The following is a 115,343-nucleotide window of genomic DNA, read 5'->3' as shown; positions in this document are numbered from 1 at the left end:
GGTTTTCACGGCAACTGCCGATGACCGAAATGCAGGGGTTCAAACGCCTGGACGCCAGCGAGCAGCGCCCGGAAAACCTGAGTGCCGCGGCGGGCTTCCTGTACGACACCTTCCACCGCCTGTTCCCGGCCAAGACCCTCGACGGCCTGCGCTTCACGCCAGACCCGAAACACGGGCGCACCGAAAGCCTGGCGCAAGCCCTCACCTACCGTCACATCCAGCACTACCAGGCGAATCTCGCGACGTTGGCAACCCGTCGCTCGACCCGTGACCTGCAAGCAGTCATGGCAGGTGCTGCGGCGATCGCCGATGAAATCCTGCAACTATTGCTGACGCCCATGCCCGGCGGCGTCACCGGTTTGAACCGGGTGATGCAGGCGGTGGTATTTGGCAGCCTGACCTACAGCGTCATCATCGGCTTCAACGAAGTCGCCAGAGGCCAGGCCAACGACTTGGCCGCCGCCATGGCAGATGTCGCAGACCTGGCAATCAACGGCCTGCTGATCTCCACGGCCGGCCGGGTGCACCAGCAGCGCATCCAGGGTTTGTTGCAACGCTTGGGCAACCCGCAGAAGCTGACCCGCAGCGACGGTACCGATGTTCTATGGAAACCGGACATCGGCACGTACGCGATCCTTGATCAAAACCTGCTCAACGGGCAGACGCCGAACGCGCAGGGCGTCTACCAGATCAATGGCAGGCAATACGCGTGGTTGAAACATGGCGAACAGCAACGGGTGGTTGAAGTCGACCATGACCCGAAGGCCCTGGGGTTTGTGCTCAAACAGGAAAACGGCAGCAATGCCGCCCCGCCAATCGTGTTCAACCCGGCCCTGCAAGCCTGGACCCTGGACCTGAAGAACGCCCACACCCTGTCGGACATCCAACTGATCGAGCGCATGCTGCCCAATGGTTCAAGCCCGGTGCCCAGGGTGGACATGGACCACATGCTGCGCAGTATCGCGCCCAGCCGCAGCACCCTGGACAGCGTATGGGCCGGAGAGCCGGCGCCCATCAACCTGATCGAAGGGGTCAGGCGCTTGCAGGTCGACCGGGTGATCGACCAGTTGATCAGCGACTTCCACCGACGCGGTTACATGCCGCCCCATGCCGATGGCGCCGTGCTGTGCCTGTTGACGCAAGTGCCTGGGTGGCCCAGCGAGGTATCCATCCAGGTGCATGACGCCCAAGGCGCCCTCATCGAAACCTATGCCGCCACGGACACCCCACCGGCCACAGGCAGCATCACCAAGCTCAAACGCCGCGACGATGGCACCTATATCGCCCTGGACGGCGCCGACACGACGGTCACCTCCCAGGAGCAACTGTTCGAGCTGATCATCGACCAACAGCCTGCAAATTCGCTACTGGGCAGGGAAGGCAGCCCGAACTTGACGCCGGCCCAACGCATTGCGCGTGTGCGGCTGCAAATCAGCGAGTTGGCCCAGGCCCATCGGCTGGCACTGTTCAGTGCCTTGTACCGGTATGCCGGACATGCCCGGCACGAACTGCCCGCCGGGGATGCCGCGCGCGCGTTTATCCCGTTGAAGGTCGCCCCACCGCTGGTGCCCATCACGCCCGTGCTGCGCAAACTGCGCGACAGGTTTGCGCCATTGACCCCGGCCAACCTGGCACAGTTGCTGGAGGAAGTGCCCTTGAACGCGAGCCAGCAGGCCACGTTCCTGCAAAGTGGTACGTTGCCGCAGTCGGTACGTGACCACTTGGACCACCACCGCGCCGCGCTGCGCATCGATGTGGCCCTCGACAGCCTGTACCACCCGCGCGTGTTCCATGCCGACAACGATCAATGGGCCCGGGAGTTTGCCACCAGCCTGCTGCGCGACGTCCTGGATCGACAGTTCGTCGTCACCGAGCTGGCGACCAGCAAGGCCACCCCACGCTATGTATCCACGGGCCCCGACGACACCACGGTCGAGCTGCTGCATTACGGCGAGGGCCGCTATGAAGCCTACGACATGCGCAACGGCGGGCCGATCCCGGTGTCGCCGGCCGTCGACAGTTTCTACCTGGCGATCGGCTCGGTGCTGCAACCCCACGAGCGGCTGAAGCTGGGCATGCAATCAGCCTCTGATGCACGGGGGCTGCGTAACACACTCGGCAATCTGATGAGTGCCCAACGCAGCCCCCGCGGCTATGTCAGCCTGCTCGACCTTTCGCTGCGCCAGTACGAATACGATGGGGTACTGCCAACGGGCGCGCAGCCCAACACCAAGGGTCTCTACGATCTGGACGGGCAACACCTGCTGCCGCTCTACGGCTCGCTGTACCCGATCGAGTTTGACACCCGCGTGTTGAAGTGGCGACTCAAGCATCCCAGCAAGGTCGGCGTCGATACGCCCCTGCTGGAACACAACGGGCGTGGCGCGTGGCGCCTGTCCAGCGAAAACCCGATGGCCTGGAGCGACCATCGCCTGCTCTATCGCCTGGGCGCCCAGGAGTACAACGTCGACGAGCGCACCGCCGCGCGCATCCTCAGAATCACGGGTACGCCTGCTCGCGCGCTGCGCGAGGTGCACAGCACCCACCAGGCACCGCCGCCGTTACTGGAAGACACGTGCAAACGCTTTCGCATCGAGCGCGACATCCTGCACTTTATCCAGGCCATGAGCACCTACTCCGCCACGCAGAATGCCCGGCCTTCCCTGCAGTTGCTGCTCGCCAGCCGCCTGCCCAATTGGCCTGGCAGCCACCGCCTGGAGATCGTCGACAGCGAAGGCACGGTGATTCGCCAATACCCCGCAACGCGCAACCCTTCGGCCGAGACCATACGCCTCACCGAGGCCGAAAGCCGCAGCCGCGAACCGTTGAAAAAGCTGGTACGCAACGATGCGCTGATCCGCGCACTGCTCAGTGAACTGCCGGCCTCCGAGGAGGAGCGTCTGTTCAAACTGGCGAAGAAAATTGCCGAGCATGCCTACCATGAACGCGCGCAATTGTTCGACAACCTGTATGCCCAAAGCGAGCAAGGCGGCAACGTGCTGGAACAGCGCTTCAAATCGCGTTTTCCACACATGCCCCGCAGTGCGGTCACGGCCATCCTCGAACAGGCCAGCCCACAGGAGCTCAAGCAACTGCAGGATCACAGCCAGGTCGGCCTGCGCCTGGCCGAACAGGCCCGGCTCACCACCCATGACGTACGCCTGAACCGCGCCTTCGAGGGCCTCTACCTCAAGACCCTGGCCAACCCCGACAGCGAAAAAATCACCTTGCACCTGCTCAAGGATCTGCCCGGCTGGCCGCCGCAACTGCGCCTGGACATCCACGACGGCAACGCCAACGGTCGCCTGCTGGAAAGCGCGGGCCAGCCTGCTGGCATCGACCGGCGCACACTCGCCCGGTTCAACGGTGGGTTCCACGCCTACGACAAGCAGGGCCGCTTGCTCAATGAGCCTGCCGAGGTCGGCAGCGACTTGCTCAATGCCATCAGCCTGTTGCTGTCAGACGCCGAGTGCAAGGCATTGGGGATCGTCGATGGCGGCGACCTGTCCCCTGTGCAACACACCATCGCCGAACTGGCGCTGAACCAGCGCATCGCTATCAAGGAACTGCTCGGCCTACCCCATATCCCGTATTGGCTGCAACCGCCGATGCGGGTCGACAGTTCATTCATTGCCTATCCGTTCTCGCTGCGGGGGCTCTGGCCGTTCAGTGGGAACCAACCGGTGGACCTGGTGAGCAAGGTGCGCGAACTCTATCCCAGCTTCAGCCAGTTCCGCGCGCAGGAATTGATCGACGGCCTGGGTATGAGTGAACCGGCGGCGTTGATCGAGTTGCAACGGCGCAAGGCCGAATATCAGTCCCTGCAATTCGAATTGCAGCGCTGGATCGAAACACCCCAGGCCGTCGACGACCCAGCCACCGACCCGGTGGGTTGGAACTACGGTGTGCGCCGCCAACTCGCCGACCGCATCCTGCGCGCCTGGCGCCAGGAAAGCCGTGTGGCGTACGACAATGACTCAGGTCTGTTCGACACGCATCAACTGCTGCTGCGCCTGAACGGCAACAGCCTGCCCGACCCTGATTTCATCTTGAGTACCCAGGGTTTCGAGCACATTGAATACCTGCGGATCGACGGCGATATCTTCCCGCCGACAGGCAACGCATTCCTCGGCAAATTCACCGGCCTGACCCACTTGAAGATCGACTGCATGCTCAGTGAACTGCCCACCAGCCTGACCCAGATGACCCAGCTTGAGCACCTGGACTTGCGCGACAACGCGATCGTACTCACAGGCGAGTCCCGCCAGCGGCTGGCCAGCATGACCCGGTTGAACGAACTCCACCTGGATGGCAACCCCCTGGGGCTGACGCCGGATATCTCGCGCATGAGCCGCCTGCGAGTACTGGCGCTGCGCCAGACCAACATTGAACACTGGCCCATCGGCGCCGAAAGCCGCACCAGCCTGCGCCACCTGCTATTGCAGGAAAACCGCTTGACCACGATTCCCGACGCAGTATTTTCCGATGTGCGCATGGGGCCGACCAACCGCAACACCGTCCTGCATGACAACCCCTTGAGCGAGACCACCCTGGCCAGGATCCGCGAGTATCGCCATCGCACCGGGATTGTCATCGGTGGAACGTTGCCGGGTATCTTGCACCAACAGGCCATGTCGATTGACTTCAACCGCTGGCTGGCCGGCGTGCCTGTCGAGCAGCACGCTGCACGACAGACCTTGTGGGAGCAGTTGCGCAACAACGAGGGTGCCAGCCCGGATGACACGTTCCGGGTGCTGCGCGACCTGCCCCAGTCATATGCCTACACCCACAGCCCGGCCAGCCAGCAGGCCCTGACCGAACGGGTCTGGCACCTGCTCGATGCCATGGGGCAATCCACCGAGCTGCGCGAGCGCGTGTTTCTCAACACCTACCTCGAGGGCACCTGCGGCGACGGCGCCATCCTGGCGTTTATCAATATGGAGATCGAACACATCGTCCACCAAGCCCGGTCCCAGGCCGGCAGCAACCAGGCCGACCGTGAACTGCTGAAGTTGGCCAGGCAGCTGTTCTACCTGCGCCAGGTGGACCAATTGGCCGAGAGACACATCCAGACTCTGCGCGAAGCAGGGGTGGAACCGGACGATGCGGAAGTGAAGCTGTACTACCGGCTGCGTTTTCGCGCGCAATTCCAACTGCCGATCCGTCGCGAAGAAATGCTGTATGCGGTGGAGGAATGGGTCGATGAACACGACATCGCTGCTGCCCGTCGTACCCTGGAGGCCCTGAGCAACACCCAGGCGGCGCAGAACTCATTATTGATGGAGGAATTCTGGATCGAGTACCTGGCCCGCAGTTACCCGGAGCCCTTCTCGACCATTGAGAACGTGGTCAGTCACCAATTGAACAGCCTGAACCAGGAGATCCCGGACAAGCGCTCGGAGGCCTATCTGGAACGTCGGCAATCCCTGGTGGATCTGGAGATTGCCGAACGCAATCGCCTGGTGCGCCAGTTGACCGAAGCGGCGCAACTGGCACAACAGCAGGTCAATTGAGCTTCACGCCGAGCGCGTGGCACCCTGGGCGGTGTTCAACGGCTGCACCTTGAACACGTAGAACAACACGGTCAGCAACACCAGGAACGCCGGGCCCACATACAGCGCCACGCGGGTATCCGGGAAGTACGCCATCAGGCCCACCACCAGCACCAGGAACGCCAGGGCCAGGTAGGAACTGACCGGATAAAGCCACATGCGGTACTTGAGCCCTGCCCGTTCGGCGGGGCTCAGGCCTTTGCGGAACTTGAGCTGGGCCAGCAGGATCATCAGCCAGGTCCAGATCGCGCCGAACGTGGCGATGGAGGTGACCCACACAAAGACTTTTTCCGGCACCAGGTAGTTGAGCAATACGCCCAGCAGCAAGGCGAAGATCGACAACAACAGCGCCTTGCGCGGCACGCCGTTGCTGGAGGTCTGGCCGAACGTGGCCGGCGCCTGGCCGTTCTGCGCCAGGCTGTAGAGCATGCGCCCGGTGCTGAAGATACCGCCGTTGCACGACGATAGCGCGGCGGTGATCACCACGAAGTTGATGATGCCGGCGGCGGTCTTGATGCCCAGGCGTTCAAAGGTCATCACGAACGGGCTGCCCTGGGTGCCGATCTCGTTCCACGGGTAGATCGACAGGATCACGAACAGCGCGCCCACGTAGAACAACAGGATGCGCCAGAACACCGAGCCGATGGCGCTGGGAATGGTCTTTTGCGGGTTCTTCGCTTCACCGGCGGTGAGGCCGATCATCTCGACGCCCAGGTAGGCGAACATCACCATCTGCAACGACATCAACACGCCCTGCACGCCGTTGGGCATGAAGCCGCCGTGGGCCCACAGGTTGGAAATCCCCAGGGCCACGCCCTCATTGCCGAAGCCGAAAGCGATGATGCCGACGCCACCGATGACCATGGCAATGATGGTGACGATCTTGATCAAGGCGAACCAGAACTCGAACTCACCGAACGCCTTGACCGCAATCAGGTTGATGGTGCCCATGCTGATCAGCGCCGCCAGGGCCCAGATCCAGCGTGGCGTATCCGGGAACCAGACGCCCATGTACAGCGCCACGGCGGTGATCTCCGCGACGCAGGTCACCAGCCACAAAAACCAGTAGTTCCAACCGGTGAGAAAGCCCGCCAATGGGCCGAGATAGTCTTGGGCATAACGGCTGAACGAACCGGCGACCGGGTTGTGCACGGCCATCTCGCCGAGGGCGCGCATGATCACCAGGATCGCCAGGCCACCGATGATGTACGACAGCATGATCGCCGGGCCGGCCATTTCGATGGCCTTGGCCGAGCCGAGGAACAGGCCGACGCCGATGCAGGCGCCCAGCGCCATCAGGCGGATATGCCGTTCACCGAGTTCGCGTTTGAGCGGGCCGCCTTGAGCGGTCTCGCCATGGGGCAGTGGGTTGCCGACTGGCATAGGGGTACAACCTCATTTTGTTATTGGATTGTCCGTCGAGTCTCCAGGGCGCGGGCCGGTAAGCCTGCGTCCTTGCCGAGACCGGGGCCGCCTCATGGACGTGCCCTTCTTGCCAGGCAAGATCAGCGGGGCGTGCAGTATAAAAAGCCCGGAGCAGGGTCTTTCACTATAAAAGCGAGGCAATTTAGTGGAAGTGCCCGCCGGATTGCAATTTAACAGGAGCATCTGACCTGCATTGAGCGACAAAACGTCGCGTCGGGCAGCGTACTACTCAAGCATCAGATGATTCTTACTCGAAAATCACATTTCCCTCACAAACAGCGCCCAGCGACTACGCTTCAAGCAAGTCCGATCAATCTGCGTGAATGGATCAATCGACTATGGGCGCACTGTGGCAAACCGAATCGACCAAGGCTGCGAAAGTACAAGGCAGTTCGGACACAGCGCCTTTACCCGAAAATAAACCCAGGCCACGCCATGGGCGTCGCCTGTTCGGGTTGATCGTATTGATGGCGCTGATCGCCCTTGGCTTTGCCGCCGCCAAAGAGATGCGCACCTCTCGCCTGCAAGCCCAGGAACTGAGCCGCCTGGCCCGCGACCTGACCTACGAGGTCAAGTCCGGCCCCAGCGATGCAATCGTCTATCCCGGTGCCGGCCCGTTCGATCGGCGCCTGGGCTACAGTGACCTCGACACCTTTTTGCCGCGCTTGCTCAAGCGTGGGTATGTGATCGAGGCCCAGGCGCGGTTTTCCCCGGCACTGATGGATTACAGCGCCAAGGGCCTGTTTGTGCCCTACGCCGAGAAAATCCAGGCCGGGCTGTCCATCACCGATTGCCGCGCCGTGCCGTTGTACCAATACGACTACCCGCAACAGTTGTACTCAAGCTTCACTGCCATCCCGCCACTGGTCGTGAACAGCCTGCTGTTCATCGAAAACCGCGAGCTGCTCGACCCCGCCCAACCCCAGGCCAACCCCGCCGTGGACTGGCCGCGCTTCGCCAAGGCGGCCTGGTCGCAGGTCGCCAAGCTGTTGCACCTGCCGGGCCAGAGTGCCGGCGGCAGCACTCTGGCCACCCAACTGGAGAAATATCGCCACTCGCCGGATGGGCTGACCCTGTCCGGCGGGGAGAAACTGCGGCAGATGTTTTCCGCCGCCGTGCGCGCTTACCACGACGGGCCCGAGACCTTGCCGGCGCGGCAGGACATTGTGCGTGACTACCTCAACAGCGTGCCGCTGTCGGCGGTGCCGGGGCACGGTGAAGTGCACGGCATGGCCGAGGGGTTGCGGGTGTGGTACGGCGCGGATTTCAACCAGGTCAACCAGGCGCTGGTCGGCCCCGTCAGCGCTCAGCAAGGCCTGGCCCTGCGTGAGGTGTTGTCACTGATCATCGCCCAGCGGCGACCCTCGCATTACCTGGCCAAGGGCCGTGAAGAACTGGCACAACTCACCGACAGCCACCTGCGCCTGCTGGCCCAGAACGGTGTGATCGAGCCGGCGTTATTGCGAGCGGCACTCAGCGCAACAGTCACCTACCGCGACTGGCAGCAACAACCCACAGTGCAACCCATCGAGACCAACAAAGGCATCAGCGTCGCCCGTGGCCGTCTCGCCGCCCTGCTCGACCGACCGCTGTACGACCTCGACCGCCTCGACCTCTCGGCCACCAGCACCCTGCACGCGCAGTTGCAAAGCCAGGTCAGCGATTACCTCCGGCACCTGGCCGACCCCGAGTATGCCCGCCAGATCGGCCTGCTCGGCGAGCGCCTGCTCACCCCCGCCAGTACCGCCCAGGTGCGCTACAGCTTCACCCTGTTCGAACTGACCCCGGACGGTTCACGAGTGCGGGTACAGACCGACAACACCGACCAACCCTTCGACATCAACGAAGGCAGCAAGCTGGAGCTGGCCTCCACCGCCAAGCTGCGGGTACTCACCACCTACCTGCAAATCATCGCCGAACTGCACGACAAGTACGCCGCACAAGCCCCCGCCGCGCTGAAAAAAGTCACGGTCGACGACCAGGACCGCCTGAGCCGCTGGGCCCTCGACTACCTGATCCAGGCCCCGGACAAATCCCTGGCCGTGATGCTCGACGCGGCACTGGATCGCACCTACTCGGCCAGCCCCGGCGAGCGCTTCTTCACCGGCGGCGGCTTGCACAGCTTCCATAACTTTCGCAGCCAGGACAACGGCCGCAGCCCGACCCTGCGCGACGCCTTGCGCGAATCGATCAACCTGCCGTTCATTCGGCTGATGCGCGACGTGGTGCGCTACGTCACCTATGCGGGCGAGAACAACAGCGCCGAGTTGCTCAGGGACGACAGCGACCCGCGCCGCCAGGAATACCTCGCCGGTTTCGCCGACCGTGAAGGCACCACGTTCCTGCGCAAGTTCTGGAAGAAGTACCAGAAGAAAGACACCCAGGCCCGCCTCGACACCTTCCTCGACAGCCTGCGCCCCACGCCGATCCGCCTGGCCGCCGTGCACCGCTACCTGCTGCCCGCCGCCAGCCAGGAGAGCTTCAACCTGTTTGTGCGCTCGCATCTGAACGGGATCAAAACCAACGAAAAGCTCACCGACGAACGCCTGCAAAAACTCTACAAGGACTACGGCCCCGGCACCTACGATTTGCCCGACCAAGGCTACATCGCCAAGGTGCACCCGCTGGACCTGTGGTTGCTCGGCTACCTGCTCAACCATCCCGAGGCGACGTTCAGCGACGTGGTCAAGGCCAGCCAATTCGAGCGCCAAGAGGTGTACAGCTGGCTGTTCAAGAGCCGCCACCAGAGTGCCCGCGACAGCCGCATTCGCACCATGCTGGAGATCGAGGCCTTCCTCGACATCCATCAGCGCTGGCAGGCCCTGGGCTACCCCTTCGATCATCTGGTACCGTCCCTGGCGACCGCGATCGGCAGCTCCGGTGATCGCCCGGCAGCCCTGGCGGAGCTGATGGGGATCATCCTCAACGACGGCGTGCGCCCCAGGGTACTGCGTATCGACAGCCTGCTGTTTGCCGCTGGCACCCCGTACGAAACGCACCTGGTCAACGACCCGGCACCCGGCAAGCAGGTGATCCCGGTCGAGGTCGCCAGAGCCCTGCGCGCCGCCTTGTCCCAGGTGGTGGATGCCGGCACCGCCAAACGCGTCGCCGGCAGTTTCAAGCTGGCAGACGGCACGCCGCTGGCCATGGGTGGCAAGACCGGCACCGGCGATAACCGCATCGAAGCCATCGGCGCCGGTGGGCGGATCCTGAGTTCCAAGTCGATCAACCGCACCGCCACGTTTGTGTTCTATCTGGGCGAGCACCACTTCGGCACCTTGACCGCGTTCGTCCCCGGCCAGTCCGCCGAGCATTTCACCTTCACTTCGGCCCTTCCGGTGCAGGTACTCAAAGGCATGGCGCCGCTGCTCATGCCTTACTTGCAGCCCGGCAGTCAGACCTTGTGCCTGGCGAGTACAGGCCTCGCGGCTAAATAGCCTTTACATCCCTCAGAGAAACGTTCCGCGGATGACCGTTGGTCTGCTGTGCTTGCTCGGCCAATAAGATATATCTTAAGTTGTATCTTAGTAAGACAGGAGAACACAGAAATGAGAGAACATCACCCTCGCCACGAACGCCACGAAGGCTTCGAAAAACACGGCGGCCGCGAACGCGGTGGCCGTGGCCCGCGGGTCTTTGCCCCCGGTGACCTCAAATTGCTGCTGCCGGCGCTGATCGCCGAGCAGCCATGCCATGGCTATGACCTGATCCGCCAGATCGAAAGCCTGTTTGACGGCGCCTACACCCCAAGCCCTGGAGTGATCTACCCCACGCTGACCTTTCTCGAAGAAAGCGAGCTGATCAGCGGCGACACCGAAGGCGGAAAAAAACGCTACACAATCACCGACGCCGGTCGTCTCTTCTTAAGCGAACAGACGGTTGCCCTCGACGGTATTCGCCTGCGCATGGATGTGAGCAAGCGCGCGCTGCGCGGCCAGGACCGCCCGCCGGAAATCCACGAGGCGGTGCACAACCTGCGCCATGCCTTGCATTCGCACCACGGGCGCTGGAGCCCGGAAGAAATCGTGCGTGTCGCAGCGCTGCTCAACAGCACCGCCCAAGCCATTGTCGACGGGAAAAACCCATGAATACACAAACCATCCATCGCGTTACCCACGAAATCAAACGTCGCCGCCTGCAAGTGCTGCGGGTGGTGGACATCACGCCACGCATGCGCCGCATCACCCTGGGTGGGCCGGAACTGGCCGGGTTTGTCAGCCTGGGCAGCGACGATCACATCAAGCTGCTGTTCCCCCAGAACGCCGCCGAACAGGCCGCCCTGGAAAGCCCGACGTTCGCCATCAAGGGCGACGGGCCGCAACCGGCCATGCGCGACTACACGCCGCGGCGTTTCGACTTGGACATCGGTGAACTGGATATCGACTTCGTACTGCACGGCGACGGCCCTGCGTCGACCTGGGCCGAGCAGGCGCAGGTCGGCCAACACCTGTACATCGGTGGGCCACGAGGCTCGATGATCGTGCCGGATATCTTCGACAGCTACCTGCTGATTGGCGATGAAACAGCCATCCCGGCCATCGCTCGCCGCCTGGAAGAGTTGCCGGCCGGGCGCAGCGTGCTGGCCGTGATCGAGATCGCCAATGCGGGCGAAAAGCAGGTGCTGCAAAGTGCAGCCAAGGTCGAGGTGATCTGGGTGATTCGCGGCCAGGATGACCTGCTCGACACCGTGCGCAAACTGACGCTGCCCAGTGGCTCGCTGTACAGCTTCGTGGCGACCGAAACCAAGCTGTCACGCCAGGTACGCCGCGTGTTGCTGGACACGCACCAGATCAATGAGGCGTTCCTCAAGGCCGTCGGTTACTGGCGCGCCGAAGGTAGCGAAGAAGAGTGAATCAGGGCTGGGGCTTGATGAGTTTGTCCAGCCCCACCACTGCCAGTGCAACCGCGACAAACCCCGCCAGAATCCCCCCCGCGTTCACGAACACCTGTGGATAACCGAGGGTGCCCACATCAATGAACGGGTACTGATACTGCCCGAGCAAATCCCCCCGCAGCAGCACATAGGCGAAGTACACCAGCGGGTAAATCACCCAGCCGCCGATGTGTTTGAGGTGCAGGTTGCCCTTGGGCACACACCGCCACCAGTAGATAAAAAACAGCACGGGCATCACGTCGTGCAGCAACTCGTCGGCGATGAACTGGAAGCCTTCGGGTTGCCACAAATGCCGCAACAACAAGCTGTACGCCAGGCCCACCACCACGATGCTCACGGTGACCCCACTGATGATGCCAGGCGCGAGGAAAAACCGCTTCGCGGGTGAATCGCGCTTCACCAGCACATAGCTCAACACCACCACCGCGAGGGTGTTGGTGAGCACGGTGAAGAAACTGAAAAAGTTGACCAGCCCACCCAGCAGGCTGGCGCCGGACATCCAGCGCGAATAGAAAATCAGGTATTGCTGAATCGCCAACCCCACCCAACCGGCCAGCGCCGCCGCAGCCACAAACCGCTTCATCGGATCAATCCAGCGGGCGTTTGGTACGCATCAGCTTCACGTACAACCCTTCGACTTTTTCCCGCGCCCACGGGGTCTTGCGCAGGAAGGTCAGGCTCGACTTGATGCTCGGGTCGCTCTTGAAGCAGCGCACATCAATGCGTTCGGCCAGGCCTGCCCATTCGTAATGTTCCACCAGGGTGGTGAGGACGTGTTGCAGGGTCACGCCGTGGAGAGGGTCGTTACTTGTCGCGGTCATGCCAGGCCTTTAAAAAGAGATCTCACAGCCGCGCACTTTAGCACGATCAAAAAAGTTCCCGTTCCCAGCGAAAAGGAGATGTTATATTGTAACTATAAATCTCCAGTCATTTCGCCGTTTTACCAAGGAATGTCCGATGCCCCGCTCGTCTCTGTGGCGCTTGACCCCGCTTGCCGCCGCCCTGCTGATCTGCTCCGAAGCCCATGCCCTTGAACTGCAACCCCAAGTTATCACCGGCAACCCGCTGGGCAGCGAGCAACTTGCCTCGCCGACCACCGTGCTGGAAGGCGATGACCTGACCCTGCAACAAAAAGGTAGCCTCGGCGAAACCCTGAACAAGCAGCCAGGCGTGTCGTCCTCCTACTTTGGCCCAGGCGCCAGCCGGCCGATCATTCGCGGACAGGATGGCGACCGTATTCGCATCCTGCGCAATGGTGTGGGCGCGCTGGATGCGTCGTCGCTGTCCTACGACCACGCGGTGCCGCTGGACCCGGTCAACGTGGATCGCATTGAAATCGTGCGCGGCCCGGCAGCGCTGTTGTATGGCGGCAGTGCCATCGGAGGCGTGGTCAACACCTTCGACAACCGCATCCCCACCGAAGCCATCGAAGGTATCCACGGTGCCGGTGAATTGCGCTACGGCGGCGCCGACACCACCCGCAGCAGCGCCGGCAAAATGGAGGCTGGTAACGGCACGTTTGCCTTGCACCTGGACGCCAATGCACGGGAATTCAACGACCTGAAAATCCCCGGCCAGGCGCGCAGCCGCCACGCCCCGGCAGCCGACGACGCCCCCGGCAAGAACGGCCGCCTGGGCAACAGCGACGGGCGCCAGGACGGCGGTGCCGTGGGCGGTTCCTACACCTGGGACGACGGTTATGCCGGGTTGTCCTACAGCAACTACGACGCAAACTACGGCTCGCCTGCCGAGCAGGATGTGCGTATCCGCATGAAGCAGGATCACTACGCCTTCGCTTCGGAGATCCGCAACCTGCAGGGCCCGTTCACCTCGGTGAAACTCGACGCGGGCTACACCGACTACGAGCACCGCGAAATCGAAGGTGGCCAGACCGGTACGATCTTCAAGAACAAGGGTTATGAAGCCCGCGTGGAAGCGCGCCACCAGCCGATCGGCCCGCTCGATGGCGTGGTGGGCGCGCAAGTGACCCGCAACGAGTTCTCCGCCCTCGGCGAGGAAGCCTTCGTGCCGCAGACCGACACCAACGCCGGCGCGCTGTTTATCCTCGAAGAAATACAGGCCACCGAGCGCCTCAAGCTCAGCCTCGGCGGACGCCTGGAACACACCAGCGTCGACCCGGATGCCAAGGGCAATGCGCGTTTTGCCAATGCCGACAAGTCCAATGACTTCACCGCCGGCAGCCTGTCCTCGGGCGCGGTCTACACCCTCACGCCCGTGTGGTCCCTGGCCGCCACCCTGGGCTACACCGAACGTGCACCGACCTTCTACGAGCTGTATGCCAACGGCGCCCACGTCGCCACCGGCACCTATGAGCTGGGCGATGCCAACCTGAAGAAAGAAAAGGCCGTGTCCAGCGACCTGGCGCTGCGCTTTGACAATGGCACCCACAAGGGCAGCTTCGGGGTGTTCTACAGCCGCTTCTCCAACTACATCGGGCTGTTGGGCAGCGGTCGTACGCTGAACGATGAAGGCGAAGAAGACGCGGGCGGCATCCCTGAGTACAAGTATTCGGGCGTGCGTGCACGCTTCGCCGGCTTTGAAGCCCAGGATCACTGGAAACTTGGCGAAAGCGCCTACGGTAAGTTCGCGCTGGAGCTGTCGGGCGACTACACCCGCGCCACCAACCTCGACACCGGCGAAGCCCTCCCGCGTATCGCACCGTTGCGCTTGAGCAGCGGCTTGCTGTGGGAACTGGACCGCTGGCAGGCACGTATCGATGTGGAACACGCGGCGGGCCAGGGTCGCGTGCCGGATAACGAAAGCGGCACCGATGGCTACACCACCCTCGGCGCCAGCGCGGGTTATCACTTCAATATGGGTGGCAGCCAGTGGCTGGCGTTCGTGAACGGCGAGAACCTCACCAACCAGACCGTGCGCTATGCCAGCTCAATCCTGCGCGATATTGCGCCGGCACCGGGGCGCAGCGTGCAGTTCGGCGTACGCACCACCTTTTAACCGTGAAAACCTGACCCTTGTAGTGAGCGGGCTAGCCCCGCGCGAGGAAAGCTCGCTCACTACAAAACCCTACCTCAGCACTATTTGCGCAGCGACGTTCTGTCACTGTTACCAAATCTGAAATGATGCATCTTGCGATTTACGCTTTCTCTTGACGCCCTCTCCCTTTATCCTTGCCCGCAACATACTGAAACGTTTCATGCCCCGGTCGACCTCATCTTGCTGATTATTCCCACCCACAAAGACAGCGCTGTCTTACACCGACCTGCGCCTGGGAATAAATCGCCCGCCTGTGGATAACCCACTTATCCCCAGAAAAACCGAATTAACGCTGAACCAAGCCCGTGCCGAATCGTCATCTACAGTGAAGCACGGGGTTACATAATTCCAACGTCACGGAGAAACACACTATGAGCACTGATGGTGCTTCGAGCCCAAGCCGCCTGCTGCCCAGGTTGCTAGGCGTCTTGCTGCTGATCATGGGCCTGGCCTTGCTGGCCGGGGGTATCAAGCTGACGATGCTCGGCGGGTCGTTGTACTACCTGCTGGCCGGTATCGGCATCACGCTGACCGGCGTCCTGCTGCTGGCCACCCGCCGCGCCGCGCTGGGCCTGTACGCGCTGGTGCTGTTTGCCAGCACCGTCTGGGCGCTGTGGGAAGTCGGCCTGGACTGGTGGCAGTTGGTGCCGCGCCTGGCGCTGCTGTTCGCCCTGGGCATCGTCATGCTGCTCCCGTGGTTTCGCCGTCCGTTGCTGCGCGGCCAGCCTGCCCCACTGGGCACTGGCGCGCTGAGCGTGGCCGTGGTGCTGGCGGGTGCTACCGCCCTGGCCAGCCAGTTCACCAACCCCGGTGAAATGGTCAAGACCGGCCAACTGGACCGCGACGCGGTACCAGGCATGACCAGCGCTGCGCCGTCCCAGGCCGATGGCGACTGGAACTCCTACGGCCGCTCGGCCTACGGTGACCGTTACTCGCCACTGGCGCAGATCACCCCGGAAAACGCCCACAAGCTGGTGCCGGCGTGGACCTACCGTACCGGTGACATCCCTGGCCCGAATGATCCAGGCGAGACCACCGCGGAAAACACCCCGCTGAAAGTCAACGGCATGCTCTACGTGTGCACCCCGCACAGCCAGGTGATTGCCCTCGACCCGGACACCGGCAAGGAAATCTGGCGCTTCGATCCGAAGATCAGCAGCCAGGGTGCCGAGAACTTCAAGGGCTGGGCGCACATGACCTGCCGTGGCGTGTCGTATCACGATGACGCCGCCTACGCCTCCGAGCAGAGTCCGACAGGCAGCGCCAGCCCGGCGGCTGCACCGAACGCCTGCCCGAAACGCATCTTCGTACCGACCGCCGACACCCGTCTGATCGCCCTCAACGCCGACACCGGCAAGATGTGCGAAGACTTCGGCGACAAGGGTCAGATCGACCTGCGCGCCAATATCGGTGGCTTCCTCCCTGGCGGTTACTACTCCACCTCGCCACCGGCCGTGACCAAAAACCTGGTGGTGATCGGCGGCCACGTCACCGACAACGTCTCCACCGACGAGCCAAGCGGCGTGATCCGCGCGTTCGACGTGCACACTGGCAAGCTGGTGTGGAACTGGGACAGCGGCAACCCGGACGACACCACCCCGTTGGCCGAGGGCAAGACCTACACCCGCAACTCGCCGAACATGTGGTCCATGTTCGCCGTGGATGAAAAACTCGGCATGCTCTACCTGCCGATGGGCAACCAGATGCCCGACCAATACGGCGGCGACCGTACCGAAGACTCGGAAAAATACAGCGCCGGCCTGACCGCCCTGGACATCGACAGCGGCCACGTGAAGTGGACTTTCCAGTTCACTCACCATGACCTGTGGGACATGGACGTAGGCGGCCAGCCGTCGCTGATCGACATCAAGACCGAAGCCGGCGTGAAGCAAGCGATGATGGCGTCGACCAAGCAAGGCAGCATCTACGTGCTGGACCGCGCCACCGGCCAGCCGGTCGTGCCGATCCACGAAGTGGCCGTGCCGCAAGGCGCCGTCGCGGGAGACCACACCTCGCCAACGCAACCGAAGTCGGACCTGAACTTCATGCCGCCGCCGCTCAAAGAGCGTGACATGTGGGGCGTGACGCCGTTCGACCAACTGCTGTGCCGCATCGATTTCAAATCCATGCGCTACGACGGTGCGTTCACCCCGCCATCGCTGCAAGGTTCGATCGTTTACCCCGGCAACTTCGGCGTGTTCGACTGGGGTGGCATTTCCGTCGACCCGGTGCGCCAGATTGCTTTCGTGAACCCGAGCTACATGGCGTTCAAGTCCAAGCTGATCCCAGCGGCCGACATCGCCAAGCAAGGCCCACGCGTCAGCGAAACCGAAGGCGTGCAGCCGAACAAAGGCGCGCCGTACGGCGTGATCCTCGAAGCCATGCTGTCGCCAATGGGGCTGCCGTGCCAGGCACCGGCATGGGGTTATGTGGCCGCGGTCGACCTGACCACCCACAAAACCATCTGGATGCACAAGAACGGCACCGTGCGTGACAGCTCGCCGGTTCCGGTCCCCCTGACCATGGGCGTGCCCAGCCTGGGCGGCACCTTCACCACTGCCGGTGGCGTCGCGTTCCTCAGCGGCACCCTCGACCAGTACCTGCGTGCCTATGACGTGAAAAACGGCAAGCAACTGTGGGAAGGCCGCCTGCCAGCGGGCGCGCAGACCACCCCGATGACCTACACCGGCAAGGACGGCAAGCAGTACGTGCTGGTCATGGCCGGCGGTCACGGTTCCCTCGGCACCAAGCAGGGTGACTACGTGATGGCGTTCAAACTGCCGGAATAAGCGACACCGGCATGAGGACTGTAAGTGTGGGAGGGGGCTTGCCCCCGATTGCTGAGTGTCAGTCAATGCATTTGTGACTGAACCACCGCTATCGGGGGCAAGCCCCCTCCCACATTTTTATCTGGGTAGTTTTGGGGATCAGTGTTCGATCACATCCCCGCGCATCACGGCCAACCGTGCAATCAAGCGGTTTTGCACCGGTACCGAGATCCCCTCGCTGTCCATCGCCTTGATCAAGTCCTCCACCAACGCATTGAAATCACTGCGGCTGACGTTCTGGCCCTTGTGACTCTCGGCCATGCTGTCGCCTGTATAGGTGCACGGCCCGCCCGCCTCCACACAGAACTGTTCGATCAACTTGTTGCGCAGACGCTGGATATCAATGCGCCGGAAGCGTTCGACGATGCGTTCATCCCGGGCGATGTTGAGCAACATACCCTCCACGATCCGCGTGATGCCCGGCAGAGCGCCGAGGTCGCGATAGAGGCTGTCGTCCTTGGGCGGTTGCTGGGCGCAGGCGCTGAGCAGCAGGGCTAAAACCAGCGGTAAACAGCGCATCAGAAACTCCCCTGCAGCGACAAATACGTGCCGTTCTGGTGGTCCAGCGTGGCGATTTCGCCAAGCCGTGCATAAGCCAATACAAACGACACATGCTTGTTGGGGAAGTACCCCACGAACACATCCGCCCAATCACTTTCGCCGGCAAACGACAGGTTGTCCGGCTTCTCACGGTACTCCACGCCCACCGCCCAACGCGGGTTGAGCAGCAACGCCAGCGAGCTTTCCTTGAGCACACTGCGGCTGTCGCGACGGTCGCCGCCAAAGCCGAGCAAGCCGGTTTCATTGGCGCGGCTGTAGCGCAGGCTGCCGTTGACCAGCACGTTGTAGCCAAACGCGGCGCCCATGAACAGGCGGCTGGCGGCCAGGTAACCTTCGACGTCGCTGTCGCGCTTGGCGCCCACCAGGCTGGGGATATCAAAGTTCGTCTGGTGCTTGTATTCCAGGCCCAGGGAGACCTGGGGCAACGCATCGTAGATCACATCACCGAACAGGCGCACCTTGAGGCCGAGTACGTCCTGGCCCAGGTTGTCATCGGGCAGATTGAGCTTATGCACCAGGCTGCCGAGGTCGAAGCGCTGGCGGGCGAAAGACACCTCGACGCGGTTGTCGTAGGCCAGCGCCAGCCCGGCCACGTCCAGCCGATAATCCGGCAGGTTGACCGTGGTCGCGAACGCCGTGGCCCCCCATTCGTGCTGTTCGCCGTATCCGGCCAGCACTGCCCAGGGTGTGATCCCACCGCCCGCCGCACCTTCGATACTGCTGGCGCCGCCGGTAGCGATCAGGCGGCCGTTGTCGGCCAGTGCCGTTTGCAGGGTCAGTGCACCAAGGCAACCGATCAGGAAAGAAAAACGCACGGTCATGTCACTCAATGAACCAGGGAAGTTTGCGCACTGAGCGGCAAGGCCATCCAGGCTTCGAAGGCGTCGGCACTCAACGGCCGGCTGATCAGGTAACCCTGGGCTGTGTCGCACTGCCAGCGCTCCAGCAGGCGCAGGCTGTGGGCGTATTCGACACCCTCGGCAACGACCTTGAGGCCCAGGTTGTGGCTCATCTCGATGGTGGAGCGCACGATCACTGCGTCTTCACTGGTTTCATCGAGGTTGCGCACAAAGGATTGGTCGATCTTCAACTCTTGCACCGGCAGGCGCTTGAGGTGCGCCAGTGACGAATAGCCGGTGCCGAAGTCATCCACCGACAGGCCGATGCCGCAGTCACGCAGCAGGTTGAGCACCTTGAGGGCTTTTTCCGGCTCGCGCATCACGGCGCTTTCGGTGATTTCGAACAGCAATTGTTCAGCCGGCAAACCGTAGCGACGCAGCAATGCCGAGACTCGATGGGCCAGTTCATCACCAAGCAGATCGTCCGCCGAGATGTTCAGCGACAGTTGCAACGACAGGCCGCGGCGGTTCCATTCACACAACTGGCGAATGCCCTCCTCGATCACCCATTGGGTCAACAACTGGATACTGCCCGAGCGTTCGGCCAGCGGGATGAATTCCCCCGGCGAGACCATGCCGAACTGCGGGTGCTGCCAGCGCAACAGCGCTTCGGCCTGGCGCACATGGCCCTGGCGTATATCCAGCTTGGGCTGATAGTGCAGTAACAGTTGACCCTGGTTGGCCGCGTGGCGCAGGTCGCGGATCAGGGTGATCTGGCGGCGGTGCGCCAGGTCGCGGCCCTGCTCGTAGATCTGCAGGCGGCCGGGCATTTGCGCGGCGTCCTTCATGGCGATGGCCGCGCGCTCCAGCAAGGTGTGCGGGCTTTCGCCGTCGGCCGGGTACGCCGCGATGCCCAGGCGACAATCCAGCGCCAGGTCATGGCCGTTGATGCGCTGGGGGCGCAGCAGCAGCTGTTGCAGTTTGTCGGCCATGCCCACCGCTTCGTCGCTGCCCGCACCTTCGAGCAGCAGCAGGAATTCATCGGCGATCAGGTGCGCCAGGGTATCGCCGGGGCGCAACGCCGCTTGCAGGCGTTGGCTCACGGTCATCAGCAGTTGGTCCACTGCTTCGGGGCCGGCGGTTTCGCTGGCGGCGCGCAGGTTGTCGATGCCCAGGTAGATCAAGGCCATCGGGCGTTGCAGGGCAATCGAACTGCCCAGGCGCTCCATGGCCAGCGCACGGTTCGGTAGACCCGTGAGACGATCATGCAAGGCATTGTGCGCCAACTGTTGTTCGCGTTCGGCAATGCCGCTTTGCATTGCGTTGACCGCCAGGGCCAGGCGCCCCAGTTCATCACTGCGCGCCAGCAGCACAGGGGTCTGATAGTCGCCGCTGCCAATGCGCTCGGCCGCCTGCGCCAGGGCCTGCACTGGCCGCGACACCGTGCGCGCCAGCAGCAAGGCACCGATCAACGAAGCGATCAGCGCGACCAGGGCAATCCCGAGGATCTTTTCATCCAGCGGCACAAAGGCCTGCATCGCCGCATCCAGCGGGCTTTGCAGCAGGGCCAGGACTTTGCCGTTTTCATCACTGGCCAACACCAGGGATTGGCTGAGGAAACTGTGTTCAAGGTGATCAGTGGTGGACACGCCACGGCGCGTCGAGTCGCCCTGCATCAGCGCGCTGATGCTCTGGCGCAGTGCCTGCGGCTGGGTGCTGACCAGCTCGCCGGGGCGGTCATGATCAATCGCCAGGAACGAGACTTCCAGGTTGCTCAGCGAGCGCAACTCATCGGCAAACGCCGCGTCCATGCTGAACCCCATCACCACCCGCGCGATCGGCAGCGGCGCCAGCACCGAGGCTTCCACCAACAGATGCGGCTCACCCTGCAACGGCACCATCAGCATCGCCTGGCGATTGCGCCGGGCTTCGCGCAGGGCCTGGTCGTAGCGAAAGGTCGAGCCTTCGGGGACTTCCGCCAGGGTGCTGGCCAGGACTTTGCCGTCCATGCCCAGCAGGATCATGTCGCTGGCGTTGATGCGCTTACCGTGGTTGAGCAGCACCGAACGCAGGGTTGCCGAATCGCCACTGGCGACCGCATCGCGAAAACCGAAGTCGGCCGCCAGCAACTGCACGCCATCGGCCAGGCGCCGACCGCGCGTGTCGAGCAAGCGCTCGAACACTCGCGTGCCCACCTCCAACTGGGCCAGGGCCTGGCCGTGGACCGCCGAGCGGGTCGCAGCCTTGACGCTGAAATACAGCGCGCCGATCACCACCAGTGACAGCACGATCAGCACGCAGGCGACCCGCGCCTGAAAACTATTGCGCAGTTTCACGGGAGGCTCGATTGAAGGCATCGCCAAAGGCGCTGGGCGGCGGCGGCAAATCCGCCGGTGCGGGTTCCAGACTCAACGTCACACGATGGCTGAGACCAGCAGCAGGAATGTGCAAGGTGCCGCCATCGAGCGGCTGCATATCGGCCAGTTGCGGGTGCCACAAGGTGAGGTGGTAGTCACCGACCGGCAGCTGTTCCAGGCGCACCCGGCCCTGGGCATCGCTGACGCCGAAACGCGGGTCGTCGGTGACGTAGATATAGCCGAGCATCCAGTCATGGATATTGCAGCCCAGCACCACCACCCCAGGCTTGTCGAACAGCAGCGGGTCAGTGGGCGTGCCTTCGTAAAGGCGCAGTTCGAAGCGCTTGGCAGCAGAGAACGAATACACCTGATGACGGATATTGTCGCTGTTGGGGAAGCGCACCTGCGTACCGGTGCGCACCGCCAGCACATGGGGCGCGAAACGTTGGCCGCGTTGGTCCATATCAGCCTTTAGCGCACCCTGCGGCACCTCGGCCGGGCCTCGCAAGGTCACCACCGCATCGGCAACCGGTCGACCATCGGCCTGCTGGGCCAGCATCTCAAGCGTCGCCGCCGACGCAGGGCCGACCATCGCCAGCAACAGCGCAGTACGAAGTAACGAATGAAGTATCCAAGCCATGGTCGATCCGCAAGAAGTGGGCTAAAAGAGCGGCCAGCCTTGGCACGGAAGCGTTGAAGTGCACGTATGATGACGCAGATAAGGCCAATTGCCATCACTTAATCCACAGCAGTACATGACCGCCGGTCGGCAAAAAAACTATGCAACCGGTCAGGCTCTGTAGAGGTTATCGACGCTGTTTTAAAAACCTGTAGTCAACGGGAAAGGCTTTTCTAGATCGGCACCCGCTCGCGCCGCATCCACATCTCGAACGCCATCGCGTTCAGCGGCCGGCTGATCAGGTAGCCCTGGGCAGTGTCGCAATTCCACTGCTTGAGCAGCTTGAGGCTGGGGGCGAATTCCACGCCCTCGGCCACCACCCTGAGCCCGAGGTTGTGGCTCATTTCGATGGTGGAGCGCACGATGACGCCATCGCCGCTGGTGCTGCTGAGGTTGCGTATGAACGACTGGTCGATCTTCAGCTCCTGCACCGGCAAACGCTGCAATTGCGCGAGGGACGAGTAGCCGGTGCCGAAGTCATCCACCGACAGGCTGATGCCGCAGCCGCGCAGTTGCTCAAGCACGCTGAGGGCCTGTCGCGGGTTGTGCATGATCGCGCTTTCGGTGATTTCGAAGATCAGTTGCTCGGCGTCCACCTGGTACTGCATCAACAGCGCGGTGACGCGAATCGCCAGGTCATCATCGGCCAGGTCGTCCACCGAGATATTCACCGACAGCTGGATCAGCAGGCCGCGTTGCGCCCACTCGGCGATCTGGCGAACGGCTTCTTCGATCACCCACAGCGTCAGGCTGCTCATGCTGCCAGTGCGTTCGGCCAGGGGGATGAACTCGGCGGGAGACACCTGGCCCAGGGTCGGGTGCTGCCAGCGCAACAAGGCTTCGGCCTGGCGTACATGGCCGTGCCTGAGGTCGAGTTTGGGCTGGTAGCACAGGAACAACTCGCCCTCGATGGCGGCCCGCCGCAGGTCGCGGATCAGGGTGATCTGGCGTTGATGGGCCAGGTCGCGGTCCTGCTGGTAGATCTGCAGATGCCCCGGCAGGCTCGCGGCGTCATGCCGGGCGATGGCGGCGCGGCTGATCAACTCTTCCACTTGCTGGCCGTCGGCGGGGTAAGCGGCGATACCAATGCTCACTTCGTGACGCAGTTCGTCATTGCCGATGCGCTGGGGCTCGGTGAGCAACGCATAGAGGCGGTCGGCACGAGCCACGGCGCGGTCGACCTCGGTGTTTTCCAGCAACAGCAGGAACTCACTGCCGGCGATGCGTGCTGCGGTGTCACTGGCCAACAGGCTCATGGCCAGGCAGCGACTGGCTTCGCGCAGCATTTCCTCGACGCCTTCGGGGCCGAAACCTTCGTTGATCAGCCGGTAATTTTCGATCCCCACGTACAGCAACACCACCGGCCTGCCTGCGCTGATCGCACTGCCCAGGCGCTCCATGGCCAGGGCGCGATTGGGCAGGCCGGTGAGCGGATCATGCAACGCGTTGTGCGCCAGTTGCCGCTCACGCACAGCGATGCCGCTTTGCATGGCGTTGAACGCACGGGCCAACAGGCCGAACTCATCATGACTGCGCACCCGCACCGGCGTGCGGTAGTCACCGGCACCAATGCGTTCCGCCGCCTGCACCAGCGCATTGAGCGGGCGCGACACCCGCCGCGCCAAAAACAATGCGCCGGCCAACGACACCACCAGCACCGCCAGGGCGATCCCGAGGAACTGCCGGTCCAGCGGCGCGAAGGATTCCAGGGCGTGGTCCAGCGGGCTTTGCAACAGCACCCGTACTTCATCGCCGTCGCCCGTATTGGCGAGTGGCAACACCTGGCTGAGCACACGCTGGCCGTAGAACAGATGAATCTGCGGTTCGGGGTCGATATGCCCTTCGCGCAACAGGCTGAGGGTGCCGGCCTGGTAGGCGTCCGGCTGCGTGCTGAACAACGGGCCCGGCTTGCCGTCCTGCACGCTGAGGAACGACACCTCCAGGTTGCTCATGGAGCGCAGTTCATTGGCGAACAGCTTGTCCATGGGGAACCCCATGACGACGCGTGCGATCGGCAGCTCGTCGATCACTTCATCCTGCACCAACAGATAAGGCCGCCCATCCAAGGACACGATCAGCATCTGCAGGCCCGTGCGCCGCGCGTGACGCAGGGCGTCGTCGTAGGGAAAAAACTGGCCACGGGTGAGGATCGGCAAGGTGCTGACCATGACCTTGCCATCCAGGCCCAGCACAAATACCTCGCTGGAGCGGATACCGGTGCCGTGACGGCGCAGCGCGGCCAGAATCGGCACGGTCTTGCCGTCGGCCACGGCTTGTTTGAATGGCAGATCGACGGTCAGCCAGTCCAGGCCGTATTGCAGGCGACGCCCGCGCAGATCGAGCAGGCGTTCGAACACCTGGCTACCGGTTTTCAGCTGGACTTGCGCCTGGTTTTCCATGGCGCGGGCGGTGGCGGTCTTCACAGAGAAATAGGTGGCGGCTACCACCACCAGCAGCAACAGCGCGAGCACCCCGGCGATGCGGGTCTGGAACGTGTGGCGCCACCTCATTGCAGTGCCCTCTGGCAGCGTTCGCCTCTCTCTGCCATTACGTCCCTTTGTCATGTGCATTCCCTGCGACTGCTGACCTGGCGTCAAAAAAATATCCATCTGGATTGAATATTCGGTTTGAGGAGATTAGCTGGGAGTGGGCTTATGTGCACCCAATAAAACCTGGGGGTTTTGTGGCGGTTTTTTGGCGACAATGGGTTGGCTGGGGTTTTTGAGTTGAGTACATATCCGTTATTTGGGTAACGGCGGATATTGGTTCCGCCCTTACGGCGGCTCACTTTGGAAAAGCCCCAAAGTAAGCAAAGGGCTCTTGCCCCAACACTCGGCACCTCGCTTAGGCTCGGTGTGCCCGTAATCCGACAGTGATTTGGGGGGCCGCCGCCACGCGCCATCCATGGCGCGGGGCGGCTAAACCGGCATCCCTGCCGGTTTACCCCCCAAATCCCTGCCGAATTCCGGCCAGCGTGTTTGACGGGGCGCCTAAGATCAAAATCAAAAGCAGAGCCAGAGCCAGAGCCAGAGCCAGAGCCAGAGCCAGAGCCAGAGCAAACCACCCTTCAACTGATACATGAAGATCAAACTGTGGGAGGGGGCTTGCCCCCGATGGCGGTGTGTCAGCCAACTCATCAGTGACTGACCCACTGCCATCGGGGGCAAGCCCCCTCCCACACTTTGACCGAGTACCGGCCATACAATCCGGTCGGCTCTGAGGCCGCCGCGCTCTTGCTTTTGATCTGGGGCGCCCCGTCAAACACGCTGGCCGAACGCAGGCTTGAATCCGTGGCTAACCCGGCAGGACGCCGGGTTAGCCGTCCTGGGCCAAGGATGGCCCATGACGGCGGCCCACGGATTCAAGCCGGAGTGAGGGCACACCGAGCCTAGGCGAGGTGCCGAGTGTTGGGGCGAGGACCTTTTGCTTACTTTTGGGTCCCTCCAAAAGTGAGCCGCTGTAAGAGCGGAACCATAAGCCGCCGTTACCTAAATAACGGATATGTACTCAATCAACCAATCACCCACCCCGAGCCCGCATAAAATCCCCCCACCGCCGCACCAGATAATTATGCTCATCCATCACCGAATTCCACACCGCAATATGCCCCATGCGCTGCTCATAAGACCCCCCATCCCGCACTTCCCCCACATCGATCAACGGCAACCCATCACTGCCCAGCAACTCCTCCCGCGCCGGCAGCCCCGCATACCAGTAATCCCACTCCGCACTGCTCAAATGATCACGACTGCGCGCCGGGTTACCGATGTAGTACCCCTGCCGCGCCATCACCGCCCCAGGCCAGCCCGACAACCACCAGTTCAAATACGCATACGCCGCGTCCAGCACCGCCCCCTTGGCATGCCGCGACAACGACAACCCACCAAACCACGCGCGATAACCTTCACGCGGCACGGCAAGGCGGTATTTCACCCCCGCGCGATGCAGGCGCATCAAGGTCGGCGACCACAGGCTCTGGATATCGATACTCGGACTGAGCATCAACTGCGCAGCCTCTTCATCATCAGACCAGAACGCCGCGAAGTGCCCTTCTTTCTGCTTACGTACGAGGATGTCAGCGAGCACGTCGATCTCTTCGATGCTCATATTGCCGATGTCCCTGAAGCTGGCCAGCCCCGCGCCCTGTACCGCCAGTGCGGCATCCAGGGCGCCGATGGCGGCGTCGCTTTGCAGCGCGGTGCGCGCACGCCAAGCCGGGTCCAGCAGCCAACCCCAGCTCTCGTTGCCGTGGCAAAAACCCTCAGGCAAGCGCTCGGGGCGGTAGGCGAAACTGTCGGCGTTGTGGGTCAGCGGCAGCATGCTGATGCGCTCGGTGACCGTGCTGCCGAGGCTGCCGTCGTGCTGTACGAACAGCCGCTCACTGGGCACGCTGCCACTGCCCAGGCGGTCGGCGGCCGACAGGCGCCCGCGCTTGGGCAGGTCGTTGATCTCATGCCACAAGGCGATGCGCCGCGTATCGATGGGTTGGATCGCCTGGGCCGGCCACACAAAGTCGACGTTGTGGAACCACTGGTCGTACAGGTCGTAGCTGTCGGGCTGCATCACCGCGATACGCTGGGCCTGTTCGACGTCGTGCACCTGGTACACCAGGCGAATGCCCAACTCCTGTTCGGCGCGTACGCGCAGGCATTCGAGCAGGGTAACGGAGGTGCCGAGAACGCGCAGTGTGATCATGCGGCGAACCGCCGCGAGAACACGTCGAAGGAGCGCCGCAGCAGCGCAGGGTCGAGGCCACGCAGAATAAACACCAGGCGCGATTGGCGGTCGGTGCCTGGCCACGCCGGCAAATGCACCGGCGCGTGCAGGCAATGCTGCACGCCATGGATGACGATGGGAGCGTTACTGGCGTTCACGTTGAGCAGCCCTTTGACCCGGAGGATTCGTTCGCCGTGGCATCTTAACAGCATCGACAACCACACTCCGAAACCCACCCAGTCCAGCGGCTGGTCGAAGGTCAGGCTGCACACTTGTGCGGCGCCGTGGGTGGCGGTGGTGGTGCGATGCAACTGCCAACGGCTGACTTCAACCGCAGGCTCGGCGCTGCGCAAACCTTCGCCGAGCAGCAACTGGTCGCCGCTGTGAATGTCCTGCGTATTGAAGATCGGCGTGCCGGCATTGAGTGCCTGCAAGTGGTTGCGCAACACAGTGCAGTCACCGGCCAGATCAGTCTTGCTCAACAGCAGGCGATCCGCCGCCGCCACCTGCGCCAGCCATTCCGGGTGCAGGCGTTCTTGCAGGGTCGCGTGGCTGGCGTCGACCAGGGTGATCACCAGGCCGATATGGAAACGCCCCCGCAGTTGCACATCGTTGTTCAAGGTCGCGAGTATCGGCGCCGGGTCGGCCAGGCCGGTGGTCTCCAGGATCACCCGCTTGAACGCCGGGATTTCACCGCGCTCACGGCGTTGCAACAGACCGAGCAACGCGTCTTTCAACTCGCCACGAATCGAGCAGCACACGCAGCCGCTGGGTAGCAGCACGGTGTCCGGCGCCACCTCCTCCACCAGCAGGTGGTCGATGCCGACGTCACCGAACTCGTTGATCAGCAGCGCGGTGTCGCCCAGGCTTTCGCCTTGCAGCAGGCGCTTGAGCAAGGTGGTCTTGCCGCTGCCGAGGAAGCCGGTGATCACATTCAGAGCGATGCTCATATTTACCTCCGCCCCCTGTAGGAGCGAACTTGCTCGCGAAGGTCGTCAACGATAACGCAGGCAGCCTGACTTAACGCGGCGCCTCTGCATTCTTCGCGAGCAAGCTCGCTCCTACAACGGGTTGTGTTCCAAGTGGTCGAGCAGTTGGGGGTCGAGGGGGTCTAACGGGCGGCCGAGCATGGTTTCGGCGGCCAGCCAGAGTGGGTCCAAGCCATTGGCGAGTGCCTGTTTGCCGGTGGCGCCCAACAGCAGATAGGACGTGCCCTGGAAGTCCTCGACTTTGAGCCGGAACACCGCCAGCACCTGGTTGATCGCCGCAATCCGGCGCAGGCGTTCGCGGCGCCGGGGCAGTTCGTCACCCAGGGGATCGCTCCAGTGCAGGTCTTCGCCGAGCAGCCCGCAGAGTCCGCACATGGCTACACCTCGCTCATGGCATGACATCGCCGGAGTTCGGGCCCAGGGTCTGGCCGACGAACAGGTTGCCGCCCGGCTCGCTGGCCAGCAGCACCGCCACCGGCGCCACTTCATCCGCCAGGCCAAAGCGGCCCAGGGGCAGCTCCTTGGCCTTGGCACGCTTCCAGTCCTCGCTGATACCGCCCACCAACGGCGTCTCGATGGGGCCGGGGGCGATGGCGTTGACCAGTACATTGTCCTTGGCCACCTCCAGGGCCAAGGACTTGGTGAAGCCGATCACCCCGGCCTTGGCCGCGGCGTAATGGGTCAGCTCGGCGCCGCCCTTGATGCCCAGTTGCGAAGCCACATTGATGATCCGCCCCCAGCGCTGCGCAAGCATATGCGGCAACGCACGCTGGCTGGCGATGAACACGCTGGTGAGGTCGATGCGCAGCATGTCGTTCCACATTTCAAGGGTCAGGTCCACGCAACGGGCCTGGGTGAGCATGCCGGCGTTGTTGACCAGGATGTCGATGCCGCCAAAGTGTTCGACGCAGCGGTCGACACTGGCCTGGGCGCCTTCGACAGTGCCCACGTCGGCCAGGCACTCGAACACCTCGGCGCCGAGGTTGCGGCAGGTGATCGCGGTTTCGGCGAGGCTGGCCGCGTTGCGGTCGGCCAGCAACAGGCGTGCACCTTCAGCGGCGTAGGCCCGGGCGATGGCGGCGCCGATGCCGCTGCCGGCGCCGGTGATCACGGCGCGGCGGTTAAGAAGTTGAGGCATACACACATCTCCTACAGAAAACGCAGTTCCAATGTGGGAGGGGGCTTGCCCCCGATTGCAGAGTGTCAGCTACAGATAAGCTGGCTGAGAAACTCTCATCGGGGGCAAGCCCCCTCCCACATTTGGATCGGGTACATCAGTCAGGCCAGCGCACGGTTAAACCACCGTCGATAACGATGCTTTGCCCGGTCAAATAGCTCGACGCATCACTGGTCAAGAACTGCACCAGCGACGCCACTTCATCTGCCCGCCCTACCCGGCCCAAGGGAATCGCCCGCGCCGCTTTCGCCAAGCCTGCCGGCCCCAGCGAATTCTTTGCATCCAGTGACTGCGGCGTCTCGATCAACCCCGGGATCACCGCATTGCAACGAATCCCCAGCGGCGCCAATTCCACCGCCAGCGACCGGCACAACCCCGGCACACCGGCCTTGGCCGCCGCGTAATGGCTGTGTTCCTGCCAGCCATACACGCCACCGGCAATCGACGAAATCGCCACCAGCGCGCCGCCTTCAGTCATATGCCGGGTGGCCGCACGGAAGGTGCGCATCACCCCCGTGAGGTCGACATTGAGCATCTCGTCCCACAGCGCGTCGGTCATCTCCAGCAACGGTGCGCGGCGCAGCAGGCCGGCATTGGCCACGGCATAGTCCAGCCGGCCGAAATGCGCCACCGCCTGTTCGGCCAGGGCGTCCACCGAGGCAGTATTGCCCACGTCCAACGGCAGCATCAGGCATTCGCCGCCGGCTTCTTCCACCAGGCCGACGGTGGCCTGCGGGTCATGGGGGTCGGCCGGGTAATACCCGCCCACCACCGCCACACCCACGCGGGCATAGGCCACGGCGAGGGCTTGGCCGATGCCACTGGCGGCACCGGTAATCAAAGCAACTTTACGGCTCATCAATCACTCCTTACTGAACGGTTTCCGGACGCACATGCCGTGCGGCGAACATCAGCGCGCCGGACAGGAAGCACGGCAGCGCGCCGAACCACAGCGCGGCGGTCTGCCAGTCGCTGCCGGCGGACAACACTTGGGTCGCGCCAAAGCCTGCGACCACCGCACCAATCGGCCCCATGGCGTGGATGATCGCGCCACCGGTCGCACGGATGCTGGTGGGGAAACTCTCGCTGATAAAGAACAGCGCCGCCGAGTACGGCCCGATCAGGAAAAACAGGCCCAGGCTGTACAGCCCGACCACCATCGGCATATTGCTCGGGCCAAACAGCATCCCGGCAAACGCCAGACCGCCGAGCATCCAGCCCAGGCCGATCACATTGCGACGGCCGATCTTGTCGCCCATCCAGCCGTGGCTGAGGTAACCGCAGTAGCCCACCAAGTTCGACAGCACAAGGATGATCAGCGAGTTCTCGAACGAGATGTGGTGCACGCTGACGATCACCGAAGTGCCCAGCACGCTGAACACCTGGATCGCCGCCCAGTTGAGTAACAGCGCGGCGCCGATCACCAACGTGGCGCGGCGCGCCGGGCCACGGAAGGCGGCCTTGAGGCCAGCCTTGCTGTGTTCGTCGTAGTCGACGCCGTAGGTCACGGCGACGTTCTGCGCTTCTTTCACCGCGCCGCTTTTACGCAGCTCGCTGATACGTTGGTGAATCTGGAACTGTGGGCTCTCCTTGAGCTTGCGTGCCATGATCGCGATGACGATGGCCGGGATCGCGGCGAAGATAAAGCAGCCCTGCCAGCCGATGATCGGCAGCAACAGCGCGGTCAACCCAGCGGCAATCAACGCACCGACCGGCCAGCCGCCTTGCACCAGGCTGTAGATAAAGCCACGGCGTTTGGTCAGGCGCGGGTCTTCCGAGGCGCCGTACAGCTCGCTGAGATAGGTGGCGTTGACGGTCTCCTCGGCATAGCCCAGGCCGCCCAACGAACGGATCAAAATCAGCGGCGACTTGCCCCACGCACCACCGATTGCGGTCAGCGCCGAACACAGTGCAGAGCCGGCCACGGTGAAGATAATGCCTTTGCGCCGGCCCAACTTGTCGACCACCGGGCCAATGGCGAAGGCCACCACCGCCGTGCCCACCGCGACCCAGGTCGCGATTTCCGCTTGCTCCACTTCACCCCAGCCAAAGTGCCGGCCAATCTCCGGCAGCAAGGTGCCGAACAGGATGAAGTCATACACCGCAAACACCCAGGCGAAAAACGCGATCCAGGTGGCGAAGCGCACTTCCTGGGACGTCAGTTGCCGGGGTTTCCAGCCAGTCAGGTCAAGCTTGTTGTAGATGGACATGGGTCGCGCCTCAGGGGTTAGTGGCCGCCTGTAGGAGCGAGCTTGCTCGCGAAGAACGCATAGACAGCGCGGTCATCCAGGATGCCCGCGTCATCGTTGACGATTTTCGCGGGCAAGCCCGCTCCTACAGGGCGGTGTATCAGGTACGGGGTTGGCGGCGGATGAAGTCGTCGGCGATTTCGTCGAAGGTGACGAAGCGCACGCCGGCATGGCTCTGGATGTGTTCGATCAAGCGCTCCAGCATCAGCAGCACTTGCGGGCGGCCGGACACATCGGGGTGGATGGTCATGGTGAACACCGCGTGTTCGTGTTCGCGGTAGACCCAGTCGAACTGGTCGCGCCACATTTCTTCGAGGTGACGCGGGTTGACGAAGCCGTGGCTGTTGGGGGCTTTCTTGATGAACATCATCGGCGGCAGGTCGTCGAGGTACCAGTTGGCAGGGATCTCCACCAGGTCGGTTTCTTCGCCGCGCACCAGGGGCTTCATCCAGGTGTCGGGGTGCTGGCTGTAGTCGATCTTGGTCCAGCTGTCGCCCTTGCGCACGTAGTAGGGGTGGAAGTCGTTGTGCATCAGGCTGTGGTCGTACTTGATGCCTTTTTTCAGCAGCAGTTCGTTGGTGACCTTGCTGAACTCCCACCACGGCGCGACATAGCCGGTGGGGCGCTTGCCGGTGACCTGGGTGATCAGTTCGATGGATTTATCCAGGACGATTTCTTCCTGCTCGGCCGTCATCGCGATGGGGTTTTCGTGGCTGTAGCCGTGCACGCCGATTTCGTGACCGGCATCGGCCACGGCCTTCATCTGTTCCGGGAAGGTTTCCATCGAGTGACCGGGGATGAACCAGGTGGTGCGCAGGCCATAACGTTCGAACAGCTTGAGCAGGCGCGGCGCGCCGATTTCACCGGCGAACAGGCCACGGGAGATATCGTCCGGCGAGTCTTCGCCGCCGTATGAACCGAGCCAGCCGGCGACGGCGTCAACGTCGACGCCAAATGCACAGAGGATGTCTTTAGCCATGGTGTGTCTCCTTAAACGTTAAGTACGGTTTCGACGGACAACGCCGCGCGCAGCAGGCGCGCGTCTTCTCCGGTCGGGGCGCTGAGCAGCAGCCCGGTGGGCAGGCCCTGGGCATCGCGGCCGCTGGGCAGGGTCACGCCGGGCATGTCGAGCAAGCTGCCGGGCATGGTCAGGCGCAGGGTGGCGAGGTTGGTTTTGACAAACAGGTCGTCGTCGGCCTCCAGCGGTGCCAGGGCGGGTGCGACATGGGCGACGGTGGGGGTGATCAGGAGGGCGCCGTCGAGGTCGTCGATCAGTTGCTGTTGCAGGCGGCGGCGTGCGTCGGTCAGGTGGATAAGCTGACTGGCAGGCAGTGCGCGCGCGGCTTCGAGACGGCGACGTACGCGAGGGTCGAGTTGCTCGGCATCAGGGCTGTCGAGCAGCGCTTCATGCAGGGCAAAGGCTTCGAAGGAACCGAGCCAGCCGTGGTGCTTGATCAGGTCCAGGGTGGCCTGGAAGGTCGCGCATTCGCGCTCTTCAACCAGTGCGCCCCGGGCCTTGAGTTGCTCCACGGCGCGCAGCAGGTTGTTGCGCACGGCGGGTTCAGCGTCCTGTTGCGCCAGCACAAAGCGCTGGCCCTTGAGGCTGCGGGCGGTGTGGGTCTGGGTACGGCCATGCAGCAGGTCGTCGATGGCCAGCGCATCGCGCACGCTGCGGGTCAGCGGGCCGAGGCTGTCGAGGCTGTGGGCCAGGGGAAACACCCCGTCGCGGCTGTAGCGTCGGCTGCTGCTGCGGTAGCCCACCAGGCCATTGAACGCCGATGGGATGCGGATGGAACCGGCGGTGTCAGTGCCCATGGCGATGGGCACGATCCCGGCCGCGACCGCCACCGCCGAGCCGGACGACGAGCCGCCAGGAATGCGCGGTTGGTCGCTGCCATGGGGATTATGCGGCGTGCCGAAATGCGGGTTCAGGCCCAAGCCGGAATAAGCCAGTTCGCTGAGGTTGGTCTTGCCGATACTGACCATTCCGGCGCGGCACAACAGGCCGACCGTAGGCGCATCAAGCAACGCGGCAGGCGCGTTGCGGCGATAGGCGGCGCCTGCGGTGGTGATGCTGCCGGCCACATCGAACAGGTCCTTCCAGGCCAGCGGCACCCCATCGAACCCACTCAATGGCTGGCCGGCGCGCCAACGGGCAGCCGAGGCTTCGGCTTCACGGCGGGCACGCTCGGCGGTCAGGCTGATGAACACGGCAGGGGCCTGACTGGCCTGATCGAGTGCCTGTTCGAGGGCTTGCACCGGGTCGCTGCGACCACTGGCGAAATCCTCGGCCATGGAAGTGGCGTCTGACATCGGCTTGATCCTCACAAAACGTACTTATTAATAAAATGTACATTTTACAAAGGCAGATTCCGTGCCAGTCTGTATCGTGACGTTTGTGCGCAGTGAGGGATATTTGCCCAGAGCAGCGGGATAGATGCTTTCAGATGGCAGGAAAAATCTTGCCAGGACACGGAAGAGCGCCCTCAATGAAATAATGTATCTTTTATTAATAAGTACATTCTGGTGCAGAAAAGTAACATCCGCACTTTCCAGGCCCCAAAAAAGTGCCACCGACGTGGCGCAGAGTGACAGGCACGACTTATGAGAGAATCCCCGGCCCCAGACTCTTCAGCCCAGAGAATGCAATGAAAGCAGTGTCCGCCTCGGCCTCCCGTTACGCGATGATTCACAAGGTGATGCGTGATGCGATCGTCAACGGCACTGCGCGCCATGGCCTGGTCTTGCTGGAAGCGCCGCTGGCCGAATTGTTCGGCACCAGTCGTGTGCCGGTGCGCAAGGCCCTGGACCTGTTGCATGAAGAAGGCCTGATCTGTCGCTTCAACGGCCGGGGTTACCTGATCAACCCCGAAGGCCTGGCGATGGAACCGCTGCGCCTGCCCCTGAGCCATGCACACCTGGGGCTCAACGGTGAGGATGAACTGGTGGACACGCGGCCGTTGGGCGAACGCATCGTCGAAGAGATCGGCGCGGCGCTGTCCACCTGTATCGCCTTCGGCCATTACCGCCTCGACGAGCAAGCCGCCGCCGACCACTACGGCGTCAGCCGTGCGGTGGTGCGCGAAGCGCTGATGCGCCTGCGCGACCGTGGCCTGGTGGAAAAGGAGCCCTACACCCAATGGCTGGCGGGGCCTTTGACCGCGCGGGAAGTCACCGAAGACTACGAACTGCGCGCCTGCCTGGAACCTGAAGCGCTGCGCCAGAGCGCGCCCCACCTCGACCGCGAGTTGCTCGAAACCATGTTGCAGCGCGTACTGGCCGCCCAGGACAGCCCCCACTGCAGCCTGGAGGCCATCGAGCAGATCGAGGAAGACTTGCACCAACGCTGCCTGGCCGGGCTGCAGAACCGCAAGATCGCTGCGTTGATCCGCCAGGGCCAGAGCCCGATGATCATCAGCCGGATTTTCTACCGTCTGTTGGGGATCGGCGCTGATCCAGCCATGTTGGCCGAACATCGGTTGATTCTGGAGTTATTGCTGCATGGCGCGTTTGATGCGGCAGCGTTGAACCTGCGCGAGCACTTGCAGCGGGCGCGCCAGCGGATGTTGCAGCGTTTGAAGGTGCTGTCGGTGTTGCCGGAGCAGCCGTTGCCCGGCTACCTCCACAAAATCAGCTAACACGCATCGTTCCCACGCTCCGCGTGGGAATGCAGCCCTGGACGCTCCGCGTCCTAACGCGTGACGCAGAGCGTCACCGGAGACATTCCCACGCAGAGCGTGGGAACGATCGTTGAATTCATGCAATTTGTTGCTAACTCCACCCCGCCATTGAAACCACCACTGCCCCGCCCCATCTAAGCACCATACTTCCTTATGCAGGTGCCCCATGAGCGACCAGCAAGATTTCCCTGATTACGACCTCAACGACTACGCCGACCCCGAAAACGCTGAATCCGCCTCGTCCAACACCGGCCTGGCCCTGCCTGGGCAAAACCTGCCGGACAAGGTCTATATCATCCCGATCCACAATCGGCCGTTCTTCCCGGCGCAAGTGCTACCGGTAATCGTCAATGAAGAACCATGGGCCGAAACCCTGGAGCTGGTAAGCAAGTCCGATCACCACTCCCTGGCGCTGTTCTTCATGGACACGCCACCGGAAGACCCGCGCCACTTCGACACTTCCAGCCTGCCGTTGTACGGCACCCTGGTGAAGGTGCACCACGCCAGCCGCGAGAACGGCAAGCTGCAATTCGTCGCCCAGGGCCTGACCCGCGTGCGCATCAAGACCTGGCTCAAGCATCACCGCCCACCCTACCTGGTGGAAGTCGAATACCCGCACCAGCCCAGCGAGCCGACCGACGAGGTCAAGGCCTACGGCATGGCGCTGATCAATGCGATCAAGGAACTGCTGCCGCTCAACCCGCTGTACAGCGAAGAGCTGAAGAACTACCTCAACCGCTTCAGCCCCAACGACCCGTCGCCGCTCACCGACTTCGCCGCCGCGCTGACCTCGGCCACCGGTAACGAGTTGCAGGAAGTGCTGGACTGCGTGCCCATGCTCAAGCGCATGGAAAAAGTGCTGCCGATGCTGCGCAAGGAAGTCGAAGTCGCCCGCCTGCAAAAAGAACTCTCCGCCGAGGTGAACCGCAAGATCGGCGAGCACCAACGCGAGTTCTTCCTCAAGGAACAGCTCAAGGTCATCCAGCAGGAACTGGGCCTGACCAAGGACGACCGCAGCGCGGACGTCGAACAGTTCGAGCAACGCCTGGAAGGCAAGGTGCTGCCGGCCCAGGCGAAAAAACGCATTGATGAAGAGCTGAACAAGTTGTCGATCCTCGAGACCGGTTCGCCGGAGTATGCGGTGACACGCAACTACCTGGACTGGGCCACCTCGGTGCCGTGGGGCGTATACGGCGAAGACAAGCTCGACCTGAAACACGCGCGCAAGGTGCTGGATAAACACCATGCGGGCCTGGATGACATCAAGAGTCGCATCCTCGAGTTCCTCGCGGTGGGCGCCTATAAAGGCGAAGTCGCCGGCTCCATCGTGCTGCTGGTTGGCCCGCCGGGTGTGGGCAAGACCAGTGTGGGCAAATCCATCGCCGAGTCCCTGGGCCGGCCGTTCTATCGCTTCAGCGTCGGCGGCATGCGCGACGAGGCCGAGATCAAGGGTCATCGCCGCACCTACATCGGCGCGCTGCCCGGCAAGCTGGTGCAGGCGCTCAAGGATGTGGAGGTGATGAACCCGGTGATCATGCTCGACGAGATCGACAAGATGGGCCAGAGCTTCCAGGGCGACCCGGCATCGGCGCTGCTGGAAACCCTCGACCCGGAGCAGAACGTCGAATTCCTCGATCACTACCTGGACCTGCGCCTGGACCTGTCCAAGGTGCTGTTCGTGTGCACCGCCAACACGCTGGACTCCATCCCGGGCCCGTTGCTGGACCGTATGGAAGTGATTCGCCTGTCGGGCTACATCACCGAAGAAAAGGTCGCCATCGCCAAGCGCCACCTGTGGCCCAAGCAGCTGGAAAAAGCCGGTGTCGCGAAAACCAGCCTGACCATCAGCGACGGCGCCCTGCGCGCACTCATCGACGGTTATGCTCGCGAAGCCGGGGTGCGCCAGTTGGAGAAACAACTGGGCAAACTGGTGCGCAAGGCGGTGGTCAAGTTGCTGGATGAGCCGGATTCGGTAATCAAGATCGGCAACAAGGACCTGGAAAGCTCCCTGGGCATGCCGGTGTTCCGCAATGAGCAAGTGCTGTCCGGCACCGGCGTGATCACAGGCCTGGCCTGGACCAGCATGGGCGGCGCAACCTTGCCGATCGAGGCCACGCGCATCCATACGCTCAACCGCGGCTTCAAGCTCACCGGGCAATTGGGTGAAGTGATGAAGGAATCCGCCGAAATCGCCTACAGCTATATCAGTTCGAACCTGAAATCGTTTGGCGGCGATCCGAAGTTCTTCGATGAAGCCTTCGTGCACTTGCATGTGCCGGAAGGCGCCACGCCCAAAGACGGCCCGAGCGCCGGGGTGACCATGGCCAGTGCGTTGTTGTCGCTGGCGCGTAACCAGCCGCCGAAAAAAGGCGTGGCCATGACCGGCGAACTGACGTTGACCGGGCATGTGCTGCCGATTGGCGGGGTGCGTGAGAAAGTCATTGCGGCACGGCGCCAGAAGATCCATGAGCTGATCTTGCCGGAGCCGAACCGGGGCAGTTTTGAAGAGTTGCCGGAGTACCTGAAGGAAGGCATGACGGTGCACTTTGCCAAGCGCTTTGCGGATGTGGCGAAGGTGCTCTTCTGATCATTTTGTAGTGCCTGGTCTGGCCCCTGTGGTGAGCAGGCTTGCCCTGCGTTGGGCTGCGAAGAAGCCCCTCTTTAAAACACCCCATTTTTCCTGAAAGTATGGGTCGTTAGTTTTGGGGCTGCTTCGCAGCCCAACGCAGGGCAAGCCTGCTCACTACAACTGACTCTTGTCGCTTCCGCCTTGTCACACCTTGTCTCATCTTCGGTTATGCTCGCCCTTCGTCGTGAATGAACGGAGCCCCCATGACCGCTGCCCGCCTGCTTCTCCCCTTGAGCCTTGCCCTGCTGGCCGCGTGTGCCAGCGCACCGAAGCAAAACATCAGCGTGGACAACCAGAGCGCCTGCCCGCTTCAACTTAAAAGCGGACAAAACCTGATCCTCACCCTCCCGAGCAACCCCACCACCGGTTACCGCTGGGCCATCCAGGATTCCGCCGGCGGCGTGCTGCGCGCACTCAGCCCAGAGGTCTACAGCAGCACAGAATCCGGGGTGATCGGCGGCGGCGGCCAGTCGACCTGGCGCTTCCAGGCCTTCGCCGCCGGCCAGGGCCGTTTGCGCCTGACCTCCCAGCAACCCTGGGAGCCGGAAGCCGAGCCCGTCGAAACCTTTGACTGCGCCATTACGGTGAACTGATATGCCTTGGCTGATTCTTGCGTTGATGGGCGCCGGCACTTTCATCTACGGCCTGACCACCCATGCCACCTTGTTGTGCCTGCTGGTCAAGCCACTGCCGGTGCTGGCGCTGCTGGGCTGGCTGCATGATGCACCGCCCACCGACTATCGACGCTGGATCAGCCTGGGGCTGATTTTCTCCGTGGTGGGCGATGTGCTGCTCGCCTGGCCAGGCGACTTGTTTATTTTTGGCCTGGGTGCGTTCCTGTTTGCGCACCTGGCGTACCTCAAGGCCTATTTCAGCGACTGCCGTCGTCTTGCACTGCTGCCGCTGCTACTGGCGTTGGGCGTGGGCGCGATCCTGCTGAGCATCCTGATTTCCCACGGCCTGGGCGACCTGCTGATTCCGGTGGTGGTGTATGCGCTGGTGATCAGCGCCATGCTCTGGCGTGCACTGGCACGCTTGGGCAGTGAGGTGCCGCAGCGCTCGGCACTGCTGGCCGCGGCGGGCGCGGTGTCGTTTGTGTTTTCCGATACGCTGATCGGGATCAATCGGTTTGTGGTGGCGTTCGAGGCGGCGCCGTATTTGCTGATCGTCACTTATTGGCTGGGACAATGGGGCATCACCGCCTCGGCTTTCCATCAGACAACCCGCGCATCCGAGGGCCAAGTTGGCTAAAATGCCGGCCTTTCCCCAATCGTCGCCGGAACAGCCGTGAGCAAAGAACCCGATCGCCTATTCGCCCAGCCCCTGCCCCAGGTGCCGGACTTTGCCTTCAACGAAGACGTGGTGCGGGTGTTCCCGGACATGATCAAGCGCTCGGTGCCGGGTTACCCGACCATCGTCGAGAACCTCGGCGTACTCGCCGCGCAATTTGCCCAACCCAATAGCGTGCTCTATGACCTGGGCTCGTCCCTCGGCGCGGTCACCCAGGCCCTGCGTCGCCATGTGCGCACTGACGGTTGCCGGGTGATCGCGGTGGATAACTCGGCCGCCATGGTCGAGCGTTGCCGTGAATACCTCAATGGCCAGGACTCGATGTTCCAGGAGTTGCTGCCGGTCGAGGTGATCGAGGGCGATATCCTCGCGCTGCAATTTGCCCCGGCCTCGGTGGTGGCGCTGAATTTCACCCTGCAATTCATTGCCCCGGATGAACGCCTGGCGTTGCTCTCGCGCATCCGCCAATCGCTGTTGCCGGGCGGTGCGTTGATCCTGTCGGAGAAGTTGCGTTTCAACGATGCCGAAGAACACGCGCTGCTCACCGACCTGCACATCGCGTTCAAACGCGCCAACGGCTACAGCGAACTGGAAATCGCCCAGAAGCGCAGCGCCATCGAAAACGTCATGAAGCCCGACAGCCTCGAAGAACACCGCGAACGCCTGCTGGCGGCCGGGTTCTCGAAAGTCGTGCCGTGGTTCCAGTGTCTTAACTTTGCCTCGTTGATTGCCTTGCCATGATTGATCTGTCCCCCCTCGCCCGCCACCTGGTCGGCACTCCCCTGGCCGTGTGGGCCCAAGGCCTGCAAGCGCAACTCGACAGCAAGATGGAAAAGGGTCATGGCGACCTTGCGCGTTGGCAGAGTGCGTTGGATGCGCTGCCCAAGATCCAGCCCAGCGAAGTGGATTTGCTCAACGGCCTGACACTCGACACCGACTGCGACGATGACACCCGCGCACAGATGCACACTGCGTTGATGGGCCTGAGCCCGTGGCGCAAAGGGCCGTTCAACCTGTTCGGCGTGCATGTGGACACCGAGTGGCGTTCGGACTGGAAGTGGTCGCGGGTTGCACCGCACCTGAATCTGAAAGGCAAACGTATCCTTGATGTCGGCTGCGGCAACGGCTACTACATGTGGCGCATGCTCGGCGCCGGCGCCGACAGCGTGATCGGCGTGGATCCGAACTGGCTGTTTTTCTGCCAGTTCCAGGCGGTGCAGCGTTACCTCTCCGAGCCCAAGGCCTGGCACCTGCCGTTCCCGTTCGAAGACCTGCCGGCGAATCTGGAAGGCTTCGACACGGTGTTTTCCATGGGCGTGTTCTACCACCGCCGTTCGCCGATCGAGCATTTGCTGGCGTTGAAAGACACCCTGGTCAAGGGTGGCGAACTGGTCTTGGAAACCTTGGTGGTCGAAGGCGATCAGCAACAAGTGCTGGTGCCGGAAGATCGCTACGCGCAGATGCGTAACGTGTGGTTCCTGCCCTCAGTGCCGGCGCTGATGCTATGGCTGCGCCGTGCAGGTTTCAGCGATGTGCGCTGCGTGGATGTGAGCGTAACCACCGTCGAGGAACAGCGCGGGACGGAGTGGATGAAGTACCAGTCGCTGAGTGACTTCCTCGACCCCGAAGACCACAGCAAGACTATAGAAGGGCTGCCGGCGCCGATGCGGGCGGTGATCATCGCCAGGAAGTGACGCTGATACCTCACTGATAAAATAAAGTTCCAAATGTGGGAGGGGGCTTGCCCCCGATGGCGGTGCATCAGTCATAAATATGCTTACTGACACACTGCTATCGGGGGCAAGCCCCCTCCCACATTTGGATCTCCAGTGTCGTTTAGAGAGCGGGCTTGGCTCTTCGCGCCCTGAAGAACTCGCTCAAGACCGTCCCGCACTCTTCAGCCAGCACCCCGCCTTCAAACAACACTCGATGATTCAGAAAGCCCTGGGTAAAAAACTGCCCCTGGCTTTGCACGATCCCCGCCTTGGGCTCCAGCGCGCCATACACCACACGGGCAACCCGTGAATGCACGATCAAGCCCGCGCACATGCTGCACGGTTCCAGGGTCACGTAAAGGGTGCTGCCCACCAGGCGGTAATTGCTGATGGCTTGCGCGGCGGCGCGGATGGCGACCATCTCAGCGTGAGCGCTGGGGTCGTTGCCGCTGATCGGGCAGTTAAAGCCTCGGCCGATGATCTCACCGTCCTGCACCAGCACCGCGCCGACGGGCACTTCACCCAGCGCAGCACCTTGGGCGGCGAGGGCCAGGGCTTCGCGCATAAAGTCCTGGTCGCGGCTGCGGTCGATGATCGCGGTGGGGCGGATCTGGCGCATCACGCCACCTCGATGGCGGCCATGAGGCCGGTTTCCATGTGGTCGATCACGTGGCAGTGGAACATCCAGACGCCCGGGTTATCCGCCACCAACGCCACGCGGGCACGTTCGTTCTTGCCCAGCAGGTAGGTGTCGGTGAAGTACGGGATCACCTTGTGGCGGTTCGAGGCGATCACCTTGAAGCTCATGCCGTGCAGATGGATCGGGTGCTGGTACTGGGTCATGTTCTTCAATTCGAAAATGTAGCTCTTGCCCTTTTCCAGCTTGGCAATCGGGCGGTCGGCGCAGGTCTTGTCGGTGATGTCCCAGGCCTTGCCGTTGATCTGCCACAGGCTGGGTGGCTTGCCGTTGTCGGTGTTGACCGAGACCGAGCCCACCCACTCGAAATTGAAGTTGAGCTTCTCGGCATTGGCCAGGTCCGGCTCGCTGATCGGGTTGGCGGGCAATGCAGGCGGCCATTCGCCGGGCGCATCGGTGCTGGCGACCGAACGGAAGGTGCCGAGGCGTACCGGGCCGTTGCGGATCGACAGTTCCTCGCCCGCCGGCGGTGCCTTGATCGCCAGGCAGATGCGCATGCCCGGGCCCAGCCAGTATTCCTTGCCCAGTGGACGCGGTTCGATAGGGTTGCCGTCCAGCGCGTAGATCTGTGCTTCAACGTCAGGAATGTTGATGCGATAGGTCAGGGTGTTGTCGAGGTTGAGCAACCGCACGCGGGTGATCTGACCGGCGGGCAAATCGATCACCGCCTGGGACACGCCGTTGATGGTCGACAAGCGCCCTGCCGTACCGCCCCGAGCGGCCTCACGCGGGATACTGAACGCGACGAAAGCGCCCTCCTCATCCACATGCCAGCTTTTCAGGCTGAGGGTGCGTTCGTGCTTGAAACCTGTGGGTTCGCGCTCTTCGATGATCAACGGGCCGACCAGGCCACGGCCGAGTTCTTCGCTGCTGTTCACGTGGGGGTGGTACCAGTAGCTACCGGCGTCGGGTACGCGGAATTGATAGTCGAAGTATTCGCCGGGCAGTACCGGCAATTGCGAAACGTACGGTACACCGTCCATTTCCAGCGGCAGGCGGATGCCGTGCCAGTGAATGGTAGTGGCGACCGGCAGGTGGTTGATGAAACGCACCCGCAGCCATTCACCCTGGCGCACCCGCAATTCGGTGCCCGGCGCCGAAGGGCCGAACGCCCAGGCTTGGGTCTTGTGCCCTGGCACCAACTCCACGTCCAGCGGCGCGGCGATCAGTTCGTAATCGTGTCCCGCCTCGGCTTCGGCGACTTTCCCCAGCCAGTAGCGATAGGCGCCACCGGCACCGACGCCTACTACGGCCAGGCCTGCAAGACCACCCAGGATTTGTCGACGGGAAAAGGATCGGGACACAACAACCTCACGTATCAGCCGCAGGCCCAGGGCCTGCAAAGGGCAGATACGATACACCTGCAACGGCTAAACAGTAAGGGTTCGCATTGCCGCATGGCTGAAACGCGGGGGAAAACACCAGAGATCAAAAGATGGAATACGCCTATGTGGGAGCGGGCTTGCTCGCGAATGCAGTGGGTCAGCCATACATGAATCGACTGACACACCGTATTCGCGAGCAAGCCCGCTCCCACACAAGCCCATTTCCACAGGGGGATTGCGGTGTTATTTAGTGCTTGGCAGCGGCCAGGATCAGGGCTTTCATCTCGGCGACGGCGCCCTTGAAACCAACGAACAGCGCATGGGCCACCAGCGCATGGCCGATGTTCAGTTCATTGATGCCCTTGATCGCGGCCACGGCTTCGACGTTGTGGTAATGCAGGCCATGGCCGGCGTTGACGATCAGGCCTTCCTTGAGGCCGCAACTCACACCGTCGATGATGCGCTGCAGTTCATCAGCCACTTCGGTGGGGGTGGTAGCGTCGGCGTAACGGCCGGTGTGCAGTTCGATGGCCGGTGCACCGACACGGCGCGAAGCTTCGATCTGGCGCTCGTCGGCGTCGATGAACAGCGAGACTTCGCTGCCGATCTTCGACAGGCGCTCCACGGCGGCCTTGATCCGTGCTTCCTGGCCGGCCACGTCGAGGCCGCCTTCGGTGGTCAGTTCCTGACGGGTTTCCGGCACCAGGCAGATGTGCGCCGGGCGGATGCGTTCGGCGAACTGCATCATTTCCTCGGTAACGCCCATTTCGAAATTCATGCGGGTTTGCAGCACATCCTTGAGCAGCAGCACGTCGCGCTCCTGGATGTGGCGGCGGTCTTCGCGCAGGTGCACGGTGATGCCGTCGGCACCCGCTTCTTCGGCGTCCAGCGCGGCCTTGACCGGGTCAGGGTAACGGGTGCCCCGGGCCTGGCGCAGAGTGGCGACGTGGTCGATGTTGACGCCAAGAAGAATGCGATTGCTGGTGGTCACGGAAGCGCTCCTGAAAAGGGTAAGAAACGCCGCACAGCATACACGGGGTTGTCAGGGCTTTCGAAACAACTCGCGACTGACCAGCGGCCGCCCGCCCAAGTGCACGGCCAGGGCCTGGCGCATCAGGCGCTTGGCGGCGGACAAGGCGCCGGGAGCGGTCCAGTCCGCTTCGCTCATGGCCAGCAACTCGGTGCCCTGGAACAGACCGGGTTGCAGCAGGTAGACGCGTTCCAGGCCGGCGTCCACTTGCAGGCGATACATGCCATCGGCGGCGATGGGCTCGCCGTGCAGGTCGTTGGCCAGTTCGAAGCCGTAGCCCAGGTCGTCAAGCAGGCGCCATTCGAACGCACGCAGCAACGGTTCCAGGGGGCGGCCTTCAGCCAGGGCGAGCAAGGTGGCGGCGTAGTGGTCGAAAACGGCCGGGTGCGGGTCTTCGGCGGGGAGCAGGCGGATCAGCAGTTCATTGAGGTAGAGACCACTGAACAGCGCGTCGCCGTTGAGCCAGGCCGAGGTGCCCACGCTTTCCATGCGGCCGACGTTTTTCAGCTCGCCCTTGCCGCGAAACTCCACGTCCAGGGCCACGAAGGGCCGCGCCAAGGTGCCCGCCTTGCCCCGCGCACTGCGCAAGACCGCGCGCAGGCGGCCTTGGGGCGTGAGGAAGTCCACCAGAGCGCTGGTCTCGCGGTAGGCGCGGCTGTGCAGGACGTAGGCAAGTTGGCTGGGGGGTGGGGATTGGGACATGGCTGCTCACTGCTGGAATGCACTTTTGAAAACGACACAAACCTAATGTGGGAGGGGGCTTGCCCCCGATAGCGGTGTGTCAGTCACTTATTTGTCAACTGACCCACCGCTATCGGGGGCAAGCCCCCTCCCACATTTTCAGCCCTGCGGTGCATTCAGGACCTTACAGGTCGCCATAGCCCAGGGAGCGCAATGCGCGCTCGTCATCGGACCAGCCGCCCTTCACCTTCACCCACAGGTTGAGCATGATCTTGGAATCGAACAGCAATTCCATGTCCTTGCGCGCCTCGGTGCCGATGCGCTTGATGCGCTCGCCCTTGTCGCCAATGATGATTTTCTTCTGGCCATCACGCTCGACGAGGATCAGCGCATGGATGTGCAAGGTCTTGCCCTGCTGCTTGAACTCTTCGATTTCCACGGTGATCTGGTACGGCAGCTCCGCGCCCATCTGGCGCATGATTTTCTCGCGCACCAGTTCAGCGGCGAGGAAGCGGCTGCTGCGGTCGGTGATCTGGTCTTCCGGGAAGAAGTGTTCGTTCTCCGGCAGGTGCTCGGCGATCACGCGCTCCAGGGCATCGAGGTTGTGGCCGTGCTGGGCGGAGATCGGGATGATCTGGGCGTTCGGCAGTTGTTCCTGCAGCCAGCTCAGGTGCGGCATCAGCTCGGCTTTGTCTTCGATACGGTCGGTCTTGTTCAGCGCGACGATCAACGGGCCGGTGACGTACTGCACACGTTCGAGGACCATCTGGTCTTCGTCGGTCCACTTGGTGCGGTCGACCACGAAGATCACCACGTCGACGTCTTTCAACGCCGCCGAAGCGGTCTTGTTCATGTAGCGGTTAAGCGCCTTCTCGCCACCCTTGTGCATGCCCGGGGTGTCGACGTACACCGCTTGTACGGTGCCCTCGGTCTTGATGCCCAGCATGTTGTGGCGGGTGGTCTGCGGCTTGCGCGAGGTGATCGCCAGCTTCTGGCCAAGGATGTGGTTGAGCAACGTGGACTTGCCCACGTTCGGGCGGCCGACGATGGCAACATAGCCACAGCGTGTTGCGGTTGAATCAGTCATGGCCATTCTCCACGCCCAGGGCAATCAGTGCTGCAGCGGCCGCTACCTGTTCGGCAATACGACGGCTCACACCCTGACCTCGGCTTTTTTCATTCAGTAAGGTGATTTCACATTCCACGAAGAACACGCGGCAATGGGGCTCACCCTGGATATCCACCACTTCGTAGCGTGGCAGTTCGCACCCGCGGGACTGCAAAAATTCCTGCAGGCGGGTCTTGGGATCTTTGTTGGTGTCGACCAGCGTGAGGCTTTCGATCTCGGAGGTCAGCCAGGCAGTGACGCGTTCCTTGGCGGCTTCCATACCGGCATCGAGGTAGATCGCACCGATCAGCGCTTCAAGGGCATCGGCCAGGATCGACTCGCGACGGAAACCGCCACTCTTCAACTCGCCGGACCCCAGGCGCAGGTACTCGCCCAGGCCAAAGCCACGGGCCAGCACGGCCAGGGTCTCGCCCTTCACCAGGCGCGCACGCAGGCGCGACAACTGGCCTTCACGGGCTTGGGGGAAGCGCTCGAACAGCGCCTCACCGGCAACGAAGTTGAGGATGGCATCACCGAGGAATTCCAGGCGCTCGTTGTTACGCCCGGCAAAGCTGCGGTGTGTGAGGGCAAGGACCATCAGTTCCTGATCCTTGAAGGTGTAGCCGAGCTGGCGCTCGAGGCGTGCTAGAGAAACGGTCACGGTTTATCCATATCTAGTTGGTGGCACCGGCGGCCATCGACGATTGACGCAGTGTTCAAATTCAAATCCTGGTTGGTGCTGCATGAGGCGGGACCGATTTGTCCCCACCCCAGAAAAGCATTCGGCGCTGTGTTCACAGCGCCGCCTGTATTACTTGATCAGCCCGACCCGCGAGAAGTTCGGCAGGTGGCTGAGTTTGGGTTCCGGCCAGCTCATCCAGACCGCAAAGGCCTTGCCGACGATGTTCTGGTCGGGAACCATGCCCAGCAGGTCCTTGGGAATGTTGGGATCATCCCAGTACCGGCTGTCATTGGAGTTGTCGCGGTTGTCGCCCATCATGAAGTAGTGCCCGGCCGGCACGGTCCACTGGCCGTCAGGCTGTGCACGATAGCGGCTCATTTCCTTGCGGATTTCGTGCTCTACCGCACCGAGTTTTTCCTGGTACAACTCGGCGCTGCCCAGGCTGTTCGGCTCGGAACCCAGCAGCTTCTCGGCCACCGGCTCACCGTTGATGAACAGGCGCTTGTCACTGGTGTAGCGAATCACGTCGCCCGGCAGCCCTACCACACGCTTGATGTAGTTGACGTTCGGGTCGCTCGGGTAGCGGAACACCATCACATCGCCGCGCTGCGGGTCACCGACTTCGATGACCTTCTTGTCGATCACCGGCAGGCGGATCCCGTAGGAAAACTTGTTCACCAGGATGAAGTCGCCCACGTCCAGGGTAGGTTTCATCGACCCCGACGGGATCTGAAACGGCTCCACCAGGAACGAACGCAGCACCAGCACGATGAACAACACCGGGAAGAACGACTTGCCGTATTCAACCAGCAAAGGCTCTTTGTTCAGCTTCTCGATCACCATGCCATCGGGCTGGCTGACGCTGCCCTGATAGGACGCGATAGCCGCCCGCCGACGCGGGGCGAAGAACACCAGATCGAGCAACGCCAGGAGACCGCAAACGGCAACGGCGATGACCAGCAACAGCGGGAAATTTAGCGACATAGGACCTAACTATCCAACCTGAGCACCGCAAGGAAGGCTTCTTGTGGAATTTCCACGTTACCCACTTGCTTCATGCGTTTTTTACCGGCCTTTTGCTTCTCAAGCAGCTTGCGCTTACGGCTTACGTCACCGCCGTAGCATTTGGCCAGTACGTTCTTTCTGAGTGCCTTGACGGAGGTCCGCGCAATGATCTGCCCGCCAATGGCGGCCTGGATCGCGACGTCGAACATCTGGCGCGGAATCAGTTCTTTCATCTTCTCGGTCAACTGGCGACCTTTGTAGTGCGCGTTGTCCTTGTGCACGATCAGTGCCAGGGCATCCACCTTGTCGCCGTTGATCAGCACATCCAGTTTCACCAGATTAGCCGATTGGTACCGGTCGAAATGGTAATCCAGCGAAGCATAGCCGCGACTGGTGGATTTGAGACGGTCGAAGAAGTCCAGGACCACTTCGTTCATCGGCAAATCGTAGGTCACTTGTACCTGGGTGCCGAGGAACAGCATGTCGTGCTGCACGCCACGCTTTTCGATACACAGGGTGATGACGTTGCCCAGGTGTTCCTGTGGCACCAGGATATTGGCGCGCACGATCGGTTCGCGCATGTCTTCGATGGAAGACAGGTCTGGGAGCTTGGACGGGTTGTCGACGTAAATCGTTTCCCCGGTTTTCAGCGCCAGCTCAAAAATAACCGTCGGCGCCGTGGTGATCAGGTCCAGGTCGTATTCGCGCTCGAGGCGCTCCTGGATGATTTCCATGTGCAGCATGCCGAGGAAGCCGCAACGGAAACCGAAGCCCAGGGCGTCGGAGCTTTCCGGTGTGTACTGCAACGACGAGTCGTTGAGGGTGAGCTTCTGCAGGGCTTCGCGGAAATCCTCGAAGTCGTCGGAACTGACCGGGAACAGGCCGGCATAGACCTGCGGCTGGATGCGTTTGAAGCCTGGCAGCACGTCTACATCAGGGGTGGAGCTCAAGGTCAGGGTGTCACCGACTGGCGCACCGTGAATGTCCTTGATACCGGCGATGATGAAGCCTACTTCGCCGGCTTTCAGATCAGTGGTCGCGGTGTGCTTGGGGTTGAAAACACCGACGCTGTCCACCAGGTGGATCTTGCCGGTGGATTTGACGAGGATCTTGTCACCCTTCTTCACACGGCCATGGCGTACGCGTACCAGCGAGACAACGCCCAGGTAGTTGTCGAACCAGGAGTCGATGATCAACGCTTGCAGCGGATCTTCGTAGTTGCCGGTCGGCGCGGGAATGGTCTTGACCAGGCGCTCGAGCACTTCGTCGACGCCCAGGCCGGTCTTGGCGCTGCACTCGACGGCGTCGGTGGCGTCAATGCCGATGATTTTTTCGATTTCTTCTTTGACGCGGTCCGGATCGGCCTGTGGCAGGTCGATCTTGTTCAGCACCGGCATCACTTCCAGGCCTTGCTCGATCGCGGTGTAGCAGTTGGCAACGGACTGGGCTTCAACACCCTGGCCGGCGTCGACTACCAGCAGGGCGCCTTCGCAGGCGGCCAGCGAGCGGCTGACTTCGTAGGTGAAGTCAACGTGGCCGGGGGTGTCAATGAAGTTCAGTTGGTACTTGATACCGTCTTTTGCGGTGTAGTACAGGGTAACGCTATGGGCCTTGATGGTGATGCCGCGCTCACGTTCGAGGTCCATGGAGTCCAGGACCTGGGCTTCCATTTCGCGCTCGGCAAGGCCACCGCACATTTGGATGAACCGGTCGGCCAGCGTCGACTTGCCATGGTCAATGTGGGCGATGATGGAGAAATTGCGGATATGACTCAAATCACTCACGGATCAACACTCAAAAAGGCTGCAGGCAGATTGCCCGCTGAAAAATAGCCGGGAATTGTACCTGATGCTCGGGCCAGACGTCATCTTTGCTGACCAGAACAAAAATGCCCCGATCTCTCGACCAGGGCATTTTTTGATCATAAGCGCGGTATCAACCGGCCCGACGCAGTAACCAGAAGCCCGCCAGGGCGCAGATGGCCGTGGGCACCAGCACCGCAAACAGAGGAGAGAAGCCGAACACCAGGCTCGACGGACCCAGCAAGTCCTGGGCGATGCGGAAGGTAAAGCCCACCAGCACACCCGTGAAGACACGCTGACCAAGGGTCACCGAACGCAGCGGGCCGAAGATGAAGGAAATCGCCATCAGCACCAGCGCGGCGGTCACCACCGGTTGCAACACCTTGACCCAGAATGCCAGCCAGTAGCGGCCGTTGTTCAGGCCCTGATCCTTCAGATAGTGGATGTAACCCCACAATCCGGAGATCGGCAGGCTTTCCGGGATCATCACCACGGTATTCAGCAGTTCCGGCTTGAGGGCAATATCCCACTCCTCGCTCGGCACGTTGATCACTTCGGTGCTGGCCTTGGTGCCTTGGCCAATGTTGCGGAAGTAGGTCGTGGTGACGTCGCTGAGTTGCCATTTTTCCCCACCGTACTGCGCACGTTTGGCGAAGCTGGACTCCAGCAGGTGACGCTCCTTGTCGAACGTATAACGGGTCACGCCAATCAACAGGCCACCGGGCTGCACCGCGTTGATATGGATGAACTCATCGCCCTGGCGGTGCCACAGGCCATGCTTGGAGCTTTGCGCATCGCCCGACCCCTGGGCCAGGGCACGATTGGCCTGGGCAGTGGTTTCGGCCGGTGGCGCGACGTATTCGCCGATCAGCACGCTGCAGGCCATCAGCAGCAGCATGGGCTTCATTACGGCCCAGACGATACGGCCAATGGACACACCGGCGGCGCGCATGATGGTCAGCTCGCTGTTGCTGGCGAGACTGCCCAGGCCGATCAGGCAGCCGATCAGCGCAGCCATCGGCATCATGTCGTAAAGACGGCGCGGCGCTGTGAGGGCCACGTAGCTCAGCACGTCCCACACGGTGTAGGTGTCGCTGACGTTGCCCACTTCATCGATGAAGGCGAACAACGACGCCAGCCCGAGGATGATGCCCAATACCGCCAGGATGGCGATCAGTACGCTGCTACCAATGTAGCGATCGAGCTTAGCCACGAGCCAACTCCTTCTGGCCACGACGGCTCATCATTTTCAAACGGATCGGTTCCCAGTAGAGCAGCCCCAGGCCGATCACCAGGAAGATCCCGTGTACCCACCACAGGCCCAGGGTCGGCGACAGCTTGCCCTTCTCCAGGGAGCCGCGGGCGGAAATCAGGATGGTCAGGTAAGCCATGTACAGCAGGATCGCCGGCAACAGCTTGAGGAAACGGCCCTGGCGCGGGTTGACGCGCGACAGCGGCACGGCCATCAAGGTCACGATGAACACCAGCAGCGGCAGGGAGAGTCGCCATTGCAGCTCGGCGATAGAACGCAGATCCTTGCTGCCCCACAGATCAGTCGTCGGGATGGCATCACGGTCGGTGACTTCGTCGCTGATGTCCGGGCGAGCCAGCATCACGCCATAGGTGTCGTACTTGATCGCACGGTAATCGGCCATGCCCGGACTGCCATCATAGCGGTAGCCATTTTCCAGGATCAGGTAGCGGCTTCCATCAGGACGCACTTCCTGGCGCCCCGAATCGGCCACCAACACGGAAATGCCACGGTCTTTCTTGTCCTGGCCCAGGCGTTTCTCGGAGATGAACACACCGCCCAGGTTGGCACGGTCGTCGGTCAGGGTTTCAGTGTAGGTTACCCGGGAACCGTCATTGAGCGCCTGGAAGCGGCCGGGCTCGAGGGTGTCGAACTCGGTCATCGCGTCCTGCTTGTTCAGCACCAACTGGAACTGCAGGGCACCCTGGGGCGCCAGGCTCAGGCTTAGCCAGGCCACGATCAGCGCAATGCCGGCGGCCGGGATCATGGTCATGCCCAGCAGGCGCTGCTGGCTCATGCCGGTGGCCGAGAGTACGGTCATTTCGCTTTCGAGGTACAGGCGGCCATAGGCCAGCAGGATCCCGAGGAACAGGCCCAACGGCAGGATCAACTGCAGGAAGCCCGGCAGACGAAAGCCCATGATCAGAAACAGCGAGCCCGGGTCCAGGGCGCCGGAGGCAGCCTGGGCCAGGTATTTGACGAAACGACCACTCATGATGATGACCAGCAGCACCGCACTCACGGCACTCAGGGTCAACAGAACTTCGCGGGACAGATAACGGAAGACGATCAAACCAGACACTCCAGGGTTGTCAGGCTAAGGCGGCCAAACAAGCAAGCATACCGAGACAGCCCGTTTACACAGGGCCGGCTAAAAAGATGGCGCATTATCCTGTGATTGACCGCGCCTGTCACGGAGCTTGCTCGTACACACGCACAAAGCGTGCACCAAGGGTTGTCAGGCTCCGTCGGCGAGGTTCAAACTGCGGCCTTTGTCGCCGGCGGTTTACACAGCTGCCTGGTATTAAAGCCGGAGTACAGACTCCTGGCTAACCGACCTTTATAAGGGACCCGAAAATGGAACTGGTTGTAAAAAGCGTTAGCCCCGAAACGTTGAAAACCGCCACCCTCGTGGTCGCCATCGGCGAAGGCCGCAAGCTCGGCGTGGCCGCCAAGCAACTCGACGAACTCAGCGGCGGCGCCATCAGCGCGGTGCTCAAGCGCGGCGACCTGGCCGGCAAAGTGGGCCAGAGCCTGCTGCTGCAAAGCCTGCCCAACCTGAAAGCCGATCGCGTATTGCTGGTAGGCGTGGGCAAGGATGCCGAACTGGGTGACCGTCCGTTCCGCAAGATCATCAGCGGCATACTCACTACCCTCAAGGGCCTGGGCGGCAGCGATGCAACGCTGGCCCTCGACGAAATCGTGGTCAAAGGCCGTGACAGCTACGGCAAGACCCGCCTGCTGGCCGAGAGCCTGGTGGACGGCGGCTATATCTTCGACCAGTTCAAGAGCACCAAGGCCGAACCGCGCGCCCTGAAAAAAATCACTCTGCTGACCATCAAGGCCGCCCAGGCTGAAGTCGAGCGCGCCGTGACCCACGCGACTGCAATCGCCAACGGCATGTCGTTCACCCGCGACCTGGGCAACCTGCCGCCGAACATCTGCCACCCGACTTTCCTCGGCGAACAGGCCAAGGCGCTGGGCAAGGAGTTCAAGGGCCTGAAAGTCGAAGTGCTGGACGAGAAGAAGATCAAGGAACTGGGCATGGGCTCGTTCTATGCCGTGGGCCAGGGCAGCGACCAGCCGCCACGCCTGATCGTGATGCAATACAACGGTGGCAAGAAGTCCGAGAAGCCTTACGCCCTGGTGGGTAAAGGCATCACCTTCGACACCGGCGGCATCAGCCTCAAGCCGGGCCTGGGCATGGACGAGATGAAGTACGACATGGGCGGCGCCGCCAGCGTGTTCGGCACCCTGCGTGCCGTGCTGGAACTCAAGCTGCCGATCAACCTGGTGTGCATCCTGGCCTGTGCCGAGAACATGCCGAGCGGCGGCGCGACCCGTCCTGGCGACATCGTCACCACCCTCAGCGGCCAGACCGTCGAGATCCTCAACACCGACGCCGAAGGCCGCCTGGTGCTGTGCGATGCACTGACCTACGCCGAGCGCTTCAAGCCACAGGCCGTGATCGACATCGCCACCCTGACCGGCGCGTGCATCGTCGCCCTGGGCTCCCACACCTCCGGCCTGCTGGGTAACAGCGACGAGCTGATCGAGCAACTGCTCAGCGCCGGTAAAGCCGCCGACGACCGCGCCTGGCAACTGCCGCTGTTCGACGAGTACCAGGAACAGCTGGACAGCCCGTTCGCCGACATCGCCAACATCGGCGGCCCGAAAGCCGGCACCATCACCGCGGCCTGCTTCCTGTCGCGCTTTGCCAAGAACTTCAACTGGGCGCACCTGGACATCGCCGGCACAGCCTGGACCAGCGGCGGCAAGGACAAGGGCGCCACTGGCCGTCCGGTGCCCCTGCTGACCCAGTACCTGCTGGATCGCGCCAAGGCCTAAACCTCGCCGCGCGCCTTGTAGGAGCGAGCTTGCTCGCGAAGAACGTCAACGATAACGCGTTCATCCTGGATGAACGTGTTGCCATTAGGTTTTTCGCGAGCAAGCTCGCTCCTACAGTAGAGCAGCGGCCACGGCAGCGTCAGGAACCGCAATGACCCAAGTCGATTTCTATATATTGCCCAGCGCCGATCCGCTCGCGCGCCTGGACTTTGCCTGCAAACTCACCGAAAAAGCCTGGCGCATGGGCCACCGCATCTACCTGCATTGCAGCGATGCCGCCCAACGCGATGAGCTGGATGCCCGCCTGTGGCGCTTCAAGGGCGAAAGCTTCGTACCCCACGGCCCCGCCGAGTCTGAACCTGAAGGCCTGGTGGTACTGGGTCTGGGCGACAGTTGCGGCGATCACCATGACCTGTTGGTCAACCTGGACCTGAAAGTACCGCCGTTCGCCAAGGCTTTTGCCCGTGTGGCAGAGGTGGTGGTGGAAGATCCGGCTATTCGTCAGGCCGCGCGGGAGAGTTTCCGTTTCTACCGCGAACAGGGCTATCCTCTCCAGGATCACCGGCTACAACGACTTTGAGTAAATGATGGACACGCCAAACCCGCTGAAAAAAGACGACCACCTGTTGGACGACCTGGAGTCGATCCGCCAACTGCTGGGTGATGATGACTTGCAACCGCCGCTGTTGACCGAATCGGTCGAAGGCGAGGTACAGATTCCGCTGCTGTTCGATATGGTCGGCGGCAAACCTGTCGCGCCGGAGCCGGTTGTCGAAGCTCCCGCCGTCGAACCTGCCCCCACTGAAAAAGGGCCCGACGCCCTTCTGCTGCACCTGGACAACGAACTGCGCGCCGCCGCGCAACTGATCATGCAAGACGTGATCGACGACTTTGCCCCGCACATCGAAACCGAGATCAAGCGCCGGCTGGATGCGCGGATGGAGCGGCTGCTCAGCCAATACCAGTCCTGAGCCTTGCATAATCTCCCTGTGGGAGGGGGCTTGCCCCCGATAGCGATGGGTCAACAAATGCTGAGTTGACTGACACGCCGCCATCGGGGGCAAGCCCCCTCCCACATTTGATTTGCACAAGTCTTCAACTCGCCCTCAGCTCCCAGCCCCGTTATACTTGCCGGCTTTCCTGAATAAATGCCAACTAGGGTCCCGCCGCGCATGGATAAGACCTACCAGCCGCACGCCATCGAAACTTCCTGGTACAACACCTGGGAATCCGAGAATTATTTCGCCCCGCAAGGCGCGGGCGATTCCTACACCATCATGATTCCGCCACCGAACGTCACTGGCAGCCTGCACATGGGCCATGGCTTCAACAATGCGATCATGGATGCCTTGATCCGTTTCCGCCGCATGCAGGGCCGCAACACCCTGTGGCAGCCAGGCACCGACCACGCCGGTATCGCCACCCAGATGTTGGTGGAACGCCAACTCGAAGCCACCGGCCAGAACCGTCACGACCTGGGCCGCGAGAAATTCCTGGAAAAGATCTGGGAATGGAAGGACCAATCCGGCGGCAATATCAGCCGTCAGATCCGTCGTCTCGGTTCGTCCGTGGACTGGAGCCGCGAGCGCTTCACCATGGACGATGGCCTGTCGGAATCCGTGAAAGAAGCCTTCGTGCGCCTGCATGAAGACGGCTTGATCTACCGCGGCAAGCGCCTGGTCAACTGGGACACCAAGTTGCACACGGCGATTTCCGACCTCGAAGTGGAAAACCACGACGAGAAAGGTTTCCTGTGGAACCTCAAGTACCCGCTGGCCGACGGCGCCAAGACCGCTGAAGGCAACGACTACCTGATCGTCGCCACCACGCGTCCGGAAACCATGCTCGGCGACGCCGCCGTGGCGGTTAACCCGAACGATGAACGCTACCAGGCGCTGATCGGCAAGTTCGTCGAGCTGCCGCTGGTTGGCCGCCGCATCCCGATCATCGCGGACGACTACTGCGACCCTGAATTCGGCACCGGCTGCGTGAAAATCACCCCGGCCCACGATTTCAACGACTACGAAGTCGGCAAGCGCCACAACCTGCCGCTGCTGAACATCTTCGACAAAAATGCTGCCGTGCTGCCGGCCTGCCAGGTGTTCAACCTGGACGGCACACTGAACGAGAGCATCGACGGCAAGATCCCGGCCGAATACGCCGGCCTCGACCGTTTCGAAGCACGCAAGCAGATCGTTGCCGCCTTCGACGCCGCCGGCCTGCTGGTGAGCGTTGACGACCACGGCCTGAAAGTGCCGAAGGGCGACCGCTCTGGCACTGTGATCGAGCCGTGGCTGACCGACCAGTGGTACGTGTCCACCAAGCCGCTGGCAGAACCGGCCATTGCCGCCGTTGAAGACGGCCGTATCCAGTTCGTGCCCAAGCAGTACGAAAACATGTACTTCTCGTGGATGCGCGATATCCAGGATTGGTGCATCAGCCGTCAGCTGTGGTGGGGCCACCGCATTCCGGCCTGGTACGACGAGTCGGGTAAGGTCTATGTAGGCCGTGACGAAGCCGAAGTGCGTGCCAAGCACAACCTGGGGGCAGACGTTGCGCTGCAACAGGACAACGACGTACTGGACACCTGGTTCAGCTCCGGCCTGTGGACCTTCTCCACCCTGGGCTGGCCGCAACAGACCGAGTTCCTGAAGAAATTCCACTCCACCGACGTGCTGGTCACCGGTTTCGACATCATTTTCTTCTGGGTTGCCCGGATGATCATGCTGACCATGCACCTGGTGAAGAACGAGGATGGCACGCCACAGGTACCGTTCAAGACCGTGTACGTGCACGGCCTGGTGCGTGATGGCCAGGGCCAGAAGATGTCCAAGTCCAAGGGCAACGTCCTGGACCCACTGGACATCATCGACGGCATCGACCTGGAAACCCTGGTGCAGAAACGCACCTCGGGCCTGATGCAGCCGAAACTGGCGAAGAAGATCGAGAAGCAGACCCGCGACGAGTTCGCCGATGGCATCGCCAGCTACGGCACCGACGCCCTGCGCTTCACCTTCTGCTCGCTGGCGTCCACCGGTCGCGACATCAAGTTCGACATGGGCCGCGTCGAAGGCTATCGCAACTTCTGCAACAAGATCTGGAACGCCGCGCGCTACGTGCTGGATAAAGGTGAAGACTGCGGCCAGAACGGCGAAGCCGTCGAACTGAGCCTGGCCGACCGCTGGATCATCTCGCAGCTGCAGCGCACCGAAGCCGAAGTGACCCGCCAGCTCGACCAGTTCCGTTTCGACCTGGCCGCTCAGGCCTTGTACGAGTTCATCTGGAACCAGTATTGCGACTGGTACCTGGAACTGTCCAAGCCGGTCCTGTGGGACGAGAACGCACCGATCGAACGTCAGCGCGGCACCCGTCGCACCCTGGTGCGCGTGTTGGAAGTGGCGTTGCGCCTGGCGCACCCGTTCATGCCGTTCATCACCGAAGAAATCTGGCAGCGCCTGGCGCCACTGGCCGGTATCGAAGGCAAGACCATCATGCTGCAACCTTGGCCGGTGGCCAACGAAGCGCGCATCGATGAGGCGGCCGAAAGCGATATCGAATGGCTCAAGACCCTGATGATGGGTACGCGTAACATCCGTGCCGAGATGAACATCGGGCCGGGCAAGCCATTGGCGGTGTTTGTGAAGAACGCCAGCGCCGAGGATCTGCGTCGTCTCGCCGAGAACGATGCGCTGCTCAAGAAGCTGGCGAAGCTGGAGTCGATCACCGTATTGGCAGCCGGCGAAGAAGCACCGCTGTCCGCGACCGCACTGGTTGGCGAGATGGAAGTGCTGGTGCCGATGGCCGGCCTGATCGACAAGGGTGCCGAACTGGCCCGTCTCGACAAGGAAATCGCACGCCTGCAAAGCGAAGTGCAGCGGGTGGGCGGCAAGCTGTCCAACGCGGCGTTCGTCGACAAGGCGCCGGCTGAAGTGATCGAGAAGGAACGCGCCAAGCTGGCCGAGGCCGAACAGGCCCTGGGCAAGCTGGCGGAGCAGCATGCGCGGATTTCCAGCCTGTAAGGTGTGAGTCGTGTAGAAAAAGAGACCTTCGGGTCTCTTTTTTTGTCTGAAACGCCTGTACACGCGGCCAATGTGGGAGGGGGCTTGCCCCCGATGGCGGTGTATCAGTCTCATTCTTTTTGACTGTCACACCGCCATCGGGGGCAAGCCCCCTCCCACATTTGACCGGGACAGGCTCAGGATGTGTGACAATGCCCACCACTTTGAGCCAACACCAGAATCATCATGACCGCCCCCAGCACGCCAAAACCTCCGCGCAAGAAGCCTAAAACCGCAGCCACGGCCAAGCCCGTTGTGCCGCGCAAAGAGGCCACCCTGCATCCGCGCAACCGCCACACAGGCCGCTACGACTTCCCGGCGCTGATCAAGACCACGCCGGAACTGGCGCAATTCGTGATCATCAACCCGTACGGCAAGGAAAGTATCGACTTCGCCAGCCCGGATGCGGTGCGCGTGTTCAACCGTGCGCTGCTCAAAGCCTTCTACGGCATCCAGCACTGGGACATTCCGGCCGACTACCTTTGCCCACCAGTGCCGGGGCGTGCGGACTACGTACACTTCCTCGCCGACCTGCTGGCCAGCACCAATGAAGGCAAGATCCCGCGCGGTTCGATCGTCAAGGTGCTGGACATCGGCATGGGCGCCAACTGCGTCTACCCACTGATTGGCTATATGGAGTACCGCTGGAACTTCCTCGGCTCCGAGGTCGACCCTATCGCAGTGGCCGCAGCCAAGGCGATCGTGCAGTCCAACGACCTGAGCAAGGTCATCCAGTTGCGCCAGCAAACCAACCCCAAGCAGATCCTGCTGGGCTTGCTGGAGCCGGGTGAGCGCTTCGACCTGACCATGTGCAACCCGCCGTTCCATGCGTCCATGGACGAAGCCACCAAGGGCAGCGAGCGTAAATGGCGCGCCCTGGGCAAGGCCGATCCCAAGCGCAAGTTGCCGGTGCTGAATTTTGGTGGCCAATCGGCCGAACTGTGGTGTGAAGGGGGCGAAGCGCGCTTTGTGACGCAACTGATCGCTGAAAGTGCGCATTTTGCCCACAAGGTGTTGTGGTTCAGTTGCCTGGTGTCAAAAGCGTCGAACTTGCCCGCGATCGAGACAGCCCTGAAAAAAGCCGGCGTGCTGGAAAGCCAGGTGGTGGAAATGTCCCAGGGGCAGAAGCAGAGCCGCTTTGTAGCCTGGACTTTCCAGACCAAGAACGAGCAACAGATCTGGCGCCAGCGCTGGGTGCGCTGACGGCAACCCTGTAGGAGCGAGCTTGCTCGCGAAAAAACGCAATGGCACCGCGCTTATCCAGAATGCCCGCGTCATCGTTGACGATCTTCGCGGGCAAGCCCGCTCCTACAAATTGCAGGCAACAAAAAACCGTGCCCGGATCGCTCCGGAGCACGGTTTTTTTGCTGCGTCTTACTTGTTAACAGCGTCGGTCAGGCCTTTGGCCACAACCAGCTTGATAACTTTCTTGGCAGCGATTTCGATGGCAGCGCCAGTCGAAGGGTTACGGCCAGTACGGGCAGGACGCTCGGTCACTTTCAGTTTGCCAACGCCTGGCAGAGTGATTTCGCCGCCGTTTTCCAGCTGGTCAGCAACAACTTGGCTCAGTTGGTCCAGCAGAGCGCGCACGGTAGTTTTCGGTGCGTCTACTGCTTCAGCCAGGTCAGCGATCAGTTGGTCTTTAGTAATAGCCATTGTGGTGTTCCTTCCCTATCAAATTCATATGGATTGCAGAGTGCAGTGTCAGCCGTCGAGCCCGACCGTCATGGCCTGGCACCCCAGGCTTATAACCACGGAGATCGGGGTTATAGATGCTTGAAACGGGGATTGGTTCGACCTGACAGATGCTGAATGCACGCTTATCGCCGAGACTTGGCGTAAGACGGGGCAAAACTAGCACAGAGACGGGGAAATATCCGCCTCTACCTACCCATTTGGTCAGCTTTATCGCTCTAAACCGTGAAAAAAAGGCATATGCCCCGTCGGAAGCTGCCCAAAACACCCTTCGAAGCACGTCTTGGCCAATGGTGCGGTACACTTGGCGACTTTTCGGGGAGGCCCACCGCTCCCCTCTCAACCAGCCGAGAAGCCTATGCCGATCCGTCATTGCATCGTCCACCTGATCGACAAAAAACCCGACGGCACACCCGCAGTTCTCCATGCCCGCGACTCCGAGCTTGCCGAGTCGGCCGCCATCGAGAACATGCTTGCCGACCTCAACGAGAGCTACAACGCCAAACAAGGCAAGGCCTGGGGTTTCTTCCATGCCGAGTCGGGCGCGCACCCGTTCAGCGGCTGGTTGAAGGAGTATTTCGACGGTGGGCAGGATTTCACCACCTTCAGCCGCACCGCCGTCGAGCACCTGCAGAAGCTGATGGAAGAATCCAACCTTTCCACCGGCGGCCACGTACTGTTCGCCCACTACCAACAAGGCATGACCGACTACCTGGCCATCGCCCTGCTGCACCACAGCGAAGGCGTGGCGGTGACCGACGAGCTGGACGTGACCCCGTCCCGTCACCTGGACCTGGGCCAACTGCACCTGGCGGCGCGAATCAACGTGTCCGAGTGGCAGAACAACAAGCAGTCCAAGCAGTACATCTCGTTTATCAAGGGCAAGAACGGCAAGAAGGTGTCGGAATACTTCCGCGACTTTATCGGCTGCCAGGAAGGCGTCGACGGCCCGGGCGAGACCCGCACCCTGCTCAAGGCCTTCAGCGACTTCGTTGAAAGCGAAGACCTGCCGGACGAATCCGCCCGCGAAAAAACCAAGACCCTGGTGGACTACGCCAGCAGCCAGGCCAAGCTTGGCGAACCCATGGGCCTGGAAGAACTGTCGGGGCTGATCGATGAAGATCGGCCAAAGGCGTTCTACGACCATATCCGCAACAAGGATTACGGCCTGTCGCCGGAGATCCCGGCGGATAAACGCACCCTCAACCAGTTCCGCCGCTTCACCGGCCGCGCCGAAGGTTTGTCCATCAGCTTTGAAGCGCACCTGCTGGGCGACAAGATCGAATACGACGAAGCCGCCGGCACCTTGATCATCAAGGGCCTGCCGACCCAACTGACCGACCAGCTCAAGCGCCGTAACTGATGCTGGGCGGGGTCTTCAAGAAAGTCCTGCTGGTATTGCTGGTGGTGGTGGTGATCCAAAACTGGGGCAAGATCGAGCGGGTGTTCAACCCCTCGCAGGTGGTGCCAGAGCAGACACGGGCGAAGGCGCGCGTGGTGCTCTACGCCACCGAATGGTGCGGGTACTGCAAGCAGATCCGCCGTTTCCTGGACCAGAAAGGCATCCCCTACCAGGCGTTCGATATCGAGAAGGACGCCCAGGCGCGCAAGGCGTATGAGGCGTTGGGCGGCGGTGGGATTCCGTTTGTGGACGTGAATGGCACGCTGATTCGCGAGTACAGCCCGGAGAAGATCATGGCGGCGCTGAAGTAATCAGCGCACCACGATCATCCGCCCTAGCACGTGGTGCTGTTCAAATCCCAGCAGCGCCTGCAACGCATTCAGCACCGCCTGTGGGTCCTTGCTCGGGAAGCTGCCGCTGACGCGTTTGGCGCCCATCTCGTCGTTGAGCAACAGGATGCGACCGGGGTAGTAACGGCCCAGGTCCTTCATCACGTCCGCCAGCGGCGCCTTGTAGTAGTTGAGCCAGCCGTCGCGCCAGGCCAGGCGTGATTCGCTGTCGACCCCATGCATCGGTTCGGCACTGCCATCGGCGTAGGCCACTTGCTGGCCGGCGGTAAGAATCTGCTGTTGCCCCTGCTTTGACGGCGTCACGCCAACCCGCCCGGACAACACCGTTACCTGGGCGCCTGCCGGTTGCAGGCGCACTTCGAATTGCGTACCCAGCACCCGCGCTTCCCCGCTGCCCGCCTCCACCACGAAGGATTGTCCGGTGTGAGTCACGCTGAAAAAACCGGCACCGCGACGCAACTGGATATGCCGCTCGCCATGGCTGAAATCCACGGCGATGGCGCTGTCGGCGTCGAGAGTGACCTGGGATTGATCAGCCAGGGTGACGGTCTTCACCTCCCCCGGCGCAGTCACGTAGTCCGCACCAAAGTCATCGACCCAGCGCGACGGCTGCCAGCCGGCGCCCATGGACACCATCACCAACAGGCACGCAGCCATGGCCAACGCCCCGGACCAACGCACCACCCGCGAACGCTTCGAGGTGTTCATCGCATTGAGGTAGCCCTGCAACGCCATGGCCTCTTCATCCGCCAGCCTGCGCGCCGGGACTTCGCTCAACTCCCACAGCACCTGGGCCTGGGCATACGCCTCGACATGCGCAGGATCGGCCCGCAGCCAGCGGCTGAACGTGGCCTGGTCTCCGCTGCTCGGCTGGTCATGCAACAGGCTCAGCCAGGCCAGTGCGGCGTGTTCCTGGGCGGGCGTGGGGGTGACGTTCACGGTGCTTTCCCTGGCGTGCGTGGGGATGAGGGGCCGCGAAGGCTGGCTTTGCAGGCTTCGAGGGCACGCATCATATGTTTTTCCACGGCACTTTGGGACAGGCCCATGGCCTTGGCGATTTCTGCGTACTTGCGGCCGTGGATGCGGTTGAGCAGGAAAATCTGCCGCGTGCGCTCGGGCAAGCTGCGCAGGGCCGCTTCGACATGGCGCAGATCGTTGCCGGCTTCCAGCGCCGCCTGGGGCTCGGAGCCTTGGTTGTCCTGCTGTTCGGGCAGCCAGCCTTCGTTGCTGCGCACCCGCGCGCCTTCGCTACGCAAGTGATCGATGGCGATATTGCCGGCGCAGCGCAACAGGTAGGTACTGAGCTCTTCGACCTGCACCAATGGCCGGCGCCAGAAGCGCAGGAACAGGTCCTGTACCAGGTCGGCCGCCGTGGCGCGGCACCCCACGCGGCGACTCACCAAGGCTTCCATCTGCGAACGCTGGGACAGGAACACCTGCAGGAAATGTGCACGCCCACCTGCCGCGTCAGCGTGCTGGCTGTCCTGGGGTTCCGGTGGGGTGCTGATCATCATGGGCGGGCTCAGAGGGTGGCGAAGGCTGCAACGGGGCTGGCGAGCAGGCTGACACCCGCCAGGATCAGGGCCTGCCTTGGCCGATACGGCAACAGCAACACCAACAGCAGTGCGCTGAGCATCAACACGGCGCACCACTCCACCAGGCCCTGGCCCCAACCGGCGATGGCCACGGCGGGCCAGATCGACACGGTCAGCAGCAACCACCCGGCCACACGCAACCCCAGGCGCCGGCGAGGGGTGGGTTTGCTGTGCAACAGTTCGCCGTGGTGGCGGTCGGTGGACAAGCACAGCGCGGTAAACCCGACGTAGCACATCAGCAGCGCCAGTAGCATTCAGTTCGCCTCCTGCTTGAGCGTCAACCCGCGTGCACGTTCGGCCTTGGGCGCGGGCACGCTGCGATGCTGCATCCTCCAGGCGGCCCAGCCAAGGAACACGCCGCTGGCCAGGCACGTCAGGTCGAAGCCGGCCATGGCCCAGTCGCCGGAGGCCAATGAAACGCCGAGGTGGTGCGAGGTGGTCAACGTGTTGAGCAATGGAATGGCGATAAACAGCAATGCGCCGACGCTCAACTGCTCGACCCAGCCCTGGCGGCCACGCCGCAGGATCGCGTGCAGCAGGCTCAGGCCCCAGGCGATGAAGAACGTTTGCACTTCCCAGTCGGAACGCTCGGCGAAGCTCACCGGCAGCAGGCGGTTGGCCCAGAAAAACGCGGCGATGGCGATCATCAGGCCGGACATGCTGGCAATATTGAGCACTTCCACCAGCCGCAATTCGAAGGGCATCACGCCGGTCTTGGCGTGCTTGAGCTGGCGCTTGCCGAGCCAGATGACCAGCCCGGTGCCGATCATCGCCGTGCCCGCGAGGCCGCAGATAAAGTACAGCCAGCGCAGCACCGGGCCGGCGAAATGGCCCATGTGCAGGCCGTAGAAACTGCCGCCGATGGCAGCCGGCAGCGACTGCCCGCCACTCACTCGCAACAGTTCGCCGGTGCTGCCATTGAAGGACACAGTGCTGCCGAAATCGTGTACCACGCTGTCGGAACCGGCGCGGAATACATTGACCGAGGCATTCACATCGCTGGGGTTATTCACCGCCACACGCCCCACATGCCCACCCGCCCACTGCGCCCGCGCCTGCTCGTACATCGGCACCAGCGGCAGCAATGTGCCTGGCTGGCCCAATGCAGGGGCGTTGTTGGTATTCGGGAACACCTCGCTGAAAAAGGCGCGGGTGTCGTTGCCATAGGAAGCCAGGATCGGTGCCGGCATCACCATGCTCATGAAGATCACCAGGCTGCTGTAGGTGATCATCAGATGGAAAGGCAGCACCAGCACACCCACCGCGTTGTGCCCGTCGAGCCAGGAACGCTGGCCTTTGCGGGGGCGGAAGGTGAAGAAGTCCTTGAAGATTTTCTTGTGGGTGATGATGCCGGTGATCAGCGCGATGAACATCACCATCGCGGCGATGGTTGACAGCCAGCGGCCCCACGGGTGAGGCATTTGCAGCTGGAAATGGAAACGATAGAAGAACTCGCCGCCCATGCTTTCACGGGCCTGTACGGCCTGGCCGGTGACGGGGTCGAGGGTTTTCTGGATGAAGTTGCCACGCTTGCCGGGGTCGACTTTGTCCTGCCACATCACCGACAGGCCAGGGTCGCGGCTATCCGGCAAAGTGATGAACCAGCGTGCGGCGGTGGGTGCGACCTGCTGCAGATAGGTTTGGGCGACGGTAAGGCTGCGCGCATCGTCCAGGGGACGGGCCTGCACTTCGGGCTGCATCCAGTGGCTGATCTCGTCCTTGAAATACGACAGGGTGCCTGTCAGGAAAATCGCAAACAACAGCCAGCCAAAGATCAACCCGGCCCAAGTGTGCAACCAGGCCATGGCCTGACGGAAACCCTCTTTCATACCCGTGCCATCCACAAGCCCACGCCCGCCAGGGTGGCAAACGCGGCACTTGGCAGCATCACGCCGAACCAGGCACGTGCGGCGCTGCGGCAGGCGAAACACCAGATGACTGCCAGCAGGTAGAACACGAAGGAACTCATCATCCCGGTAATCACCGCATCAGCGCGGGAGGTGGGCAGCCACAACGCCAGGCAGATACTGGCAAGGGACGCCATCAGGTAACCGCCCACCACCGCGGCCAACACGCGCGAGGTCACGGCGAGACGATAGGAGACAGGCAGCGAGGTTTTGCTTTTCATGCGGGAGGCGCCAGGTTTATCAGCGCGCAATATTAATGATAAATATTCTCATAAGCAAAACAGAACGGATGAATCACCTGCGCAGATGGATTGCCGAAGCCACTCACGCGCCCTACAATGCGAACAATTCTTGTTCTCTAAAGCATGGCGATGCTTGTGGAGTGTTCCCGTTGAGCCCGTCCAACACCGTCGAAGTTTTGTACACCGATCATCACCACTGGCTCACCGGCTGGTTGCGACGCAAGCTCGGCTGCCCGGAAAGCGCCGCCGACCTGGCCCAGGACACCTTCATTCGCGTGCTCACTGCGCGGGAACCCCCCACGCTGGTCGAGCCCCGCGCGTTTCTCACCACGGTTGCCAAGCGCGTGCTGTTCAACTTCTACCGCCGCCAGGACCTGGAGCGCGCCTACCTCGATGCCCTGGCACAGATGCCCGAACACGTGGCGCCATCCGAAGAAGAACGCGCAATCATCCTGCAGACCCTGGTGGAGCTGGACCAACTGCTCGACGGCCTGCCGGTGCAGGTCAAGCGCGCCTTCCTGCTGGCGCAACTGGATGGGCTGACCTACGCGCAAATCGGCGCGGAGCTTGGGATTTCCATCGCCACCGTCAAACGTCACCTGACCAAAGCGGCCATGCGCTGCTATTTCGCCCTATGAACTTCTCCACTCAAGTCGCCGAACAGGCCGTGCATTGGCTGATGGAAATGCAGCAAGGTGGACTCAACCCTCGCCAGCAGGCTGCCTGGCAACACTGGCTGAACGCCCACAGCGAACACCAGCGCGCCTGGGACCACATGCAACGCGTCAACCAGCGCCTGCGCGGCATGCCCTCGCCCCTGGCCCACGCGGCGTTGAACGCGCCAACCGCCACCAGCCGGCGCCAGGCCCTCAAGCTGCTGTTGATCCTCGGTGCCGGTTCGGCGGCTGCCTGGGGCCTGCGCCAGCAACATATCCTGCCGCCGCTCACGGCCGACTACCGCAGCCCGGTCGGCCAGCGCCGCAAAGTGCAACTGGCGGACGGCAGTCAGTTGCAGCTCAATACCGGCAGCGCGGTGGACGTGCACTTCGATGGCCAGCAACGGCTGATCCGCCTGCTTGAGGGCGAAATCCTGCTGACCGGTATCGCCGGCAACACACCGCTTAACGTGTTGACCGGCCAAGGTCTGCTCACCAGCCACGCTGCACGCATGAACGTGCGTCAGTTCAACGACCACACCCAGCTGGCGGTATTCGATGGCCGCGTCGAGGTAATGCCCAACACCTACAGCGGCCTGCCGCTGACGGTCGAGGCCGCACGCCAGGTCAACTTCACCCGCAAAGGCTGGGACACCCCACGCCCCACCGACGCCAACAGCGGCGCCTGGGCCGACGGCATGCTGGTCGCCGCCCACATGCGCCTGGAAGATTTCCTCGGCGAACTCGGCCGTTATCGTCGCGGCCAGGTCAATTGCGACCCGCAGGTGGCCAACCTGTTGATCTCCGGCAGCTACCCGCTGGACGACAGCGAACGGATTCTGGACCTGCTGGAAGTGAGCCTGCCGGTAAAAGTACGGCGCTTCACGCGGTATTGGGTGACGGTACAGGCACGCGTCTGATCAGCTCTACTGTAGGAGCGAGCTTGCTCGCGAAGACCCCCGAGAACGCCTCGGGGTGTCAGGCTTTCCGCGTTATCGTTGGCGTTTTTCGCGAGCAAGCTCGCTCCTACAGAAAGCCTGCCATTCAACTATTTTTTGCAACTGTGAGCCGTTTTCCACACCTCGCGTGACAGAGAAGGAAAGCCCCCTTGATCCTTCCTTCTCAGGACCGTTCGTCATGCCCCAGCACCCCACGCTTCTCGCCCGCACCCTGCGCCAACTCCTGCTTGGCGCCAGCCTGAGTCTTACGGTACTGCCACACGCCATGGCAGACGAGGCCAAGCCTTATCACATCGCGCCGACTTCGCTGGAAGCGGCGTTGAATCAATTCGGACGTGAAGCGGGTGTGCTGATTTCCTTCGGCTCGCAAGTCACCGCAGGCATGCAGAGCCGTGGCTTGTCGGGTAACTATGGCGCCGCAGACGGCCTGCAGAAACTGCTGGAAGGCACCGGCCTGCAAGCCCGCGCCGAAGGCGACAATGCCTACAGCCTGCAACCGGCCAGTGCGCCGGCGACTATCGAGTTGGGCACCTCCAGCGTGGTCGGCGACTGGCTCGGCGACGCTGCACAGACCAACGTGTTCGAACATCCTGGCGCCCGAGATGTGATCCGCCGGGAAGAATTCGAACGCCAGGGCGCCACCCAGGCCAAGGACGTGCTCAATCGCATCCCCGGCGTCAACGCCCCGGACAACAACGGCACCGGCAGCCACGACATGGCGCTGAACTTCGGTATTCGCGGCCTCAACCCGCGCCTGGCGTCACGATCCACCGTACTGATGGACGGCATCCCGGTGCCGTTTGCGCCGTACGGCCAACCCCAACTGTCGTTCGCGCCGATCAGCATGGGCAACATGGACGCCGTTGACGTGGTGCGTGGCGGCGGCGCCGTACGCTACGGCCCGCAGAACGTCGGTGGCGTGGTCAACTTCGTGACCCGCGCAATCCCGGATGCGCCCACGGTCAAAGGCGGCCTGCAGACCGAAACCAGCCCTTCCTCCAGCCACGACGGCTTCAAGACCACCGGCAACCTGCTGGCCGGCGGCACGGCCGACAATGGTCTGGGCGGTGCGCTGCTTTACTCCGGCACCCGTGGCGGCGACTGGCGCGAGAACAGCAACACGCGCATCGACGACCTGATCCTCAAGGGTAAATACCAGCTCGACGACGCCAACAGCTTCAACGCCATGGCGCAGTACTACGAAGGCCAGGCCGATATGCCAGGGGGGTTGAACGTTGCGGACTACAAGGCAGATCCGTACCAGTCCACCCGTCCCTACGACAAATTCTGGGGCCGTCGCACGATGTTCAACGTCGGCTATCGCTATGAGCAGGACCGTCGCGAGTTCACCGTAAATAGCTTCTTCACCAAGACCCTGCGCAGCGGTTACTTGGACCAGGGCACCTTCCTCTCGCTGTCCCCACGCGAGTACTGGGTGCGCGGCCTGGAAACCCGTTTCGCCCAAGGCTTCGACCTGGGCCCGACCAGCCACGAAGTGGGCGTGGGCTACCGCTACATCAACGAAGCCGGCCACGAACTGCGCTACCGCACGCCGATTGCCGCCAACCAGCAGATCCCCACCACCAACAGCCGCAACGACCGCGACACCCGTGGCGGTACCGAAGCCAATGCGTTCTTCATCGACGACCGGATTGACATCGGCAAGTGGACCATCACCCCTGGCATTCGCTACGAGATGATCGAATCCCAGCAGACCAACAACCTGAGCAACGTCAAATACAAGGGTGACTACAACACCGCGTTGCCCGCACTGAACGTGCTTTATCACCTCACCGACAGCTGGAACCTCTATGCCAACACCGAAGGTTCGTTCGGCAGCGTGCAGTACAGCCAGATGCCCAACCGCGTGACCAGCGGCGAAGTGAAACCGGAAAAAGCCCGTACCTGGGAACTGGGCACCCGTTACGACGACGGCACCTTGCGTGCGGAAATCGGCGCGTTCCTGATCAACTTCGACAACCAGTACGAAAGCAACCAGACCAACGACTCGGTGATCGCCCGTGGCGAAACCCGTCACCAGGGTATCGAGACCAGCGTCAACTACGCGCTCGATGGCTTGAGCCCGGCACTGGCCGGCTTTGATGTGTACGCCACCTACGCTTATGTCGACGCCACCATCCGCGAGGACGGCCCGAACAAAGGCAACCGCGTGCCCTTCTCGTCCAAGCACAAAGGCACCCTGGGCGTGGGTTACACCGAGGGTCGCTGGAAGCTCAACCTGGACAGCAGCTACCAGAGCAGTCAGTTCGCCGACAATGCCAACACCGAGAAGGAAACGGCCAACGGCGCCAACGGACGCATCCCCGGCTACATGCTGTTCAGCAGCCGCGCCGCCTATGACTTCGGCCCGCAACTGTCGGATCTGAATGTGGCGGTGGGGGTGAAAAACATCTTCAACACCCAGTACTTCACCCGTTCGTTCGACGACAACAACAAGGGCAAGTACGTCGGCGAACCGCGCACGGTGTACGTGCAGACCTCGATCGCGTTCTAACTGCGCGAGAAGCACTCTCTGTGGTGAGCGGGCTTGTTGTGGCGAGCGGGCTTGCCCCGCGTTGGACTGCGTAGCAGGCCCATTTTGAGGGTCGCTTCGCAACCCAACGCGGGGCAAGCCCGCTCACCACAATGGACACAGCTCATCCCCCGCCAGCCGCTTCTAACTGCCCGCCAGGCAACTGGGGGTGGCGGCGACCAGGGCATCAATGGCGCAACGGGTTTTGGCCGGCATATGCGCGGCGGTCGGCCAGATCACGTGGATCGGCGAGGGTTGCTCACGGTAGGCGGGCAACACCGCTTCCAACTGCCCGCGCAGCACGTAGTGTGCAATCAACCAACTGGGCAACCAGGCCAGGCCGACGCCCGCGATGGCAGCGTCAGCCACGGCCTGGAGGTCGTCCAGCACCAATGGCGACACAACCCGCGAACGGTGCGGCGTATTGCTGCGGTAGGCAATGCCGCGACGGCCGGCAAGGTCGTCGGCCGATTCAATCCGCCCCGCCCGCTGCAAGTACGCAGGTGAAGCAGCCAGTCCAACGGACTGTTCACCCAGGCGCCGTGCACTCAAGCGGTCGGTGTCGGGCAAAGGGCCGATTCGCACGGCGATATCAAAGCCTTCCTGCACCAGGTCGGTCATGCGATCAGCGAAACACACCTCGATCTCCAGTTCCGGATAACGGTCCATCAACCCCCACAACGCGGGCGCCGCATAGTGATGCCCGAAGGCCAGCGGCACGCTGGCGCGCAGACGACCGCGTGGCTGCTGCCGGCCGCTTTCCAGCACCGATTCGGCGGCTTCAAGTTCAGCCAATGCGCGCAGGCAATGCTCGTAGTACGCCTGTCCGTCTTCCGTCAGACGCTGACGGCGAGTGGAGCGCTGCAACAGGCAAGTCCCCAGCCGCGCTTCTAGCCGTGCCAGCCCCTTGCCCACCGCCGAGCGCGTGAGGTTCAGGCGTTCGGCGGCCTCCGTGAGGTTGCCGCTTTCGACGATCTGCAGAAAGAGTTCAACCCCATCGAAACGCGCAGTGGTCATGATTTATTGTCGCCCTTAATTCCCCTATTGACGGAAAACTTATCACAAATAAAGAAACAGATTCCCCTGAAAATCTAACGGTCCCTCAACCTCAGGAGAATCCCATGCCACCCGCCGCCACGTTATCGGCCGTCAACCCACTCCGCTCCGCCAGAAACGGCCTCGCCCTCACCGCCGTATGCCTTGTCGCCCTGATGTTCGGCCTGGAGATCTCCAGCGTGCCGGTGATCCTGCCCACGTTGGAACAGCAACTGGGCACAGGTTTCCAGGATGCCCAATGGATCATGAATGCCTACACCCTGGCCTGTACCAGTGTGTTGATGGCAGCCGGTACCCTGGCCGATCGTTTTGGCCGCAAGCGCATGTTGGTGCTATGCCTGTGGCTGTTCGGGCTGGCTTCGCTGGCGTGTGGGCTGGCAAACGATGCGCCGACGCTGATTGCCGCACGCTTCGTCCAGGGCGTGGGCGCCGGGGCGATGATGATTTGCCAGTTCGCGATTCTGTCGCACCTGTTCCGCGAACCGGCGGCGCGGGCACGGGCGTTCGCAATCTGGGGCGTAATCGCCGGCGTGGGCCTGGGCTTCGGGCCGATGGTGGGGGCGTTGATCCTGGCAGTGGCGGACTGGCGCTGGGTGTTCCTGGTGCATGTACCGCTCACCCTGTTCACCCTGGTGCTGTTGCATGTCAGCGTGCAGGAGTCCCGTGACCCGGCCGGCCATCGCCTGGACATCGCCGGTATGCTCACCTTGACGCTGTCGGTGTTCGCGCTGGTCTATTTCATCACCCAGGGCACCGAGAACGGTTTTGGCACACCGGTCATGCTCGGCTGGGCGGGATTGGCGGTGGCCGGGTTGCTGCTGTTCATCGTCGTTGAGCGACGCAGCGCCCACCCGATGTTCGACTTCTCGGTGTTCCGCATCCAGCGCTTCAATGGCGCCTTGATGGGTTCCATCGGCATGAACTTCAGCTTCTGGCCGTTCATGATCTACCTGCCGTTGTATTTCCAGGCGGGCCTGGGCTACGACACGCTGACCAGCGGCGGCGCCCTGCTCGCCTACACCCTGCCCACGCTGCTGGTGCCGCCGCTGGCGGAGCGCCTGGCCCTGCGCTACGGCGCCGAGCGCATCATTCCGTTGGGCCTGGGTTTGATGGGTGCGGGTTTCCTGGCCATGGCCGCCGCCAATTGGGCGGCGCAACCCAGCATCCTGCTGATCCTGGCCAGTTGCATCATTGCCGGCATAGGCCTGGCGCTGACCAACTCCCCCACCACCAACACCACCACGGGCTCGGTGTCCGCGGACCGCGCAGGCATGGCCTCGGGCATCGACCTGAGCGCACGGCTGATTACCCTGGCGCTCAACATCGCGTTGATGGGGCTGGTGCTGTTGCTGGGGATCAGCGATCAACTGGCCAATGTGCTGCCGGGCGCCACGGCGCTGGATTGGCCGGGCATCAGCCAGAACATCGCGGCGGGTAAGCTCGATGTACCGGGGGTGAGCGTCGCGCAGGCCCAGGCCGCACTGCGTCATGGTGCCGGCTGGGCGATGCTGTTTGCCGGCATCGGCGCTGGCGGGCTGGCACTGCTGAGCCGACATTTCTTCCACAGTCGGTAAAACGAAAACGGGCCTGCATGTGCAGGCCCGTTTGGGTGGGGGATGAAAGAACTGTCAGCTATCAGCTGTTGATAGCCGCCTGCAGGTTTTCTTCAAACTCCGCTTCAAGTGCACCCTCATTCACTTTGTTGGCCGGCAGACCTTTCCCGGCAGCGCGCGGCTTGCCTTGCAGTTTGCCAAACAGGTGTTCCAACGCATGGTCCAGCTTGGTCGCCGCACCGTCGATCGCCTGTTCCAGGGTATCGGCCTTGTGCAGTACCGACAGTGGTTGATGGCCTTTTGGCCGTGCTTCCAGGCGGCAACTCAAATCGTGGGGACCGGGCTTGTCACCGTTCTCATCCCGCAGGTAGACCTCCACTCGGGTCAGGTCTTCTTCGTAGCGTTCGAGCGTGCTCTCAATGGTAGTACGTACCCACTCCTCCAGTCGGATGCTGCTTTCAATATGGTTATCGCTATTGACTTGGATTTGCATAGTTCTTCCCTTATTTCAGCTAGCTCGCGAGAGGTCACAACTGCGACACCGGGGTGGTGAAACCATGACCTCTTGATTACACAATTGAGCAGTCCGCAGAACAATTCAACCCCTTTGCAAAGATAAATCCCACATTACAAATTAAGTCTGACTACGAGCAAAAACGCTGTTAGGGTGGGGAGTTAGTTACATCTTCTTACGCACAGCCAACCTCACAATTGCCCCTCTCCCAACGGGTGCAAACCGCGAAAAATCTCCGCTTCTTCCACCAGCCAATCATGCACCGCACGCACGCCCGGATGGCTCAGCGCACCCGGCGCATACAGCAACACGTAGCGTTTATGGTTAGGCACGGCCAGGCCGAAGGGCACGATCAAGGTGCCGCGCTCCAATTCATCGTTGAGCAAGGTACGGCGCGCAATCGCCACGCCCATGCCGGCGATGGCGGCTTCGATGGTCAGGTGGTTGCGATTGAAGGTGTGGCCACGGCGCACATCGGCGTCGTGGTAGCCGATGGCATTCAGGTAAAACTCCCACTCCGCATACTCATAACTCCCACGCCAGGCGGTGATGTCATGCAGCAACGGGAAATGCACCAGGTCGGCCGGGCCATGCAGCGGTGGGCGACCGCGCAGCAGGCTCGGCGCACACACCGGGAAAATCTGCTCGTCCAACAAGGCTGTGGATAACAGTCCGGGGTAGCTGCCGTCATTCAAATCGATGGCCAGGTCGAAGTCGCCTTCATGCAGGGCGATGCTGCTGTCCTCGGCGACCATGCGCAATTGGATATCCGGAAAGCGCTGCTGCAGGCGCGGCAAACGCGGGGTCAACCATTTGCCGAGAAACGACGGGATCGAGCGCAGGCGCAAGGTGCCACTGATCATGCCCGCGTCCAACCGCTGCAATTCGGCATCGATGCTGCCGTAGGCCTCACCCACCGTGGCGGCCAGGCGCTGCCCCTCGGCACTCAGCTCCACGCCACGGGCGCGCCGATGAAACAAGCGGAAACCCAAACGCTCCTCCAATTGGCGGATCTGCTGGCTCACTGCGCCCGGCGTGATGTGCAGTTCTTCGGCGCAGCGGGTGAACGACAAATGCCGTGCCGCACAGGAAAAAACGTGCAGCCAGACATACGTCTGGCCATGAAGGGGCCGAGTCATAGCGTTTAGTCCTGCTAAAGGGTTTCTTAGGATAATTCGTTGGTCAGTGCCGTTCCAGAGGCTCAGTATCGCGCCAATTGCGCTCGTCCTACAAAACATGGCAGCGATTCCTACTCCATTGCTTGTAAGGCTTTAGCATGGCTATCAGTGTTTTTGATCTATTCAAGGTGGGCATCGGCCCTTCCAGCTCCCATACCGTCGGCCCCATGCGCGCGGCGGCGACCTTTGCCCAGGCCCTGATCGACCAACAACTGCTGAACCACACTCACCGTGTGGAGGTGCGCTTGTATGGCTCGCTGTCCGCCACCGGCGTCGGCCATGCCACCGATCGCGCCTGCGTAATGGGCTTGATGGGCGAGTGGCCGGACACTGTCGATCCCACCTCGATCAATGCCCGTATCCAGCAACTGCGCGAATCCGGCCGCCTAATGCTCGCGGGCCAACAGGAGATTGCCTTCAACTGGCACACCGACCTCCTGCTGTTGGACGAGAGCCTGCCCTACCACCCCAACGCCATGTCCCTGCACGCCTACGGCGAAAACGGCCTGCTCAGTGAGCAAACCTACTACTCGGTGGGCGGTGGTTTCATTATCGAAGCGGCGGAAGCAGCCTCGGGCATTGCGCCGACCAGCGATGTGCAATTGCCCTACGACTTCTCCAGCGCCGTCGAGCTGCTGGCCTTGTGCAACAAGCACGGCCTGCGGGTTTCCGAACTGATGATGGCCAACGAACGCGCATGGCGCAGCGATGCAGATATCCGCAGCGGCCTGCTGCATATCTGGTCGGTGATGCGCGAATGCGTGGAGCAAGGCCTGCGCGATGAAGGCATCCTGCCGGGTGGCCTGGACGTGCCGCGTCGCGCCGCGAAACTGCACCGCAGCCTGTTGGAAATCGGCAAGCCGAATGTCATCACCTCCACCTTGTCGGCGATGGAATGGGTCAACCTGTTCGCCCTCGCCGTCAACGAAGAAAACGCCGCCGGCGGGCGCATGGTCACCGCGCCGACCAACGGCGCCGCCGGAATCATCCCGGCCGTGCTGCATTACTACATGAAGTTCAATGCCGACGCGTCCGACGACGATGTGGTCAATTTCTTCCTGGCTGCCGCCGCCGTCGGCATCCTGTGCAAGAAAAACGCCTCCATCTCCGGCGCCGAAGTCGGCTGCCAGGGCGAAGTCGGCTCGGCCTGCGCCATGGCCGCCGCCGGCTTGGCGGACGTGCTCGGTGCAACCCCCGAGCAGCTGGAAAACGCCGCCGAGATCGGCCTGGAACATAACCTGGGCCTTACCTGCGACCCTGTCGGCGGCCTGGTGCAAGTGCCGTGCATCGAGCGCAACGCCATCGCCGCCGTCAAGGCGATCAACGCCACGCAAATGGCCCTGCGCGGTGACGGCAAGCACTTCATTTCCCTCGACCGGGTGATCCGCACCATGCGCGATACCGGCGCCGATATGCATGACAAATACAAAGAAACTTCACGGGGTGGCCTGGCGGTCAGCTGGGTGGAGTGCTGATCGGAGCACTGCTACCTGCCCCAACGTGAGCCCGCGCAAAAATAATAACGAGGCAATAACGATGACCGATGTACGTACACCTGCCGTAGAAAACCCTGCTGTAGAAGCAACCGTGACCACCGGCTGGACCCAACATTACACCACCTGGATGCTCGGCCTCTACGGCACCGCCATCGGCGCGGGCACCCTGTTCCTGCCGATCAATGCCGGCGTCGGCGGCTTCTGGCCACTGATCGTGCTGGCACTGCTGGCCTTCCCGATGACCTTCTTCGCCCACCGTGGGTTGACGCGCTTTGTGTTGTCAGGCAAATCCGGCGATATCACCGAGGTGGTCGAAGAACACTTCGGCGTCGGCGCGGGCAAGCTGATCACCCTGCTGTATTTCTTCGCCATCTTCCCGATCCTGCTGGTGTACAGCGTGGCGCTGACCAATACCCTCGGCAGCTTCATGGAACACCAACTGCACATGACCCCGCCGCCCCGGGCGATCCTGTCGCTGGTGCTGATCCTCGGCCTCATGGCCATCGTGCGTTGCGGCCAGGGCGTGATCGTCAAGGCGATGAGCGTGCTGGTGTACCCGTTCGTTGCCGCCTTGTTGTTGCTGGCCGTGAGCCTGATCCCCAACTGGAACGGTGCGTTCTTCGCTTCCGCCAACGAGGGCATGCCCCTGCCGCTGTTCTTCAAGACCCTGTGGCTGGCGATCCCGGTGATGGTGTTTTCGTTCAACCATTCACCGATCATCTCCGCCTTCGCCGTCGACCAGAAACGCGTGTATGGCGCGCAGGCCGAGCGTAAAAGCAGCGGCATCCTGGCCACCGCCCACGGCATGATGGTCCTGACCGTGATGTTCTTCTGTTTCAGTTGCGTACTGGCACTGTCGCCGGCCGACCTGGCAGCGGCCAAGGCGCAGAACATCTCGATCCTGTCGTACCTGGCCAACCACTTCCAGACCCCGGTGATCGCCTACGCCGCGCCGCTGATCGCGCTGGTGGCCATCACCAAGTCCTTCCTCGGCCATTACATCGGCGCCAGCGAAGGCTTCCAGGGCATGATCGTCAAATCCCTGCGCGGGCGTAACCGTTCGATGTCGGCCAAATGGCTGGAACGCTGCACCGCGCTGCTCATGGTACTCACCTGCTGGGCCGTAGCCACCTTCAACCCGAGCATCCTGGGCATGATCGAGACCATGGGCGGGCCGATCATCGCGTGCCTTCTGTTCCTGATGCCGATGTATGCAATCCGCCGCGTGCCAGCTCTGCGCCAGTATTCGGGCCAGCTGTCGAACCTGTTTGTGGTGGTGATCGGCTTGATTGCGCTGTCAGCGATCGTTTTCTCGGTACTGCCCTGAAATAGCCCACAACGCCGATACAGTGTGGGAGCGGGCTTGCTCGCGAAAGCGGTGTGTCAGTCAATAAATACTTGGCTGAAGGACCGCTTTCGCGAGCAAGCCCGCTCCCACATTGAGACCTCATTGGCTGATAGATCACCACACGGCACGGCCTTTGCTGTACAGCTCATGAGGCAAACGGACCTTGTGAAACCTCAGCGACGGAGTGGCCGGTGGTCAGGCAACGCGAACTAATCCCGATACCGGTCGTCAATGACTGCATGTTCTTATCAGGCGGTAACGCACCATGGACAATCCTTTTCAGATCATCACCGACACCTTCACGCCAGAATACCGTGTCAACCTGAGCATCCAACGGTTGGACGGCAGCATCATGCTGACCCTCTCCAACGAACAAGGCGTGGTCGCCAAACGCATGATCAGCGCCGAACAACGCAACGATCCAAAGCGACTCAAGCGCCTGGTGCAAAGCATCCAGTTCGGCATCGCCATCGAGCAGGGCCACAGCGCCTTGGACATCCTCACGGTGATGACGGATGGCGACCACAAAGTGCTCCAGCGGCCGCCTACCCGCACCCTGCCCTTCAGCGTCGGGCTTTAAAGCTCGCCCTTCTCGGTTTCCAGGCTCGCCTCGCCCTTGCGACGCGGGCCTTCGACCTTCACAGAGGGGAACGCCGACGAGGCGTAGCGCACCACCAGGATCGAGAACGCCAGCAGCAGAATCCCGCCGCACAAGTAGATGATGCCGACATCCGGCGGGTTGTGGTGGGACACGTTGGAGATCAGCAGACGCGTCAGCGCGGTGATCGCCACGTAGATCAGGAAGCGTACCGGCATGTGGTTGGTCTTGAAGTAAATCCCCACCATCGCGCCCAATTCCAAGTAGATGAACAGCAGCAAGATGTCATCGATCTTGATATGCCCGTTCTCCAGCATCCCCAGAAACTCCATCACCGCCGCCCAGGCCGTCACCGCACCAATGGCGAACAGCGCCAGGTAGTGGAACGACTCGACGAACAGGTTACCCAGGGACTCGGCCAGCCCGTGTACTTGCTGGCGCAGCCTTTCGGCCCAGTTGATTTTCACGATGATGCTTCCTTAGGTCGACTCGACCGGATAATGCGGGTTGGACGTGACGGTTGTTCTGCATGCAGAAAAAAGGCCAGGGACGGGTATAAGATGATGGCGGGGTGATATGAGGCACTCCAATCCCGTATTTCCCGACTACATTAAAAAACTGCTACCCAAACCCCACGGTTTGGCTTACCCTTTTAGCTGTATATAAATACAGTAGTCGCAAAAGACAACTATCGTGAAGGCATGTGAGGTGGTGAATGGCCGTCGAAGTGGTATACCGCAGCAGCCGAGATCTGGAGCGTTTGTTCATGGATAAAGCCGAAGCTGACCGTCATGACAAGATGCTTGAACTCGCTGAGTTGCTCGCAGAAGTGTTGCAAAAAGCCGTGCCGTCCCTGAGCGAGCAGCAGGTGGAAGAAGCCGGGATCTACATGGCGAAGAACCGCGATGTGTTTGCCAAGGCGTTCAAGAGCCAGCCGGACGCATTGTCCGAGTTGCTGAACGCAGCGGCGGAATAAAGCCCGAATTGAACAGGCCCTGAATCTTTGGTTCAGGGCCTTTTTAATACCTGGCTATTGGTAAAGCAGGCGCTCGGCGAGTTCGTCGGCCACCCGGGCGGGTGAGCGTTTTTCGGCCTGGGCGTGGGCGAAGATTTCGGTAAGGCGCGTGCCGATGTTGGACAGGTGCGCGGTGATGGACGGCAACTCGGCACCGCTGTGTTTGAGGGCCACGTAGATCAGCCCTCCCGAGTTGATCACGTAGTCCGGTGCGTAAAGGATACCGCGCGCTTCCAGTTGATCGGCGTTGTCCAGGTGGGTCAGTTGGGCACTGGCAGAACCGGCCACGGCGGCGCAGCGCAGTTGGCCGACGCTCTGGCGGTTGAACACGGCGCCAAGGCCGCAGGGGGCGAGGATGTCGCACGGCGTGCTGAGCAAGGCGTCATTGGCGATGGGGTGTGCGCCCAGTTGCTCCATGGCCAGTTGCACCTTGCCGTGGTCGATGTCGCTCACCAGCAGTTCGGCGCCGGCCGCATGCAGCTGTTCGGCCAGGGCGAAGCCGACGTTGCCCAGGCCCTGGATGGCGACACGCAAGCCTTCGAGGTTGTCACTGCCCAGGCGCGCCATGGCGGTGGTGCGGATGCCGGCGAACACGCCCATGGCGGCGTGCGGCGAAGGGTCGCCCGCAGCGGTGGTGCTGGTGACGTAGCGGGTGTGCTGGGCGATGCAGTCCATGTCGGCCACCGAAGTGCCGCTGTCGATGGCGGTGATGTAGCGTCCGTCGAGCTGTTCGATGCAACGGCCGAAGGCTTCAAACAAGGCGGCACGACTTTCCACATGGGCGGGACGCAGGATCACGGCGGTGCCACCGCCCACCGGCAAACCGGCCAGGGCAGCCTTGTAGCTCATGCCCTGGGCCAGGCGCGCGGCATCCGCCACGGCACTTTCGTCGTCGGGATAGGAGAGGAAGCGACAGCCACCGAGGGCGGGCCCCAGGCGGCTGTTATGGATGGCAATGACCGCCTTCAGCCCGGTGACCGGGTCGACGCTCAAGTGCAGCGATTCAAGGCGGGTGCTGTGCATGAGAGCAAACATCGTCAAGCTCCCGAGTCACTTCTGGTAGTGGGCCAAGTATAGGCTTGCGGTAGAAAACTGCCGGAATACGCTGGAATAAGCCGTTCAATTTCGTAGGACTTGCGACATAAGAGCGCAGGATATTTCCCAAGCCACTGGACGAAAATTCCCAGCAAGGCTAAAACGGGGGCATCCGCCGGAGAACGCAATGAACCCCCGCAAAGCCTTTTTCGCCTGCCTGGAACGCTCCCCGCCCGCGCTGTTTGAAGCGGCGCTGTGGATTGCTGCCGAGCATGACCCGGCGGTGCAGCCGTCAGTGGTCCTGCAAGAACTGACGCTGCTGCACCAACAGGTGAGCATCGGCATGCCCATGCTGCCGGCGGATGAACTCGGTCAACCGCTGCTGCGGCGCCTGAATGACCTGGGGTTTGCCCAGGATGAATTCACCCCGCTGCGCCCCGCGGCTGCCTTGCTGGACAAGGTGTTGCAACGCAAGCGCGGACAACCGCTGGCGATGGGGCTGATCGCCATGGAACTGGCGCGACGGATGGATATCCCCATGGTCGGCGTGAACTTCCCCGGGCATTTCCTGCTGCGCGTACCCGGTGCCGATCACCTGTTGGACCCGTGCGGCGGCCGGCGCCTGTATCCCAATGATTGCCGCGACCTGCTGCAACGCCAGTACGGCCCCAACCTCAAGCTGCAGGCCGACCACCTGCACACCGCCGACCCGCGTTCGATCCTGCAGCGGCTGTCACGTAACCTGCGGCAATTGCACTTGTCCAACGACGCTCCGCTCGAGGCCCTGGTCGACGCCGAACGTGTGCTGGAACTGGGCAATGCCAGCGCCGCCGATTATTTGGCGCGGGCCAGCCTGTACCAGCGCCTGGACTGCCCCAACGCCGAGCGTTTCGACCTGGAACACGCGCTGATGCTCAGCGAAGACCCGATCCAGCGCCTGCGCCTGACCGAACGCCTGGGGCATTTGCCGACCAATTCAGTGGTGCATTGAACACTGTAGGCGCGAGCTTGCTCGCGAAAAGCCTGAGAGCGCCGCGCTGATCCAAGTAGCCCGCGTTATTGTTAACGTTCTTCGCGAGCAAGCTCGCTCCTACAGGGTGCTTTGAGAACGTCGCCAGGCTGCGGACGCTTCGATACTTGCGACCCAGGCGAACGCACCTGAATGATCAACAACGCCGCCACCACCGCCGGGATCGCGCAAAAGAAGAAAATCTGCTCCACCGGGATATGCATCGCCAACAACATGCTGCCAAACAACGGCCCCAGGATTGAACCAAACCGCCCCACCCCCAACGCCCAGCCCGTCCCCGTGGCGCGCACATGTGCCGGGTAGAAATTGCTGGCAAAGGCATTGAGGGTCAATTGCCCACCGATGATGCAAAACCCGGCCGCAAATACACAGGCCACCAGGTAACGCGGATTGTCATGGTTCGCACCGAGCAGGATGGTGCACACCGCCGCAGCCGCCAGCACGCCCGACAACAGACGCACTTTGTTTTTCAACCGGTCGGCGAACCAGGCCATGCCGATAGCGCCCAAGGTCCCGGCGAACAGGAACATCGAAGTCACCAGGTTGGCTTCTTTCAATGCCAGCCCACTTTCCAGCAGCAGCGACGGCAACCAGCTGATCATGAAATACAGCAGGATCAGGCTGACAAAAAAAGTCGCCCAGATCAGCAGCGTCGGGCGCGCGTAGCCGTTGCGAAACAACTCCACCACCGTCAGTTTGCTGCCCTGCTCCTGTTGGTTCTCTGCCTCAGTGGCCAGCGGCGGTTGCCAGCCCGGCAACATCCGCAACGTCACGCTCTGCAGCCGCGCATACGGCGGTGCATCACGCAGCAAACGCGGCAATGATTCCGGCAACAGCCACACCAGAAACGGAAACAGCAGCAGCGGCGTCACGCCACCGGCGAGGAACACCGCCTGCCAGCCAAAACCTTCGATAAACCCCGCCGCCACGAATCCGCCCGCCGCCCCGCCGAACGAGAAACCACAGGCCGCCAGGGTCACCATCAGCGTGCGCAGGCGCGGCGGAGAATAGTCCGACATCAACGCCATCGCACTCGGCATGGCGCCGCCCATGCCGATGCCACAGATAAACCGGGCGGCCATCAACGTGGTCAGCGAGTTGGCGAACACCATCAGCACGGTGAGGGTGGCGTAGATCAGCACGCAGCCGAGCAGGATACGGCGCACACCGAAACGATCCGCCAGCGGCGTGACCAGCAACGAGCCCAAGGTCAGCCCGAGCAGGTTGGCGCTGAACACCGGACCGAAGGCAGCCTTCTCCAACCCCCAATCCTGCGCCAGTGCCGGCACCACATAACCCAGGACCTGGGCGTCGTAGCCATCGGTCACCAGCAGCAGCGCCAGTAACAGGAGAATCAACCACTGATAGCGCGACACCGGACGGGCGTCGAGTGCCGCGCGAAAGCTGGCAATCTGATTGTGCATCGCAAGGTACCTCTTATTTTTATAAGGGTGTCGCAGTCAAAATGTGGGAGGGGCTTGCCCCCTTCCACAGTTGGTCCTAAGGCGTGTCAGGTTGATTGGCGGGGTGTGCTTTCACAAACGCGGGATGCTGCGCCGCCAACGCCGCCACCCGACCAATGCGCGGGTACGCCGCCAATGGCACCTTGAAGCGCTCCGCCGCATACAGCTGGGGAATCAGGAACGTATCGGCCAGCCCCGGCTGCTCGCCGAAGCAAAACCCTGTGTCGCCGATCAACTGCTCCACCGCACCCAACCCCTGGCTGATCCAATGGCCGATCCATTCCAGCAGTTGCGCCTCGTCATGCCCCCACTGGCGCAGCAGGTTCTGGGTACTGGAGTTGTGCAGCGGGTGGATATCGCAGCTGATGATCGAGGCAACTGCACGTTCATGGGCCCGGGTCGCCAGGTCGCTGGAGAGCAGCGGTGCCTGTGGATAACGTTCTTCCAGGTATTCGATGATCGCCGGCGATTGAATCAACAGCTCGCCCTCATCGGTGCGCAATGCCGGCACACGGCCCTGCGGGTTGATTGCCAGGTACTCCGGCTGGCGATTGGCACCGCCCGCCGGCACCAGCAGGTTGACCGGCACGGCAGTGAAATCCAGGCCCTTGAGCGCCAGGGCAATGCGCACCCGGTACGACGAAGTGGAACGGTAGTAGGTATAGAGTTCCATCGCCCTGCCCTCCTAGCGCGCTGCGACCACGGTGCCACGGCATTCACCGAAGCCGATGGAGGCAAAACCTTCGCGGCTGCAGCGGGCGCGCAGGATGATCTCGTCGCCATCCTCGAGGAACTTGCGCACCTCGCCAGACGGCAACTCGACCGCCTTTTTGCCACCTTCAGTCATTTCCAACAGGCTGCCGAACTGGCCCGCCTGCGGCCCGGACAAGGTGCCCGAACCAAACAGGTCACCGGCCTGCAACTGGCAGCCGTTGACGCTGTGGTGCGCCACCAACTGCGCGACGGTCCAGTACATGTGCAGGCTGTTGCTCAGGGCCAGGCGAAACGCCGGCAGCTTCTGTTCGCGCATGGCGGCGGTGGTCAGCAGCACTTCCAATTCGATATCCAGGGCGCCCGCCGCCTGGTCACGTTTATCCAGCAGGTACGACAGCGGTTGCGGGTCGCCTTCGGGGCGTGCCGGTTGTGCTGTGCGGAACGGCTCAAGCGCCTCGGCCGTGACCACCCACGGGGAGATCGTGGTGATGAAGCTTTTCGACAGGAACGGCCCCAACGGCTGGTATTCCCAGGCCTGGATATCCCGCGCCGACCAGTCATTGAGCAGACAGAAACCGGCGATGTGGTCCGCCGCGTCGCCGATGGCGATTGAATCGCCCATCGCATTGCCCTGGCCGATCCAGATACCCAGTTCCAACTCGTAGTCCAGGCGTGCGCACGGGCCGAAGGTCGGCTCGGTCTGGCCGGCCGGCAGGGTCTGACCCTTGGGGCGGCGCACGTCGGTGCCTGAGGCACGAATGGTCGAGGCGCGGCCGTGGTAACCAATCGGCACGTATTTGTAGTTGGGCAGCAGCGGGTTGTCGGGACGGAACAGTTTGCCGACGTTCTGCGCGTGTTCGATGCCGACATAGAAGTCGGTGTAGTCGTTGATCCGTGCCGGTACGTGCATCTGGCAATCGGCGGCGCTGTGCAGTACCTGCGCCTCGCGGGTTTGCAGGTGGCTGCCTTCGGCCAGCAGCTCCAGCAAACGCTCGCGCAGGGCCACACGCGGGCCACAGCCCAGTTCAAACAAGGCGTTCAGTTGGCCACCGGCGGTGGCCTCGACGGCGCGGCGGGCTTCACCACTGAACGCGTCGATGGCCGCATGCAGATCCAGGATCGAGTCACCAATCGCCACGCCGGCGCGTGGCGCCGAGCCATTGATGCTGAACACCCCCAGCGGCAGGTTTTGCAGGGGGAAATCGGTGTGACCGTTGGCGGAGGCCACCCAGCTGCGGGTAAGTGTGGGCTGAGTCATGGGTTATCTCCGGTTCGGGTTGAAGGTGGCAGGCAGCGAGGCCCAGCACGCGTCATAGGCGGGTTGCAGTTGCGGGCAGTCCAGGGCGAATTGGGTCGGACGCAGCACTTGGCTGGTCTCGAACATGAAGGCCATGGTGTTATCGATCTTGTGCGGCGCCAGTTCCACGTTGATGGCCTTGGTGCAGGTCTCGCCGTCCGGGCCATGGGCGCTCATGCAGCTGTGCAGGGATGCGCCACCCGGCAGGAAACCTTCGGCCTTGGCGTCGTAGGCGCCCTGGATCAGGCCCATGTATTCGTTCATCAGGTTGCGGTGGAACCATGGCGGGCGGAAGGTGTTCTCGGCCACCATCCAGCGCGGCGGGAAGATCACGAAGTCGAGGTTGGCCAGGCCGTGGGTGCTGGTGGGCGAGGTCAATACGGTGAAGATCGACGGGTCCGGGTGATCGAAGCTCACGGTGCCAATCGTGTTGAAGTGGCGCAGATCGTATTTGTACGGCACGTTGTTGCCGTGCCAGGCGACCACGTTGAGTGGCGAATGGTCCAGCTCGCAGGCCCAGAGTTCGCCGAGGAACTTCTGCACCAGCGTTGTCGGTTGTTTCAGATCTTCGTAGTGCGCAACCGGCGTCAGGAAATCACGCGGATTGGCCAGGCCGTTGCTGCCGATAGGGCCCAGGTCCGGCAGGCGCAAGGGTGCACCATGGTTCTCGGCGACGTAACCGCGCGCTTGCGCATCCAGTAGCTCGACGCGGAATTTCAGGCCACGGGGCAACACGACGATTTCCAGTGGCTCCACTTCCAACACGCCAAGCTCGGTGGCGATGCGCAGGCGGCCTTGCTCGGGAACAATCAACAACTCGCCATCGGCGTTGAAGAACACGCGCTCCATGGAACGGTTGGCGCGGTAGTTGTAGATACTGATGCCCGAGGGTTTTTCTGACCCGGAATTTGCCACCATTGCGACCAACCCATCGATAAAGTCCGTCGCCTCGCTCGGCATATCCAACGGATTCCAGCGCAAGCGATTGGGCGTCACCGCCCCCAGCGGTCCACCGGCCAACTGCCGCTCCAGCTTGATAAACGCCGGGTGATTGGCCGACGGCTGAATGCGGTACAGCCAGGTGCGTCGGGCTTCGCTGCGCGCCATGGTGAACGCGGTGCCGGAGAACAGCTCGGTGTACAGCCCGTAGGGCGCTTTTTGCGGGGAGTTCTGGCCGACCGGCAGTGCGCCGGGCAAGGCTTCGCTGGCGAATTCATTGCCGTAGCCCGACAGGTATTCGAGGTTCATGGATCATCCTCTGCACGGAAGTTGTTTTTATCGTAATCCAGTTACGCATAACGTAATTTGATCACTATCGACCGTCAAGCTATAAAGACGCCCATTCATCTCTCGGATTCTCGCCCCTCCATGGAAAAGCCCCGCGACACCGGTAAACAGAAAGTCCGCTCGGCCGAAGTGGGCACCGATATCCTCAAGGCCCTGGCCGAGTTGTCCCCAGCCACGTCGCTGTCACGCCTGGCCGAACATGTCCAGATGCCGGCCAGCAAGGTGCACCGTTATCTGCAGGCGCTGATCGCCTCGGGTTTTGCCGAACAGAACACCGCCACCAACCACTATGGCCTGGGCCGCGAAGCGTTGCGCGTCGGCCTGGCGGCGCTGGGCAGCATGGACGTGTTGAAAGTCGGCGCCATGCCCCTGGCGGAGTTACGCGATGAATTGAATGAAACCTGCTTTCTGGCGGTGTGGGGCAACCAGGGTGCGACCGTGGTACAGATCGAACCGGCGGTGCGTGCGGTGACGGTGGTGACGCAACTGGGTTCGGTGCTGCCGCTGCTCAGCTCGTCCACCGGGCTGGTGTTCAGCGCCTTCCTGCCGTCGCGGGAAACCGTGGAGCTGCGCGAGCGTGAGATCCAGGCCGGTATCGCCCATGCCCTGGCGGACGACCAGGCCTACGCCACCACCTGCGAACAGATCCGCAACCGTGGCCTGCATTTTGTGCATGGTTTGCTGATGCCCGGTGTCGATGCGCTGTCGGCGCCAGTGTTCAATGCCATCGGGCAGGTGGCGGCAGTAATGACCGTGGTCGGCCCCACCTCGCTGTTCCACGCCGATGAAGACGGCCCGGCGGCGCAGCACTTGTTGGCGGCGACCCGGGCCGTGAGTTGGCGTATGGGTTATCAGCCCTGAGCTAGTCGTGCCATTGCACCAGGGCCAATGCCACGCGGTTTTCCAGGGCGCGGATCGGTGCGGCGGTGCTCAGGTAGTTGTTGCTGATCATTGAAAATACCAGGCGCCGGCCCTTGGCGTCAGTGATGTAGCCGCTCAACGATGACACGCCGGCCATGGAGCCGGTCTTGGCGTGCAAGTTGTTTTGCGCAGCCGTGCCGCGCAGTCGGTAGCGCAGGCTGCCACCGGTCATGCGGTCCGCGTTGCCGGCAATCGGCAAGGCGTTGTACCAGGCGTCGAACCACGGCTGCTTGGCCGTCGCCAGCAGCAAATCAGTGAGGTTTTGCGACGACACCAGATTGCGCCGCGACAAGCCCGAACCGTCGACCTGGCTCAGCGTCATCGGGTCCAAACCTTGGCGGCGCATGAAGTCCGCCACCGCCGCGACACCGGCCTGCGCCGTACCCGCATTGGATGTCTTGCGCCCCATGGCCTTGAGCAAGGCTTCAGACATGTTGTTGTTCGAAAGCTTGAGCAGCGGCGTGATCAGTTCCTGTAGCGGCGCCGATTGATGTTCCGCCAGCAGCTTGGCCGTCGCGGGACTTGCACTGCCGATCACGCGCCGACCCAGCACCTGGATGCCCTGCTGTGCCAATGCCTGTTCAAACAGATTCGCCACCAGTTGCGTCGGCTCCCACACGCTCACCCACTGCCGGCTTTGCTTGCCCGGCGCCAACGCGCCGGTGAGTTGCAGCAGGTTGGTGCCGTGCTGGCGGGTGATGCCGTAATTGTTGACGGGGCCGCTGACAGCACGGTTGTTCAGTTGCACGTAGTCGGTGGATGGGCTAACCACCACGCTGACCGGTTGGCCAACCACGGTGGGGGCTTTGGCCGTGACCAGCAACGTGCCCGCATCAAAATCGGTATTGGGTGATACGGTCAGCGCCGAAATCTGCGCGCCGTAGTAGGTGCTTTCGTCGTCCTGGGACCAGTCCACGCCCAGCCGTTCGGCGTCGAAAAAGGTGTCGTCGAACACCAGGTCACCCTGGACCTGACGCACGCCCAGGGCGGCAAGCTGTGCCGCCAATGCCTGGTAGTCGGCGAACTGCGTGGTCGGATCGCCCAGGCCCTTGAGGTACAGGTTGCCGCTGAGACGCTCGCCTTGCTGCGTGCCGTTGCTCAGCAGTTGCGTGGAAAAACGATACTGCGGCCCCAGCACATCCATCGCTGCCGCCGTAGTCAGTAGCTTCAGGTTAGAGGCCGGAATCAACCGCGTGCGCGGGTTGTACTGGTAGAGCGTGTTGCCGCTGCGGGCATCACGCACCATCAGGGAGACCGTGGCGCCGTGCAGCACCGGGTCTGCCAGCAACTGGTCCAGGCTGCGCCCGGTAGAGGTCGTCGAAGGCGTTGCGCATCCACCGAGCAACAAACCGAAGCCCAGCGCCAGCGCACTGGCGTGTATCCATCGTCCCAACCGCATAAACCTGACATTCCCGAATCGGTGAAAGTGCGCAGCTTGGTTAATTCACTGCGCTCAATCAAGTGCCAGGGTGGTGAGGGAGAAAGTGCCGGCCTGAAATTGCGGGTCCGGCTTGGGTTCGGCCTTGCCTGGCGCGGGTTGGTTAAAGTCCATCGCGGGCAGGTAAACCCGCTGGCGCTGTGCGTCGAACGCCATGTTGTAGGCCATCGGCAAGGTGCTGACGGTGGTCGTCAAAGCGTAGTGATCGGCATCCTGCTGATCGATCACCATCAGGCTCGCATCCACACCGCTGGGGATCAGCAAACGCTGGTGCTTCTCGTCGTAAGCCACGGCGTTGACGTCGCGCCCAATCGGCAGCTTCGCCTTGACCTCGCCCGTTTCACGGTCTGCCACGATCAACACCGGCGCCTCACCTCGGCACGCTACAAACAAACGCTGGTGCTCGACATCCTGGGCCAGCGCACTGGGCTTGGGGCAGTCGGCGAATTGCCAGGTATCGAGCACGGCAAAGGTACTGGACGAGTAACGGGCCACCTGGCCTTCATCGCGCATCGGCAGAAAGAAACTGCCATCGCCCTTGCGCAACAGTGGGTCGATCTTCTTCACTGCCAGTTCATGGGCGCCGGTGATGCGCTCCTGCTTGGGGTCGAACTCAAACAGGGTTGAACGATCCGCGCGTCGCCCACTGACAATAATCACCTTGCCGGTCGATGGCTCATAGACCGCGCTGTTCAGATTGCTTTGCGCCACGGCGATACGCTTCAACAGCTTGAGTGTGGATAACTGCACCACCCCCAAGCTGCCGTCGGTGTTGAGCACAAACACGCGGTCCAATGTCGGTACGAACACTACGCCATTGGCTCCCTCGGACTGCGCCACGGTCTTGACCACGCGCTGGCGCTGCACATCAAACACGGTCAGGCCGTTTTCGCGGCGGGCGACAAACAGATAGGGCCGCGTTGGGTCCAGGCCGACAAAGCCCCAACTATGGCCAGTGCCGGGCAAGGTGACCCGGTGTTCACGCGGGAAGGCCGGAGCGTCCGCCAAGGCAGTGGTCGCGATCACCAGGCCGAGTAAAAAGCCGAACGTACGCATCAGAACTCCAGGGTGCTCGACACCGACACCTGCCGCGCATCGCCCATGGACACAAACAACCGGCTGGCCGCCGAGGTGTAGTAGACGCGGTCGAACATGTTCTTCACGTTGAGCTGGAACTTGACCTTCTGCCCATCAATCTTGGTGTCGTACGTGGCAAACGCATCCGCCACGGTGTACCCCGGCAGGGTGAAGTCGTTGGCCGCATCGCCAGCTCGCTCGCCGACATACCGTGCGCCGGTGCCTACCCGCAACTGATCGCCCCCGAACACATTGCCGAAGTCATAGGCCACCGACAGCGAGCCGGTGTGCTTGGCCACGTTCTGCAGGCGGTTGCCTTCCAGGGTCGGGTCCTTGTCCTTGATGTCTTCGGCGTCGGTGTAAGCGTAGCTGCCGATCACGCTCCATTTATCGGTCAGTTGCCCGGTGGCGTCCAGTTCCAGGCCACGGGAACGCACCTGGCCGGCAATGCTGTAGATAGTGTTCGCGCCGGAACCGACCGATACCAGCACGTTGCGCTTGTCGATGGTGAACAACGCCGCGCTGGCGGTGATGCGCCCAGGGATGTCGAGTTTGGCCCCCAGTTCCCAGGACTTGGATTTCTCGGGCGTCAGGTCGCCGGTCAGCGTGCTGCCATCGGCCAAGGCGGCGATGGTGGAGTTGGGCTTGAACGATTCGGTATAGCTGCCGTAGAACGACAGCTCGTCGGTGTAGCGGTACACCAGCCCCGCACGCGGTACCCAGGCCTGGCCGTTGCCGTTGGTGTTGGCCTTGAACGGGATGCCCTTGCCCGCGTATTGGTCATACATCTGGTAGCGCGCACCGGCGACAAAAATCCACTGGTCGTTGAGGTGAATCGCATCCTGGAAGAACAGCGAGTCGCTGCGCAGCAGGTCGGTCTGGGCGCTGTCGGCGGGGCTGACGGTGGTGCCCGCCACTTCGTTGCCATACACCGGGTTGTTGTAGTTGAAGGTGCCTCGGGAGTTCTGGCGAATCAGGTCAGCACGGTAGATCTTGCGGTACTCATCATCCAGGCCGAACACCAGATCGTTCTGCAGGCCGAACACATTGACCTTGCCTTCAAGGCTCGCGGTGGTAAAGCGGTCAGTGGTGATCGCACCCTTGGTGCCGTCCATCCTGCGGGTCAGGGCGCCATTGTTACCCACCGCACTGACGCGCACCTGGCTGGCGTCATAGGTTTCGCGGTTCCAGCTGTAGCCGAAGTGGGCTTTCCAGTCGTCGTTCAGGTCGTGGTCGGCTTCGAAGCGGTACAGGTCGGAGCGACCTTCCATGTTGTTGAACGGTTCATCCAAACGACGTGTGGCCGGGATGTCCAGTGGGTGGTTGGACTTGTCGATGGCGGTGCCACGGTCGAACGGCGTGAGGAATTCGCGGTGCTCATAGGCAAACAGCAATTTGGTGCTGTCGCCATACCAGGCCAGCGACGGCGCGATCAGGCTCTCGCGGTGGGTGCCGAAGTTGCGCCAGTAATCCTCATCTTCATGATCGACGATCAGCCGATAGGCCAGGCCGCTGTCGCCAATCGGGCCGGTGGTGTCGAGGCTGCCGCCGCTGCCGTTCTTGCCGTCACCGAAGGTAGAGCCGCGTACGGTCAGGGCGGTGGACTGGACCAGCTCCGGTTTTTTACTGACGATGTTCACGACGCCGCCCGGGTCCTGGATGCCGTACAGCAACGACGCCGGGCCCTTGAGTACTTCGACCCGCTCCGCCGTGGCGTTCAGCGCGCGGCCCTGCACGATGGGCATGCCGTCACGCATGATCGAGCCGTTACGGTTGTCGCCAAAGCCACGCAGCATCACCGCGTCCTGGGTACTGGCCAGGGTGTTGGCCTGGGTGATGCCGCTGATATTGCCCAGGGCGTCATCCAGGTTGCGCGGGGTCTGGTCGCGCAGCACCTGGGCCGGCACCACGTTGACAGTCTGCGGGGTTTCCAGCAGCAGGCCATGGGAGCGCATCACCGAGCTGGTGGGCGGTGGCTGGTAGCTGGTGCTGTCCTGGGTCTGGCTGGCACCGCTGATGGTGGTGGCGCCGAGGTTGAGCGCACCTTCGGTGGGCACCGGCTCCAGGGCCAGGGTGCGGGCGTCGATCTGGCGGAAGGTCAGGCCGGAACTGCCCAGCAGGCGTTGCAGGGCCTGGGTGGCGCTCATCTGGCCGCTGACCGCCGGGGCCTTGATGCCGTAGGGCGCTTCGTCGGTGTAGATCACGCTGATCCCGGTGACCCGGCTGAAATCGCTCAGGGCCTGGGGCAGCGGCTTGGCTGCCAGGGCAAAGGTGAACTGGGCACTTTGCTGCTCCTGCGCCTGCGCAATGCTCAAGGGCAGCAACGCCAGCCCCGATACCGCCAATACCGAGGCTCCCAGCCACTGTTTAACCCAACCGCCCGCCGCTGACTTCATGCTGTGAGAACCCGTGTAGAAAACGCTGTTAATGCGAATAGATCGCAGTTTCAAGCACTACACGGTTGGGCGGTGGATTTACCTCACCTTTATTTGCAAATATTTTTTCCTACTGCGCCTGGATGCGAAAACCGATGCGCGGGAAATGCACATGCACGGTGCCCGCGCGCTCATCGGTGCGGCGCAGGATCAGCTCTTCACGCCCGGCAAACAGCAGTTCGCCGACGACCGGGTCGGTGCCGTAGTCAGTGGCGGAGATGGTCACCTGCTGGCCTGCCTTGAAACCGTTCAAGTCTTCGAACAGTTCTTCGGGCAGAGCTGCCGGTGCCGAATTGCGCGACACGTCCAAGGCTTGCTCGGCGCTCATCTGAGTGGATGTACCGTGGCCGAAACCCAGCACACGATCCAACCAGGCGACAACGGCGGGATAGGCGTCTACCAAAGGCGACGTCACTGAAGAGCCTTTGAGGAACCACAGTGGATGGGCCAGGGCAAAGTCGGCAATCGACGGCTCGCCGAACAGGAAATCCCCGGCCTGGTGCTGCAGTTGCTGGTCGATGCGACCGACAATCGCCGGCCATTGATGCTTGGCTACATCCAATTGCACCCGAGTCGCCGTGCCACCGCTGAACAGCTTGCCGCGATCCGCCACCAGCACCTGGAGCATTTCCGGCGGCACCTTGGCGAACTTGACCGCCAGGGATTCCGGCTGGAACACCAGCGCCACCGCATGGGAGAACACCACCGAATCGGCCCAGGCGGCGAAGCCTTGGGTAACCAGTTCCAGGCCTTGGGGAAACAGTGCCGGAGCAGTTTTTTCCTGCTCCAGGCGTCGGGCGATCAGCGCGGTGTCGCAGTAGATATCGGCACCGATTTGCAGCACAGGGGTCTTGCGATAGCCGCCGGTCAGAGCGGTGAGATCCGGCTTGGGCATCACCGGCGAAATATGCACCGAGCGCCAGGACAAGCCCTTGAAGCCCAGCAACAGCCGGGCTTTTTCAGCGAAGGGGGACTGCGGGTAGTGGTGCAGGATCATCTCAGACATGCCAGGCTCCGCTAGAGAAGTGAATCGCTAGCTTAGCCTGCAAACCCTGGCGCGGGCATGATGGGAACCCATCAGTCAAATCAATGAGCCACTTGCCGCCAGGCACTCCTTGGCGCTCTTCTTCAACTTCTTGATCAAGCGCTCCTGGCGCAGGGCGTCGCCCTTGCTCGCGCATTGCTCGGTGTACACCAGCGCCACCGCCGGGCTGGACAGGAAAAACCGTGCGCCCTTGCCGCTCTGGTGCGAGGCGAACCGGCGCACCGGGTCATTGCTGATGCCGCAGTACAGCGCGCCATTGGCGGCGCGCACCAGGTAGACGAACCAGGGTTTGGCTTCAGGTGTATTCACAGAAAAGTTCGGCAATACCAAAGAAGCGCCAAGCTTATCAACGACTGGCCTGGAATGCCTTCAAGCCTTTGCGGGCCTGGGCGCGCACGGCGTTTTTCACCAGCGGCGTCCACCCCAGCAGCAAGCCCTTGGTGCCCAAGGCCTGGCGCGACCAGCGCCACAGGTCGAAGCTGTCATGGTGTTCGCAGATCTTGCCGTCGCGAAACACAAAGCGCGCCTGAATGTCGTTGACCACGGTGTTGCCGGTGGCGCTGAACAGGTAAGTCGCCACCCAATGAGCGCCTCCGCTACGATCGTCGCTGCGCACATTGTCGAAGGTCAGGGAGAAATCCTTGGCGCGGGAGGTGAGCATGCGCCACATGTCACCGGCATCCCGGCCGCGCAGTTCGCCGAAGGCCGGGTCGCTGAAGACCACATCGTCGGTGTAGCAGGCCGACATGGCTTCAGCGTCCAGGCGCTGGAACGCGCTGTAGAACTCGGTGATCAAGGCGTTGTGGGCATCACTCATGAACAGGCTCCGCAATTATCGGCATAAGGCCAGCACGATAATCCGCGGCGCCTGGAAACACCATGTTCATTCACCCGATGGATAAGCGAGGGTGGGTCAGAGGTAGACGATATCCAGGGTGGCGCTGCCATCCAGAGGGACTTCCTCGGTAGCGCCCGTAGGCTTCCTGACACGGGTCTGGATCAATACTTCCATCGCCAGGCTCTGGACCGGTACCGGCAGCGCGTCAGCTTCGCCGACCGCCCCCACCGAACGCATCCAGCCCACCTGCCAGGTTTGGTCTTCGGGCGCGGGAAACCAGGTTTTTCCATCCACGGATTCAATCGCCGGTGCCGCTGCACCGTCCGCCTGGACGTTTTTCACAAGGAACTGATACCCGCCCAAGCGCCGGCTATTGTAGAGCCCCAGGCCAAATGCCCCATCAGTGTCGTGGCCGTACCACGCCGTACCGGGGCGATTATCGCTCGCTTTGACTGCCATCAGCGTCGACGCTTCGCAATTGACACTCAACGCCAGCGTGGCCTGCGGCAGGTAGGCATCGTTAGGAAGATCACTGAGGGAAATCTTGCCATGATCCACCACGCCGCCGCCGGACAAGGCCGGGGTGCAGGCGGAGGGCGTCAAGACACCCACGACGCTCAGGTCAATGCTGGAGGCCGCAAACAAGTTCGACGCGCCCATCAATAGAAAAGCGCTGGTAACAAGGGAAAGTGATTGTTTCATCAATTCAAGTGCTCGTATTCAAGGCTAAACAGAAACGCTCGTCTTGTCGGATAACAAGACGCCCGCCTCTGCCTGACTCAGTGTGGGATATAGGTAGTTATGCCGCCGACTTATCGCTGCCGGGTACATAAGCCCACACTAACTCGCCCCACACTATTGCCCCATACAAGTAATACGAATCGCCCTCTTGGGCCTCGCAATTACACTGCAACTTCTTCGCCATGCATAACAACTAAGGCACCATGCCGCTTTGTCGCGCATAGGTAAAAAGATCCACGTCGGTAGAGATGCACAAACGCTGCATGGCCGTACTCTTTTGCTTGCTGATGGTCGAGATACTGCGGTTGACCCGCGCGGCGATCTGGCTGACGGTCATGCCGCTGGCGAGCATTCTCACCACCTCTCGCTCCTTGCCTGACAATTGTGGCTGGGACGGATGCGCCAGTTCGGTCTGCTCCATCTGCAGGCGCAGGCACTCACTGACAAAAGTACGCCCCTCGACCACCGCCCGCAGCGCCAGGGGCAGCTCCCGGGCAGACGCGCTCTTGGCCACGATCGCCCGTGCACCATGGGCGAAGGCTTCGCGCAACGTGACTACATTGGCAAACATGGTCACCAGGATCACCGGCAACCTGGGGTATTGCCGGTGCAACAAACCCAGCAGTCCGTAGCCATCCGCCTGTTGATCGCCCGGCATGGCAAAGTCGGTCACGATGGCGTCGCAAGCAGTACTGCTCACCAGCGCCAGCAATTCATCCGGACCATTGGCCTCCCCTACGACTTTGCACTTACCACTGGCCTCGATTACCACTTTCTGCCCGATACGGACGATGGGGTGATCGTCAGCAATAATTATGCGAATCATCGTCGTTACCCATGATGGCAATTTGAATACATGCAAAATAGCTCGCCCAGCACTATGCAACAACCTGAAATAACTGGACGGTTTTTCCTACTCCCCCTAGTTATTGGAGAGCAACACTTAGCCCACACAACAAAAAGAAATTACATACAGATTATTCCTACACTTCATACATGAAAACTCTTACAAATCCCTGGATTCAGAGTTGATGCAAACGCTGTAGGTAACGTTCGACGTCACGATGAAACAGCTCGAGTGCCTGCCGATTCACCTCCACCCCGCTCGCCTGCACGCGGTCAATCAACACGGCGGCGTGCTGCTCCAATCGCGTTGCCCCCAGAAACGCCACGCTGCCCGCCAGGCGATGCAAGCGTTGCGAGGTCAATAGGGCGTCTGCGCTGATGCGCGCCTGCTCCAGCACTGCCAGGTCGTCCCGGGCCTCGAGCACCAAGCTCGCCAACATCGCCTCCACCACTGCCCAGGAACCAAAGGTCGCAATCAGGCGGGCACGCGAAGGCAACGCTTCGCGTCGACGCGGTAGCGCCTGCTTGCGCTGCTCCGCATGCAACGGCCTTGGTGCCAGCCATTCGCTGAGCAAGTCGCGCAACTGCCTCAGGCTGATGGGTTTGACCAGCCACCCATCCATCCCGCATTCCAGGCAACGGCGAATCTCTTCCCGGCCCAGGCGACCGGTCATGGCGATGACGGGAACACACGGTCTGCCCGCAGCCCGTTCACGTCGGCGTAATTCGCGCGTCATGGCATAACCATCCATGACCGGCATTCGGCAATCGCTGATGACCAGATCAAAGTGACGCGCAGCCAAGGCCTGCAACGCCATGCGCCCGTCGCTGCAGGTTTCGTGGCCGACACCCAGCACCTGGAGCAACGACCCCACCAGCAACCGGTAGGTGGCATGGTCGTCGGCCACCAGGACTCTGGCTTGCTGCCAATGGGATGGCGCGGCAGTCGAGTGCGAGGCCTTTCGCGGATGGCGACGTGGATCATTGCCCGGCATAACAACCTCATGCAGAGCGATCAGCTCACCAGGCTTGCACCTGGCGCAGGGAGACGCCTGAGAGGTTGATGACCTGCCGGACGATTTCACTCGAACTTTTCGCGCAACTACATTCAGACCTGTTCAAAAAAACAGACTGTGCGGATTAAGAGAGCGCGAAAAATATCCGAATGAATGTAATAGGGCGATACAACAACTACGACTAAGCAATTTTTCTTACAAGCGCGTCAGCCGTTTCCATCGACGCTGCAGAGGTTCATCCGGCGGCATCACTATCGTAATTGTTGCATTCCGCCACCGTCGGGAACGGGCGTTAAATGCGTCCCGGCTCAACACAACCAGAAGGCGCGTCGTCGCCCACAAAAACAATCCGACCCTCGACGCCAGCGCCTCACCCGAGCCACTCACTGCCCTTCGTGCCAACACTTTGCTCAGGAATATGTTGTTCAAATGAAAGTCCCACATTCCCTGCTTCTCACCACCCTACTGATGGCCGCAGCCACCCCTGCGCTGGCTGCCAGCAGTACCGACCTGAACGTCACGGGTGTGATCACCCCAAACGCTTGCACGCCTACCCTCAGCTCAGGCGGGGTTGTCGACTACGGCAAGATTGCCTTCGCCGACCTCTACGTGGAAAGCGCCACGGTCTTGCCGACCGCCAACCTGCAACTGAGCGTGGAATGCGATGCCGCGACGTTGTTTGCATTTCATGCCTTGGAGAATGGTCAAGGCGGCGGCGATACCTCCTACGGCCTGGGGGTGATCAACCAGAACCGCTCTATCGGTGCTTACCACCTGGGGCTGAACACCTCCACCGCCGAAGGTCTGCCGATCTCCACCCTGTCCTCACGAGACAACGGTGCCACCTGGATTCAGAGCTCGCCAAACGCGTTGTGGATGCGTGGTCGACTCGCTGGTTTCGGCGATGACTCAGGCGGGGCCTGGGCACCGGTTCCGATCCGCAACTTGACCAGCAACCTGCTCATCTACGGCTACATCGCCGCCACCCGCGGCCTGACCCTGACCGAGGAGTATCTACTCAACGGCTCGGCCACCCTGGAAATGCGCTACCTGTAATCCCCTCTTTTCTCTTCACACAAGGACCCGTGCCGATGGACAGAAGAACCTGCGCCACACTTGCCCTCCTGCTGGCCGCCTGCGCCCCCGCAACCTTTGCGGCCAGCAATACCGACCTGAGCGTCAAGGGCACCATTACGCCCAGCTCATGCACCCCAAGCCTGTCCAATGACGGTGTCGTCGATCATGGCAAGTTGACCGGCCGGGACCTGGACATCGACCTGCCCACCCGCCTGCAACCTGGCGAGATGCTGCTACAGGTGCATTGCGAAGGCGCCACCCACTTCACGCTCACCACAGTGGATAACCGCAGCGGCACCTCAGCGATCAACCCGGTGTTCCACGGTCTGGGGAAGGTCAACGATGACCAGATGCTGGGCAGTGTCGCGCTCGGGTTGTTCGAGCCGGTCGCCGACACGGCGCCGGTGCAGACCATCATGTCCCGTGACGGCGGTGCAAGCTGGGGACCGTCGTCCTACCTGGGGCACGCGGCATTGACCGCCTTTTCGGCAGCGGGAGCGCCCTATACCCCCATTGCCATCACCGAGCTCAGTGCGCGCCTGCGCGCCTTCACCATCATCGCCCCCGCCAGCGGCCTGACCCTGCTCGACGAGTTGCCCATCGATGGGCACGCGACGTTGCAGCTCAAGTACTGGTAACCCTTTTTTTTACCTTCTTTTTTGGAGACTGACCATGAATGTATCCCTCAATACCCTGCTCGCCGCCACTCTGCTGATCGGCAGCGCCAGCGCCTTCGCCGCCTCCAGCGTCGACCTGACCGTCAAGGGCATGATCACGCCCAGCGCGTGCACACCCGCCCTGTCCAACAGTGGGTCGGTGGACTACGGCAAGATTTCCGCCAAAGACTTGAATGTCGACCAGGTCACCCCGCTCACCGAGCAGACCGTACAACTGACCGTCACCTGCGATGCGGCCACCCTCATGGCCCTGGACGCCGACGACAACCGACCCGGTTCTAATTACGGCGGCGACATCACCGAGTTCGGCCTGGGCCTGATCAACGGCACGCAAAAACTCGGCGCCATGACCCTCAGCCTGAACACGCCGGTCGCCGATGGCGTGGCGGGCCGGCCGATCACCTCTGTCGACGGCGGTGTCACCTGGGTCGTTGCGCGCAACTTGACGCCCGACAACCTGATCTCGGTGGCCGACACCACCGTCGACGCTCCCATCCCGGTGCAGGTGCTCACCTCAGACCTGACTGTCAGCCCGAAAATCGCCCCATCCAGCCAGTTGACGCTGACCAACGAGGTGGCCATCGACGGTTCGGTGACCGTCACAGTGCGCTACCTGTAAGCCCAGTTTGAAACGTACAACGGCAGGTCATCGCGCCTGCCGTTGCCCTGTATTGAAACGATGAACCAGGCAACCGGTGAACCTCCCCCATGAAGCACACCTCTTCACGCCTTCTTGCCCTGTTTTGCCTGCTGAGTGGCGGCTCTGCTGCGCTGGCGGCATCCAGCACCGAATTGAATGTGACCGGGCTGATTACGCCCAGCGCGTGTACACCGACGTTATCGGCCAACGGCATTGTCGACCACGGCAGGGTGCCGGCCCACACGCTCAACCAATTCGAGTTCAGTGTCTTGCCCACCCAGGCCCTGGACCTGAACGTGAGCTGCAACGAATCGGTGTTGTTTGTATTGGTGGGTATGGACAACCGCGCCGACTCATCCCTGGGCCCTGGTTTCTACTACGGCCTGGGCCACAACGTCCACGCGCCCAACGAACGCCTCGGCACCGTGGCCATTGCCTTTCGCGACGTGATGGGTGACGGCGAGCGCGTGCTGGTGCTGGCCTCCAGCAACCAGGGACAGACCTGGTTCCCGGAAACCAACGCCTACCCGAACAATTACATGGGGTTTGCCCATCCCGGCACGTTGGTGCCGGAACCCCACCGCCAGATCACGGCCACCTTGCAAGTCAATACGTCGATCAATGCGGCCGCCTATTTGACCCTCAAGCAGGAAGTCCCCCTGGACGGTTCCATCGTGCTTGACCTGAGGTATTTGTAGCCATGTCCCCCCTGTCCTTTTCAACCCGAGCCTTTACTGCCATCCGCTACGCCGGTCTCTACCTGGGTGCGCTGGCCCTGACATTTGGCGGCCCCTCGTGGGTGCTGGCCGATGGCATGGTGCCTGACACTTCGGTGGTCATCGTCAACGAAGCCGACGGCGAAGCCTCAGTGTCGGTGACCAACACCGACTCGCGGCTTGCACTGCTGCACGTCACCCTGGAAGACATCCCCGAAGACAAGGCCACGTTGGTGTTCGTCACGCCGCCATTGGCCAGGGTCGAGCCGTCCAAGAGCCAATTGATCCGGTTCATCCTGCAATCGCCCGAGCCGCTGAAGACCCAACGCCTCAAACGGGTGATTTTCGAAGGCATGCCCCAAGGCCGTTCACCGGCCCAGGCCGGGCATGCACGGGTCGGCGTGACGGTGCGCCAGAACCTGCCGGTGATCCTGCATCCCAAGGGCCTGGCCGCCAACCGTACGCCCTGGACCGGACTGGAGTGGCGCTTGCAGAACAATCAACTGAGCGTCAGCAACCCCACGCCTTATGTGGTGCGCCTTGCTCAGGAACTGCGCCTGTTGCCCGGCGACGGTTCGGCCCTGTTGCCCAGAACCTACGTGCTGCCCGGTGAAACCCTGCGGGTAACCGCCAGCGGCAGCGGAGCAAGCCGTGTGCAGCTGCAACCGGCTACCGTGTACGGCTTTGCCGTGGCGCCCTACGAAGCACCGATCACCCTATAAAAAAGAGTGGCCTGCTAACGCCACCGAAGGGCCTGACTGCACCGCAGAGTCAGCAGGCTCCCAACAACTGAGAACGACCTTGTGAGCACAGCATTGACTGATCGCGACGGCCAAACCGTGCGCGCCGTTTCACCACCACGCGTGCATAACCTATTGGCGGGGCTGGCACTGGCCCTGGGCGGCGCAGTGCCGTCCGGGACAGCGCTGGCAAGTGAAAACCTGATAGCAGGCGCCTTCGACCCCCAGACCCTGTCCCACCGCGGTATCGACCCGGAACTCGCCAACCTGCTTCTGCAAGCGCCCCGTTTTGCCTCGGGGCGCCATGCCGTCAACCTGAGCGTCAATGGCCAGCGCCGGGGCCGGGTGGACGTGGAGTTCGATCGCCAGGGCGGGCTCTGTTTCAACCAAGTGCTGCTGGATGCAGGCAACCTGACAGTGCCCGATGACACCGAATACCCAGGCTGCCATCGTTTCATCGAGCGTTATCCGCAAACCGTCATCGAGCAAGACCCCGCCAGCCTGAACCTGGCACTGGTAGTACCGACCGACGCGCTGCGCCCTGTGCAGCAGGATATCTCCGGCTATCAGACCGGTGGTTTTGCCGGCCTGCTCAACTATGACCTCACGGGCCTGTATAACGAGTTTGGTGACGACACCAGCCGCTTCGGTTCAGCCAACACTGAAGTCGGCTTCAACGCCGGCGATTGGATCGTGCGCAGTCGCCAGGTCAAGACCTGGCAAGACAGCCGCTCACGCACCACGCACCTGGACGCCTACGCCCAGCGCACCTTCGCCGAGCAACAGGCGGTGTTGCAGGCTGGACAGATCAGCCTCTACAACCCGGTGTTGGCCGGCACTCAAATCACCGGCGCCCAAGTGCTGACCGAAACCGCGCTGCAAGACCAGAACCAGGGCGCCACCATCACCGGCATCGCCAACAACCCGGCCCAGGTGGAAGTCCGCCAGAACGGCGCGCTGATTCACTCCACGGTGGTCCCCGCCGGGCCATTTGCGCTGACGGATGTGCGCCGCTTGAACAGCCGCTCTGACGTGGAAGTCACAATCAAGGAAACCACCGGCGAAGAGCGCCGCTTCACGGTGCCCGCAGCCATGCTCGGCCTGGGCCTGCCGGCGCCGGGTTATTCCGTGGCGGCGGGGCGCGTGCGGCAGATTGGCGACAGTGACGGCACCGAGCCCTGGGTGGTCAGCGCAGGCTGGAGCGGTGCGCTACACCCGCAAGTCAGCCTGGGTGGCGGCGCATTGGTCGCCGATGACTATCACTCGGCGGGCATCAGCCTGGGATGGCTGCCCTGGCAGGACAGCCAATTGCAGTTCTCGGCGCAAACCGCCCAGGCCAGCCACGAGGGGCGTGAACGGGGCGTCCAGACGGACGTGTCCTGGTCCCAGCGTTTCAGTGAGAACTGGTCGATGACCACTGCCGGCTCATGGCGCTCCCAGGGCTATCGCGACCTCGAGGACTCAACCTTCGTCGGCAACAGCCGCGACCAACAGCGCTCGCGCTATCGCGACCAGCAAAGCCTCACCGCATCCTGGGCGCATCCGGCGCTGGGCGCGTTCAGTGCCGGGGTGTCGCGCACTGCGGCCTACAACGGTGAAAGCAGCAGCCGCGCGCTGGCGTCCTGGGGCACCAGTTTTGGCCGGGTGTCGGTGTCCGCCAGTGCCGAGTGGCAGGTGGGCGGCCGCCAGCAAAACGATGACAGCGTTTACCTGAACATCAGCCTGCCGCTGGGTGACAACCGCCGGGCCCGCGCCTGGGCGCGCAAGGCCGGCGGCGAGCATCGCCTCGGCGTGGGGGTGAACGAGCAGCTCAACGACCAATTGGGTTATCGCGTGGGCGTGGAGCATGACAGTCGCGACCGCGAAGTGGAGTCGTCGATCGGCGTGTCAGCCCTGCCGTGGTACAGCCAACTGGACTTCAACTACACCCGCAGCAACGACGAGCGCACCAGCTACCAGGGCGGTGCCCGCGGTGGCGTGGTGCTGCATGGCGACGGTGTCACCTTCTCGCCCTACCCGGTACGCGACACCTTTGCCGTGATGTCGGTGGGCGAGATGGCCGGGATCAAGGTGAGCACCCCAAGCGGCCCGGTGTGGACCGACTGGCAAGGCCAGGCCGTGGTGCCGCAGCTCAGCGCCTATGGGCGCAGCCCGGTGGAAGTGCAGACGCGCTCCCTGCCGCGCAATGCCGACATCCAGAACGGTCTGTCAGTGATTTCCGCCGGACGCGGCGCGGTGGACAAGGTGCAATTCGGCGTGACCCTCACCCGACGCGCACTGTTGAACGTGACCACCGACAACGGCCAGCCGTTGTCACGCGGCGCGACTGTCAGCACCGCCGACGGAGAGTTCGTCACCCTGGTGCAGGAAGGCAGCCAAGTGTTCCTGCCGGACGTGCTCGATCCGCGCCCGCTCTGGATCAAGGCCCCAGGCCAGGCGCGTTGCCGCCTGAGCTACGAACTGGCGCAAGACGCCGACCCTGAGGTGTATTACGAAACCGCACCGGCCCGGTGCCATCAGCCATGAGGACTTTGACCATGGGCCTGAACCCTGCCTTGTACGTCCTGGGCGTGCTACTCAGCACCCACGCCCTGGCCGCCGAAGAATGCCAGCTCAACCTCAGCCAGACGCAGTTGGATTTTGGCTTGATGAACCGCGCCGTGGCCTTGGTGCCCGCGCCCGAGCGATTGCTGGGGGAGCGACGGCTGAGCCTCACATTGAACTGCGCGCAGCCCACCGACATGAGTGTGTTTTATCGCGGGCTGGCTGCCGGACCCGGGCGGTTCCGCTTTACCGAGCTCGGTAGTTACGGCCTGCAAGTGAGTGACGCGATGCTGGACGGCCAGGCGGTCGAACTCGGTTTGATCACGGGGCCGGGGCAAGCGCCTTCCGCAGTCAGCACTCGACTGGCCTGGCAGCCCGACCACGGCGTGGTGCCGATGCGCAATGGCGTGGCGGTAACCGGGCGTAATCTGTCACTGCAACTGGAGGCCAGTGCCTGGGCCCGTGAAGACGCCGTCAGGGTACGCGACGCGGTCAGCTGGGACATCGCGGGGTTGTTCGAGGCCCTCGCCGCCAACCGTTCGCGGGAACTGCGTTGGCAGGCACGTTTTGCACCGGCGGCGTGCACACCCAGCCTGTCCAACGGCGGCCATGTGGAACTGGGCAAGTTGTCGGTCAGCGACCTGTCCAACCACAAGGACACGCCCCTGACGCCACGCGCGTTGTCCCTGAGCGTGACTTGCGATGCCCCGACAGCCTTCGCCGTACGCATGCAGGACAACCGTCAGGGTTCTGCAACCGGTGCCGGTGATGAAACCACTTACGGACTGGGCCTGGATGCTGGCCGGCAGAAAATCGGGCGCTACCGCCTGCTGTTCGACCCGGCCCTGATCACCGCCGACAACTTCGCCCAGGTCTTCAGCACCGACTCCAGTACTGGCGGCCTGCCCTGGAGCAGCGCCAGCGCGCGTATCACGGCGGTGGGGGCCGGTCGTTACCTGGGCTTCAGCAGCACACCGGGCAGTACCGGTGGGCCCAGTGCCATTCAGCACCTCAATGCCACGCTGAGCCTGGAGGCGACAGTCGCCCCCCTGGAATCGCTGGACCTGGGCAATGAGGTTCGCCTCGACGGCTCGGGCACGCTCGAAATTCACTACTTATAGGAACTCAAGCATGAACACGATATTGATCCGACTGGCCGCCTGCGTATGGCTGGCCAACATGCTGCAGGCCCAGGCCGCCTCAACCGTCGAGCTGAACGTCAGCGGCCGCATCACGCCCAGCGCCTGCGCACCCAGCCTGTCCGATGGCGGCGTGTATGACTTGGGCAAGATAGCCGCCAAAGACCTGAACACCGATCGCCCTACCCCACTGCCCGCCACCAGCCTGCATCTGGCAATCACCTGTGAAGCCATGACACTGCTGGCCCTTGAGCCCCGGGACAATCGCCTCGGCTCGAGTTACAACGACTCTCCCAACGTATTCGGGCTGGGACTGGCCAGTAACAACGCCAAGCTCGGTTACCTGATACTGAACGTCAATTCGGTGGTGGCTGACGGCATTGATATGAGAACGCTTGGCTCTACAGAGTCCTCTTCCTGGTCCCCCACGACAATTCTGTCGCCCCACTTCCTGACCGCGTTCGCCCCACCCACGAGCGTTGTCCCGTCAGCAGTGCAGCAACTTACCGCCCAACTGCTGCTCACGCCAAGCCTCGCGCCCGCCGAATCGTTGCCTCTGTCCGAAGAAGTGCCATTCGAAGGCTCAGCCACCCTGACCATCAAATATTTATAGGAGCAAGACCATGAAAACATTGCTGATTCCAATGGCAACCCTTGCCTGGCTGACCGGAGTTTCAACCGTCCAGGCCGCTTCCACGGTCGAACTGACGGTCGGCGGCTTGATCACCCCCATGGCCTGCACCCCAGCGTTATCTGGCGGCGGGTTGATCGACTTCGGCAAGATCTCCCAGCAGGACCTCAACCAGGCCACAGGCACCCGGTTGCCGCTCAAATCACTGACCTTGACCGTCAGTTGCAACGCACCGGGCCGCTATGCCCTGCGCATGCGCGACAACCGCGATGGGTCGGCCCACGTCAACAGCGAGATTTACTACGGCCTGGGCCTGGACAGCGCAGGCAACAAGATTGGCGTGTACTCGGTGAAATTCGACCCCAAGCAAACAGTGGCCGATGCCTTGCCGGTGACTTACGGCACCGAGTCCACCACGAACGGCGTGGCGTGGCGTACATCCAACAGCAACCCCATCGACATCGGCTCCAGAAGTCTGCTGGGCTTCACTGACGTGGCCGGCAGCACCGCCGGCCCTTCGGCGATCCAGAACCTGACCAGCACCCTGACCCTGGAAGCCGTGATCAACGCCAAGCAGAACCTTGACCTGAGTGTAGAGACGCCGATGGATGGCTCCGCGACGCTGGAAGTGGTGTACCTGTAGGTCTTTGTGAGGCTGACCGTCCGCTATTTTTCGGCCCGGGGATCAACCCGCTCGCTGAACACGCTCACATAGCGTGCTCGGCCAGCGCCGAGCCCTGTGATGATGGCCCCCAGGCCGATCACAGCGAATACCCAGCCCGTGGCGCCCCAGCCGCCGGTCCAGTCATGCAGCACACCTACCGCCAAGGGTCCCAGGGACGCCAGCGTGTAGCCAACGCCCTGCGCCATGCTCGACAGGTTGGCGGCGACATGGGAGTCGCGCGAGCGCAACACGATCAAGGTCAGCGCCAGGCTGAAGGTGCCGCCCTGGCCCAGGCCCAGCAGGATCGCCCAGCCCCACAGGCCGTCGAGCGGTGCGTACAGGCAACCAAACAGACCGCCGAGGGTCAGCAGCATCACCACCACGATAGCCAGCCGTTGATCCTTGCCCCGGGTCGCCAACCACGGTGCCGCCAGCGAGCTGAGCAACTGCACGATGATCGAACCCGAGAGCGCCAGCCCGGCTTCAGTGGCGCTCAGGCCGCGGCCGATCAGGATCGATGGCAACCAGCCAAACACGATATACGCCAAGGACGACTGCAAGCCCATGTACAACGTCACCTGCCAGGCCAGCCGATCGCGCAGCAAGCCCTTCACGCGATAAGCCACCTGATGGGCACCGTGCTTGTGCCCCACTTGCGGCAGCCAGAACAGCGCCGCCACCAATGCCGGCAACACCCAGAACCCCAGGCCGATACTCCAACTGTCACCGAACGCATGGCTCAGGGGCACCGACGCGCCGGCCGCCAGCGCCGCCCCCAGGCATAGGGCCATGGTGTAGACACCGGTCATGGTGCCCGCCTGCCGGGGGAAATCTCGCTTGACGATCCCCGGCAGCAGCACGCCGATGATGCCGATGCTCGCCCCGGCAATCAGGCTGCCGGCGAACAGCCCGGCTTCGCCGAATGAACTGCGCAGGATGATGCCGGCGGCCAGGGTCAGCAGGATGCCCAGCACCACCCGTTCGGCACCGAAACGGCGCGCCAGCAGCGGCGCAGTCGGCGCGAACAGGCCCAGGCACAACACCGGCAACGTGGTCAGCAAACCGGCCCTCGCTGCCGACAGCCCCAGGCTGGCGGAGACGTCGGCCAGCAGAGGCGCCATGCTCGAGAGTGCCGGGCGCAGGTTCAGTGCCACCAGGACCAGGCCCAGCAGCAACAGCCATGGGCGGCTCACCGGCGGTGGCGTGTGCTGCACCACCTCGTCGTCGGCTTCGGCGTCGATCAACAGTTCTTCGAATTCGGTTTTACGTTGGGCTTCAAGGCTCATTGATCAACTGCCGGCAGAGGGATTTGGCGCGTTCCGGGTTTTGCTGTGCCACGGCGTCGAGCAAGGCGGTATGCAGGTCGAACACCGCTTGGCGACGCGGTGAAATGTTCAGGGTCTGGCGCAACTGGGCGGCAACGATGCGCGAAAAATACTGGTACAGCTCGCTGAGTGCCGGGTTGTGCGCGGCGTCCACCAGGTGCTTGTGGAACACCAGGTCCGCGCTGATATAGGCCTCAAGGTCGCCGTGATACAGCGCGGCGCTGGCGTCGAGGGCCTCGCGCAAGGTGATGAGGTCTTGCTCGGTACGGCGCATTGCCGCCAACCCGATGGCCTCCACTTCAAGAATCTGCCGCGTCTCCTGCGCCTGCTCCAAGGTGCAGTGGGACAACGCCCGCATGGCGCCCAGCGGGTCGGTCATCGAGCGCAGGTAACTGCCGTCGCCCTGGCGGATTTCAATCAAGCCGGAGAACGCCAATACGCGCATGGCCTCGCGCACGGTATTGCGGCTGATGCCCAGCTCGGTGGACAGCTCGGGCTCGGTGGGCAGGCGCTCACCGATGGCCCAGCGGCCTTCAGTGATGCGCAGGCGCAACTGCTCCAGAGCCTGGTCGACCAGGGAGCGTTTGATCAGCGGGGCGATGTCTGTCATGGGTTTTTCACTTTCGTCCAATCATAGGATGAATTTTCCTACAGCCTATTCGGACTTGCCTACAAAGGCAACGCACTACGGTTCTTAGGCAGGTAAAGGAGCAGTATTTTCGATTGGTAAAATTACCCTTTGAGGGTAATTATGGACTCAGGTGTCTTATGGAAAAGTACACACCTCATTACGATTTGGCGGTGATAAAGGCGGATGTGAGGCGGCTGGGAGACCAGGCATTTACCTCAACGGCCAGGGCCACAGGAAGGAAACTCGGCTTCGCAATCCATGAGATGAAGGAGGTCGTTTATCAATTGCAAACCAGGATGTTGTACAAATCAATGACCAGCTATGCAGACCATCGGGTCTGGCAGGACGTGTACCACATCAGTTCACATGGCATGGAGATCTACATAAAGGTGACTTACTGCCCTGGCGGTAACCCCCCGGTCATCTCCTTCAAGGAGTGCAACTCATGAAAACCCGACAATGCTATATATGCGGTACACCCGACGGAATGACCCGGTTCGAGGGCCGAAGCGAAACCCTTAGTGTCAAAGGCATGGAACGTCGTGTCGATGACCTTTCTGGCTGGGAGTGCCATGCATGCAGCGACAGCGTGTATGACCCTGACAGTTCAGCGCGCCATGCGAAAGCCGGTGATGAACTCATCCACGCCGCGCGAAAAATGATCGGCACCGAGATGAAACGCATCCGACGCAAACTGCACCTTACACAGAAGGAAGCGGTGGAACTGCTATCGGGAGGCGGTCACAACGCTTTTTCACGCTACGAGCGCGGCGAGCTTCTGCCTCCCAAACCCCTGGTACTGCTGATGCGGCTATTGGATCGCTACCCACACCTGCTGGCCGATGCCAAGGTGTTGGCCGAGGGTGCTGACATGCGGGGATTCAACCACACCATCAATACCGATCAGGAAGCGCTCAAGGCCTCCTAGACAGGCAAAAATAAACCCGGCACTAGGCCGGGTTTATCGTTTCAAGCATCGATCAATGCAAGATCTGGCTCAGGAACAACTTGGTCCGATCATTCTGCGGGTTATCGAAGAAGTCATTCGGCGCCGCCTGTTCAACAATCTCACCCTTGTCCATGAAGATCACGCGGTTGGCCACGGTACGCGCAAAGCCCATTTCGTGGGTTACGCACAACATGGTCATGCCGTCTTCGGCCAGGCCGATCATGGTGTCGAGTACTTCCTTGACCATTTCCGGGTCGAGTGCCGAGGTCGGCTCGTCGAACAACATGATTTTCGGCTTCATGCACAGCGCACGGGCGATGGCCACGCGCTGTTGCTGGCCACCGGACAGTTGCCCCGGAAACTTGTGCGCCTGCTCCGGAATACGCACGCGTTCCAGGTAGTGCATGGCGATTTCCTCGGCCTTGCGCTTGGGCATCTTGCGCACCCACATCGGCGCCAGCGTGCAGTTCTGCAGGATGGTCAGGTGCGGGAACAGGTTGAAGTGCTGGAACACCATGCCGACTTCGCGGCGGATCGCTTCGATCTGCTTGAGATCGTTGGTCAGTTCCACGCCATCGACCACGATGCGGCCCTGCTGGTGCTCTTCCAGGCGGTTGAGGCAGCGGATGGTGGTGGATTTGCCCGAACCCGACGGGCCGCACAGCACGATACGCTCGCCCTGCTTGACGTTGAGGTTGATGTCTTTCAACACGTGGAACTGGCCGTACCACTTGTTGACGCCCTGCATCTGGATAATGCCTTCAGGGCTCACAGGCTGTTTGATCGCTTCGCTCATAACAACAACTCCTAACGCTTGTGGCCTGTGTCGAGCTTGTGTTCCAAATGAATGGAATAGCGCGACATACCAAAACAGAAAATCCAGAACACCAGGGCCGCAAACACGTAGCCTTCGGTGGCCATGCCCAACCATTTGGGGTCGGCGGCGGCTTGCTTGACGCTGTTGAGCAGGTCGAACAGGCCGATGATGATCACCAGGCTCGTGTCCTTGAACAGCGCGATGAACGTGTTGACGATGCCAGGAATCACCAGCTTCAGGGCTTGCGGCAGAATCACCAGGCCCATGCTGCGCCAGTAACCCAGGCCCATCGCTGCGGCGGCTTCGTACTGACCTTTGGGAATCGCCTGCAAGCCACCGCGCACCACCTCGGCCACGTAGGCCGACTGGAACAGGATCACGCCGATCAACGCCCGCAGCAGCTTGTCGATGCCCATGCCTTCGGGCAGGAACAACGGCAGCATCACCGAGGACATGAACAGCACGGTGATCAACGGCACGCCGCGCCAGAATTCGATGAAGGTCACGCAGACCACCCGAATCGCCGGCATGTTCGAGCGCCGCCCCAACGCCAGCATGATGCCCAGCGGCAAGGCGCCGGCGATGCCGACCGTGGCGATCACCAGGGTCAGCATCAAGCCGCCCCATTGGCTGGTCGCCACGTTGGTCAGGCCGAAGATGCCGCCGTGCAGCAGGAAGTAGGCGATGATCGGGTACAGCACCAGGAAGCTCAGGCCGTAGATCGCCTTGCGTTGGAATCGCGAGATGAACAGCGGTGCCACGCCAACGATGGCCAGCCACACGGTCAGGTCCACACGCCAGCGCAGGTCGCCAGGGTAGTAGCCGTACATGAACTGCCCGAAGCGCTGTTGGATAAACACCCAGCAGGCGCCCTCCTTGGTGCAATCGGCCCGTGTGGTGCCGACCCAGTTGGCATCCAGGATCGCCCAATGCAGGATCGGCGGCACCACCAGGTAGATCAGGTAAAACGCCAACAGGGTCAGCAGGGTGTTGAGCCAGCTGGAAAACAGGTTGGCGCGCATCCATGCCATCGGCCCGAACACTTTGTTCGGCGGTGGCATATCAGGTTTGAACGTATGCGTACTCATGCGTGTTTCCTCACCGCTCGATCAGCGCAATGCGCTTGTTGTACCAGTTCATCAGCAGGGAAATGCTGATGCTGATCGCCAGGTACACGCTCATGGTGATGGCAATGACTTCGATGGCCTGGCCAGTCTGGTTGAGCACCGTGCCGGCAAACAACGAAACCATTTCCGGGTAACCGATACCGGCAGCCAGGGACGAGTTTTTCGCCAGGTTCAGGTATTGGCTGGTCAGCGGCGGGATGATCACCCGCAGCGCCTGCGGGATGATGACCTTGCGCAATGTCGGCCCGGGGCGCAGGCCCAGGGAGCGCGCGGCTTCGGTCTGGCCATGGCTGACGGACTTGATGCCCGAACGCACGATCTCGGCAATAAACGCCGCGGTGTACACGGTCAGCGCCAGGGTCAGTGCCAGCAGTTCGGGGATGAGTACCCAGCCACCAACAAAGTTGAAACCCTGCAACTTGGGCATTTCCCAATGCAGCGGTGCACCGAAGATCAAGGCGCACAACGCCGGGATCACGATGAACAGCGCCAGGCCCGCCCAGAACTTGTGGAACGGTACGCCGGTGGCTTCAAAACGTTTGTTGGCCCAACGTGCCATCAGCACGATTGCCACGATGGCAACGACGATGCTGACCACAAACGGCCAGAACCCATCAGCGGCAATCGCTGCCGGCATGTTCAGGCCACGGCTGCTGACAAAGAAGGTGTCGCCGAAGTTATGGCTGTTACGCGGCCCCGGCATGGTCAGGAACACCGCGAAGTACCAGAACAGGATTTGCAACAGCGGCGGAATGTTGCGGAACACTTCCACATACACGGTCGCCAGCTTGTTGATCATCCAGTTCGGTGACAGCCGCGCCACACCGATGATGAACCCCAGCAAGGTCGCCAGGATCACGCCGATAAAGGTCACCAGCAAGGTGTTGAGCAAACCGATCACGAAGACCCGGGCATAGCTGTCCGATTCGGTGTAGTCGATCAAATGCTGCGCGATGCCGAAGCCGGCACTGCGTTCAAGAAAGTCGAAACCCGAGGTAATGCCTCGGTGCTGAAGGTTGGTCTGGGTATTGTTGAAGAGGTACCAGCCCAGCGAGACCACCGCCACTATCGTGATGATCTGGAAGAGCCACGCACGCACTTTAGGGTCGCTGAAGCTGAGCTTCTGCTTGGGTGCGCCGATTTGATTTTGCATGAAGTGCCCCGGAAATAATGGAACAGAACATCACCCGGCGGTTGGCCCACCGGGTGACAGAACCATCAGCGATCAGCGCACAGGTGGTGCGTATTGAATGCCGCCGGCGTTCCACAGCGCGTTCAGGCCACGGTCGATTTCCAGCGGGGTGCTCTTGCCCAGGTTGCGCTCGAACACTTCACCGTAGTTACCAACTTGCTTGACGATCTGTACCACCCAGTCTTTCTTCACTTTCAGGTCTTTGCCGTATTCGCCGTCGGCACCGAGCAGACGCGCAACGTCCGGGTTCTTGGTGGACTTGGCTTCAGCTTCGACGTTTTTGGAGGTGATGCCGGCTTCTTCAGCGTTGAGCATGGCGTAGCCAACCCAGCGCACGATGGCCAGCCACTCGTCGTCGCCATTACGCACGACCGGGCCCAGTGGCTCCTTGGAAATGGTTTCCGGCAGCACCACGTAGTCCTTCGGCGAGGCCAGCTTGCTGCGCTGGGCAAACAGCTGGGACTTGTCGGAGGTCAGTACGTCGCAACGCCCGGACTCCAGCGACTTGGCGCTTTCGTCGGAGGTATCGAAGGTGATCGGGGTGTATTTCAGGCCGTTGCCACGGAAGTAGTCGGAAACGTTCAGCTCGGTGGTGGTACCGGCCTGGATGCAGATGGTTGCACCGTCCAGTTCCTTGGCACTTTTCACGCCCAGCTTGTTGTTTACCAGGAAGCCGATGCCGTCGTAGTAGGTGATGAAGCCCGGGAATTTCAGGCCCATGCCGGCATCGCGGGAGCTGGTCATGGTGGTGTTACGGGACAGAATGTCGACTTCGCCGGATTGAAGCGCGGTGAAACGCTCCTTGGCATTCAACTGGCTGAATTTGACCTTGGTCGCATCGCCGAAAACAGCAGCGGCCACAGCGCGGCAAACGTCAGCATCGATCCCGAGGATCTTGCCGCTGGCATCCGGTACCGAGAAACCCGGCAGGCCGTCACTCACGCCACACTGCACAAAGCCTTTCTTCTGCACGGCGTCCAGCGTGGCACCTGCTTGGGCGAAACCACTGACACCCAATACAGCCGCCGCAGTCACGATGGCCAGGGTGGATTTCAATACCTTCATTCAAACCTCCAGTTTGCTCTTGTTGTGTCGGAGCTCGAACCTCAGCGCACCCTTATGAGGCGATATCGACCCGTGTTGGCTTTTTTTAGGGTCAAGCGGCATGAAGTTGTCGCAGTAATTCCAGTTGCTATCCCACAAGCGGCAGTCACTGATAGTGTTACCGTCCTGAGATAGCGCTGACATCGATCAACACATAGCAAGCCCCGTACCAGAGTGCCGGCTGAGTCGTTTCAGCCCACGGTCAATAGAAAAAGATTCAACCGTGCGACATCTTATTAACAGATCAACCCATCGCGCACCGTTCCGTCGCACTTAATCGGAGCGCACGCACATTAATGGAGCAGACATGACCGAACCCTTGATTCTTCAGCCCGCCAAGCCCGCAGACGCCTGCGTTATCTGGTTGCATGGCCTGGGTGCAGATCGCTACGACTTCCTGCCGGTGGCCGAGGCGCTGCAGGAAAGCCTGCTGACCACGCGTTTCGTTTTGCCCCAGGCGCCGACCCGCGCGGTGACGATCAATGGTGGCTACGAGATGCCAAGCTGGTACGACATCAAAGCCATGAGCCCGGCCCGCTCCATCAGCCTGGAAGAGCTGGAAGTGTCGGCAAAAATGGTCACGGACCTGATCGAGACACAGAAGAGAACCGGAATAGACGCTTCGCGGATTTTCCTCGCCGGTTTTTCCCAAGGTGGCGCCGTGGTGTTCCACACCGCCTTCCTGAATTGGGAAGGCCCGTTGGGCGGCGTGATTGCCCTCTCCACCTACGCACCCACGTTCAGCGACGAGCTGGAATTGTCCGCCAGCCAGCAGCGCATTCCCACCCTGTGCCTGCACGGCCAATATGACGATGTGGTGCAGAACGCTATGGGCCGCAGCGCCTACGAGCACCTGAAGAGCCGTGGTGTCACCGTGACATGGCAGGAATACCCAATGGGCCACGAAGTGTTACCCGAGGAGATACGCGATATCGGTGCCTGGTTGACCGCTCGCCTGGGCTGAAAACCACAGTTTATGTAGCCGTATGACAGACGCACTACGCCGCGCCCGATTCTTGCATTACACTGGCCGGCGTACATTCCTTAACCAATTAATGAGATCACCGTGCTCAAAGCACTCAAGAAGATGTTCGGCAAAAGCGAGGCTGAGCCGCTCGCGCCAGATTCCAGTGCTCCTGCCCCGACAGCCGGCAGCCGCCAGGACGGCAGGCAGCCCCAGCGGACTGCCCCTGTCACCCAGCCGAAGAAGCCGACGGTGACCCCAGCCGAACAGGCCAGGCCGGTCGAGTCCGTTGCCGCACCGGTGACACCAAAGCCGCGGCGTGAACGCGCGCCAAAACCGCCGGTGATTGCGTGGAAACTCGAAGATTTCGTCGTCGAGCCCCAGGAAGGCAAGACCCGTTTCCATGATTTCAAGCTGGCCCCGGAACTGATGCACGCCATCCAGGACCTGGGCTTCCCGTACTGCACGCCGATCCAGGCGCAGGTGCTGGGCTTCACCCTGGCCGGCAAAGACGCCATCGGCCGCGCCCAGACCGGCACCGGCAAGACCGCCGCGTTCCTGATCTCGATCATCACCCAACTGCTGCAGACGCCGCCGCCCAAAGAGCGCTACGTGGGTGAACCGCGCGCGCTGATCATCGCCCCGACCCGGGAGCTGGTGGTACAGATCGCCAAGGACGCTGCCGACCTGACCAAGTACACCGGCCTCAACGTCATGACGTTCGTAGGCGGCATGGACTTCGACAAGCAGCTCAAGCACCTCGAAGCCCGTCACTGCGACATCCTGGTGGCCACCCCTGGCCGTCTGCTGGACTTCAACCAGCGCGGCGACGTGCACCTGGACATGGTCGAGGTGATGGTGCTGGACGAAGCCGACCGCATGCTCGACATGGGCTTTATCCCGCAAGTGCGCCAGATCATTCGCCAGACCCCGCCGAAATCCGAGCGCCAGACCCTGCTGTTCTCCGCGACCTTCACCGAAGACGTGATGAACCTCGCCAAGCAATGGACCACCGACCCGTCCATCGTCGAGATCGAAGCGGAAAACGTCGCCAGCGAAAACGTCGAGCAACACATCTACGCCGTGGCCGGCGCCGACAAATACAAGCTGCTCTACAACCTGGTCAACGACAACGGCTGGGAGCGCGTGATGGTGTTCGCCAACCGCAAGGACGAGGTGCGCCGCATCGAAGAACGCCTGGTGCGTGATGGTGTGAACGCTGCGCAACTGTCGGGCGATGTGCCGCAGCACAAGCGCATCAAGACCCTGGAAGGCTTCCGCGAAGGCAAGATCCGTGTACTGGTGGCCACCGACGTGGCCGGGCGTGGGATTCACATCGACGGCATCAGCCACGTGATCAACTTCACCCTGCCGGAAGTGCCGGATGACTACGTGCACCGCATTGGCCGTACCGGCCGTGCCGGGGCGGCGGGTGTGTCGATCAGCTTTGCCGGGGAAGATGACTCGTATCAGTTGCCGTCGATCGAAGCGCTGCTGGGGCGCAAGATCAGCTGTGAAACGCCGCCGACGCACTTGCTGCGGGCTGTGGAGCGCAAGCGCCCGTAAGCTGGATGCAGTAAAAATTGTGGGAGGGGGCTTGCCCCCGATGGCGATGTGTCAGCCAAGTACTCATTGACTGACACACTGCTATCGGGGGCAAGCCCCCTCCCACATTTGGTTCTATGTTCGGCTGGCTATTTCCAGCGATCCGCAGCGGCGTTGTCGCTGTGGCGCCCTTCCACCCAACGCGGCCCCTCACTGGTATTTTCTTTCTTCCAGAACGGCGCCCGCGTCTTCAAGTAATCCATCACAAACGCACAGGCATCAAATGCGGCCTGGCGATGGGCACTGGCTGCCGCAACAAACACAATCGGCTCACCGGGCTCCAGAGGGCCGATGCGATGCAATACCTCCAACTTGAGCAACGGCCAGCGCTGCTCGGCCTCGATGGCGATCTTGGCCAGGGCCTTTTCGGTCATGCCAGGGTAATGCTCCAGGAACATCCCCGACACCTCACGGCCGTCATTGAAGTCGCGTACATACCCCACGAAACTCACCACCGCGCCCACACCAACGTTGGCCGCATGCATGGCGTTGACTTCGGCGCCAGGATCAAATGCCTGGACCTGTACACGAATGGCCATGATCAGCCTCCGGTCACGGGGGGGAAGAATGCGACTTCGTCGCCAGGCTGCAGCGGCTCGTCGAGCCCGCACATCTCTTCGTTACGGGCGCACATCAGGCTGGTTTCGTTGAGCACTTCAAAACCCGGATCACCCGCCAACGCCAGGCGCACCGCGTCGACGGTCGCGAAGTCGCCTTCCATCTCCAGTGAGTCCAGGCCCACCGCTTCGGCGTAACGCGCAAAAAACAATACGTTGATGCTCATGCCTGGTCCGCCTTGAAGTGCCCACTTTTGCCGCCGAGTTTTTCCAGCAGGCGAATGTTTTCGATGGTCATGCCACGGTCCACCGCCTTGCACATGTCGTAGATCGTCAGCGCCGCGACGCTGGCGGCGGTGAGGGCTTCCATCTCCACGCCGGTCTGGCCGGAGAGTTTGCAGCGCGCCACGATATGCACCAAGTCTGCACCCTCGGCGCTCAGTTCGACCTTGACGCCCGTCAACATCAACGGGTGGCAGAGGGGAATCAGGTCACTGGTTTTTTTCGCCGCCTGGATCCCGGCAATGCGGGCCACGGCAAACACGTCGCCCTTGGGGTGGGCGCCGTCGACAATCATTTGCAGGGTCTCGGGCAGCATGCGCACGCGCGCTTCGGCCACGGCCTCACGGAACGTCACGGACTTGTCGGTGACATCGACCATATGGGCGCGACCTTGGGAATCGAGATGAGTCAGCACAGGGATACTCCTGATCAGGAGCAGCGATTGTAAACCCGTCGGTCAAGATCGCGCACACCTGATTACCCGTCCCTGAATCACTAGTAGCCAAATGCCCGATCAGCGCGACGAATACTCCCCATCAGAACAAAGAATTGGCGCCAACAATCCAAGCACCGTAAAACTTGAAAAAAAACGGAATGCCTACTTCATGACCTTACTGTATTTCATCCTGCTCAGTTTATTCGCCGGTTTTGCAGTGCCCTTACAGGCAGGCACCAACGCGAAACTGGGTAATCTGCTAGGCCATCCTTTATGGGCCACTGCAGTATCCCTATTGGTCAGCCTGGTTGTACTCATTGTTGTCATTATTGCGGTCAAGGCGCCTCGTCCTAATCTTGCCGCCGTGCAAGACGGGCCCTGGTGGATTTGGATGGGCGGTGTTGCCGGTGTTTTTTATATTACCGTAGCGTTATTGATGGCGCCTCGACTGGGTGCTCTCAACTTCATCATGGCGGTATTGATCGGACAACTTATCGTTTCAATTGCGATTGACTATTTCGGCCTGCTGGGCTTCCCCAAACAGTCTCTCAACATTAACAAACTGGTCGGCGTACTTGTCGTCATAGGGGGGTTCCTTATTACCACTCGCACTTGATTCAGGCATAACAGGGTCACCAAAAACAGAAGAACTCTTCATGTTCCCAGTCAGGGATTGACGACAGCTATTAACTTTAAAAAGGTGAGGCAATGACCACTCAAACTGCAACGGCAACTTACGACGCCATCGGCGAACGCTTCGAAGCTTTCACGGACAGCGCCTCGCAGCGCTCGGTGGAAACCGCGACCTTCTTCAGCATGGTCGGTAATCCCAAGGGCAAATCCGTACTGGACCTGGCCTGCGGTTTCGGTTTCTTCGGACGCGAGCTGTATCGCCAAGGTGCCAGCAAAGTGGTTGGCGTGGATATATCCGCCTCCATGATTGACCTGGCCCGCCAAGAGTCGGCGCGCAACCAGGAGCCGATCGAGTACCACGTCAGCGATATCTGCGATCTGGGCATTCTCGGCAAGTTCGACCTGATCACCGCCGCCTGGCTGTTCAACTACGCCGATTCGCCAGAAAAACTCGACAAGATGTTCCAGGTCGTCGCCAAGAACCTCGCCCCCGGCGGACGGGTCGTGGCTTACACGGTAGAGCCAACCTTT

Annotated in this window: 103 protein-coding genes and 1 pseudogene (2 of these 104 running past the window's edge); 44 read left to right on the top strand and 60 right to left on the bottom strand. The window is 62.0% G+C overall.

The features are described 5' to 3' along the window. Positions 1 to 5,513, top strand: the 3' portion of a protein-coding gene (locus BLR69_RS27245) for an NEL-type E3 ubiquitin ligase domain-containing protein (protein WP_071492705.1). The gene continues 1,012 nt to the left of window position 1, outside the view; only the last 5,513 of its 6,525 coding nucleotides appear in the window; the start codon falls outside the window, past its left edge; it ends in the stop codon at positions 5,511 to 5,513. Between the two features lie 3 nt (positions 5,514 to 5,516). On the opposite strand, the gene BLR69_RS27240 is transcribed toward BLR69_RS27245, so the two are convergent. Next, positions 5,517 to 6,935, bottom strand: a complete 1,419-nt coding sequence (locus BLR69_RS27240) for an amino acid permease (protein ID WP_071492706.1) — start codon at positions 6,933 to 6,935, stop codon at positions 5,517 to 5,519. A 380-nt stretch (positions 6,936 to 7,315) separates the two neighbouring features. Between BLR69_RS27240 and BLR69_RS27235 the strand changes: the two genes are divergently transcribed. The 3 genes from BLR69_RS27235 to BLR69_RS27225 all read left to right on the top strand — a co-directional run bounded on the left by BLR69_RS27235 (position 7,316) and on the right by BLR69_RS27225 (position 11,829). Next, on the top strand, positions 7,316 to 10,414 hold the full coding sequence (locus BLR69_RS27235) for a transglycosylase domain-containing protein (protein WP_071492707.1): 3,099 nt from the start codon (positions 7,316 to 7,318) through the stop codon (positions 10,412 to 10,414). A gap of 111 nt (positions 10,415 to 10,525) precedes the next feature. Further along, positions 10,526 to 11,065: a PadR family transcriptional regulator gene (locus BLR69_RS27230; RefSeq protein ID WP_071492708.1), complete on the top strand. Its 540-nt coding sequence runs from the start codon at positions 10,526 to 10,528 to the stop codon at positions 11,063 to 11,065. Then, positions 11,062 to 11,829, top strand: a complete 768-nt coding sequence (locus BLR69_RS27225; protein ID WP_071492709.1) for a siderophore-interacting protein — start codon at positions 11,062 to 11,064, stop codon at positions 11,827 to 11,829. The genes BLR69_RS27230 and BLR69_RS27225 overlap by 4 nt, the downstream gene beginning before the upstream one ends. A gap of 1 nt (position 11,830) precedes the next feature. On the opposite strand, the gene BLR69_RS27220 is transcribed toward BLR69_RS27225, so the two are convergent. Together BLR69_RS27220 and BLR69_RS27215 are read right to left on the bottom strand one after the other, a co-directional pair. Continuing rightward, the gene (locus BLR69_RS27220; RefSeq protein ID WP_071492710.1) at positions 11,831 to 12,454 is read right to left on the bottom strand and encodes a Pr6Pr family membrane protein; all 624 of its coding nucleotides are present in this window, start codon (positions 12,452 to 12,454) and stop codon (positions 11,831 to 11,833) included. A gap of 4 nt (positions 12,455 to 12,458) precedes the next feature. After that, positions 12,459 to 12,692: a VF530 family protein gene (locus BLR69_RS27215; RefSeq protein ID WP_048720273.1), complete on the bottom strand. Its 234-nt coding sequence runs from the start codon at positions 12,690 to 12,692 to the stop codon at positions 12,459 to 12,461. A gap of 136 nt (positions 12,693 to 12,828) precedes the next feature. On the opposite strand from BLR69_RS27215, the gene BLR69_RS27210 reads away from it, so the two are divergent. Next, positions 12,829 to 14,847 carry a TonB-dependent receptor gene (locus BLR69_RS27210; RefSeq protein ID WP_071492711.1) on the top strand — a complete coding sequence of 673 codons (2,019 nt, stop codon included), beginning with the start codon at positions 12,829 to 12,831 and terminating at the stop codon, positions 14,845 to 14,847. Between the two features lie 410 nt (positions 14,848 to 15,257). Further along, complete coding sequence (locus BLR69_RS27205; RefSeq protein WP_071492712.1) at positions 15,258 to 17,675, top strand: glucose/quinate/shikimate family membrane-bound PQQ-dependent dehydrogenase; 2,418 nt, start codon at positions 15,258 to 15,260, stop codon at positions 17,673 to 17,675. A 138-nt stretch (positions 17,676 to 17,813) separates the two neighbouring features. Here BLR69_RS27205 and BLR69_RS27200 read toward each other — a convergent pair whose 3' ends face one another. From BLR69_RS27200 to BLR69_RS27140, 13 genes are all read right to left on the bottom strand, one after another. Then, a complete protein-coding gene (locus tag BLR69_RS27200) occupies positions 17,814 to 18,233 on the bottom strand; it encodes a group I truncated hemoglobin (RefSeq protein ID WP_071492713.1) in 420 nt (139 codons plus the stop codon). Then, complete coding sequence (locus tag BLR69_RS27195; RefSeq protein ID WP_071492714.1) at positions 18,233 to 19,096, bottom strand: DUF3034 family protein; 864 nt, start codon at positions 19,094 to 19,096, stop codon at positions 18,233 to 18,235. Before BLR69_RS27195 ends, BLR69_RS27200 begins: the two co-directional genes overlap by 1 nt. 5 nt (positions 19,097 to 19,101) lie before the next feature. Next, complete coding sequence (locus BLR69_RS27190; protein WP_071492715.1) at positions 19,102 to 21,450, bottom strand: putative bifunctional diguanylate cyclase/phosphodiesterase; 2,349 nt, start codon at positions 21,448 to 21,450, stop codon at positions 19,102 to 19,104. Beyond that, a complete protein-coding gene (locus BLR69_RS27185; protein ID WP_071492716.1) occupies positions 21,434 to 22,111 on the bottom strand; it encodes a methylamine utilization protein in 678 nt (225 codons plus the stop codon). The genes BLR69_RS27190 and BLR69_RS27185 overlap by 17 nt, the downstream gene beginning before the upstream one ends. A 212-nt stretch (positions 22,112 to 22,323) precedes the next feature. Beyond that, positions 22,324 to 24,660: a putative bifunctional diguanylate cyclase/phosphodiesterase gene (locus BLR69_RS27180; protein WP_071492717.1), complete on the bottom strand. Its 2,337-nt coding sequence runs from the start codon at positions 24,658 to 24,660 to the stop codon at positions 22,324 to 22,326. Between the two features lie 1,009 nt (positions 24,661 to 25,669). After that, a complete protein-coding gene (locus BLR69_RS27175) occupies positions 25,670 to 26,845 on the bottom strand; it encodes an ABC transporter substrate-binding protein (protein WP_071493999.1) in 1,176 nt (391 codons plus the stop codon). Next, positions 26,842 to 27,816 (bottom strand): CobW family GTP-binding protein, encoded by a 975-nt coding sequence (locus BLR69_RS27170; protein WP_071494000.1) that lies wholly within the window; start codon positions 27,814 to 27,816, stop codon positions 26,842 to 26,844. The genes BLR69_RS27175 and BLR69_RS27170 overlap by 4 nt, the downstream gene beginning before the upstream one ends. A gap of 111 nt (positions 27,817 to 27,927) precedes the next feature. Then, on the bottom strand, positions 27,928 to 28,230 hold the full coding sequence (locus BLR69_RS27165; protein WP_071494001.1) for a hypothetical protein: 303 nt from the start codon (positions 28,228 to 28,230) through the stop codon (positions 27,928 to 27,930). 13 nt (positions 28,231 to 28,243) lie between these two features. Beyond that, positions 28,244 to 28,993 (bottom strand): SDR family NAD(P)-dependent oxidoreductase, encoded by a 750-nt coding sequence (locus tag BLR69_RS27160; protein ID WP_071494002.1) that lies wholly within the window; start codon positions 28,991 to 28,993, stop codon positions 28,244 to 28,246. Between the two features lie 136 nt (positions 28,994 to 29,129). Then, a complete protein-coding gene (locus tag BLR69_RS27155; RefSeq protein ID WP_071494003.1) occupies positions 29,130 to 29,891 on the bottom strand; it encodes an SDR family NAD(P)-dependent oxidoreductase in 762 nt (253 codons plus the stop codon). Between the two features lie 10 nt (positions 29,892 to 29,901). Beyond that, positions 29,902 to 31,242 (bottom strand): MFS transporter, encoded by a 1,341-nt coding sequence (locus BLR69_RS27150; protein WP_071494004.1) that lies wholly within the window; start codon positions 31,240 to 31,242, stop codon positions 29,902 to 29,904. Between the two features lie 139 nt (positions 31,243 to 31,381). Beyond that, positions 31,382 to 32,260, bottom strand: a complete 879-nt coding sequence (locus BLR69_RS27145) for a polysaccharide deacetylase family protein (RefSeq protein ID WP_003234086.1) — start codon at positions 32,258 to 32,260, stop codon at positions 31,382 to 31,384. Between the two features lie 11 nt (positions 32,261 to 32,271). Further along, complete coding sequence (locus BLR69_RS27140) at positions 32,272 to 33,594, bottom strand: amidase (protein WP_071494005.1); 1,323 nt, start codon at positions 33,592 to 33,594, stop codon at positions 32,272 to 32,274. 335 nt (positions 33,595 to 33,929) lie between these two features. On the opposite strand from BLR69_RS27140, the gene BLR69_RS27135 reads away from it, so the two are divergent. The 6 genes from BLR69_RS27135 (at position 33,930) to cmoB (ending at position 40,574) form a co-directional block, all read left to right on the top strand. Next, entirely contained in the window at positions 33,930 to 34,919 is a 990-nt protein-coding gene (locus tag BLR69_RS27135) for a GntR family transcriptional regulator (RefSeq protein WP_071494006.1), read from the top strand. Between the two features lie 208 nt (positions 34,920 to 35,127). Further along, the gene (gene lon / locus BLR69_RS27130) at positions 35,128 to 37,548 is read left to right on the top strand and encodes an endopeptidase La (RefSeq protein ID WP_071488647.1); all 2,421 of its coding nucleotides are present in this window, start codon (positions 35,128 to 35,130) and stop codon (positions 37,546 to 37,548) included. A 245-nt stretch (positions 37,549 to 37,793) separates the two neighbouring features. Next, positions 37,794 to 38,183 carry a protease inhibitor I42 family protein gene (locus BLR69_RS27125; protein ID WP_071494007.1) on the top strand — a complete coding sequence of 130 codons (390 nt, stop codon included), beginning with the start codon at positions 37,794 to 37,796 and terminating at the stop codon, positions 38,181 to 38,183. Position 38,184: 1 nt separating this feature from the next. After that, positions 38,185 to 38,841, top strand: a complete 657-nt coding sequence (locus BLR69_RS27120; RefSeq protein WP_071494008.1) for a lysoplasmalogenase — start codon at positions 38,185 to 38,187, stop codon at positions 38,839 to 38,841. A gap of 36 nt (positions 38,842 to 38,877) precedes the next feature. Continuing rightward, positions 38,878 to 39,621, top strand: coding sequence for a carboxy-S-adenosyl-L-methionine synthase CmoA (gene cmoA, locus BLR69_RS27115; protein WP_071494009.1), 744 nt, complete (start codon positions 38,878 to 38,880; stop codon positions 39,619 to 39,621). Then, positions 39,618 to 40,574, top strand: a complete 957-nt coding sequence (gene cmoB, locus BLR69_RS27110; RefSeq protein WP_071494010.1) for a tRNA 5-methoxyuridine(34)/uridine 5-oxyacetic acid(34) synthase CmoB — start codon at positions 39,618 to 39,620, stop codon at positions 40,572 to 40,574. The genes cmoA and cmoB overlap by 4 nt, the downstream gene beginning before the upstream one ends. Before the next feature lie 142 nt (positions 40,575 to 40,716). Here the strand turns inward: cmoB and tadA are convergent, their stop codons facing one another. The 10 genes from tadA to lptF form a co-directional block, all read right to left on the bottom strand. After that, a complete protein-coding gene (tadA, locus tag BLR69_RS27105; protein ID WP_071494011.1) occupies positions 40,717 to 41,214 on the bottom strand; it encodes a tRNA adenosine(34) deaminase TadA in 498 nt (165 codons plus the stop codon). After that, on the bottom strand, positions 41,214 to 42,596 hold the full coding sequence (locus BLR69_RS27100) for a multicopper oxidase family protein (protein ID WP_134434984.1): 1,383 nt from the start codon (positions 42,594 to 42,596) through the stop codon (positions 41,214 to 41,216). Before BLR69_RS27100 ends, tadA begins: the two co-directional genes overlap by 1 nt. A gap of 268 nt (positions 42,597 to 42,864) precedes the next feature. Then, complete coding sequence (gene pdxJ, locus BLR69_RS27095; RefSeq protein WP_058425776.1) at positions 42,865 to 43,608, bottom strand: pyridoxine 5'-phosphate synthase; 744 nt, start codon at positions 43,606 to 43,608, stop codon at positions 42,865 to 42,867. Between the two features lie 51 nt (positions 43,609 to 43,659). Beyond that, positions 43,660 to 44,349 (bottom strand): DNA repair protein RecO, encoded by a 690-nt coding sequence (gene recO / locus BLR69_RS27090; protein ID WP_058425777.1) that lies wholly within the window; start codon positions 44,347 to 44,349, stop codon positions 43,660 to 43,662. A 163-nt stretch (positions 44,350 to 44,512) separates the two neighbouring features. After that, positions 44,513 to 45,415 carry a GTPase Era gene (era, locus tag BLR69_RS27085; protein ID WP_033902448.1) on the bottom strand — a complete coding sequence of 301 codons (903 nt, stop codon included), beginning with the start codon at positions 45,413 to 45,415 and terminating at the stop codon, positions 44,513 to 44,515. Next, the gene (gene rnc, locus BLR69_RS27080) at positions 45,408 to 46,097 is read right to left on the bottom strand and encodes a ribonuclease III (RefSeq protein ID WP_012722401.1); all 690 of its coding nucleotides are present in this window, start codon (positions 46,095 to 46,097) and stop codon (positions 45,408 to 45,410) included. Before rnc ends, era begins: the two co-directional genes overlap by 8 nt. Positions 46,098 to 46,247: 150 nt before the next feature. After that, on the bottom strand, positions 46,248 to 47,102 hold the full coding sequence (gene lepB, locus BLR69_RS27075) for a signal peptidase I (RefSeq protein WP_071494013.1): 855 nt from the start codon (positions 47,100 to 47,102) through the stop codon (positions 46,248 to 46,250). Positions 47,103 to 47,107: 5 nt separating this feature from the next. Beyond that, a complete protein-coding gene (gene lepA, locus BLR69_RS27070; protein ID WP_003210439.1) occupies positions 47,108 to 48,907 on the bottom strand; it encodes a translation elongation factor 4 in 1,800 nt (599 codons plus the stop codon). A 151-nt stretch (positions 48,908 to 49,058) separates the two neighbouring features. Next, positions 49,059 to 50,138 (bottom strand): LPS export ABC transporter permease LptG, encoded by a 1,080-nt coding sequence (lptG, locus tag BLR69_RS27065; RefSeq protein WP_071494014.1) that lies wholly within the window; start codon positions 50,136 to 50,138, stop codon positions 49,059 to 49,061. Beyond that, positions 50,131 to 51,249 (bottom strand): LPS export ABC transporter permease LptF, encoded by a 1,119-nt coding sequence (lptF, locus tag BLR69_RS27060; RefSeq protein WP_071494015.1) that lies wholly within the window; start codon positions 51,247 to 51,249, stop codon positions 50,131 to 50,133. The genes lptG and lptF overlap by 8 nt, the downstream gene beginning before the upstream one ends. 284 nt (positions 51,250 to 51,533) lie before the next feature. On the opposite strand from lptF, the gene BLR69_RS27055 reads away from it, so the two are divergent. From BLR69_RS27055 to rlmF, 5 genes are all read left to right on the top strand, one after another. Further along, a complete protein-coding gene (locus tag BLR69_RS27055; protein ID WP_071494016.1) occupies positions 51,534 to 53,024 on the top strand; it encodes a leucyl aminopeptidase in 1,491 nt (496 codons plus the stop codon). 151 nt (positions 53,025 to 53,175) lie between these two features. Beyond that, positions 53,176 to 53,604, top strand: a complete 429-nt coding sequence (locus BLR69_RS27050; protein WP_012722396.1) for a DNA polymerase III subunit chi — start codon at positions 53,176 to 53,178, stop codon at positions 53,602 to 53,604. A gap of 7 nt (positions 53,605 to 53,611) precedes the next feature. Then, positions 53,612 to 53,995: a DNA polymerase III subunit chi gene (locus BLR69_RS27045; protein ID WP_071494017.1), complete on the top strand. Its 384-nt coding sequence runs from the start codon at positions 53,612 to 53,614 to the stop codon at positions 53,993 to 53,995. Between the two features lie 201 nt (positions 53,996 to 54,196). Then, positions 54,197 to 57,043 carry a valine--tRNA ligase gene (locus BLR69_RS27040; RefSeq protein WP_071494018.1) on the top strand — a complete coding sequence of 949 codons (2,847 nt, stop codon included), beginning with the start codon at positions 54,197 to 54,199 and terminating at the stop codon, positions 57,041 to 57,043. Between the two features lie 225 nt (positions 57,044 to 57,268). After that, positions 57,269 to 58,285, top strand: coding sequence for a 23S rRNA (adenine(1618)-N(6))-methyltransferase RlmF (gene rlmF / locus BLR69_RS27035; protein ID WP_071494019.1), 1,017 nt, complete (start codon positions 57,269 to 57,271; stop codon positions 58,283 to 58,285). Between the two features lie 171 nt (positions 58,286 to 58,456). Here rlmF and BLR69_RS27030 read toward each other — a convergent pair whose 3' ends face one another. Further along, positions 58,457 to 58,738 carry an HU family DNA-binding protein gene (locus BLR69_RS27030; protein WP_003188840.1) on the bottom strand — a complete coding sequence of 94 codons (282 nt, stop codon included), beginning with the start codon at positions 58,736 to 58,738 and terminating at the stop codon, positions 58,457 to 58,459. Positions 58,739 to 59,135: 397 nt separating this feature from the next. Here BLR69_RS27030 and yejK point away from each other — a divergent pair, with 397 nt between their 5' ends. Both yejK and BLR69_RS27020 read left to right on the top strand, forming a co-directional pair. Continuing rightward, complete coding sequence (gene yejK / locus BLR69_RS27025; protein WP_010212893.1) at positions 59,136 to 60,140, top strand: nucleoid-associated protein YejK; 1,005 nt, start codon at positions 59,136 to 59,138, stop codon at positions 60,138 to 60,140. Next, a complete protein-coding gene (locus BLR69_RS27020; protein ID WP_058425785.1) occupies positions 60,140 to 60,490 on the top strand; it encodes a glutaredoxin family protein in 351 nt (116 codons plus the stop codon). The genes yejK and BLR69_RS27020 overlap by 1 nt, the downstream gene beginning before the upstream one ends. Here BLR69_RS27020 and BLR69_RS27015 read toward each other — a convergent pair whose 3' ends face one another. From BLR69_RS27015 to BLR69_RS26995, 5 genes are read right to left on the bottom strand one after another with little or no spacing between them, the layout of a single operon-like run. After that, positions 60,491 to 61,468, bottom strand: coding sequence for a FecR family protein (locus BLR69_RS27015; protein WP_071494020.1), 978 nt, complete (start codon positions 61,466 to 61,468; stop codon positions 60,491 to 60,493). Continuing rightward, positions 61,465 to 62,043 (bottom strand): RNA polymerase sigma factor, encoded by a 579-nt coding sequence (locus BLR69_RS27010; RefSeq protein WP_071494021.1) that lies wholly within the window; start codon positions 62,041 to 62,043, stop codon positions 61,465 to 61,467. The genes BLR69_RS27015 and BLR69_RS27010 overlap by 4 nt, the downstream gene beginning before the upstream one ends. Before the next feature lie 8 nt (positions 62,044 to 62,051). Continuing rightward, positions 62,052 to 62,378 (bottom strand): DUF3325 domain-containing protein, encoded by a 327-nt coding sequence (locus tag BLR69_RS27005; protein ID WP_071494022.1) that lies wholly within the window; start codon positions 62,376 to 62,378, stop codon positions 62,052 to 62,054. Then, positions 62,379 to 63,953, bottom strand: coding sequence for a PepSY-associated TM helix domain-containing protein (locus tag BLR69_RS27000; protein WP_071494023.1), 1,575 nt, complete (start codon positions 63,951 to 63,953; stop codon positions 62,379 to 62,381). It lies immediately after the preceding gene. Next, positions 63,950 to 64,252, bottom strand: coding sequence for a DUF3649 domain-containing protein (locus BLR69_RS26995; RefSeq protein WP_071494024.1), 303 nt, complete (start codon positions 64,250 to 64,252; stop codon positions 63,950 to 63,952). The genes BLR69_RS27000 and BLR69_RS26995 overlap by 4 nt, the downstream gene beginning before the upstream one ends. Before the next feature lie 170 nt (positions 64,253 to 64,422). Between BLR69_RS26995 and BLR69_RS26990 the strand changes: the two genes are divergently transcribed. The 3 genes from BLR69_RS26990 (at position 64,423) to fecA (ending at position 68,403) form a co-directional block, all read left to right on the top strand. Continuing rightward, positions 64,423 to 64,911 (top strand): sigma-70 family RNA polymerase sigma factor, encoded by a 489-nt coding sequence (locus BLR69_RS26990; RefSeq protein WP_071494025.1) that lies wholly within the window; start codon positions 64,423 to 64,425, stop codon positions 64,909 to 64,911. After that, positions 64,908 to 65,849, top strand: coding sequence for a FecR domain-containing protein (locus tag BLR69_RS26985; protein ID WP_071494026.1), 942 nt, complete (start codon positions 64,908 to 64,910; stop codon positions 65,847 to 65,849). The genes BLR69_RS26990 and BLR69_RS26985 overlap by 4 nt, the downstream gene beginning before the upstream one ends. 217 nt (positions 65,850 to 66,066) lie before the next feature. After that, the gene (gene fecA, locus BLR69_RS26980) at positions 66,067 to 68,403 is read left to right on the top strand and encodes a TonB-dependent Fe(3+) dicitrate receptor FecA (RefSeq protein WP_071494027.1); all 2,337 of its coding nucleotides are present in this window, start codon (positions 66,067 to 66,069) and stop codon (positions 68,401 to 68,403) included. A 162-nt stretch (positions 68,404 to 68,565) separates the two neighbouring features. On the opposite strand, the gene BLR69_RS26975 is transcribed toward fecA, so the two are convergent. Next, positions 68,566 to 69,438, bottom strand: coding sequence for a LysR family transcriptional regulator (locus BLR69_RS26975; protein WP_071494028.1), 873 nt, complete (start codon positions 69,436 to 69,438; stop codon positions 68,566 to 68,568). Positions 69,439 to 69,542: 104 nt separating this feature from the next. On the opposite strand from BLR69_RS26975, the gene BLR69_RS26970 reads away from it, so the two are divergent. Then, entirely contained in the window at positions 69,543 to 71,051 is a 1,509-nt protein-coding gene (locus tag BLR69_RS26970) for an MFS transporter (RefSeq protein WP_071494029.1), read from the top strand. A 61-nt stretch (positions 71,052 to 71,112) separates the two neighbouring features. Here the strand turns inward: BLR69_RS26970 and BLR69_RS26965 are convergent, their stop codons facing one another. Further along, on the bottom strand, positions 71,113 to 71,523 hold the full coding sequence (locus tag BLR69_RS26965) for an HPF/RaiA family ribosome-associated protein (protein ID WP_071494030.1): 411 nt from the start codon (positions 71,521 to 71,523) through the stop codon (positions 71,113 to 71,115). 212 nt (positions 71,524 to 71,735) lie between these two features. Next, positions 71,736 to 72,683: a LysR substrate-binding domain-containing protein gene (locus BLR69_RS26960; protein WP_071494031.1), complete on the bottom strand. Its 948-nt coding sequence runs from the start codon at positions 72,681 to 72,683 to the stop codon at positions 71,736 to 71,738. 137 nt (positions 72,684 to 72,820) lie between these two features. Between BLR69_RS26960 and BLR69_RS26955 the strand changes: the two genes are divergently transcribed. The 3 genes from BLR69_RS26955 to BLR69_RS26945 all read left to right on the top strand — a co-directional run bounded on the left by BLR69_RS26955 (position 72,821) and on the right by BLR69_RS26945 (position 76,146). Further along, positions 72,821 to 74,197, top strand: coding sequence for an L-serine ammonia-lyase (locus BLR69_RS26955; RefSeq protein WP_071494032.1), 1,377 nt, complete (start codon positions 72,821 to 72,823; stop codon positions 74,195 to 74,197). A 61-nt stretch (positions 74,198 to 74,258) separates the two neighbouring features. Next, complete coding sequence (locus BLR69_RS26950; RefSeq protein WP_071494033.1) at positions 74,259 to 75,545, top strand: serine/threonine transporter; 1,287 nt, start codon at positions 74,259 to 74,261, stop codon at positions 75,543 to 75,545. Positions 75,546 to 75,831: 286 nt separating this feature from the next. Beyond that, complete coding sequence (locus BLR69_RS26945; RefSeq protein WP_058427809.1) at positions 75,832 to 76,146, top strand: DUF3509 domain-containing protein; 315 nt, start codon at positions 75,832 to 75,834, stop codon at positions 76,144 to 76,146. Here BLR69_RS26945 and BLR69_RS26940 read toward each other — a convergent pair. After that, positions 76,143 to 76,631, bottom strand: a complete 489-nt coding sequence (locus BLR69_RS26940; protein ID WP_058427808.1) for a phosphate-starvation-inducible protein PsiE — start codon at positions 76,629 to 76,631, stop codon at positions 76,143 to 76,145. The genes BLR69_RS26945 and BLR69_RS26940 overlap by 4 nt on opposite strands. Before the next feature lie 248 nt (positions 76,632 to 76,879). Here BLR69_RS26940 and BLR69_RS26935 point away from each other — a divergent pair, with 248 nt between their 5' ends. Then, on the top strand, positions 76,880 to 77,140 hold the full coding sequence (locus BLR69_RS26935; RefSeq protein WP_003171979.1) for a YebG family protein: 261 nt from the start codon (positions 76,880 to 76,882) through the stop codon (positions 77,138 to 77,140). A 54-nt stretch (positions 77,141 to 77,194) separates the two neighbouring features. Here the strand turns inward: BLR69_RS26935 and BLR69_RS26930 are convergent, their stop codons facing one another. Beyond that, entirely contained in the window at positions 77,195 to 78,214 is a 1,020-nt protein-coding gene (locus BLR69_RS26930; protein ID WP_071494034.1) for a Leu/Phe/Val dehydrogenase, read from the bottom strand. Positions 78,215 to 78,401: 187 nt separating this feature from the next. Here BLR69_RS26930 and BLR69_RS26925 point away from each other — a divergent pair, with 187 nt between their 5' ends. Further along, complete coding sequence (locus BLR69_RS26925; protein WP_071494035.1) at positions 78,402 to 79,205, top strand: SirB1 family protein; 804 nt, start codon at positions 78,402 to 78,404, stop codon at positions 79,203 to 79,205. Here the strand turns inward: BLR69_RS26925 and BLR69_RS31255 are convergent. The 5 genes and pseudogenes from BLR69_RS31255 to hmgA form a co-directional block, all read right to left on the bottom strand. Further along, positions 79,204 to 79,332: pseudogene (locus BLR69_RS31255) on the bottom strand (outer membrane lipoprotein carrier protein LolA); the annotation flags it as partial. The gene BLR69_RS26925 and the pseudogene BLR69_RS31255 overlap by 2 nt on opposite strands. Then, complete coding sequence (locus BLR69_RS26920; RefSeq protein ID WP_071494036.1) at positions 79,277 to 80,668, bottom strand: MFS transporter; 1,392 nt, start codon at positions 80,666 to 80,668, stop codon at positions 79,277 to 79,279. The gene BLR69_RS26920 and the pseudogene BLR69_RS31255, both read right to left, overlap by 56 nt. A 76-nt stretch (positions 80,669 to 80,744) precedes the next feature. Next, the gene (gene maiA, locus BLR69_RS26915) at positions 80,745 to 81,380 is read right to left on the bottom strand and encodes a maleylacetoacetate isomerase (RefSeq protein ID WP_071494037.1); all 636 of its coding nucleotides are present in this window, start codon (positions 81,378 to 81,380) and stop codon (positions 80,745 to 80,747) included. A gap of 12 nt (positions 81,381 to 81,392) precedes the next feature. Then, positions 81,393 to 82,679 carry a fumarylacetoacetase gene (gene fahA, locus BLR69_RS26910; RefSeq protein ID WP_071494038.1) on the bottom strand — a complete coding sequence of 429 codons (1,287 nt, stop codon included), beginning with the start codon at positions 82,677 to 82,679 and terminating at the stop codon, positions 81,393 to 81,395. A 3-nt stretch (positions 82,680 to 82,682) separates the two neighbouring features. Next, positions 82,683 to 83,966, bottom strand: coding sequence for a homogentisate 1,2-dioxygenase (hmgA, locus tag BLR69_RS26905; protein ID WP_071494039.1), 1,284 nt, complete (start codon positions 83,964 to 83,966; stop codon positions 82,683 to 82,685). Positions 83,967 to 84,086: 120 nt separating this feature from the next. Between hmgA and BLR69_RS26900 the strand changes: the two genes are divergently transcribed. Continuing rightward, positions 84,087 to 84,866 (top strand): IclR family transcriptional regulator, encoded by a 780-nt coding sequence (locus BLR69_RS26900; RefSeq protein ID WP_071494040.1) that lies wholly within the window; start codon positions 84,087 to 84,089, stop codon positions 84,864 to 84,866. Position 84,867: 1 nt separating this feature from the next. Here the strand turns inward: BLR69_RS26900 and dacB are convergent, their stop codons facing one another. From dacB to BLR69_RS26855, 9 genes are all read right to left on the bottom strand, one after another. Then, entirely contained in the window at positions 84,868 to 86,325 is a 1,458-nt protein-coding gene (gene dacB, locus BLR69_RS26895; protein WP_071494041.1) for a D-alanyl-D-alanine carboxypeptidase/D-alanyl-D-alanine endopeptidase, read from the bottom strand. A 54-nt stretch (positions 86,326 to 86,379) separates the two neighbouring features. Further along, on the bottom strand, positions 86,380 to 87,420 hold the full coding sequence (locus BLR69_RS26890; protein WP_071494042.1) for a hypothetical protein: 1,041 nt from the start codon (positions 87,418 to 87,420) through the stop codon (positions 86,380 to 86,382). Further along, positions 87,420 to 89,837 carry a TonB-dependent siderophore receptor gene (locus BLR69_RS26885; RefSeq protein WP_076955284.1) on the bottom strand — a complete coding sequence of 806 codons (2,418 nt, stop codon included), beginning with the start codon at positions 89,835 to 89,837 and terminating at the stop codon, positions 87,420 to 87,422. Before BLR69_RS26885 ends, BLR69_RS26890 begins: the two co-directional genes overlap by 1 nt. A gap of 109 nt (positions 89,838 to 89,946) precedes the next feature. Further along, entirely contained in the window at positions 89,947 to 90,882 is a 936-nt protein-coding gene (locus BLR69_RS26880) for a glutathione S-transferase family protein (protein WP_071494044.1), read from the bottom strand. A gap of 75 nt (positions 90,883 to 90,957) precedes the next feature. Continuing rightward, entirely contained in the window at positions 90,958 to 91,230 is a 273-nt protein-coding gene (locus BLR69_RS26875; protein WP_071494286.1) for a GIY-YIG nuclease family protein, read from the bottom strand. Between the two features lie 37 nt (positions 91,231 to 91,267). Further along, complete coding sequence (locus BLR69_RS26870; protein WP_071494045.1) at positions 91,268 to 91,738, bottom strand: nuclear transport factor 2 family protein; 471 nt, start codon at positions 91,736 to 91,738, stop codon at positions 91,268 to 91,270. Positions 91,739 to 91,834: 96 nt separating this feature from the next. Then, on the bottom strand, positions 91,835 to 92,461 hold the full coding sequence (locus tag BLR69_RS26865) for a DUF1120 domain-containing protein (protein ID WP_071494046.1): 627 nt from the start codon (positions 92,459 to 92,461) through the stop codon (positions 91,835 to 91,837). Positions 92,462 to 92,693: 232 nt separating this feature from the next. Beyond that, complete coding sequence (locus BLR69_RS26860) at positions 92,694 to 93,326, bottom strand: response regulator transcription factor (protein ID WP_071494047.1); 633 nt, start codon at positions 93,324 to 93,326, stop codon at positions 92,694 to 92,696. 196 nt (positions 93,327 to 93,522) lie between these two features. After that, positions 93,523 to 94,341, bottom strand: coding sequence for an Hpt domain-containing response regulator (locus BLR69_RS26855; RefSeq protein ID WP_071494048.1), 819 nt, complete (start codon positions 94,339 to 94,341; stop codon positions 93,523 to 93,525). A 450-nt stretch (positions 94,342 to 94,791) separates the two neighbouring features. Here BLR69_RS26855 and BLR69_RS26850 point away from each other — a divergent pair, with 450 nt between their 5' ends. The 9 genes from BLR69_RS26850 to BLR69_RS26810 all read left to right on the top strand — a co-directional run bounded on the left by BLR69_RS26850 (position 94,792) and on the right by BLR69_RS26810 (position 103,169). Then, positions 94,792 to 95,418 carry a DUF1120 domain-containing protein gene (locus BLR69_RS26850; protein WP_071494049.1) on the top strand — a complete coding sequence of 209 codons (627 nt, stop codon included), beginning with the start codon at positions 94,792 to 94,794 and terminating at the stop codon, positions 95,416 to 95,418. A gap of 35 nt (positions 95,419 to 95,453) precedes the next feature. Further along, entirely contained in the window at positions 95,454 to 96,077 is a 624-nt protein-coding gene (locus BLR69_RS26845; RefSeq protein WP_071494050.1) for a DUF1120 domain-containing protein, read from the top strand. 34 nt (positions 96,078 to 96,111) lie between these two features. Continuing rightward, positions 96,112 to 96,735: a DUF1120 domain-containing protein gene (locus BLR69_RS26840; protein ID WP_071494051.1), complete on the top strand. Its 624-nt coding sequence runs from the start codon at positions 96,112 to 96,114 to the stop codon at positions 96,733 to 96,735. A gap of 89 nt (positions 96,736 to 96,824) precedes the next feature. Beyond that, positions 96,825 to 97,454: a DUF1120 domain-containing protein gene (locus BLR69_RS26835; RefSeq protein WP_071494052.1), complete on the top strand. Its 630-nt coding sequence runs from the start codon at positions 96,825 to 96,827 to the stop codon at positions 97,452 to 97,454. Positions 97,455 to 97,456: 2 nt separating this feature from the next. After that, positions 97,457 to 98,194 (top strand): fimbria/pilus chaperone family protein, encoded by a 738-nt coding sequence (locus tag BLR69_RS26830; RefSeq protein WP_071494053.1) that lies wholly within the window; start codon positions 97,457 to 97,459, stop codon positions 98,192 to 98,194. A gap of 81 nt (positions 98,195 to 98,275) precedes the next feature. Continuing rightward, on the top strand, positions 98,276 to 100,738 hold the full coding sequence (locus BLR69_RS26825) for a fimbria/pilus outer membrane usher protein (protein ID WP_071494054.1): 2,463 nt from the start codon (positions 98,276 to 98,278) through the stop codon (positions 100,736 to 100,738). A gap of 11 nt (positions 100,739 to 100,749) precedes the next feature. Next, a complete protein-coding gene (locus BLR69_RS26820) occupies positions 100,750 to 101,877 on the top strand; it encodes a DUF1120 domain-containing protein (protein ID WP_071494055.1) in 1,128 nt (375 codons plus the stop codon). Between the two features lie 10 nt (positions 101,878 to 101,887). Then, positions 101,888 to 102,508 (top strand): DUF1120 domain-containing protein, encoded by a 621-nt coding sequence (locus BLR69_RS26815; RefSeq protein WP_071494056.1) that lies wholly within the window; start codon positions 101,888 to 101,890, stop codon positions 102,506 to 102,508. Between the two features lie 10 nt (positions 102,509 to 102,518). After that, the gene (locus tag BLR69_RS26810; protein WP_071494057.1) at positions 102,519 to 103,169 is read left to right on the top strand and encodes a DUF1120 domain-containing protein; all 651 of its coding nucleotides are present in this window, start codon (positions 102,519 to 102,521) and stop codon (positions 103,167 to 103,169) included. A 23-nt stretch (positions 103,170 to 103,192) separates the two neighbouring features. On the opposite strand, the gene BLR69_RS26805 is transcribed toward BLR69_RS26810, so the two are convergent. Beyond that, a complete protein-coding gene (locus tag BLR69_RS26805) occupies positions 103,193 to 104,476 on the bottom strand; it encodes a CynX/NimT family MFS transporter (RefSeq protein WP_071494058.1) in 1,284 nt (427 codons plus the stop codon). After that, a complete protein-coding gene (locus tag BLR69_RS26800) occupies positions 104,466 to 105,125 on the bottom strand; it encodes a FadR/GntR family transcriptional regulator (protein WP_071494059.1) in 660 nt (219 codons plus the stop codon). The genes BLR69_RS26805 and BLR69_RS26800 overlap by 11 nt, the downstream gene beginning before the upstream one ends. Positions 105,126 to 105,283: 158 nt before the next feature. Here BLR69_RS26800 and BLR69_RS26795 point away from each other — a divergent pair, with 158 nt between their 5' ends. After that, entirely contained in the window at positions 105,284 to 105,595 is a 312-nt protein-coding gene (locus BLR69_RS26795; RefSeq protein ID WP_071494060.1) for a type II toxin-antitoxin system MqsR family toxin, read from the top strand. Then, entirely contained in the window at positions 105,592 to 106,074 is a 483-nt protein-coding gene (locus tag BLR69_RS26790; protein WP_071494061.1) for a type II toxin-antitoxin system MqsA family antitoxin, read from the top strand. Before BLR69_RS26795 ends, BLR69_RS26790 begins: the two co-directional genes overlap by 4 nt. 52 nt (positions 106,075 to 106,126) lie before the next feature. Here BLR69_RS26790 and BLR69_RS26785 read toward each other — a convergent pair whose 3' ends face one another. The 4 genes from BLR69_RS26785 to BLR69_RS26770 all read right to left on the bottom strand — a co-directional run bounded on the left by BLR69_RS26785 (position 106,127) and on the right by BLR69_RS26770 (position 110,296). Next, on the bottom strand, positions 106,127 to 106,891 hold the full coding sequence (locus BLR69_RS26785) for an amino acid ABC transporter ATP-binding protein (RefSeq protein WP_003171943.1): 765 nt from the start codon (positions 106,889 to 106,891) through the stop codon (positions 106,127 to 106,129). Between the two features lie 11 nt (positions 106,892 to 106,902). Next, complete coding sequence (locus tag BLR69_RS26780) at positions 106,903 to 108,000, bottom strand: amino acid ABC transporter permease (RefSeq protein ID WP_071494062.1); 1,098 nt, start codon at positions 107,998 to 108,000, stop codon at positions 106,903 to 106,905. 10 nt (positions 108,001 to 108,010) lie between these two features. Next, complete coding sequence (locus tag BLR69_RS26775) at positions 108,011 to 109,192, bottom strand: amino acid ABC transporter permease (RefSeq protein ID WP_058422898.1); 1,182 nt, start codon at positions 109,190 to 109,192, stop codon at positions 108,011 to 108,013. Positions 109,193 to 109,264: 72 nt separating this feature from the next. After that, positions 109,265 to 110,296 (bottom strand): amino acid ABC transporter substrate-binding protein, encoded by a 1,032-nt coding sequence (locus BLR69_RS26770; protein WP_058422899.1) that lies wholly within the window; start codon positions 110,294 to 110,296, stop codon positions 109,265 to 109,267. Between the two features lie 346 nt (positions 110,297 to 110,642). On the opposite strand from BLR69_RS26770, the gene BLR69_RS26765 reads away from it, so the two are divergent. Both BLR69_RS26765 and rhlB read left to right on the top strand, forming a co-directional pair. Beyond that, positions 110,643 to 111,299 (top strand): alpha/beta hydrolase, encoded by a 657-nt coding sequence (locus tag BLR69_RS26765; protein WP_071494063.1) that lies wholly within the window; start codon positions 110,643 to 110,645, stop codon positions 111,297 to 111,299. 96 nt (positions 111,300 to 111,395) lie between these two features. Next, positions 111,396 to 112,865, top strand: a complete 1,470-nt coding sequence (gene rhlB, locus BLR69_RS26760) for an ATP-dependent RNA helicase RhlB (RefSeq protein ID WP_197681387.1) — start codon at positions 111,396 to 111,398, stop codon at positions 112,863 to 112,865. Positions 112,866 to 112,993: 128 nt separating this feature from the next. Here rhlB and moaE read toward each other — a convergent pair whose 3' ends face one another. Genes moaE through moaC form a run of 3 tightly spaced genes read right to left on the bottom strand, consistent with a single transcriptional unit; the run spans position 112,994 to position 114,158 of the window. Further along, positions 112,994 to 113,443 (bottom strand): molybdopterin synthase catalytic subunit MoaE, encoded by a 450-nt coding sequence (moaE, locus tag BLR69_RS26755; protein ID WP_071494065.1) that lies wholly within the window; start codon positions 113,441 to 113,443, stop codon positions 112,994 to 112,996. A gap of 2 nt (positions 113,444 to 113,445) precedes the next feature. Further along, positions 113,446 to 113,688 carry a MoaD/ThiS family protein gene (locus tag BLR69_RS26750; RefSeq protein ID WP_058422903.1) on the bottom strand — a complete coding sequence of 81 codons (243 nt, stop codon included), beginning with the start codon at positions 113,686 to 113,688 and terminating at the stop codon, positions 113,446 to 113,448. Next, positions 113,685 to 114,158, bottom strand: coding sequence for a cyclic pyranopterin monophosphate synthase MoaC (gene moaC / locus BLR69_RS26745; protein WP_071494066.1), 474 nt, complete (start codon positions 114,156 to 114,158; stop codon positions 113,685 to 113,687). The genes BLR69_RS26750 and moaC overlap by 4 nt, the downstream gene beginning before the upstream one ends. A gap of 190 nt (positions 114,159 to 114,348) precedes the next feature. Between moaC and BLR69_RS26740 the strand changes: the two genes are divergently transcribed. Next, the gene (locus BLR69_RS26740) at positions 114,349 to 114,795 is read left to right on the top strand and encodes a DMT family transporter (protein ID WP_071488582.1); all 447 of its coding nucleotides are present in this window, start codon (positions 114,349 to 114,351) and stop codon (positions 114,793 to 114,795) included. A 92-nt stretch (positions 114,796 to 114,887) separates the two neighbouring features. After that, positions 114,888 to 115,343: the 5' portion of a class I SAM-dependent methyltransferase gene (locus tag BLR69_RS26735; protein WP_071494067.1), read on the top strand. It continues 291 nt past the right edge of the window; only the first 456 of its 747 coding nucleotides appear in the window; it begins with the start codon at positions 114,888 to 114,890; its stop codon lies beyond the right edge, outside the window.

This window comes from Pseudomonas azotoformans (assembly GCF_900103345.1).
GTDB lineage: Bacteria > Pseudomonadota > Gammaproteobacteria > Pseudomonadales > Pseudomonadaceae > Aquipseudomonas > Aquipseudomonas azotoformans.
This window is presented reverse-complemented; position numbering and strand designations above follow the sequence as displayed.

What these genes read in the sequence shown, in the direction of transcription:
- BLR69_RS26945 (WP_058427809.1), top strand. Translation starts at nt 75,832, where the DNA reads ATGGACAATCCTTTTCAGATCATCACCGACACCTTCACGCCAGAATAC.
- fahA (WP_071494038.1), bottom strand. Translation starts at nt 82,679, where the DNA reads ATGACTCAGCCCACACTTACCCGCAGCTGGGTGGCCTCCGCCAACGGT.
- rlmF (WP_071494019.1), top strand. Translation starts at nt 57,269, where the DNA reads ATGACCGCCCCCAGCACGCCAAAACCTCCGCGCAAGAAGCCTAAAACC.
- BLR69_RS27195 (WP_071492714.1), bottom strand. Translation starts at nt 19,096, where the DNA reads ATGACCGTGCGTTTTTCTTTCCTGATCGGTTGCCTTGGTGCACTGACC.
- fecA (WP_071494027.1), top strand. Translation starts at nt 66,067, where the DNA reads ATGCCCCAGCACCCCACGCTTCTCGCCCGCACCCTGCGCCAACTCCTG.
- BLR69_RS26965 (WP_071494030.1), bottom strand. Translation starts at nt 71,523, where the DNA reads ATGCAAATCCAAGTCAATAGCGATAACCATATTGAAAGCAGCATCCGA.
- BLR69_RS26880 (WP_071494044.1), bottom strand. Translation starts at nt 90,882, where the DNA reads ATGTCTGAGATGATCCTGCACCACTACCCGCAGTCCCCCTTCGCTGAA.
- BLR69_RS26920 (WP_071494036.1), bottom strand. Translation starts at nt 80,668, where the DNA reads ATGCACAATCAGATTGCCAGCTTTCGCGCGGCACTCGACGCCCGTCCG.
- BLR69_RS27160 (WP_071494002.1), bottom strand. Translation starts at nt 28,993, where the DNA reads ATGCCTCAACTTCTTAACCGCCGCGCCGTGATCACCGGCGCCGGCAGC.
- BLR69_RS26800 (WP_071494059.1), bottom strand. Translation starts at nt 105,125, where the DNA reads ATGACAGACATCGCCCCGCTGATCAAACGCTCCCTGGTCGACCAGGCT.
- lon (WP_071488647.1), top strand. Translation starts at nt 35,128, where the DNA reads ATGAGCGACCAGCAAGATTTCCCTGATTACGACCTCAACGACTACGCC.
- BLR69_RS27155 (WP_071494003.1), bottom strand. Translation starts at nt 29,891, where the DNA reads ATGAGCCGTAAAGTTGCTTTGATTACCGGTGCCGCCAGTGGCATCGGC.
- lepB (WP_071494013.1), bottom strand. Translation starts at nt 47,102, where the DNA reads ATGTCGCTAAATTTCCCGCTGTTGCTGGTCATCGCCGTTGCCGTTTGC.
- BLR69_RS26900 (WP_071494040.1), top strand. Translation starts at nt 84,087, where the DNA reads ATGGAAAAGCCCCGCGACACCGGTAAACAGAAAGTCCGCTCGGCCGAA.
- BLR69_RS27005 (WP_071494022.1), bottom strand. Translation starts at nt 62,378, where the DNA reads ATGCTACTGGCGCTGCTGATGTGCTACGTCGGGTTTACCGCGCTGTGC.
- BLR69_RS26815 (WP_071494056.1), top strand. Translation starts at nt 101,888, where the DNA reads ATGAACACGATATTGATCCGACTGGCCGCCTGCGTATGGCTGGCCAAC.
- BLR69_RS27205 (WP_071492712.1), top strand. Translation starts at nt 15,258, where the DNA reads ATGAGCACTGATGGTGCTTCGAGCCCAAGCCGCCTGCTGCCCAGGTTG.
- BLR69_RS26830 (WP_071494053.1), top strand. Translation starts at nt 97,457, where the DNA reads ATGTCCCCCCTGTCCTTTTCAACCCGAGCCTTTACTGCCATCCGCTAC.
- BLR69_RS27220 (WP_071492710.1), bottom strand. Translation starts at nt 12,454, where the DNA reads ATGAAGCGGTTTGTGGCTGCGGCGGCGCTGGCCGGTTGGGTGGGGTTG.
- BLR69_RS26850 (WP_071494049.1), top strand. Translation starts at nt 94,792, where the DNA reads ATGAAAGTCCCACATTCCCTGCTTCTCACCACCCTACTGATGGCCGCA.
- BLR69_RS26840 (WP_071494051.1), top strand. Translation starts at nt 96,112, where the DNA reads ATGAATGTATCCCTCAATACCCTGCTCGCCGCCACTCTGCTGATCGGC.
- BLR69_RS27225 (WP_071492709.1), top strand. Translation starts at nt 11,062, where the DNA reads ATGAATACACAAACCATCCATCGCGTTACCCACGAAATCAAACGTCGC.
- BLR69_RS26770 (WP_058422899.1), bottom strand. Translation starts at nt 110,296, where the DNA reads ATGAAGGTATTGAAATCCACCCTGGCCATCGTGACTGCGGCGGCTGTA.
- BLR69_RS27240 (WP_071492706.1), bottom strand. Translation starts at nt 6,935, where the DNA reads ATGCCAGTCGGCAACCCACTGCCCCATGGCGAGACCGCTCAAGGCGGC.
- BLR69_RS26960 (WP_071494031.1), bottom strand. Translation starts at nt 72,683, where the DNA reads ATGACTCGGCCCCTTCATGGCCAGACGTATGTCTGGCTGCACGTTTTT.
- BLR69_RS27180 (WP_071492717.1), bottom strand. Translation starts at nt 24,660, where the DNA reads ATGAGGTGGCGCCACACGTTCCAGACCCGCATCGCCGGGGTGCTCGCG.
- BLR69_RS27055 (WP_071494016.1), top strand. Translation starts at nt 51,534, where the DNA reads ATGGAACTGGTTGTAAAAAGCGTTAGCCCCGAAACGTTGAAAACCGCC.
- cmoB (WP_071494010.1), top strand. Translation starts at nt 39,618, where the DNA reads ATGATTGATCTGTCCCCCCTCGCCCGCCACCTGGTCGGCACTCCCCTG.
- BLR69_RS27170 (WP_071494000.1), bottom strand. Translation starts at nt 27,816, where the DNA reads ATGAGCATCGCTCTGAATGTGATCACCGGCTTCCTCGGCAGCGGCAAG.
- BLR69_RS26865 (WP_071494046.1), bottom strand. Translation starts at nt 92,461, where the DNA reads ATGAAACAATCACTTTCCCTTGTTACCAGCGCTTTTCTATTGATGGGC.
- BLR69_RS27125 (WP_071494007.1), top strand. Translation starts at nt 37,794, where the DNA reads ATGACCGCTGCCCGCCTGCTTCTCCCCTTGAGCCTTGCCCTGCTGGCC.
- BLR69_RS26795 (WP_071494060.1), top strand. Translation starts at nt 105,284, where the DNA reads ATGGAAAAGTACACACCTCATTACGATTTGGCGGTGATAAAGGCGGAT.
- BLR69_RS26820 (WP_071494055.1), top strand. Translation starts at nt 100,750, where the DNA reads ATGGGCCTGAACCCTGCCTTGTACGTCCTGGGCGTGCTACTCAGCACC.
- maiA (WP_071494037.1), bottom strand. Translation starts at nt 81,380, where the DNA reads ATGGAACTCTATACCTACTACCGTTCCACTTCGTCGTACCGGGTGCGC.
- BLR69_RS26950 (WP_071494033.1), top strand. Translation starts at nt 74,259, where the DNA reads ATGACCGATGTACGTACACCTGCCGTAGAAAACCCTGCTGTAGAAGCA.
- BLR69_RS26780 (WP_071494062.1), bottom strand. Translation starts at nt 108,000, where the DNA reads ATGAGTACGCATACGTTCAAACCTGATATGCCACCGCCGAACAAAGTG.
- BLR69_RS27000 (WP_071494023.1), bottom strand. Translation starts at nt 63,953, where the DNA reads ATGAAAGAGGGTTTCCGTCAGGCCATGGCCTGGTTGCACACTTGGGCC.
- BLR69_RS27045 (WP_071494017.1), top strand. Translation starts at nt 53,612, where the DNA reads ATGGACACGCCAAACCCGCTGAAAAAAGACGACCACCTGTTGGACGAC.
- BLR69_RS26810 (WP_071494057.1), top strand. Translation starts at nt 102,519, where the DNA reads ATGAAAACATTGCTGATTCCAATGGCAACCCTTGCCTGGCTGACCGGA.
- BLR69_RS26930 (WP_071494034.1), bottom strand. Translation starts at nt 78,214, where the DNA reads ATGTTTGCTCTCATGCACAGCACCCGCCTTGAATCGCTGCACTTGAGC.
- BLR69_RS26925 (WP_071494035.1), top strand. Translation starts at nt 78,402, where the DNA reads ATGAACCCCCGCAAAGCCTTTTTCGCCTGCCTGGAACGCTCCCCGCCC.
- BLR69_RS26870 (WP_071494045.1), bottom strand. Translation starts at nt 91,738, where the DNA reads ATGAGTGATGCCCACAACGCCTTGATCACCGAGTTCTACAGCGCGTTC.
- BLR69_RS26765 (WP_071494063.1), top strand. Translation starts at nt 110,643, where the DNA reads ATGACCGAACCCTTGATTCTTCAGCCCGCCAAGCCCGCAGACGCCTGC.
- BLR69_RS26975 (WP_071494028.1), bottom strand. Translation starts at nt 69,438, where the DNA reads ATGACCACTGCGCGTTTCGATGGGGTTGAACTCTTTCTGCAGATCGTC.
- era (WP_033902448.1), bottom strand. Translation starts at nt 45,415, where the DNA reads ATGACTGATTCAACCGCAACACGCTGTGGCTATGTTGCCATCGTCGGC.
- BLR69_RS27050 (WP_012722396.1), top strand. Translation starts at nt 53,176, where the DNA reads ATGACCCAAGTCGATTTCTATATATTGCCCAGCGCCGATCCGCTCGCG.
- BLR69_RS27175 (WP_071493999.1), bottom strand. Translation starts at nt 26,845, where the DNA reads ATGATCACACTGCGCGTTCTCGGCACCTCCGTTACCCTGCTCGAATGC.
- BLR69_RS27010 (WP_071494021.1), bottom strand. Translation starts at nt 62,043, where the DNA reads ATGATGATCAGCACCCCACCGGAACCCCAGGACAGCCAGCACGCTGAC.
- BLR69_RS26890 (WP_071494042.1), bottom strand. Translation starts at nt 87,420, where the DNA reads ATGCGTACGTTCGGCTTTTTACTCGGCCTGGTGATCGCGACCACTGCC.
- BLR69_RS26775 (WP_058422898.1), bottom strand. Translation starts at nt 109,192, where the DNA reads ATGCAAAATCAAATCGGCGCACCCAAGCAGAAGCTCAGCTTCAGCGAC.
- dacB (WP_071494041.1), bottom strand. Translation starts at nt 86,325, where the DNA reads ATGCGGTTGGGACGATGGATACACGCCAGTGCGCTGGCGCTGGGCTTC.
- BLR69_RS27040 (WP_071494018.1), top strand. Translation starts at nt 54,197, where the DNA reads ATGGATAAGACCTACCAGCCGCACGCCATCGAAACTTCCTGGTACAAC.
- BLR69_RS26935 (WP_003171979.1), top strand. Translation starts at nt 76,880, where the DNA reads ATGGCCGTCGAAGTGGTATACCGCAGCAGCCGAGATCTGGAGCGTTTG.
- BLR69_RS26845 (WP_071494050.1), top strand. Translation starts at nt 95,454, where the DNA reads ATGGACAGAAGAACCTGCGCCACACTTGCCCTCCTGCTGGCCGCCTGC.
- BLR69_RS27150 (WP_071494004.1), bottom strand. Translation starts at nt 31,242, where the DNA reads ATGTCCATCTACAACAAGCTTGACCTGACTGGCTGGAAACCCCGGCAA.
- recO (WP_058425777.1), bottom strand. Translation starts at nt 44,349, where the DNA reads ATGTCCCAATCCCCACCCCCCAGCCAACTTGCCTACGTCCTGCACAGC.
- BLR69_RS26835 (WP_071494052.1), top strand. Translation starts at nt 96,825, where the DNA reads ATGAAGCACACCTCTTCACGCCTTCTTGCCCTGTTTTGCCTGCTGAGT.
- BLR69_RS27215 (WP_048720273.1), bottom strand. Translation starts at nt 12,692, where the DNA reads ATGACCGCGACAAGTAACGACCCTCTCCACGGCGTGACCCTGCAACAC.
- BLR69_RS26885 (WP_076955284.1), bottom strand. Translation starts at nt 89,837, where the DNA reads ATGAAGTCAGCGGCGGGCGGTTGGGTTAAACAGTGGCTGGGAGCCTCG.
- BLR69_RS26860 (WP_071494047.1), bottom strand. Translation starts at nt 93,326, where the DNA reads ATGATTCGCATAATTATTGCTGACGATCACCCCATCGTCCGTATCGGG.
- BLR69_RS26995 (WP_071494024.1), bottom strand. Translation starts at nt 64,252, where the DNA reads ATGAAAAGCAAAACCTCGCTGCCTGTCTCCTATCGTCTCGCCGTGACC.
- BLR69_RS27020 (WP_058425785.1), top strand. Translation starts at nt 60,140, where the DNA reads ATGCTGGGCGGGGTCTTCAAGAAAGTCCTGCTGGTATTGCTGGTGGTG.
- BLR69_RS26970 (WP_071494029.1), top strand. Translation starts at nt 69,543, where the DNA reads ATGCCACCCGCCGCCACGTTATCGGCCGTCAACCCACTCCGCTCCGCC.
- BLR69_RS27140 (WP_071494005.1), bottom strand. Translation starts at nt 33,594, where the DNA reads ATGTCAGACGCCACTTCCATGGCCGAGGATTTCGCCAGTGGTCGCAGC.
- BLR69_RS26790 (WP_071494061.1), top strand. Translation starts at nt 105,592, where the DNA reads ATGAAAACCCGACAATGCTATATATGCGGTACACCCGACGGAATGACC.
- BLR69_RS27120 (WP_071494008.1), top strand. Translation starts at nt 38,185, where the DNA reads ATGCCTTGGCTGATTCTTGCGTTGATGGGCGCCGGCACTTTCATCTAC.
- yejK (WP_010212893.1), top strand. Translation starts at nt 59,136, where the DNA reads ATGCCGATCCGTCATTGCATCGTCCACCTGATCGACAAAAAACCCGAC.
- tadA (WP_071494011.1), bottom strand. Translation starts at nt 41,214, where the DNA reads ATGCGCCAGATCCGCCCCACCGCGATCATCGACCGCAGCCGCGACCAG.
- BLR69_RS26785 (WP_003171943.1), bottom strand. Translation starts at nt 106,891, where the DNA reads ATGAGCGAAGCGATCAAACAGCCTGTGAGCCCTGAAGGCATTATCCAG.
- BLR69_RS27210 (WP_071492711.1), top strand. Translation starts at nt 12,829, where the DNA reads ATGCCCCGCTCGTCTCTGTGGCGCTTGACCCCGCTTGCCGCCGCCCTG.
- BLR69_RS27165 (WP_071494001.1), bottom strand. Translation starts at nt 28,230, where the DNA reads ATGTGCGGACTCTGCGGGCTGCTCGGCGAAGACCTGCACTGGAGCGAT.
- BLR69_RS27030 (WP_003188840.1), bottom strand. Translation starts at nt 58,738, where the DNA reads ATGGCTATTACTAAAGACCAACTGATCGCTGACCTGGCTGAAGCAGTA.
- BLR69_RS27145 (WP_003234086.1), bottom strand. Translation starts at nt 32,260, where the DNA reads ATGGCTAAAGACATCCTCTGTGCATTTGGCGTCGACGTTGACGCCGTC.
- BLR69_RS27135 (WP_071494006.1), top strand. Translation starts at nt 33,930, where the DNA reads ATGAAAGCAGTGTCCGCCTCGGCCTCCCGTTACGCGATGATTCACAAG.
- moaE (WP_071494065.1), bottom strand. Translation starts at nt 113,443, where the DNA reads ATGGCCATTCGTGTACAGGTCCAGGCATTTGATCCTGGCGCCGAAGTC.
- BLR69_RS26955 (WP_071494032.1), top strand. Translation starts at nt 72,821, where the DNA reads ATGGCTATCAGTGTTTTTGATCTATTCAAGGTGGGCATCGGCCCTTCC.
- BLR69_RS27185 (WP_071492716.1), bottom strand. Translation starts at nt 22,111, where the DNA reads ATGGCTTGGATACTTCATTCGTTACTTCGTACTGCGCTGTTGCTGGCG.
- BLR69_RS27235 (WP_071492707.1), top strand. Translation starts at nt 7,316, where the DNA reads ATGGGCGCACTGTGGCAAACCGAATCGACCAAGGCTGCGAAAGTACAA.
- BLR69_RS26985 (WP_071494026.1), top strand. Translation starts at nt 64,908, where the DNA reads ATGAACTTCTCCACTCAAGTCGCCGAACAGGCCGTGCATTGGCTGATG.
- BLR69_RS27200 (WP_071492713.1), bottom strand. Translation starts at nt 18,233, where the DNA reads ATGCGCTGTTTACCGCTGGTTTTAGCCCTGCTGCTCAGCGCCTGCGCC.
- BLR69_RS26855 (WP_071494048.1), bottom strand. Translation starts at nt 94,341, where the DNA reads ATGCCGGGCAATGATCCACGTCGCCATCCGCGAAAGGCCTCGCACTCG.
- BLR69_RS26805 (WP_071494058.1), bottom strand. Translation starts at nt 104,476, where the DNA reads ATGAGCCTTGAAGCCCAACGTAAAACCGAATTCGAAGAACTGTTGATC.
- hmgA (WP_071494039.1), bottom strand. Translation starts at nt 83,966, where the DNA reads ATGAACCTCGAATACCTGTCGGGCTACGGCAATGAATTCGCCAGCGAA.
- BLR69_RS26740 (WP_071488582.1), top strand. Translation starts at nt 114,349, where the DNA reads ATGACCTTACTGTATTTCATCCTGCTCAGTTTATTCGCCGGTTTTGCA.
- BLR69_RS27230 (WP_071492708.1), top strand. Translation starts at nt 10,526, where the DNA reads ATGAGAGAACATCACCCTCGCCACGAACGCCACGAAGGCTTCGAAAAA.
- BLR69_RS26750 (WP_058422903.1), bottom strand. Translation starts at nt 113,688, where the DNA reads ATGAGCATCAACGTATTGTTTTTTGCGCGTTACGCCGAAGCGGTGGGC.